The sequence below is a fragment of the Pedobacter sp. ASV28 genome, assembly GCF_016428855.1.
Lineage (GTDB): Bacteria > Bacteroidota > Bacteroidia > Sphingobacteriales > Sphingobacteriaceae > Pedobacter.
Genome location: NZ_JAELTN010000007.1, coordinates 1 through 115,343 on the forward strand (window position 1 = coordinate 1; position 115,343 = coordinate 115,343).

The 115,343-nt window shown below is 38.3% G+C and carries 99 protein-coding genes (1 of these 99 running past the window's edge); 53 read left to right on the forward strand and 46 right to left on the reverse strand.

Annotated features, from left to right (window positions below):
• On the reverse strand, positions 1 to 988 hold a 988-nt coding region (locus tag JHD79_RS03760), incomplete at its 3' end, for a S41 family peptidase (protein ID WP_199117866.1).
• A 139-nt stretch (positions 989 to 1,127) separates the two neighbouring features.
• A complete protein-coding gene (gene nadA / locus JHD79_RS03765; protein ID WP_199117867.1) occupies positions 1,128 to 2,120 on the reverse strand; it encodes a quinolinate synthase NadA in 993 nt (330 codons plus the stop codon).
• Positions 2,121 to 2,566: 446 nt separating this feature from the next.
• Between nadA and nadB the strand changes: the two genes are divergently transcribed.
• Positions 2,567 to 4,153, forward strand: coding sequence for an L-aspartate oxidase (nadB, locus tag JHD79_RS03770; RefSeq protein ID WP_199117868.1), 1,587 nt, complete (start codon positions 2,567 to 2,569; stop codon positions 4,151 to 4,153).
• A gap of 49 nt (positions 4,154 to 4,202) precedes the next feature.
• A complete protein-coding gene (locus JHD79_RS03775) occupies positions 4,203 to 4,712 on the forward strand; it encodes a gamma carbonic anhydrase family protein (protein WP_199117869.1) in 510 nt (169 codons plus the stop codon).
• Between the two features lie 4 nt (positions 4,713 to 4,716).
• Here JHD79_RS03775 and JHD79_RS03780 read toward each other — a convergent pair whose 3' ends face one another.
• From JHD79_RS03780 to JHD79_RS03795, 4 genes are all read right to left on the reverse strand, one after another.
• Positions 4,717 to 6,324 (reverse strand): Ig-like domain-containing domain, encoded by a 1,608-nt coding sequence (locus JHD79_RS03780; protein ID WP_233164550.1) that lies wholly within the window; start codon positions 6,322 to 6,324, stop codon positions 4,717 to 4,719.
• A gap of 205 nt (positions 6,325 to 6,529) precedes the next feature.
• Positions 6,530 to 8,392: a tRNA uridine-5-carboxymethylaminomethyl(34) synthesis enzyme MnmG gene (gene mnmG / locus JHD79_RS03785; protein WP_199117871.1), complete on the reverse strand. Its 1,863-nt coding sequence runs from the start codon at positions 8,390 to 8,392 to the stop codon at positions 6,530 to 6,532.
• An 81-nt stretch (positions 8,393 to 8,473) separates the two neighbouring features.
• Positions 8,474 to 10,336 carry an ABC-F family ATP-binding cassette domain-containing protein gene (locus JHD79_RS03790; protein ID WP_199117872.1) on the reverse strand — a complete coding sequence of 621 codons (1,863 nt, stop codon included), beginning with the start codon at positions 10,334 to 10,336 and terminating at the stop codon, positions 8,474 to 8,476.
• A gap of 460 nt (positions 10,337 to 10,796) precedes the next feature.
• A complete protein-coding gene (locus JHD79_RS03795; protein ID WP_199117873.1) occupies positions 10,797 to 11,483 on the reverse strand; it encodes an MCP four helix bundle domain-containing protein in 687 nt (228 codons plus the stop codon).
• 140 nt (positions 11,484 to 11,623) lie between these two features.
• Between JHD79_RS03795 and JHD79_RS03800 the strand changes: the two genes are divergently transcribed.
• Positions 11,624 to 12,937: a TlpA disulfide reductase family protein gene (locus tag JHD79_RS03800; RefSeq protein WP_199117874.1), complete on the forward strand. Its 1,314-nt coding sequence runs from the start codon at positions 11,624 to 11,626 to the stop codon at positions 12,935 to 12,937.
• Between the two features lie 76 nt (positions 12,938 to 13,013).
• On the opposite strand, the gene JHD79_RS03805 is transcribed toward JHD79_RS03800, so the two are convergent.
• On the reverse strand, positions 13,014 to 13,646 hold the full coding sequence (locus tag JHD79_RS03805; protein WP_199117875.1) for a GIN domain-containing protein: 633 nt from the start codon (positions 13,644 to 13,646) through the stop codon (positions 13,014 to 13,016).
• A 279-nt stretch (positions 13,647 to 13,925) separates the two neighbouring features.
• Between JHD79_RS03805 and JHD79_RS03810 the strand changes: the two genes are divergently transcribed.
• Complete coding sequence (locus tag JHD79_RS03810; protein WP_199117876.1) at positions 13,926 to 15,449, forward strand: DUF2271 domain-containing protein; 1,524 nt, start codon at positions 13,926 to 13,928, stop codon at positions 15,447 to 15,449.
• Positions 15,427 to 16,092: a PepSY-associated TM helix domain-containing protein gene (locus JHD79_RS03815; protein WP_199117877.1), complete on the forward strand. Its 666-nt coding sequence runs from the start codon at positions 15,427 to 15,429 to the stop codon at positions 16,090 to 16,092. The genes JHD79_RS03810 and JHD79_RS03815 overlap by 23 nt, the downstream gene beginning before the upstream one ends.
• Before the next feature lie 225 nt (positions 16,093 to 16,317).
• Here the strand turns inward: JHD79_RS03815 and ybeY are convergent, their stop codons facing one another.
• Positions 16,318 to 16,746 carry an rRNA maturation RNase YbeY gene (gene ybeY / locus JHD79_RS03820; RefSeq protein ID WP_199117878.1) on the reverse strand — a complete coding sequence of 143 codons (429 nt, stop codon included), beginning with the start codon at positions 16,744 to 16,746 and terminating at the stop codon, positions 16,318 to 16,320.
• A gap of 166 nt (positions 16,747 to 16,912) precedes the next feature.
• Positions 16,913 to 20,227: a hypothetical protein gene (locus tag JHD79_RS03825; RefSeq protein WP_199117879.1), complete on the reverse strand. Its 3,315-nt coding sequence runs from the start codon at positions 20,225 to 20,227 to the stop codon at positions 16,913 to 16,915.
• A 302-nt stretch (positions 20,228 to 20,529) separates the two neighbouring features.
• On the opposite strand from JHD79_RS03825, the gene JHD79_RS03830 reads away from it, so the two are divergent.
• Positions 20,530 to 21,312, forward strand: a complete 783-nt coding sequence (locus tag JHD79_RS03830) for a glycerophosphodiester phosphodiesterase family protein (RefSeq protein WP_199117880.1) — start codon at positions 20,530 to 20,532, stop codon at positions 21,310 to 21,312.
• Between the two features lie 71 nt (positions 21,313 to 21,383).
• Here JHD79_RS03830 and JHD79_RS03835 read toward each other — a convergent pair whose 3' ends face one another.
• The 4 genes from JHD79_RS03835 to JHD79_RS03850 form a co-directional block, all read right to left on the reverse strand.
• On the reverse strand, positions 21,384 to 21,575 hold the full coding sequence (locus JHD79_RS03835) for a cold-shock protein (protein ID WP_113647558.1): 192 nt from the start codon (positions 21,573 to 21,575) through the stop codon (positions 21,384 to 21,386).
• 96 nt (positions 21,576 to 21,671) lie between these two features.
• The gene (locus JHD79_RS03840; RefSeq protein ID WP_199117881.1) at positions 21,672 to 22,619 is read right to left on the reverse strand and encodes a hypothetical protein; all 948 of its coding nucleotides are present in this window, start codon (positions 22,617 to 22,619) and stop codon (positions 21,672 to 21,674) included.
• A 40-nt stretch (positions 22,620 to 22,659) separates the two neighbouring features.
• Complete coding sequence (locus JHD79_RS03845) at positions 22,660 to 23,532, reverse strand: phosphodiester glycosidase family protein (RefSeq protein WP_199117882.1); 873 nt, start codon at positions 23,530 to 23,532, stop codon at positions 22,660 to 22,662.
• Positions 23,533 to 23,537: 5 nt separating this feature from the next.
• The gene (locus tag JHD79_RS03850; RefSeq protein ID WP_199117883.1) at positions 23,538 to 24,782 is read right to left on the reverse strand and encodes an aspartyl protease family protein; all 1,245 of its coding nucleotides are present in this window, start codon (positions 24,780 to 24,782) and stop codon (positions 23,538 to 23,540) included.
• 40 nt (positions 24,783 to 24,822) lie between these two features.
• On the opposite strand from JHD79_RS03850, the gene JHD79_RS03855 reads away from it, so the two are divergent.
• From JHD79_RS03855 to JHD79_RS03875, 5 genes are all read left to right on the forward strand, one after another.
• Positions 24,823 to 26,154, forward strand: coding sequence for a D-alanyl-D-alanine carboxypeptidase/D-alanyl-D-alanine-endopeptidase (locus JHD79_RS03855; RefSeq protein WP_199117884.1), 1,332 nt, complete (start codon positions 24,823 to 24,825; stop codon positions 26,152 to 26,154).
• 176 nt (positions 26,155 to 26,330) lie between these two features.
• Entirely contained in the window at positions 26,331 to 27,134 is an 804-nt protein-coding gene (locus JHD79_RS03860; protein WP_233164551.1) for an alpha/beta hydrolase family protein, read from the forward strand.
• 26 nt (positions 27,135 to 27,160) lie between these two features.
• Positions 27,161 to 28,204: a glycosyl hydrolase family 18 protein gene (locus tag JHD79_RS03865; protein WP_199117885.1), complete on the forward strand. Its 1,044-nt coding sequence runs from the start codon at positions 27,161 to 27,163 to the stop codon at positions 28,202 to 28,204.
• Entirely contained in the window at positions 28,204 to 29,259 is a 1,056-nt protein-coding gene (locus tag JHD79_RS03870; protein WP_199117886.1) for an aminotransferase class I/II-fold pyridoxal phosphate-dependent enzyme, read from the forward strand. The genes JHD79_RS03865 and JHD79_RS03870 overlap by 1 nt, the downstream gene beginning before the upstream one ends.
• Positions 29,260 to 29,270: 11 nt before the next feature.
• Entirely contained in the window at positions 29,271 to 29,795 is a 525-nt protein-coding gene (locus tag JHD79_RS03875) for a histidine phosphatase family protein (RefSeq protein WP_199117887.1), read from the forward strand.
• A 4-nt stretch (positions 29,796 to 29,799) separates the two neighbouring features.
• On the opposite strand, the gene JHD79_RS03880 is transcribed toward JHD79_RS03875, so the two are convergent.
• The 4 genes from JHD79_RS03880 to JHD79_RS03895 form a co-directional block, all read right to left on the reverse strand.
• Entirely contained in the window at positions 29,800 to 30,483 is a 684-nt protein-coding gene (locus tag JHD79_RS03880; protein ID WP_199117888.1) for a M15 family metallopeptidase, read from the reverse strand.
• Between the two features lie 5 nt (positions 30,484 to 30,488).
• Positions 30,489 to 31,715, reverse strand: coding sequence for an alanine dehydrogenase (locus JHD79_RS03885; RefSeq protein WP_199117889.1), 1,227 nt, complete (start codon positions 31,713 to 31,715; stop codon positions 30,489 to 30,491).
• Positions 31,716 to 31,885: 170 nt separating this feature from the next.
• Positions 31,886 to 32,308, reverse strand: a complete 423-nt coding sequence (gene tsaE / locus JHD79_RS03890; protein WP_199117890.1) for a tRNA (adenosine(37)-N6)-threonylcarbamoyltransferase complex ATPase subunit type 1 TsaE — start codon at positions 32,306 to 32,308, stop codon at positions 31,886 to 31,888.
• A 3-nt stretch (positions 32,309 to 32,311) separates the two neighbouring features.
• Positions 32,312 to 33,865, reverse strand: coding sequence for a bifunctional response regulator/alkaline phosphatase family protein (locus JHD79_RS03895; RefSeq protein ID WP_199117891.1), 1,554 nt, complete (start codon positions 33,863 to 33,865; stop codon positions 32,312 to 32,314).
• Between the two features lie 102 nt (positions 33,866 to 33,967).
• Here JHD79_RS03895 and JHD79_RS03900 point away from each other — a divergent pair, with 102 nt between their 5' ends.
• The 9 genes from JHD79_RS03900 to JHD79_RS03940 all read left to right on the forward strand — a co-directional run bounded on the left by JHD79_RS03900 (position 33,968) and on the right by JHD79_RS03940 (position 41,496).
• Positions 33,968 to 35,191 (forward strand): HD domain-containing protein, encoded by a 1,224-nt coding sequence (locus JHD79_RS03900; RefSeq protein ID WP_199117892.1) that lies wholly within the window; start codon positions 33,968 to 33,970, stop codon positions 35,189 to 35,191.
• Between the two features lie 103 nt (positions 35,192 to 35,294).
• Complete coding sequence (lpxD, locus tag JHD79_RS03905; RefSeq protein ID WP_199117893.1) at positions 35,295 to 36,365, forward strand: UDP-3-O-(3-hydroxymyristoyl)glucosamine N-acyltransferase; 1,071 nt, start codon at positions 35,295 to 35,297, stop codon at positions 36,363 to 36,365.
• Positions 36,366 to 36,367: 2 nt separating this feature from the next.
• On the forward strand, positions 36,368 to 37,780 hold the full coding sequence (locus JHD79_RS03910) for a bifunctional UDP-3-O-[3-hydroxymyristoyl] N-acetylglucosamine deacetylase/3-hydroxyacyl-ACP dehydratase (RefSeq protein WP_199117894.1): 1,413 nt from the start codon (positions 36,368 to 36,370) through the stop codon (positions 37,778 to 37,780).
• Positions 37,777 to 38,562: an acyl-ACP--UDP-N-acetylglucosamine O-acyltransferase gene (gene lpxA / locus JHD79_RS03915; protein WP_199117895.1), complete on the forward strand. Its 786-nt coding sequence runs from the start codon at positions 37,777 to 37,779 to the stop codon at positions 38,560 to 38,562. The genes JHD79_RS03910 and lpxA overlap by 4 nt, the downstream gene beginning before the upstream one ends.
• A 6-nt stretch (positions 38,563 to 38,568) precedes the next feature.
• Positions 38,569 to 39,183 (forward strand): ATP-binding cassette domain-containing protein, encoded by a 615-nt coding sequence (locus JHD79_RS03920; protein WP_199117896.1) that lies wholly within the window; start codon positions 38,569 to 38,571, stop codon positions 39,181 to 39,183.
• Positions 39,184 to 39,336: 153 nt separating this feature from the next.
• Positions 39,337 to 39,897: an elongation factor P gene (gene efp, locus JHD79_RS03925; RefSeq protein WP_199117897.1), complete on the forward strand. Its 561-nt coding sequence runs from the start codon at positions 39,337 to 39,339 to the stop codon at positions 39,895 to 39,897.
• Between the two features lie 140 nt (positions 39,898 to 40,037).
• Positions 40,038 to 40,598: an elongation factor P gene (gene efp, locus JHD79_RS03930; RefSeq protein ID WP_199117898.1), complete on the forward strand. Its 561-nt coding sequence runs from the start codon at positions 40,038 to 40,040 to the stop codon at positions 40,596 to 40,598.
• Between the two features lie 133 nt (positions 40,599 to 40,731).
• A complete protein-coding gene (locus tag JHD79_RS03935; RefSeq protein ID WP_199117899.1) occupies positions 40,732 to 41,307 on the forward strand; it encodes a 5-formyltetrahydrofolate cyclo-ligase in 576 nt (191 codons plus the stop codon).
• A gap of 27 nt (positions 41,308 to 41,334) precedes the next feature.
• Positions 41,335 to 41,496 carry a hypothetical protein gene (locus JHD79_RS03940; protein WP_199117900.1) on the forward strand — a complete coding sequence of 54 codons (162 nt, stop codon included), beginning with the start codon at positions 41,335 to 41,337 and terminating at the stop codon, positions 41,494 to 41,496.
• On the opposite strand, the gene JHD79_RS03945 is transcribed toward JHD79_RS03940, so the two are convergent.
• From JHD79_RS03945 to JHD79_RS03960, 4 genes are all read right to left on the reverse strand, one after another.
• On the reverse strand, positions 41,459 to 42,484 hold the full coding sequence (locus JHD79_RS03945; RefSeq protein WP_199117901.1) for a formimidoylglutamase: 1,026 nt from the start codon (positions 42,482 to 42,484) through the stop codon (positions 41,459 to 41,461). The two genes, JHD79_RS03940 and JHD79_RS03945, sit on opposite strands and share 38 nt — an antisense overlap.
• Complete coding sequence (hutI, locus tag JHD79_RS03950) at positions 42,471 to 43,712, reverse strand: imidazolonepropionase (RefSeq protein ID WP_199117902.1); 1,242 nt, start codon at positions 43,710 to 43,712, stop codon at positions 42,471 to 42,473. Before hutI ends, JHD79_RS03945 begins: the two co-directional genes overlap by 14 nt.
• 80 nt (positions 43,713 to 43,792) lie before the next feature.
• Positions 43,793 to 44,560, reverse strand: a complete 768-nt coding sequence (locus JHD79_RS03955; protein ID WP_199117903.1) for an exodeoxyribonuclease III — start codon at positions 44,558 to 44,560, stop codon at positions 43,793 to 43,795.
• The gene (locus JHD79_RS03960) at positions 44,557 to 45,258 is read right to left on the reverse strand and encodes a peptidylprolyl isomerase (RefSeq protein ID WP_199117904.1); all 702 of its coding nucleotides are present in this window, start codon (positions 45,256 to 45,258) and stop codon (positions 44,557 to 44,559) included. Before JHD79_RS03960 ends, JHD79_RS03955 begins: the two co-directional genes overlap by 4 nt.
• 115 nt (positions 45,259 to 45,373) lie before the next feature.
• Between JHD79_RS03960 and JHD79_RS03965 the strand changes: the two genes are divergently transcribed.
• The 3 genes from JHD79_RS03965 to ygiD all read left to right on the forward strand — a co-directional run bounded on the left by JHD79_RS03965 (position 45,374) and on the right by ygiD (position 47,534).
• Positions 45,374 to 45,931 (forward strand): AraC family transcriptional regulator, encoded by a 558-nt coding sequence (locus JHD79_RS03965; protein ID WP_199117905.1) that lies wholly within the window; start codon positions 45,374 to 45,376, stop codon positions 45,929 to 45,931.
• 115 nt (positions 45,932 to 46,046) lie between these two features.
• The gene (locus JHD79_RS03970) at positions 46,047 to 46,640 is read left to right on the forward strand and encodes a YceI family protein (protein WP_199117906.1); all 594 of its coding nucleotides are present in this window, start codon (positions 46,047 to 46,049) and stop codon (positions 46,638 to 46,640) included.
• Positions 46,641 to 46,709: 69 nt separating this feature from the next.
• Positions 46,710 to 47,534 carry a 4,5-DOPA dioxygenase extradiol gene (gene ygiD, locus JHD79_RS03975; RefSeq protein WP_199117907.1) on the forward strand — a complete coding sequence of 275 codons (825 nt, stop codon included), beginning with the start codon at positions 46,710 to 46,712 and terminating at the stop codon, positions 47,532 to 47,534.
• A gap of 72 nt (positions 47,535 to 47,606) precedes the next feature.
• On the opposite strand, the gene JHD79_RS03980 is transcribed toward ygiD, so the two are convergent.
• Positions 47,607 to 49,004 carry an aldehyde dehydrogenase family protein gene (locus tag JHD79_RS03980; RefSeq protein ID WP_199117908.1) on the reverse strand — a complete coding sequence of 466 codons (1,398 nt, stop codon included), beginning with the start codon at positions 49,002 to 49,004 and terminating at the stop codon, positions 47,607 to 47,609.
• A 117-nt stretch (positions 49,005 to 49,121) separates the two neighbouring features.
• Here JHD79_RS03980 and JHD79_RS03985 point away from each other — a divergent pair, with 117 nt between their 5' ends.
• The 9 genes from JHD79_RS03985 to JHD79_RS04025 all read left to right on the forward strand — a co-directional run bounded on the left by JHD79_RS03985 (position 49,122) and on the right by JHD79_RS04025 (position 60,749).
• Positions 49,122 to 50,321: an FAD-dependent oxidoreductase gene (locus JHD79_RS03985; protein ID WP_199117909.1), complete on the forward strand. Its 1,200-nt coding sequence runs from the start codon at positions 49,122 to 49,124 to the stop codon at positions 50,319 to 50,321.
• Between the two features lie 234 nt (positions 50,322 to 50,555).
• On the forward strand, positions 50,556 to 52,199 hold the full coding sequence (locus JHD79_RS03990; RefSeq protein ID WP_199117910.1) for a M14 family metallopeptidase: 1,644 nt from the start codon (positions 50,556 to 50,558) through the stop codon (positions 52,197 to 52,199).
• Between the two features lie 12 nt (positions 52,200 to 52,211).
• Complete coding sequence (locus tag JHD79_RS03995; protein ID WP_199117911.1) at positions 52,212 to 53,939, forward strand: M14 family metallopeptidase; 1,728 nt, start codon at positions 52,212 to 52,214, stop codon at positions 53,937 to 53,939.
• A gap of 19 nt (positions 53,940 to 53,958) precedes the next feature.
• Entirely contained in the window at positions 53,959 to 56,349 is a 2,391-nt protein-coding gene (locus tag JHD79_RS04000; protein WP_233164552.1) for a prolyl oligopeptidase family serine peptidase, read from the forward strand.
• A gap of 19 nt (positions 56,350 to 56,368) precedes the next feature.
• Positions 56,369 to 57,283, forward strand: a complete 915-nt coding sequence (locus JHD79_RS04005) for a DUF4886 domain-containing protein (protein WP_199117912.1) — start codon at positions 56,369 to 56,371, stop codon at positions 57,281 to 57,283.
• A 292-nt stretch (positions 57,284 to 57,575) separates the two neighbouring features.
• Positions 57,576 to 59,210, forward strand: a complete 1,635-nt coding sequence (locus tag JHD79_RS04010; protein ID WP_199117913.1) for a T9SS type A sorting domain-containing protein — start codon at positions 57,576 to 57,578, stop codon at positions 59,208 to 59,210.
• Between the two features lie 215 nt (positions 59,211 to 59,425).
• A complete protein-coding gene (locus JHD79_RS04015) occupies positions 59,426 to 60,058 on the forward strand; it encodes a peroxiredoxin (RefSeq protein WP_199117914.1) in 633 nt (210 codons plus the stop codon).
• Between the two features lie 131 nt (positions 60,059 to 60,189).
• The gene (locus JHD79_RS04020) at positions 60,190 to 60,498 is read left to right on the forward strand and encodes a co-chaperone YbbN (protein WP_199117915.1); all 309 of its coding nucleotides are present in this window, start codon (positions 60,190 to 60,192) and stop codon (positions 60,496 to 60,498) included.
• A gap of 2 nt (positions 60,499 to 60,500) precedes the next feature.
• Positions 60,501 to 60,749, forward strand: a complete 249-nt coding sequence (locus JHD79_RS04025) for a hypothetical protein (RefSeq protein WP_199117916.1) — start codon at positions 60,501 to 60,503, stop codon at positions 60,747 to 60,749.
• Positions 60,750 to 60,801: 52 nt separating this feature from the next.
• On the opposite strand, the gene JHD79_RS04030 is transcribed toward JHD79_RS04025, so the two are convergent.
• Positions 60,802 to 61,632, reverse strand: coding sequence for an N-acetylmuramoyl-L-alanine amidase (locus JHD79_RS04030; protein ID WP_199117917.1), 831 nt, complete (start codon positions 61,630 to 61,632; stop codon positions 60,802 to 60,804).
• A 286-nt stretch (positions 61,633 to 61,918) separates the two neighbouring features.
• Here JHD79_RS04030 and JHD79_RS04035 point away from each other — a divergent pair, with 286 nt between their 5' ends.
• Together JHD79_RS04035 and JHD79_RS04040 are read left to right on the forward strand one after the other, a co-directional pair.
• Entirely contained in the window at positions 61,919 to 63,580 is a 1,662-nt protein-coding gene (locus tag JHD79_RS04035) for a Zn-dependent hydrolase (protein WP_233164553.1), read from the forward strand.
• Positions 63,581 to 63,831: 251 nt separating this feature from the next.
• The gene (locus tag JHD79_RS04040; protein ID WP_199117919.1) at positions 63,832 to 66,264 is read left to right on the forward strand and encodes a TonB-dependent receptor; all 2,433 of its coding nucleotides are present in this window, start codon (positions 63,832 to 63,834) and stop codon (positions 66,262 to 66,264) included.
• Between the two features lie 115 nt (positions 66,265 to 66,379).
• On the opposite strand, the gene JHD79_RS04045 is transcribed toward JHD79_RS04040, so the two are convergent.
• The 8 genes from JHD79_RS04045 to gltX form a co-directional block, all read right to left on the reverse strand.
• Positions 66,380 to 66,742 (reverse strand): response regulator, encoded by a 363-nt coding sequence (locus JHD79_RS04045; RefSeq protein WP_199117920.1) that lies wholly within the window; start codon positions 66,740 to 66,742, stop codon positions 66,380 to 66,382.
• A gap of 11 nt (positions 66,743 to 66,753) precedes the next feature.
• Positions 66,754 to 67,314 (reverse strand): chemotaxis protein CheB, encoded by a 561-nt coding sequence (locus JHD79_RS04050; protein ID WP_199117921.1) that lies wholly within the window; start codon positions 67,312 to 67,314, stop codon positions 66,754 to 66,756.
• Positions 67,311 to 68,138, reverse strand: a complete 828-nt coding sequence (locus JHD79_RS04055; RefSeq protein ID WP_370583302.1) for a protein-glutamate O-methyltransferase CheR — start codon at positions 68,136 to 68,138, stop codon at positions 67,311 to 67,313. The genes JHD79_RS04050 and JHD79_RS04055 overlap by 4 nt, the downstream gene beginning before the upstream one ends.
• Positions 68,138 to 68,512 carry a response regulator gene (locus tag JHD79_RS04060; protein WP_199117922.1) on the reverse strand — a complete coding sequence of 125 codons (375 nt, stop codon included), beginning with the start codon at positions 68,510 to 68,512 and terminating at the stop codon, positions 68,138 to 68,140. The genes JHD79_RS04055 and JHD79_RS04060 overlap by 1 nt, the downstream gene beginning before the upstream one ends.
• A 7-nt stretch (positions 68,513 to 68,519) precedes the next feature.
• Positions 68,520 to 72,116: a response regulator gene (locus tag JHD79_RS04065; protein ID WP_199117923.1), complete on the reverse strand. Its 3,597-nt coding sequence runs from the start codon at positions 72,114 to 72,116 to the stop codon at positions 68,520 to 68,522.
• A gap of 27 nt (positions 72,117 to 72,143) precedes the next feature.
• Entirely contained in the window at positions 72,144 to 73,268 is a 1,125-nt protein-coding gene (locus JHD79_RS04070) for a hybrid sensor histidine kinase/response regulator (protein WP_199117924.1), read from the reverse strand.
• 103 nt (positions 73,269 to 73,371) lie between these two features.
• Positions 73,372 to 74,214 (reverse strand): neutral zinc metallopeptidase, encoded by an 843-nt coding sequence (locus JHD79_RS04075; protein WP_199117925.1) that lies wholly within the window; start codon positions 74,212 to 74,214, stop codon positions 73,372 to 73,374.
• Positions 74,215 to 74,240: 26 nt separating this feature from the next.
• Positions 74,241 to 75,752: a glutamate--tRNA ligase gene (gene gltX, locus JHD79_RS04080; RefSeq protein WP_199117965.1), complete on the reverse strand. Its 1,512-nt coding sequence runs from the start codon at positions 75,750 to 75,752 to the stop codon at positions 74,241 to 74,243.
• Positions 75,753 to 75,979: 227 nt separating this feature from the next.
• On the opposite strand from gltX, the gene JHD79_RS04085 reads away from it, so the two are divergent.
• From JHD79_RS04085 to JHD79_RS04095, 3 genes are all read left to right on the forward strand, one after another.
• The gene (locus JHD79_RS04085) at positions 75,980 to 77,212 is read left to right on the forward strand and encodes a HAMP domain-containing sensor histidine kinase (RefSeq protein WP_199117926.1); all 1,233 of its coding nucleotides are present in this window, start codon (positions 75,980 to 75,982) and stop codon (positions 77,210 to 77,212) included.
• Positions 77,172 to 77,675, forward strand: a complete 504-nt coding sequence (locus JHD79_RS04090) for a DinB family protein (protein ID WP_199117927.1) — start codon at positions 77,172 to 77,174, stop codon at positions 77,673 to 77,675. Before JHD79_RS04085 ends, JHD79_RS04090 begins: the two co-directional genes overlap by 41 nt.
• 110 nt (positions 77,676 to 77,785) lie before the next feature.
• Entirely contained in the window at positions 77,786 to 78,217 is a 432-nt protein-coding gene (locus JHD79_RS04095; protein ID WP_199117928.1) for a hotdog fold thioesterase, read from the forward strand.
• 288 nt (positions 78,218 to 78,505) lie between these two features.
• Here the strand turns inward: JHD79_RS04095 and JHD79_RS04100 are convergent, their stop codons facing one another.
• Positions 78,506 to 78,862 carry a DUF6249 domain-containing protein gene (locus tag JHD79_RS04100; RefSeq protein ID WP_199117929.1) on the reverse strand — a complete coding sequence of 119 codons (357 nt, stop codon included), beginning with the start codon at positions 78,860 to 78,862 and terminating at the stop codon, positions 78,506 to 78,508.
• 135 nt (positions 78,863 to 78,997) lie between these two features.
• Here JHD79_RS04100 and JHD79_RS04105 point away from each other — a divergent pair, with 135 nt between their 5' ends.
• The 4 genes from JHD79_RS04105 to JHD79_RS04120 all read left to right on the forward strand — a co-directional run bounded on the left by JHD79_RS04105 (position 78,998) and on the right by JHD79_RS04120 (position 81,226).
• A complete protein-coding gene (locus JHD79_RS04105; RefSeq protein WP_199117930.1) occupies positions 78,998 to 79,564 on the forward strand; it encodes a Crp/Fnr family transcriptional regulator in 567 nt (188 codons plus the stop codon).
• A 114-nt stretch (positions 79,565 to 79,678) separates the two neighbouring features.
• A complete protein-coding gene (locus tag JHD79_RS04110; RefSeq protein ID WP_199117966.1) occupies positions 79,679 to 80,005 on the forward strand; it encodes a multidrug efflux SMR transporter in 327 nt (108 codons plus the stop codon).
• 115 nt (positions 80,006 to 80,120) lie between these two features.
• Positions 80,121 to 80,732, forward strand: a complete 612-nt coding sequence (locus JHD79_RS04115; RefSeq protein WP_233164554.1) for an RNA polymerase sigma factor — start codon at positions 80,121 to 80,123, stop codon at positions 80,730 to 80,732.
• Positions 80,729 to 81,226: an anti-sigma factor gene (locus tag JHD79_RS04120; protein ID WP_199117931.1), complete on the forward strand. Its 498-nt coding sequence runs from the start codon at positions 80,729 to 80,731 to the stop codon at positions 81,224 to 81,226. Before JHD79_RS04115 ends, JHD79_RS04120 begins: the two co-directional genes overlap by 4 nt.
• A gap of 38 nt (positions 81,227 to 81,264) precedes the next feature.
• On the opposite strand, the gene JHD79_RS04125 is transcribed toward JHD79_RS04120, so the two are convergent.
• The 8 genes from JHD79_RS04125 to JHD79_RS04160 all read right to left on the reverse strand — a co-directional run bounded on the left by JHD79_RS04125 (position 81,265) and on the right by JHD79_RS04160 (position 93,167).
• Entirely contained in the window at positions 81,265 to 81,840 is a 576-nt protein-coding gene (locus tag JHD79_RS04125; RefSeq protein WP_199117932.1) for a DUF2911 domain-containing protein, read from the reverse strand.
• Positions 81,841 to 81,953: 113 nt separating this feature from the next.
• Positions 81,954 to 82,136, reverse strand: a complete 183-nt coding sequence (locus tag JHD79_RS04130) for a hypothetical protein (protein WP_199117933.1) — start codon at positions 82,134 to 82,136, stop codon at positions 81,954 to 81,956.
• A gap of 57 nt (positions 82,137 to 82,193) precedes the next feature.
• Positions 82,194 to 84,728, reverse strand: a complete 2,535-nt coding sequence (locus JHD79_RS04135) for a glycoside hydrolase family 9 protein (protein WP_199117934.1) — start codon at positions 84,726 to 84,728, stop codon at positions 82,194 to 82,196.
• A gap of 147 nt (positions 84,729 to 84,875) precedes the next feature.
• Entirely contained in the window at positions 84,876 to 85,442 is a 567-nt protein-coding gene (locus tag JHD79_RS04140) for a DUF1573 domain-containing protein (protein WP_199117935.1), read from the reverse strand.
• Between the two features lie 19 nt (positions 85,443 to 85,461).
• On the reverse strand, positions 85,462 to 87,600 hold the full coding sequence (locus JHD79_RS04145) for a DUF4838 domain-containing protein (RefSeq protein ID WP_199117936.1): 2,139 nt from the start codon (positions 87,598 to 87,600) through the stop codon (positions 85,462 to 85,464).
• Positions 87,601 to 87,608: 8 nt separating this feature from the next.
• Entirely contained in the window at positions 87,609 to 90,491 is a 2,883-nt protein-coding gene (locus JHD79_RS04150; RefSeq protein WP_199117937.1) for a tetratricopeptide repeat protein, read from the reverse strand.
• Positions 90,472 to 91,923 (reverse strand): glycosyltransferase, encoded by a 1,452-nt coding sequence (locus tag JHD79_RS04155; RefSeq protein WP_199117938.1) that lies wholly within the window; start codon positions 91,921 to 91,923, stop codon positions 90,472 to 90,474. The genes JHD79_RS04150 and JHD79_RS04155 overlap by 20 nt, the downstream gene beginning before the upstream one ends.
• Before the next feature lie 23 nt (positions 91,924 to 91,946).
• Complete coding sequence (locus JHD79_RS04160) at positions 91,947 to 93,167, reverse strand: HEAT repeat domain-containing protein (RefSeq protein WP_199117939.1); 1,221 nt, start codon at positions 93,165 to 93,167, stop codon at positions 91,947 to 91,949.
• A gap of 624 nt (positions 93,168 to 93,791) precedes the next feature.
• Between JHD79_RS04160 and JHD79_RS04165 the strand changes: the two genes are divergently transcribed.
• Together JHD79_RS04165 and JHD79_RS04170 are read left to right on the forward strand one after the other, a co-directional pair.
• A complete protein-coding gene (locus JHD79_RS04165; RefSeq protein WP_199117940.1) occupies positions 93,792 to 96,374 on the forward strand; it encodes a phosphoenolpyruvate carboxylase in 2,583 nt (860 codons plus the stop codon).
• A gap of 75 nt (positions 96,375 to 96,449) precedes the next feature.
• The gene (locus JHD79_RS04170) at positions 96,450 to 96,905 is read left to right on the forward strand and encodes a GNAT family N-acetyltransferase (protein ID WP_199117941.1); all 456 of its coding nucleotides are present in this window, start codon (positions 96,450 to 96,452) and stop codon (positions 96,903 to 96,905) included.
• A gap of 162 nt (positions 96,906 to 97,067) precedes the next feature.
• Here JHD79_RS04170 and JHD79_RS04175 read toward each other — a convergent pair whose 3' ends face one another.
• The 4 genes from JHD79_RS04175 to JHD79_RS04190 form a co-directional block, all read right to left on the reverse strand.
• Entirely contained in the window at positions 97,068 to 97,457 is a 390-nt protein-coding gene (locus JHD79_RS04175; RefSeq protein ID WP_199117942.1) for a hypothetical protein, read from the reverse strand.
• Between the two features lie 92 nt (positions 97,458 to 97,549).
• A complete protein-coding gene (gene aspS, locus JHD79_RS04180) occupies positions 97,550 to 99,298 on the reverse strand; it encodes an aspartate--tRNA ligase (protein WP_199117943.1) in 1,749 nt (582 codons plus the stop codon).
• A gap of 310 nt (positions 99,299 to 99,608) precedes the next feature.
• The gene (locus JHD79_RS23110; protein ID WP_199117944.1) at positions 99,609 to 100,085 is read right to left on the reverse strand and encodes a T9SS type A sorting domain-containing protein; all 477 of its coding nucleotides are present in this window, start codon (positions 100,083 to 100,085) and stop codon (positions 99,609 to 99,611) included.
• The gene (locus JHD79_RS04190; RefSeq protein ID WP_199117945.1) at positions 100,054 to 100,278 is read right to left on the reverse strand and encodes a helix-turn-helix domain-containing protein; all 225 of its coding nucleotides are present in this window, start codon (positions 100,276 to 100,278) and stop codon (positions 100,054 to 100,056) included. Before JHD79_RS04190 ends, JHD79_RS23110 begins: the two co-directional genes overlap by 32 nt.
• 429 nt (positions 100,279 to 100,707) lie before the next feature.
• On the opposite strand from JHD79_RS04190, the gene JHD79_RS04195 reads away from it, so the two are divergent.
• The 6 genes from JHD79_RS04195 to JHD79_RS04220 all read left to right on the forward strand — a co-directional run bounded on the left by JHD79_RS04195 (position 100,708) and on the right by JHD79_RS04220 (position 108,759).
• Positions 100,708 to 101,559 (forward strand): hypothetical protein, encoded by an 852-nt coding sequence (locus tag JHD79_RS04195; protein WP_199117946.1) that lies wholly within the window; start codon positions 100,708 to 100,710, stop codon positions 101,557 to 101,559.
• 701 nt (positions 101,560 to 102,260) lie between these two features.
• The gene (locus JHD79_RS04200; RefSeq protein ID WP_199117947.1) at positions 102,261 to 103,619 is read left to right on the forward strand and encodes a glycoside hydrolase family 105 protein; all 1,359 of its coding nucleotides are present in this window, start codon (positions 102,261 to 102,263) and stop codon (positions 103,617 to 103,619) included.
• 7 nt (positions 103,620 to 103,626) lie between these two features.
• A complete protein-coding gene (locus JHD79_RS04205) occupies positions 103,627 to 104,889 on the forward strand; it encodes a DUF2264 domain-containing protein (RefSeq protein ID WP_199117948.1) in 1,263 nt (420 codons plus the stop codon).
• 12 nt (positions 104,890 to 104,901) lie between these two features.
• Positions 104,902 to 106,296 carry a hypothetical protein gene (locus JHD79_RS04210; protein WP_199117949.1) on the forward strand — a complete coding sequence of 465 codons (1,395 nt, stop codon included), beginning with the start codon at positions 104,902 to 104,904 and terminating at the stop codon, positions 106,294 to 106,296.
• Positions 106,297 to 106,508: 212 nt separating this feature from the next.
• Positions 106,509 to 107,543: a helix-turn-helix domain-containing protein gene (locus tag JHD79_RS04215; protein WP_199117950.1), complete on the forward strand. Its 1,035-nt coding sequence runs from the start codon at positions 106,509 to 106,511 to the stop codon at positions 107,541 to 107,543.
• 100 nt (positions 107,544 to 107,643) lie between these two features.
• Positions 107,644 to 108,759: a nuclear transport factor 2 family protein gene (locus JHD79_RS04220; RefSeq protein WP_199117951.1), complete on the forward strand. Its 1,116-nt coding sequence runs from the start codon at positions 107,644 to 107,646 to the stop codon at positions 108,757 to 108,759.
• A gap of 507 nt (positions 108,760 to 109,266) precedes the next feature.
• Here JHD79_RS04220 and JHD79_RS04225 read toward each other — a convergent pair.
• Positions 109,267 to 110,181, reverse strand: coding sequence for a T9SS type A sorting domain-containing protein (locus JHD79_RS04225; protein WP_199117952.1), 915 nt, complete (start codon positions 110,179 to 110,181; stop codon positions 109,267 to 109,269).
• 665 nt (positions 110,182 to 110,846) lie between these two features.
• Here JHD79_RS04225 and JHD79_RS04230 point away from each other — a divergent pair.
• Genes JHD79_RS04230 through JHD79_RS04245 form a run of 4 tightly spaced genes read left to right on the forward strand, consistent with a single transcriptional unit; the run spans position 110,847 to position 115,057 of the window.
• Positions 110,847 to 111,995: an ATP-binding protein gene (locus tag JHD79_RS04230; RefSeq protein ID WP_199117953.1), complete on the forward strand. Its 1,149-nt coding sequence runs from the start codon at positions 110,847 to 110,849 to the stop codon at positions 111,993 to 111,995.
• A gap of 2 nt (positions 111,996 to 111,997) precedes the next feature.
• Positions 111,998 to 113,380 (forward strand): regulatory iron-sulfur-containing complex subunit RicT, encoded by a 1,383-nt coding sequence (locus JHD79_RS04235; protein WP_199117954.1) that lies wholly within the window; start codon positions 111,998 to 112,000, stop codon positions 113,378 to 113,380.
• Between the two features lie 10 nt (positions 113,381 to 113,390).
• Entirely contained in the window at positions 113,391 to 113,834 is a 444-nt protein-coding gene (locus JHD79_RS04240) for a gliding motility lipoprotein GldH (RefSeq protein WP_233164555.1), read from the forward strand.
• 29 nt (positions 113,835 to 113,863) lie between these two features.
• Positions 113,864 to 115,057, forward strand: coding sequence for a thioredoxin family protein (locus JHD79_RS04245; RefSeq protein WP_233164556.1), 1,194 nt, complete (start codon positions 113,864 to 113,866; stop codon positions 115,055 to 115,057).
• Between the two features lie 108 nt (positions 115,058 to 115,165).
• On the opposite strand, the gene murF is transcribed toward JHD79_RS04245, so the two are convergent.
• A protein-coding gene (gene murF, locus JHD79_RS04250) for a UDP-N-acetylmuramoyl-tripeptide--D-alanyl-D-alanine ligase (RefSeq protein ID WP_199117957.1) crosses the window boundary here: on the reverse strand, positions 115,166 to 115,343 show its final stretch. The gene runs 1,124 nt beyond the window's last position; the window shows 178 of its 1,302 coding nt (coding positions 1,125-1,302); its start codon lies off the right edge, out of view; the stop codon is at positions 115,166 to 115,168.

Sequence of the window (115,343 nt, forward strand, 5' to 3'; positions counted from 1 at the left end):
AACGCAGGTCTCGTGGGCTCGGAGATGTGTATAAGAGACAGCTACTATATTTATCTGCACTAAAACTACCATTGTTAACTGGTTTTGCTAAATAAACAAAATCTTTGTCGGTTAAATATGAAAATAAAGCCAAACTAGCACTCAAAGTCCCTCCCGGATTATTTCTAATGTCGATTATTAAATTTTTACTTTTAGCCAATGAAATACTATCAAAACATTGTTTATAAAAAAGTGGAAAATTAGCTGTTGGTATAGAAAAGCTCTTTATTTTTAAATAAGCAATATCTTTTTGTTGATCTAAGAATTTGAAATCAAGCTGATATTCGTCATTAACTTTTTTACCTCTGTGTTTTAGAAAATCTGTAGGCTTTTTTATTGGGGCTTTAACTATCTTTTTTGCCGTATCCAATTTTTTTTTGGCTTCATTCTCCTTTTTCTTGTCGTAAAACGAAATATAGGCATTCACAACTGTACTATCTAATTTGAATTTGATAGCAGCACTATCTTGCTCAGAAAAATAAATTTTATACAGCTGTGGAAAAGAACGCTCTATTCTCTTATTCTTCGATAAAGAATTATAACCATCATAAGTAAAGCCAGCTGAAATAATATTGAAAATATCTTTAGTTGCCAATCCATCAATCTCTAAAATTTCAGTACCGGTCTTGATGCTTTTATTTTTACTTTTATTGTTTATAACTATTAATTTACCATCAAAAACAGCATAGCTAAACTGGTGAAGTGGATAAATTTTATTTTTTATCGCCTCTCTTTTCTTCTTGTCTTTTTGTATAACCGATGGATAGGTTAAAGCCGTATGCCCACACCTAATAGCAGCAACAACAGGTGCCAATTTCTGATATAACTGTGCTGTGGTTAGTGGTTTATTAATGGCTTTCTTTAAACTGTCAAACTTATAATCAAGGTTTTTTTTAGAAATATACCAATACAAACCTGGATGACCATCTTTTAAAATCTGATGTGCCAAGTCAATATCTTGTTGTAAAGCCTGTATGCTATGCTTTTTTTCTGTAATGGTAAAATTATGCTCCTTTATAGAAGAACATGCCCCTAATAGGCCAGTACTTACGAACAATAAATTTATAAAAAAGCGCCTTTTTATCATGCTATAAACCTAACTGTGCTGATATTTCCAACATTCTTTCGATGGGCTTTCTCGCATCTTTTATGATATGTTCGGGAACTGTAACTTCAGGCAATCCATTTTTTATACATAGGTATAATTTTTCTAAGGTATTACGTTTCATGTATGGACAATCATTGCAAGCACAGCTATTGTTAGGTGGAGCTGGTATGAATGTTTTTCCTGGATTAGCTTTTTCCATTTGGTGAATAATACCACTTTCTGTAGCTACAATAAACTCGGTAGCATCACTATTAATGGAATATTTCAACAAGCCAGTGGTAGATCCAATATAATCGGCCATTTGTAATACTGCTTCTTCACATTCTGGATGTGCAATAAATTTGGCATTCGGATGTCGCTCTTTCAATTTGGTGATTTTTTCTCTAGAGAAAATTTCATGTACCATACAGGCACCATTCCACAATACTAAATCCCTTCCGGTCTTTTTGGCTACCCAAGCACCTAAATTTTTATCAGGACCAAAGATGATTTTCTGATCTTTAGGCAAACTTTCCACAATTTGTACGGCATTTGTTGAGGTACAAACAATATCGCTCAAAGCTTTTAGTTCCGCAGTACAATTTACATAGGTAATTACCAAATGGTCTGGATATTTTTCTTTAAACTTTTTAAACAAATGTGGTGGACAACTATCGGCCAAAGAACAACCTGCTTTTAAATCGGGCAATAAAACCTTCTTTTCAGGCGATAAAATCTTTGCTGTTTCCGCCATAAAATGTACTCCGGCAAATACAATTACATCTGCCTCCGTTTTAGCTGCTTCCTGAGACAGTCCCAAACTATCGCCAATATAATCTGCAATATCTTGTATATCAGGATCTTGGTAATAGTGAGCTAGTATAATGGCATTCTTTTCCTTTTTTAGCTTTTCTATTTCCTCAAACAAATCCAAAGTTGGATCTATCTTTTCTTCTACATATCCTTTTCTATTGAGTTCTTCTAAAATTTCCATTACTATGCTTTTAGGCGTCCATTAATTTTTGGTAAAGATACACAGCTTTCAACGTTTCAATAAAATATAATTATTTAATATAAATAGATTCTTATTGTTTATTAAGATGTTGGTAGTGTGCAAAAGTTATCAGCTAAAATCTTGTAAAATGAGTTTTCCTATAGTTACCAACATTTTTAATGATCTTTTATTTTAAACTTCTACTGATTTTCAATGTTATACTTTTTACGTGATTAAATTATCAATAGTAAAATGTGCATTGTTAGTAATGTGGTTAAAAGTTGATAAACTATACAAAAGTGCTTAAAATTATGTAAAAGATTGTTTCAATTTTCCGTTTTTACCTTAGCTTTAAACATTCAAAAATAGTTGTTATGATAATTTATACATTCAATTCACATACTTGTTAACTTTATCAACATACTTGTTTTATATTTATTAATTTAATGAAAAAGGTTGACTTTTTAGTAATAGGATCTGGTATAGCAGGGCTGAGTTTTGCACTAAAGGCTGCTAAGTATGGTAAGGTATTGATAGTTACAAAATCTAATGAAGATGAATCCAATACCAAATATGCACAAGGAGGGGTTGCCGTAGTTGTTGATAAGGCAGATTCCTTTGAAAAACATATTCACGATACCTTAATAGCAGGAGATGGTTTGTGCGATGAAAACATTGTGGAAATTGTAGTAAAAGAAGGGCCTGAACGTATTCAGGAAATAATAGATTATGGTATAAATTTCGATAAAAATAACGCTGGTGTATTTGATTTAGCGAAGGAGGGAGGACATTCAGAACATAGGGTACTTCATTATAAGGACATTACGGGCTATGAAATTGAAAGTGTTTTATTGAAGCAGATCCATCAAAATGAGAATATTGAGATATTAACACACTACTTCTGCCTAGAGCTAATTACTCAACATCATCTTGGTATACATGTGGATAAAAGTAGCAAAGATATCAACTGTTATGGTATATATGCCTTTAACACAGAACTTAACGATGTGGAAAAGATAGTGGCAAATGTTACGGTAATGGCAAGTGGTGGAGCTGGGCATATTTATGCAAATACCACAAACCCAGTGATAGCCACTGGTGATGGAATGGCTATGGTATATAGGGCTAAAGGAAAAATAAGGAATATGGAGTTTATCCAATTTCATCCTACAGCTTTGTACCATCCAGGTGAATACCCGTCTTTTTTAATTTCTGAAGCGGTAAGAGGTTTTGGTGGGGTATTGCGGAGAAGAAATGGTGAAGAGTTTATGTATGAATATGACTCCAGAGGCTCTTTGGCTCCTCGTGATATCGTAGCTCGCGCCATAGATAATGAAATGAAGAAATCTGGAGATGATTTTGTTTATTTGGATATAACTATGCGTAAGAAATCAGACATTCTTACCCATTTTCCTAACATTTATGCCAAATGTCTATCTATTGGCATAGATATGACCAAAGACTTTATTCCAGTTACTCCGGCATGTCATTATATGTGTGGCGGAATATTGGTAGATGAATTTGGCAGATCATCGATCAATAATCTATATGCTTGTGGCGAAGTATCATCTACAGGATTGCATGGTGCTAATCGTTTAGCTTCCAATTCTTTACTAGAAGCAACGGTATTTGCACATCGCATATTTTTATCGGCGATAGAGCGTTACCAAAATAATATAATACCTGATAATATCCCAGATTGGAATGATAAAGGGGTGATCCAATCGAATGAAGATATATTGGTTACGCATAATTTAAGGGAAACCCAAAAGATTATGAGCGATTATGTGGGAATAGTACGTTCTGATTTTAGATTGGATAGGGCACTGCGCAGGTTATATCTCTTGTATGAAGAAACAGAAGAATTTTATAAGAATAATAAGGTATCGGTTAAGCTTTGTGAATTAAGAAATGTTATTCAGGTAGCTTATTTGGTTATAAAATCTGCTATTGCACGTAAAGAGAGTAGGGGATTGCATTATACTACAGATCATCCTGATCATTCTGAAGAATTAGTAGATACCATTATCTAGTTATCAGTTTTCAAGTCTAATATATTTAATACTATATAATTAATAAAAAATGCCAATAATATTACCTGTTAAAGGAGTGGACCCACAATTTGGAAGTGATTGTTTTATAGCGCCAAATGCTACAATTGTTGGCGATGTTAAAGTTGGAAGAAACTGTTCAATTTGGTTCAATGCCGTGATTAGGGGAGATGTAAATAGCATAATCATTGGTAATGAAAGTAATATTCAAGATGGAGCAGTAATTCACGCTACCTATCTAAAAGCAGCTACACATATTGGAAATAGGGTATCTGTTGGACATAATGCTATTGTTCATGGTTGTTTGGTAAAAGATCATGTATTGATAGGCATGGGTGCCATTGTAATGGATCATGCTGTAATTGAAGAGTATTGTATTATAGCAGCAGGTTCGGTAGTATTAGAAAATACGGTATGTGAAAGCGGATATCTATATGCAGGAACTCCGGCAAAAAAAATAAAGCCCATTAGCATTGAGCAACGGGCCTTATTAAATAAATTACCAGATAACTATATCATGTACGCAGGTTGGTTTAATTAATACTTTACCTGGGCTGGATTTTCGGTTTATTTTCTGGTACCGGTTTTGGCTTTTGAACTACTGGTAGGGGCTTTAAAGGTATTTTTATAATTTCTTCTCTAGCCCAATTTGCTCTTATGGATTGTTCTTTTGGCTCATACCATATAGGCTCAGGTTGTATTCCTTGTTTTACATTTCCGGTATCCCATATCCCATTTTTATTTTCATCATAAACAATCCTTGCAAAATATATACCTGCTTTATAATTAGCTAATGTAATTTTGGTATTCCTAAGAATAGGATAGCTAGAAATGACTTCTTTTTCTTTATTGACAATTTGAAGAATGTAATTTTTTGAAGTATCTGGAGTTTCTACACTCAAAGTTAATGTACCGTAATCTAAAGGCTGACCTAAGGTAAACGTTTTTTTAATTTCCTTATTTTTAGCATCGAATATAGCAGTTACGGCATTTTCTTTAAAGGTAAGAATATAGTCTTCTTTCGGTTTCCACTTATATTTGAGATGGTATTTTAAAAAATCTAGGCTATCTTTTGTTAGGGTAAAACCTTTTCTTGGTATGCTGTCTTCCAATAACATAATTTTACTTTCATCAATACTTTTTATCGGTAGATTAAAATGAACGATTAAGTCCCTATTTGGATTAAGTACACCATTTTCTAGGTTATCTGAAATGGCTATTACCCTATTATAGGTATCTTTTTTACCCCTATTAAACTTAATGGTATCTAAGGTTTTACCCTGATTTTTTAAGGCTATTTTAACAGAATCAAAAGAAAAATTGTCCAACCAAAGAGATAAACTATCCCCATTTTTGCTGAATTTGAATAATTTACCTTTATCAATATTAGCAGGTTCTATAATGGAGATTTCTGGTTGATTGAGCTTTTGATTAAAACTTATGAATATGCTCCCATCATTGTTTAGTTTTTTATCTACTACCCTAAAATTATCGGCTATTTCCTTGAATATTTTTAGGTCTATGCTATCTACATTTTTATTTAATACAATGGGATCTTTAATGAAGCCTATTTCATCGCTTGCTTGTTGATAAATCCTGTCGCCATTTTTTTCTTTTAAGGCATATATTTTATAAGTATCTTTTTTAATATTATTTAATTTAAAATTTCCGCTACTATCTGTTAACGTAAAAATAGAAGGTTTTTTTTTGCCAAATAAACTGTCCCTACTAAGAGGAAATATAAATACGGTGGCTTCAATTTCTGGTTCGCCGCTCAAAGCGTTGGTTACATGACCAGTTATAGTCAATGAGTCGAGAGTTGGGCCTGTGGCAAAAACATAGGTAAAATTTTTGAGCTGGTTTCCTTCATTAATATCTACAATGGATTTACCAAAATTTAAAGTATAAGTTGTATTTTGTTCTAAGCTATCGGGAAGATTTATTTCTAGCCGTTTAAGTTTAGCTTTTAGTTCTGGCGCTTTTTCCAATTCCGGTGAAATGGAAAATTCTTTAAACTCATTATTCAACTTTATATATTCATCAAATTCTATGGTTATTTTTTTTGCCTTAAAATTGGTGCTTAAATTTTCTGGCGTCATTTTTAAAACTTTAGGAGGAGTAGTGTCTCTTGGTCCGCCTTCAGGACTTTTCATTGATGCACAGCCATAAATAAATATCGCTACTATTAATAATAGCCGAAAATTTATAAAAAATGTGTGTTTACCGTTTTTAGCCATTTATAAGCTTTTTATTTAATTTTTACCTTTTCTGGATTAATACCATTAAAAAATGAAGATCGTTGCAGAGAACGCTTTATTTTAATTGATTTTATTTTTTATTTAACTTATTTATAATCAGTTATTTAGCAATATGAACCATTAAAACTGAGATATCTGAAGGCGAAACCCCGGAAATTCTTGAAGCTTGACCTAAAGTTCTGGGTTTGATCTTCAATAATTTTTCTCTAGCCTCTTTCGAGAGCGAAACTAATTTATTGTAATCAAAATCTGGATTAATGGAGCGGTCTTCCATTTTCTGCATTTTGTTTACAATCTCATTTTCTTTTTCAAAATAACTTTCATATTTGATTTTTATTTCGGCTTGTTCTATAGTTTCTTTATCAAAGTTATTTAATAACTCGTTAAAATTATTACTTACCGTTCTAATATCATTAATGTTCACTTGGGGGCGGCTCAATACGTTAAATAATTTAACATTTTGCGTCAGGGCTGCTGTACCTAGTTGTTCTAATAATTGATTTGCTTCGGTCATTTCAATTCCCTGCTTTTTGGTAAATGCTACTATGGCATCAGAATTTTCTATTTTCTGATTGACCTTGCTTAACCTTTCATCACTTACCAATCCAAGTTGGTGGGCAATAGGGGTAAGGCGTATATCTGCATTGTCTTGCCTAAGTAATAAACGATGTTCCGCTCTTGAAGTAAACATTCTATAAGGTTCTTCGGTTCCTTTTGTGACCAGATCATCTATTAAAACCCCTATATAGGATTCTGAGCGTTTCATAATCAGTTCATGTTGATCATTTACTTTTTGATGGGCATTTATTCCTGCTATAAACCCTTGACTAGCAGCTTCTTCGTATCCTGTAGTGCCATTAATTTGACCAGCAAAGAATAAATTACTGATTAATTTGGTTTCAAGCGTTAAGGATAGCTGGGTAGGAGGGAAATAATCATATTCTATGGCATAACCTGGTCTGAACATTTTCGCATTTTCAAATCCTGGTATCTGAGTTAGCGCTTTATATTGTACATCTTCGGGTAGCGAAGTAGAAAAGCCGTTTACATAAATTTCACAAGTATGCCAACCTTCTGGTTCTACAAATATTTGGTGTCTTTCCCTTTCTGCAAACCGGTTTATTTTGTCTTCTATTGATGGGCAATATCGAGGACCCAATCCTTTTATTCTGCCGGTGAACATAGGTGATTTTTCAAAACCTTCTTTTAAGGTTTCATGTACTTTTTCATTAGTATAAGTAATCCAGCAACAACGTTGTTCATTTGGAAGGGCTACATCAGTATAGGAAAATCTACCTCTTTCTTCATCGCCCCATTGTTCCTCCATTAAGGTATAATTTAAGGAGCGTCCATCTACTCTTGGAGGAGTACCGGTTTTCATTCGGCCAGCTTCAAAGCCGAGTTCAACCAATTGCTCCGTTAATCCTGTAGCCGATTTTTCACCTGTTCGACCACCACCCATCTTTTTTTCCCCAATATGGATAATACCATTTAAAAAAGTACCATTGGTTAATACCACGGATTTACCTTTTATTTCTATACCCAAATTAGTTTTTACCCCTACTACTGTATTGTTTTTGATTAATAAGGAACTGACCATTTCTTGCCAAAAATCTATATTTGGTGTGCTTTCCAAGGCTAGTCTCCATTCTTCGGCAAAACGTTTTCTGTCATTCTGTGTGCGTGGACTCCACATGGCAGGGCCCTTTGATTTATTTAACATACGGAATTGGATGGTGGTTTTGTCGGCTATTATACCAGAATAACCACCCATGGCATCAATTTCTCTTACTATTTGTCCTTTTGCTACACCGCCCATCGCTGGGTTACAACTCATTTGTGCAATGGTTTCCATATTCATGGTGACCAATAGTACAGATGATCCCAAATTTGCTGCCGCCGCCGCTGCCTCACAGCCCGCATGACCAGCACCAACTACTATAACATCGTATTCTTTAAACATATTTATGGTGTGTTTCACGTGAAACACGTTATTGTTTTTATCCTGTTTTCAGTTGTTCCACGTGAAACAACTGAAAAAAAATTAATTTTGTTTGTCTGAGAGCGCTATCCAACGTTCCATTACAGTTTCGTTTTCCTGATTTAGAATTTCTATTTGCTTGGATAGTTCTTCTATCTTTTTGTAATTACTGCTTTCTATATTGTTTAATTCAACCGTTAGCATTGCAATTTTTTTTTCGCTGTCGGCCAGCTGTTTTTCTAAATTATCAAATTCAGTTTGTTCTTTGAAGGATAATTTTTTAGAAATGGTATTGGGTTTAGGGTCTTCTGTTTTTTGTTTTTTTGTAGAGTTTTCTTTTTCCTGCTCTACGCTGTTTCTGTATTCTGAATAATTTCCATTAAAAATCCTTACTTCTCCATTGCCTTCCATAATGAATAATTGTTCACTCATTTTATCTAATAGATACCTGTCGTGCGATACTAACATTAATACACCAGGGAAATTTTCTAGAAATTCTTCTAGCACATTTAGGGTATCTATATCGAGATCATTAGTAGGTTCATCTAAAATAAGGAAATTAGGGTTTTGCATTAAGACCTTCATCAAATGTAAACGTTTCTTTTCTCCGCCACTTAATTTCTCTACCAAACCGTGCTGTTTTTTGGGAGGGAACAAAAAAAGTGTAAGTAGGGCAGAGGCAGAGATGGTTTGCCCATCTGCCATTTTAATATATTCGGCATCCGATTTTACAATATCTATTACCCTTTCTTTTTCATTGAAACTTAATCCACCTTGTTTATAATAACCATATTTTGTAGTATCTCCTATATCTACTACGCCTTTCAACGGAACTAAATTACCTGTGATGATATTAAGCAAGGTAGATTTTCCAGTGCCATTTTTTCCTGCTAACCCAATTCTATCACCTTTTTTAAAAGTATAACTAAAATTGTTAAGGATGTGTTTTGCGTCAAAAGATTGTTCAATATTATCTAGTTCGAGAATCTTATTTCCTTGGCGCGACATTTTTACATTTAATGTGACCTTTTGATTGTCCGTTCTTTGTTTGGTTTTTTCCTCTAAATTATAAAAGGAATCAATTCTAGATTGAGATTTTGTTGTCCTTGCTGCTGGCATTCTTCTCATCCATTCCAGTTCTTTTTTCAACAGATTTTTATTTTTTTGGAACGTACTTTCGTCTGCAGCTTCTCTTTCTGCTTTTTTCTCTAAAAAGTAAGCATAATTTCCATTGTATGTATAGGTTTTTCCCCTATCTAATTCTACAATAGTGTTACATACATTGTCTAAAAAGTATCTATCATGGGTCACTAACAAGATGGTTTTGTTTCCAGTGGTCAATAATTTTTCTAACCATTCTATGGTATCAATGTCCAAATGGTTAGTAGGCTCATCTAAAACATATATTTCTGGATCTTCAATTAATAGTTTAGCTAAAGCAAGTCTTTTCTTCTGACCACCAGATAAGGTATGTATTTTTTGCTGGAGTTGGTTGATGCCCATCCTGCTTAAAATAGTCTTTATCTCATGTTCATATTCCCAAGCATTATGTTCGCTTAATTCTTCATATAAACGATTGAGCTTCTTTTCATCAGGATTAGATAGTTCAATTAATTCTTCATATTCTTTTATGAGCTGTTGCTGCTTGTTTTCAAGCGAGAAAATAAAATCACTTATAGAATATCCATCGGGGAAAGTAGGTTCTTGATCTAAGAAGCCTATTTTAACCAATTTGTTTTTAACGATCTTTCCTTCTAAAGGGACAAAGCGTTCAGCCAATAATTTTAAAAGTGTACTTTTTCCCGCTCCGTTAATCCCTACCAGCGCAACGCGTTGTCCGGCATTAATACCAAGGGTTAAGTTTTTAAATAGCCATTCTTCGTGGTAGGCGTGGCCAAGGCCTTCTGCTGCAATTAATGTACTCAAGGTGTTTCTAACAATTTATTTAATCAAAAATTACTGCAAAAGTACGGAATATTAACTGTTAATGGCTTGATGATAGCAGATTAGTTAAAGCGACTTTATTTATTCTTGCTAAATGATGACGCTCTGAAGCAGTGGATAATTCGCCCGGATGATAGGCTTTTGAAGTTGTTGCAATTGGCTTATTATCGAATGGTATGAGGTCAGGTTATTTGGATTGATACAGCATAGAATCAGGAACATTCTTTCACGATATTTCTGAATAGCTGTGATTTGAACATTTGCCAAGTTTTATTGGATCTTGTTAGTTGGAATTCTTAAGGCTAGTTTTGCTGATGTTCCAAAAAAACATAGCATAAAAAACTTTTTAAGGGCTCAAATAAGATTTGTCTTTGTTGCCCTCATTCAATGATGGGACTCCATGGTTTCTAAAAAGCTTTCTTTCACTGCTTGGACAGGATGGCTAATTCAAGTTATACTTGTCATTCCTAATATTCATTACATTGGAAGCAAATACAATGGATACGATTAAAATACCTATGATGATAGCCAATACAAGTTGCATATTTGAATAGAGGTTGGTGCCAGATACTATCTTTTGTGATTCGTTTTTTAATTCTTCACCAACTGTGGTTTGAATTTTTGTAAGCTGAGACAATAAGGTCGAAATACCCAAGAACGATTGGTCAAATGTATTTTCATACATTTTTCTTAATGTAGTTTTGGAAAATGAATTTGCGTTAATTAAAATGTTTTTTTCCAGGACTTTATTTTCCAACAATTTAACCTTTAATTCAGTTAGTCGGTTCTTCTCGTTTTTAACCAGGAAGGTTTTTTCATACTTGGTGAGTAAAGTATCTATTTCACGATCACAAGCCCTTAGCTTTTCATTTAGTTGGTTTGTTGTGAGCTTATTATTGTCGCTATAGATAAAGGTTTCGAGTAGTAAACGTTTTGTATATAGTTTTTCCGAAATGTAAAAAATGTCGGTAGCAGGAACCAAGCGATCATTATATAGGGAAGAAAAGGCTTTTTCCATGTTTTTGATGCTTCTATCTTCTAATAGCCTAATTAAAATGGTACAAGCCATAATGCAGAATAACAATAAGGCTATTTTGGTTTTTTGTTTGATAGAATAAGAAAATTTCATAGTTATGGCTTAAGTTGAATAAAACAAAATAGGCTAAATATAAGAAAAAATGAAAGCATTGGTTGCTTTATAACCATGATTTGGCAATTACTAAAAATCTAGTTAATATTGAATAAACTAGACGACTAAAACTTAATGCAATGAAAAGTTTATTTTACAGCATTTGCCTGATTTTATTGACAAGTTTTCAAAGTCAAGCTCAAAAATCAGAAGAGGCAGTGATTAAGATTAAAATTGCCCCAAAAACCTTTGTTAAACTCTACCATGCTGATCAACAGTTTGAAAAGGTTACAGAGACATTTGCCAATTCGGGCATACAAGAGCAATATATAGAAAAAAACATAGTGCTTAATCAACCTACAATTTTCAAGTATCAAGGAGAAAAAGGAAAGGACATTTATAACCATGAATTCTTGGTTAACCCAAAGGACACGCTCTATTTTGTTTTTGATAAAGGCCGACTTTCAGTCGATCAGCGGGTTGCACAAATGAAGTTTATTGATGAGCAGTTTAACTTTAATTTTGGAAGCTCTGGCAATATCACCAACAATGTTGTACATAAGAAGAACCTTCGTCTTATCGATAGCCTAAGGAATAAGGGTGTATTAGACAGGAATCGTAAACATCAGCTCAAATTGTTCGTTAAATTGAAATATTATGTTTGGGCGAGCAGCCAGGCGCTTAAATCCAATGCAGATGCGCAACAATTAGCTTTTTTATTTACCGAATCGGAATCGAAAATAGATAGATTTAAAACCATCAATACCCTAGATCTTTTGGATTTGTATAGAAATGTAATGGTTTTTAAGATGCGTAAAAATTATGGGATCTCTCTTTCCGACCTCATCAGAATAACAATGGCCAATGACCAAACGGCCTTGGGCAAGGCCCTTATAAGTAAGGAACTTAATGATTATAAGCAAAAAAACTCACCTGAATATTTAAATGCCATTAGGTATTTGGGCACTAGCAATTATGCGGGTATTAATACACTTCAAAGGGAACTATTGGCAAAACCATTGCTAAATGGCGATGGTAAAAAAGGAAATCTACAGCTAGAATTAGACCAGGTACCAGAAAATGGTTTATTGGTACTTGACTTTTGGGCCAGTTGGTGCGTTCCCTGTATCCGTGAGTTTCCTAGTTTGAAAGAGCAAAAGGAAAAACTTTCTGGCTTGCCCATTAGGTTTGTACCCATCAGTATAGATGTAGATAAGAACAATCAAGCTTGGTTAGAGAGAGCTAAACAATACGACTATCTTTTCGAAAAGAAAAACTACAGGATCTTAGATGAACATAGAAAGACTTTCGAAACTTTTTTCAAGCTTACAGAGATACCCAGATATATTGTTTTAGATAAAAATGGCAATATTATCGATGGAAATCTGAGCAGACCTTCCCAGTCAGCCTTTGCTAAGTCACTTATAAATTATGTAAAAAAGGTGGCCCTATAACTAAAAAAAGAAAGCGGACATCCATCCGCTTTTCATTAACTAAAACTAAACTAAATTTATATGTGTATTATGAATTTTAAAAGGTTAGCAAAGCATCTGCAGTAGGCAATTCATTCACTACTGTTGCTTTTTTTGCCATCACTTGGTTTTTAGATTGAATACTCGAACTTTCTGCAGTAAACTTGTCCATGTTCAGTGTGGCAACGCTACCAATTACGGCATTGTAATCGCTACTTGATCCTGATATGGTTAGATTGGCCTGACCACTTACATTTGTAGAAAGGTCAATGGTATTAGTATTTAAATTCGCTTTTGCACGATCTTTTAAAGTGATTGCCAAACTAAGGGTGCTAAACTTACCATCAGTTTTTACTATGGCATTATCAGCTACTGTAATTTCGGTTAGGCTATTCGCATAAACCACAACCGTAAGTGTTTCCTTGTCGAAAGAACTAATTCTTAACTCATCATTTTTTTGCTGTACCAAGGCATTTTTCGAATAATAGTTATCATAAACCTTAACGCTTTCTGTTGGACTTTGAATCAAAATCACTTCTACATTCCCAGAAACATTTAATTTGCTGATGTTTTTAATCGCTGTTAATACGGTTACCTTGTTCGCTTCTTTACCATTTGAAATGCTTGTAGCACCTAGGCTAATGATTACTGTTAAAATGATTGCTAATAAATTTTTGATAGCGCTTTTCATGTTATTTTATTTTAAAAATCTTTAATTATTATTATTTCTTTTTCCCTGTTTTTAAACGGGTTACATACATAAGACAACCAAATGGGGAAAAGGTTGCAAGATAAAGTGGAGTATTATACCACTCATAAAAAAAGCTCGACCAACGCCTGTAATTTTTCGACCAACAGGATCATCCTAACCATGGTACTTGCAACGAAGAAAAAAAAGTTGAAAAACTGCTCATTAATATCAGATGAACCAACTAACTTTGATCCTTATTTAGAATTAAACTTATTAGATGTGAAAATATTCGCAACACTAGCTACTGCTTTTATATTGGTTGCAGGGCATCCGGCTAAAGAAAAGGTAGTTCCTTCTAAAGCCCAACTATATGTATCTAATCATGAAAACATTTTGGGTACATCTTTAGAACTTAAGTTCATAAGCACTTCAGAAGCTGAAGCTGATAAGGCTGAAAAAGCAGCTTTAAAAGAAATTGGTAGGCTTTCAGCCATTTTTAGCGGTTACAGTTCGGAAAGTGAATTTAGCCACTGGATAAATCAGGGGCTTCATAAGCCCATAAAAGTTTCTAAGGAGCTTTTTGAAATGCTAAGTCTATTTGAGGATTGGAAGAGCAAAACCAATGGAGCCCTAGACCCATCGGCAGCAGTAGCATCTAAACTTTGGGCCAACGCAGCAAAAAAACAACAGCTCCCTTCAAAATCTGAGATCAACCAAGCTGTTGTGGCCATGCAGGCTCAGCATTACAGCTTAGACAGTAATAATTTAACTGCCACCCGATTAGATGATACTCCTTTGATGATGAATACCTTTACTAAAAGTTATATTATTAATAAGGCTTGCGCAGCCGCCTTAGCAGCAGCAAAAGTGAAGAACGTAGTCGTAAATATTGGGGGTGATTTGGTCATAAAAGGCGAAGATAAAGATTTGGTATATGTAGCCAATCCACTAAATAATGCCGAGAATGATGCACCATTAGCCAAGTTATTGGTGGCAAATAAAGCCATTGCTACAAGTGGTAATTACAGGAGGGGAGAACAGATTGGAAAAAGATGGTATTCCCACATTGTGGATCCAAGGACCGCTTTACCTGTTGAAGGGATAATCAGCGCTACAGTTATAGCATCCAATGCTACCGATGCCGGAGCACTTGCCACCGCATTTAATGTACTTACCCTAGCAGAAAGCAAAGCCTTGGCAAAAACAGTTAAAGATGCGGAATACCTGATCGTAACCAAGAACGGGAAAGTAATAGAAAGTGCGGGATGGAAGAATTACCTGGATTTATCTGTCAAGGAAAAACAGCAAAACGTAGCTGTGCCAATTAATTATACTGCCGAAAAACTGTGGGATCCGAAATATGAATTGGCCATTAATTTTCAATTTAATGTGATAGAGGGAAATTCACATAGACCATTTGCGGCCATTTGGGTAGAAAACGATAAAAGAGAGTCGGTTCGCAACCTGGCTTTGTGGTATAATAAACCAAAATGGATACCTGACCTTAGAAATTGGTATCGTATTAATGGAGAACGTTTTAAAGCTGATAAAGAAAACTATGCTTCGGTTACGGGTGCTACACGTAATCCCGGGAAATATACAGTGAAATGGGATGGAAAGGATGATAATGGAAATTATGTGCCCCAAGGCACCTATACTGTCATTATTGAAACCTCCAAAGAGCATGGTACTGATGAAATTTTGCGCCAGCCTATCGAATTAAAGAAATCTGCACAAAAAATAAACAATGCAGGTAATGTTGAAATATCAAACGTAAGTTTTGAATTCTATAAAAAGAAATAACGAATCGGCCTTGCCAGTTAAAAAAAAGGTGGGCAAGCCTAAATCTTCTGGTGCTAAAAAAGAAGTGGCAAAATTATCGAGATGGCTTCACATTTACCTTTCGATGGTAAGTTTTGCCATCGTGCTGTTTTTTTCTTTTACGGGATTAACTTTAAACCACCCATCTTGGTTTGGCGGAGATCAACAAGTGGAGGTTAAGAATAAAGGAAAAATTAACCTCAATTGGGTAAATAATCCCGATACGAATAAGATTGGGAAGCTTGAAATCGTTGAGTTTCTACGAACCAAATATCAGGTTAAAGGAGCGGTTAGTGAGTTTAGGATTGATGATCATGAGCTGAGTATTTCTTTCAAAGGACCTGCTTATTCCTGTGATGCCTTCATTGAGAGGGAAAGTGGAAATTATGAGCTCACCGAAATAAAAATGGGCTTGGTTGCACTTATGAACGATTTGCATAAGGGCCGCGATTCTGGAAAAGGATGGGGCTGGGTGATCGATGTTTCTGCCATTTTCCTCATTCTGGTTTCTTTAACAGGATTGATTTTATTACTGTTTATCAAAAAGAAACGAGTTTCAGGTATCGTTACCGCTATATTGGGTTTGATCGTCAGTTATTTGATTTATTGGATCTTTGTACCCTAGTTAGAATATAAGAGGATGTCCAAAAAGCCTATTTGGACATCCTCATTAATTTTTTCATTACATTGTTGGTTAACACAATTAAATCGGTATCAAAGTTAGCCTCCTCACTTCGCGAATTTAAAAGGATGGCTGCACTATATTCTGTGCCATAAATCCAAAAAGTTAAGGTGAACTGACAGCCTTGATTTAAAGCCTGTAGATTTACAAATACTTAAAAGAGGTATTTTACAAAATGTCAAGCTTTGCCAGATAAAAGTCTTCTTTTGAAGTCATAAGCTTTTTAGCTGCCTTGCTTTTATCTTTATAGCCCAATAAATGCAGTGTTCCGTGAATCATCACCCTGCATAACTCGGCCAAGGTTGTAGAGCCAAAATTATTTGCATTTTCCTTAATCCTCTCAAGGCTGATAAAAATATCGCCTAAAATCATTTTAGGGACTTCTGCGTTATCAAAAGTAATCACGTCGGTATAATAGTCGTGCTGGAGGAAATCTCGGTTTATACGTAATAAATATTCGTCAGAGCATAAAATAAAATTGAGTTCCTCTAAGCGGTATCCTTCTGTAGCAATGGTTTCGGTTATCCACTTTTTAATAGCTGTCTTTCCTTTTAGGGTATAATGCAGGTCTTCGGTGAAGAAATTGATTTTTGACATGATTTGAAAAATGCTGTCATTGCGAGGCACGAAGTAATCCTAAAGCGTTTTGTAATTCCGACGTTAGGAGGAATCTGTTAGTTCAATGCTCCTTAATCACAGATTCTTCGCTCCGCTCAGAATGACAGAAAGAAAGATTGCTTCGTGCCTCGCAATGACGATGAGGTTATTTTTGTGGCAAATTTAGCAATTTAAAATATTCGGCTACTTTGTTCTTATAATAATAGTTGAGGTTTGGAGGCAGTTTTTGAATCAGCTCACTTTCGCTTTGCAAACTTTTATTAAACTTTTCGAGCATCTGCTGGTATGATGGAGGAAATTGCTTGGCCGCATTGCTCTCACGTTTTGAATCCTGATCTTGTTCTCTTTGTGCCTTTTCGGCATCCAAAAGTTTTGTCATCAGGTTTTTTTGACGATTGATGGTTTCCTGGCTGATACGCTTGTTCACCAAATCCAATTCTGATTGTTTCATTTCCTGGATGGTCTGGTTCAAATTTCCCATAGCCCCTTTGCCATCTTTGTTTTCTTCCTTGTTTATTTTTTCCAGCGCTTCCCTAATCATCTGTTGCTGTTGGGCCATCTTGGCAAACTCTTGGCTCATTTGGCCTTTTGGTGCACTGCCCATATTACCCTCACGTTGCATTTTATCACGCGCCTGCTGCATGTTTTTGTTCAGTTGATCTTGCATTTGTTGCAATTGCTGCATACCTTGTTTTTGCTTTCCTTTTCCTCCCTTGGCATTTTTCATGGCATTTTGCAATTGTTCTAAGGCCTCATTGAGCATTAGGGCCAAGTTATTGAGTGATGTCATGGCAAATTGCTGTGATCGATTGGCTTCACCTGTTCTTCTGTCACCTAAAAAGTCGATAGCCTTGCCCATGTTAAAGTTAATTTTCTCCACCTCACTACTTACCGTACTTTCTATTTGTGGCACGCGTTTGCTCAATGAATACAAGCTATCGGCAATAGTTTTCATATTGTCCTTAATGGTATTCTGTTTTTGGGCCTGTGCTACATAGCCCGGATCCGAAGCGCCCATTTTACGTAATGAAAGCATCACTTTTTCTTGTTCAAATGAAGTACTGAGCAAATTTTCCAGCAGTTTACGTAGCTCCTGTGCGTTTACTTTGTTCTCTTCTTCTGCCCCTGCCTGCTGTTGCTGTTGTAGCTTGTCGGCTAATTGTTGCATTTGTTCGGAAGCCTGTTGTTGCTTGTCGGCAGCTTTTTGCTTATTGTTCTGATTCAGTTGATCTTTACTTTCCTGCTGGGTTTTTTCAATTTGGCTAGTTTCCTTTTCCGGATTTTTAAAATCGTTGGGCCGATCCAGTTGTTGGTTTTTTTCTTCTAATTTTTGTAATTCTTTTTGCAGGTCTTTGAAATCTTTATTTAATTCCTCTTGCTTTTCCTTGAGGTCTTTTGCAGATGAATTTTTGTCCTTGCTTTGTTCGCCCAGTTCCTTTTGCTGTTTGGCCAGTTCGTTTAATCGATCAATCTTATTTTGGAGATTCTGTTCGAATTCCAGTTGTTTGTAAAGTTCCAAGATGCGGTCAAGTTCATTTTTTATGGATTTATTGTCCATTTGCATTTTAGACAGCTCGTTTCGGGTCTGGTCTTTGTTATTTTGGTCCATGAGCTGCTGCAACTTATTTAACAGCTCCTTGGTTTTTTCGTCAAGTACATTCTTAAATAGATCGTCGATCTGTTTCTGTTTTTCCTTGAGCTCTTCGCTCAAGCTGTTGTTCTCTTGTTTGTCGAAATTATTTTTCTCGTTTTGTGCCTTGATATCTTTTACGGCTTCTTCCAGCTGCTTTTGCTTATCCAGAAGCTGTTCTATCTGTTTTTTATCTTCAAAATTAAGCTGCTTTTTGTCCAATATGCTTTCACTCAACTTTTTGCTTTCCTTTTCAATGGTATTGGCCAATTTAATGGTCGATTCCATTTTCTGTTTTAAGGTTTGGCTACCCTCAGCCAGTTTTTCTGCTATTTGTTGTTGTGTAGGAGCCTGATAGGTTTTTATTTCAGAGCGTGATATTTTTGCGCCATTCACGCCATCATTATCTGCCACTTCGAAAAAATATTCGATGAACTGCCCTGGTTTTGCAATTATTTCATTCAGGTTCCAGAGGTAAAAAAAGCTATTTTCGGTTTGATGGTTCTTAATTGGGATTGATTTGGCTCCTTGGGCTATTATTTTATTTTTTTCCTTAACCTGATAACGGAATTTGAGTGATGAAAAACCATAGTCATCATTTACAACGCCTGTAAAATATAGCGCTTTACTACTTAGGCTATCAGGTGTTTCGATTACCGAAATGGTTGGAAATTGATCTGTAATGACCACAATTTGGTGACTAAGCGAATCTTTGTTGCTAACAAAGCTGTTTTTTGGAACGATTCGATAATTGCCATTTTTTCTTATCGTTGTACTAAAATGGGCAAGATTGTCACTTACTGTCAACCGATGGTTTTGATCTTGCAAGATGAAGCTTATTTCGTCGCTATTTTCGGTACGCAGTTTCCAGTTTACCTTCGTTCCTTCTGGAATAAGCAGATCTCCAACATTAGTTAATTCATCATTTTTTCGCTGTAGGTAGGTGGGATATACCAATGTTGCAGCAAGGGTTAAAAGAGAAGGGCGTGGTTTTACGCTAATGGTATAGCTTGAGGAAGTAAAACCACCTCCGCTAAAGCGGATATGCTTATCCTTTTGAACATTTTTAAAGATATAATTGAAATTACTAATGTCTTGTTTTTCCAGCTTATAACTATTTACGCCATCTTCCACATAGATGTCCTGAGGGAATTCGTTGCCAGTGAGTTTAAGCTTAAGGGTAAAGTCATCCCCCTGTGTAAGGTTGAATGTTTTGTTCTGTACCACAAACTGGAAAGGTGCTTTTGGTAAAACTTCCTGATTATAGCCTATAAAACTAGCGGTACCTTCCCTTAAAATGGCAGGTGCCAGAATACCGATCAGTAAAATAATACCCAATGGTAGCGCAATATATTTGATATGCTTTTTGTTATCGCCCAGATTTATCGCATTTGAAAACGGAATGGGCTTTAGTTCGCTAATTTTTTGGTCTATGCCAGCTAAGATCAATGCGCTGTTCTGTGGAGACGAATCGGCCAGCGATTTTAACTGCAGGGTGTTTAATAACCGATCCTTAACATTAAAGAAATGACTTCCGATTAAATTGGCGGCCTGTTCTAGGCTCAACGTTTTGCTAAGTTTAAAATAAGCCAACGCAGGTCTTGCTATCCAGAAATAGATAAGGGACACTGAAATAAGGATAAAAAAGAAAAATAGAAATGTTTTGATCGCAATGCTTGGATAGCTGTAATAGATCCAAACAAAAAGTAATAAATAAAGACTTAGAATAGCGGCAGCGGCATATATGCTTCCACGCAAAAGTTTGTTGAGATAAAACTTTCTTGTAAACTCATTGATCTTCTCTAATAATAGATTGTAGTTGCTACCCATAATATCTAAACGACAATAAAGGTAGAAAATGTGCGTCTAAATAAAAATAGCAAATATGGAGGGAATAAGTTTAAAAATTAATCATTTTGTTTTAAAAAGACAAACAAATGTGTAGATTAGAAACCTAATTTAATTAATTAAAACCAAAGTATAAAGTAACAGCGATTTTTCAGCCAGCTTGCCTCATCACGTAAGTGAAAATCGATGATTTGGACAGTTCTTATTTAGGGTTGGATATAAAAGCTACTATAGCCCTTAATGGGATGAAATCACATTAGATCTAAAAACAAAACCACACACAGATGAAAAAGAAAATTTTTGTATTTATTTTAGTGCTTGCAGTAACAGGAACAGCATTGGCACAAAAAGCATTTAAATCATGGAATAAGAATTTGGTTATCGCCCACCGTGGAGCATGGAAGACCCAGAATCTACCAGAAAACTCTATTGCCTCATTAAAGGAGGCCATTAGGATAGGTTGTTTTGGCAGTGAGTTCGATGTGCAGCTCACCTCAGATGGTATACCTGTAGTTAACCACAATGCTGATTTTTTGGGTAAGGATATTGCCACAAGTACTTATCAGGAATTGATAACGTATAAAAAACTGGGCAATGGCGAATCGATCCCTACTTTGGAAGAATATATTAAAGCCGGACAAGGACAGAAAAAAACAAAACTGATCTTGGAAATTAAACCACAAAAAAACCTAGACAATGAAATTGTACTTACCAAAAAGGTGATAGAAACGGTAAACCGTTTAAAAGCGGCACCTTGGATAGAATATATCAGTTTCAGCTACGATATCTGTAAATATCTGATAGACCATGTACCGGGAGCAAGGGTATCTTACTTAAAAGGAGATGTGGAGCCAGCAAAGCTGAAGGCAGATGGATTTTATGGGTTGGATTATCATTATTCTGTTTTTGAAAAAACAGATTGGCTTACCAAGGCACACGAGCTTGGCCTAATTGTGAACGCATGGACTGTGAATGCTGATAAAGATATGCTCAGGTTGATTGAACAGAAGGCCGATTATATTACGACAAACGAACCTGAACTGCTTTTTGAAAAGATCAAAAAATAAAGAGGTAACCTTAATGATAAAAAAAGGGGCTTGAAATTTTTCAAGCCCCTTTTTGGTAAATATGATAATAATTAGATTACTTTCACATTAACGGCATTTAAGCCTTTTCTACCGTTTTCAACATCGTATTGAACTTTATCGTTTTCACGAATTTCGTCGATTAGGCCTGTTGAATGTACAAAGATTTCAGCATCGCCATTTGAAGGGATGATAAATCCGAAACCTTTAGTAACATTGAAAAATTTTACTGTTCCTTCTTGCATTGTATTATTAATTAAGGCTGCAAGGTACAGAAATTAAAATTAATAAATGCAAAACCCTCATTTTTTGACAAATAATTTGAAAAAACAAGCATTTAATTACATTTTTCCCGTTAAGTTAATGGTTACTTCACTAGAATGTGGGATGCCTAAAGTCATTCCAGGTTTGATACTCAATAGGTTCTTAAGGTATACATCGGCTATGCCCTGTATCAGTTTTTTTCTAGAGGGCATGTCTTCTGGTAAAACCCCTTCTACACGATTTACATATAGATTACCTTTTGCATCTACAACAAGCGAAAATCGATAATGGAAGGCCTTGTAAGATTTATTGATCAGCATACGAAACTCGGGATACATATAGGCATACGATTGTCTACTGTTAATTCGATCTGTATATCCTTCTTTTTCTACAGTCACATTTTTACTGTTTGACTTAAATTCAACAGGCTCGGTTGCTGCAAAAGCGATTTCCGGATTGCCTGGAGATTTGTAGGTGGCTTCCGATAGTTGTTTGATATAGGCGGTATCTGCACTACTGGGCCTTTGTAATTCGCCAACGGTGGTTTTAAGCACTTTTTCTATGTAATCTTTTGTATAGTAAATGCAATTTACATCGGAAACTTCTCCTTTTTTTACCACTCTCGCTTCCACCTGTAAGCGTTGCAAAATCAAACTGTCTTTGGTGATCACTTTGGCCCTAAAGAATTCTCTGGCAAAATTATATACTTTACCATGATCAAATTGTAGGAAAAAAGCTTCCATACCTTGCTTTTCAGGACTATAGGCCAACATGGTGTCTGGAGATTTGAATTGAATGATCCAGGTAGGAACCAGCATAAACCCATCCTTATTAAAGGAAAGCCCGTTACTAAACCTTCGTTTAACCTCATAAAAACGAATGCCATCCACATCCCTAAAAGTTAAATGCTCTGCAGGCTTAGCGTCTATATTTTTTTTCGCATTGTCTTTTGGAGCATTGTTGCAGGCAAACAGAAAAAGCAAAATCGATAATTGAGTGCACAGCGTAAGGCGGTTCAGTGTCATTATAGTCAGGTACTAGCTGTTGAAAATACAGGCAAAGATATTATTGTTTGGCTTTGCTTTTTATAAAAATAACATTAGCCACCTTTCTTTCGCCTTCATGGTCCCATTTTTTATTATCAGACGGGTGATTGACAACGCCATTTTCCCCAATTCCATCTACCCAGAGTGTTGTAGAGCCACCCCCATCAAGGTTAATGGCGCTCGAGCAGCCTAGCCATTTCATGATTTTTGTAAGTTCAAAAAGGCTCACACCGGCTGAATTTTCTTGTCTGCCATCAACGGTTAACAACAATACACTACCATTTGGTTTAATGCCAATGGCAGAGCGAGGATGACGAAGCTTGTTAAAAGGAACAGAATCCATCTTTTCTTTTTCACTATCCAATAGTAAAAGAGGGCCACTGAGCATGATGTTCTGGTCTGTCAAGTTGCTTTCCCACTCTTGGCTGCCATCCCATTTTTTAATGGCCAAATGATAATTGTTGATGACAAGGGCCGCTTTTTGGTGCAGTGCCCTGTTATTGTTTTTTTCTAGTCGGTTTGGATTAATAATGGTATCGTTCACTTTTATAAAATCTACGGAACCTCCATTTTTTATGTCGAAAAATGTTCCATTCAAAGCAGAAATGGCCTTATATTGTTTGCCAAAGACTGATGTTTCGATCAGTTTTTTTTGGTCGTAGCCGATAAAAAACCCAGGTGCTTTTCTGTGATCCTTTACTTCTACAAAGCTGATGTATTGATTAGAGGAGAAGAGACTGCTGTCTTTAACATGAGTGGTAAAGAGTAAAGTTTTTTTGGCTATCTTTTCCTTTTCCCACTTGATATGGGCGAAAGTAACAGAATCGACATCTTGGGCATAAACATTGAGAGCGAGTAGAGAAAAAATCAGCGTGCGGAAAAAGAATTTCATTGCGGTTATATTCGTTTTTTAAGTTTCAGTAATTTGATAAGGTAAGAATTATTTCGCCATATTTCTATAAGTACACTATAGCCGTTTTTGGCCTTAAATATGGCGCCTATTTCATCTAAGTTATAGGTATCTATTTTTTTAAAGTTGATACCGGTGATTTCATCTCCTTCCTGAAGCCCAACTTGTTGTGCAGGAGATTCCTTTTCAATTCTTGCAATCATATATCTAGATGGTGGCCCTTGTTCGGAGTAGATTTCTATACCGGCCATGTCGTGCTCGAACGGGCGATTAAATGCATCATTTTTTTTAAGGTACATATAGCCATTCTGATAGTCGTAAACAATATTAAATCGGCTCAAGATTTCTGCACCAATATTGGCATTCCTGTCTTTGTTTTGAAGTGAGTCTAACACGTATTCGGGATAGCTGGTAATTACATCCTTTAAGCTAACGCTCCCAATAGTTAATTTAGATGCTCGTCCCATCCGTCCTTTTATTTCGCCGGTAAGCCCAACACCTAGATTGGCGTCTATGGTTATGGCGGGCTTTGGAAAAGCTAAACTTTGCCAAGATTCCAAAGATAAGGTATGGGTTGCGCCACAATCTACAAGAGCTTTAATTGTTTGATGTTTAAATCCTTCCTGTTCAAGGCCCAAATGAATGTAAGGTTTGTTTTCTATAAATGTTAATGGAATCTTTTCGCCTTTGATACTTACCTTTTTTTCGGGGAGGCTGTATTTTATGATTTTGTTGCTGTAGTTTATCTTTACCACAAAACTGTTAAAAAAATTATAGCCAATAAGCCCATATATTTTTTTGCCTACAAAACCAGAAAGGTTCAATAAGTCTTCCTTTAGGAAAACGCTGGGCATATTTCCAATTTCTGCGTCTCCAATTTTAACCCCCAAACTTGTCAGATAGGCATCAATTCCTTCAAAGTTACCATAGCCACTAATTTTTATAGGCCTTGGATAATTTATTTTTAAACTTTCCCTTAAAGCAGGGTCGGTAATGATCATAGGGCTGACCCCAGTATCCAGAATAAAATTAAAGGGCCCTTTTTCATTAATATATATTGGGATGATGATTAAGTTTTTGATCAGTTCAAAAGAAATGCTTTGCTGTTTTCGCCCGTTGGTAAATTCAAATTTTTGGGCTTGTGCATTATTGATGAACAACAAAAACACACATAGTAATGCCAAAATAAAATGGAAAAATTTAAAATGAATACCTGCTTGGGTGCTGTTCATAAAACTAAATTAATAAATTAGTGGACACATCACATTCAAAATGAAGAAACTTAGATATCGCCAATGGCTGATCATTTTACAACTTTTTGTGCTTATGGCAACCTTTTATGCTTGTAAGCCTAATCAAATCATAGCTAGGAAGGTTTCAAAAGAATTTAAGCATGCTGCCCTGACCCAAAAATACCAAGTTGGATTTGCGCTTTATGATATGTCCAATCAACAAATGATTTTTGAAAAAGATGCCGATAAGTATTTTACGCCTGCATCAAACACAAAGCTGTTTACTTTTTATGCAGGTTTAAAGATCGTACCAGATTCTATTCCTTCTTTAAGATACGTAGAAAGGGGCGATTCGCTGATTTTTTGGGGAACTGGTGACCCCTCTCTCCTCCACTCTGAACTAAAAGGCATAAAGGCGATTCAATTTTTAAAGAATAGCAATAAAAAACTTTTCTTTGCGCAAGGGAGGTACACCGGAGATTTTTTTGGAAACGGATGGAGTTGGGATGATTATAACGATTATTATCAGCCCGAAATCAACGAGCTGCCCTTGTTTGATAATGTGGTATTGATAACCGCCGAAAAAACAGGGGATATGTTGTTGTCGCCAAAAATTTTTAATGCTTGTTTTATGGTGGATGGTGGGATGAAGAGCCCCAAATTTGAAGTAAAAAGAGACTTTTTAACAAACAAGTTTCATTACCCTACTACAAAAATAACCGATAAATATACCCAACAAGTACCGTATAAAACTTCAACAGCCCTTACACTTTCTTTGTTGGCCGATACGCTTAAAAAGGAAATAGGTTTGGTCGATCAAAAGATCCCAGCAGAAGCAAAAACTATCTATAGCACCAAGAGCGATGACGTTTTCAGACAATTGATGCTACCTTCAGATAATTTTATAGCTGAGCACTTATTGCTTACCTATGCCGATAAATTAGGTATAGAGCTTAATACGGCGAAAGTTATCTCTGCCATTCAGGCCAAATATTTAGGGAGTTTACCAGATAGGCCAAAGTGGGTTGATGGTTCTGGGCTATCGAGGGGTAACTTATTTACCCCTAGGTCTATGGTTAAGCTATTAGAAATGATCTATAAAGAGGTGAACAATCAGGATAGACTTTTTAGTCTTTTACCTGCAGGGGGAAAAACAGGAACTTTGCGAAATGCTTATGCCAAAACAGATACTCCGTTTGTATATGGAAAAACAGGTACCCTTTCGGGTGTTCATAATCAAAGTGGTTATGTGCTCACTAAAAAGGGACGGCTTTTGCTGTACTCCTTTATGAACAACAACTATGTGCTTCCAACGGCCGATATACGAAAAGAGATGGTCAATATGATCACCTATATTCACAATAATTTCTAATTGTAAGGCAATCGGAAAAAAAATCTCTTTGATATACTTTTTATCGAATTTAACGTTTCTGCACAGTAGGGCATTATATAGCATGTTTGGATGTGAATATCAAGGATGTATATGCGTTTTTTTGCCGTTTTTAAAAAATATTATTTAATATTACTGAACCAACATTAAATCATTTCATGATGAAGAAATTTCTACTGCTTTTTGCAATGGCTATCGGTGCGTTTGCTGCTAATGCCCAAGACCAGTTGATTTACCAGAGCAAAAACCTACCAAAGCCCGATACAGTTTGGGTTTTTAAACCTAAAAATTATAATAACGCTGAAAAACTTCCGCTTATTTATTTACTTCACGGCTACAGCGGCAATTATAAACAGTGGCATGGCATTATGGACGCTCAGCAATATGCTGATGATTATGGATTTATTATTGTTTGTCCAGATGGTTTGTTCAACAGTTGGTACCTTAACAGTCCTGCAAAAGCAAATTGGCAATATGAAAGTTTCTTTTTCAATGAGCTTTTCCCAGATATCAAGAAGAAATACAAGGCAGATGAGCAAAAAATATTTATTTCTGGGTTAAGTATGGGTGGACATGGAGCGCTTTATCTCTTTATTCAAAGGCCAAGTCTTTTTGCGAGTGCTGGTAGCACCAGTGGAGGAATAAAGCTTACCGATGCCTTTGGTAAATATGGCTTGGGAGATTTATTGGGCAATCCGCCAAAAGAAGACCCTTTATGGAAACAATTTTCTGTTATTGATAATATCGAAAAGTTAAAAGAGGTAAACAAACCTTTTATTTTCGATTGTGGTTCGGGCGACTTTTTCTATCAATCTAACAATGAGCTAAAGCAGAAATGTGATCAGCTCAAATTAAAAGCAACCTACATTTCGCAACCAGGGGCACATAACCGAAATTATTGGGCCAAATCTATCAAGCAACAATTCGAATTTTTTAAAAACTATTTAGCAGAACTAAAATAAAGCGAACTAAATCAAGCCAACAATTAATGAAAACCAAGCTGATTTATCTACTGGGGGCCGTATTATTTGTCACTGCCTGTAAAAAGAATGATGCCACACTAGAGGTTGATGACACGCCCTATAACCCTCCCATGATTACCCCTTATACACCAGATAACGGTTTTAAAATTGTAGCTTATATGCCCAGTTATAAAGATCCAGCGACCATAGGTGATCATAAGTATAAAATGATTACGCATCTTTTTTATGCTTTTTTAAGTCCTGCTGCTACAGCCGATGGTTCTTTACAGGCATTAGGGCAACCTACAAGGTTTGAAACGCTAAAGCAAAAAGCAAAAACAAATAACGTAAAATTTGGTATTTGTATTGGCCCGGGGGGTGGCGTTACAGAAAATACTTTTTTGAATATTGCCAAATCAGCTACAGCAAGAGCAAATTTTGTGAAAAATATTGTCGCTTTTGCCAGAAATAATGAACTTGCAGGTGTAGATATTGATTGGGAATATCCACGGGAAGATAATGGCGGATCAGAATCTTTTAATTTGCTGATGAAAGAACTTTCCTATGAATTGCACAAAATTGGTAAATTTTTGAGCGCAGCAGTTACCCCAGCAGTTTATCAATCTAGTAATGGTGATGCTATCCTTGTCGAGACTTATCAATACATCGACTTTTTTAATATTATGCAATATGATGGAGCGAATTACGATACTGCTGAGCCTTTGAATCACGCTTCTTATAAAATGAGCGTGGCGAGCCTTGATTATTGGTTTAATAGGAATTTGCCCAAGAACAAAGCTATTGTAGGTATTCCTTTATATGGTAGAAGCAGTACAGGAACTTTAAAAAGCTATAGGGACATAGAGGCATCGGGTGCAGATATTAATCTCAATTTAGCCACGGTTGAGGGCATCAATTACGGTTATAATGGTGTGCTTTTGGTAAAGCAAAAGGCACAGCTGGCCAAAGACAGGGCAAACGGTATTATGTTTTGGGAGTTTTCGCACGATTCCAACAATAACAATTCACTTATAAAATCAGCTAACGATCAGTTAGGCAGAACCTATTAATGGATAAAGAAGATAAATTTAGACACCTTGAGCATGGGCTATCATCCAAAATCGAAGTTGATCATCAACAGTTTTTATACTTTGGGGGAACGGCATACTTAAGTATACCTCAGCACAAAAAATTTATTTCATTATTTATTGAGGGTATCGATAAATATGGACTAAATAATGGAACAAGCAGAGGGAATAATATTCAATTAGGAATTTATGAGGAGGTAGAACAGTATGCAGCCTCAAAATATAACGTAGAAGCAGCGCTTATTACTTCGAGTGGTTATCTGGCTGCTAAACTGACCATAGCTGCATTGGCCAATGAAGGCGAGATTCGCTATGCGCCTGATACCCACCCTGCGCTTTGGGGACCAGAAAAGCCAGTGGTGTTAGAGTCTAGTTTTGATGATTGGGCAGTTAATACTGTTAAAGAGATCAATGAAAGTTCTTCCAATAAATGGGTGCTGATCAGTAATTCTATGAATAACCTATTTCCGAAAAGCTATGACTTTTCATTTATTGACCAGATTGAAAAGAATAAAAAAATCATATTGATTATTGATGATTCGCATGGGATAGGGATTCTTAATAAAGGAAAGAGCGTGTTACCAAGTATTCCTAAACTTCCACAAGTTGAAATTGTAGTGGTGGCTTCTATGGCAAAAGCCCTGGGTGTTGATGCTGGAATAGTTTTCGGATCAAAATGTATCATCGAAAACCTTAAACAACGAAATGAATTTAATGGGGCATCGCCCTCTTCTGCTGCTGGTCTTTATGCCTTTATGCATGCTGAACATATTTATAAAGAAGAATATCATCGGCTGCAGAAGAATATTGATTTTTTTGCCAACAAGATAGATCTTGGAGAAGATTGGTGCTATGAACCGGGTTTCCCCGTATTTCTTTATCGAAACGAAGGCTTGGCCACCAAACTATTGCCACATCACATTTTAATTTCTTCATTTCCTTATCCAGACAAAAATGGGAGAATCATCGATCGTATTGTTTTAAGTAGCTGGCACAGTAAGGCAGATCTATCTCATTTAATAAAAGCGTTGAATTAACAAATCAGATCATGAGTAAAAGAATTTTTTTAGTTTTCTTATTATTTTCATTGGCACAGGTCAATTTACAAGCGCAGAAAAGCCTTAAGGTTTGGATAGTAAGGCATGCTGAAAAGGATACGAGCGATGTAAAGGATAAAGATCCAGATTTGTCCATGCAGGGTAAGCAAAGGGCAGAGGCCCTAATGAAGCTTTTAAAAGGGCAAAAAATCGATTCGATTTTTTCTACTAATTATAAGCGGACGAAGCTTACTGGCTTTCCATTGGCCGATAAAATAGGAATTACGATCAAGACCTATTCGCCAAGCCAGAAAGCTGAATTGGTCAAAAATTTAAAGATGAATGCAGCAGGAAAGCACATCCTCATTGTAGGGCATTCCAATACGATTCTAGAGCTTATTGAGGCTTTTGGTGCCCAAAGGCCCCTAGCTCAAATAAAAGATGATGAATATGGCTATATATTCTTATTGACTATTAAGGGAGATAAGGTAGATGTAAAAGTGGATAAATATGGAGCAAAAGTGGGGGTAGAATAACCAATTATAGCCGTTCAAATGGAATATCCATTAGGTCATAATCCTGCCATCCGTTAAAATCAAAATGCCACCATTCATTGTAAATGACCTTAAAGCCGTGCGCTTGCATGGTATTGATTAAAAAATCCCTGTTTTTGATAATCTCTGGAGGGAGTTTATCATAACGTGAAGCAGCCGCCTCCTCAAAACTGTCATAGGGAGTTGGCATAGGAACATCTTTTCCCGTTTTGAGGTCAATCATCGTTAAATCTATGGCACAGCCCCTGTTATGTTTGGAGCCTTTGTTGGGATTGGCCACAAATTCCTTATTACTAGCTTTCTCATAAAAAGAAAGTGTTACGGCATAGGGCCTGTAACCATCAAATATTTTTAGACCATAACCTTTTTTACTAAGGGCCGCTTGTATCTGTTTTAATTGTTCCACCACAGGCTTACGGGCGAAAGCACGTGCCTGTTTATACATGGCCTGTTTCATGAAATTGTTTTTGGTGGCATAACGTACATCCAGTACAATGGAGGGAATGGCTTTTTTAATATCTACCAGTTCATTATTTGGATTTTTGGCAATAGCACTCTGATAAGCCTTATAATTATTGGTTATTTTTAATCCAAAAGGATTTTGAGCATTCTTTTGTGCGCACGAACTTAGGTAGGAAATTAAAAGTAGAACGACAAATAAATTCTTCATAATGTCTATTGATTGGATAATACTAATAGCTCCAGGTCTTTGTGCGGAAGGTTATACATATTGGCCAGGTCCTTGTTGGTCAAGTGGCCTTGATAACAATATAAGCCTTCTCTGATGCCAGGTTTATTCCAAACCATATTCATCAGTCCACCCATGTCGCCAATGTCAACTAAAATGGGCGCAAAAATATTGGTTAGTGCATAAGAGGCCGTTCTAGGTACACGTGAAGCAATGTTAGGTACGCAATAATGGATCACTTCATGTTTCACAAAGACAGGTTCTTTGTGGCTGGTTACCTGAGAGGTTTCAAAACATCCGCCCTGGTCTATGCTTACATCGACAACAACGGAGTGGGGTTTCATTCTTGATACGGTTTCTTCCATAACCACACAAGGGCTGCGGCCATGATCAGAACGGATGGCGCCAATGACCACATCGCAAGTTGTAATGGCCTTAGCCAGTACAATGGGCTGCATTACCGAAGTAAAAACCCTGCTGCCCAAGTTATTCTGTAATCGTCTTAATTTAAATATGGAGCTGTCAAAAACTTTGACTTCGGCACCCAATGACAGGGCTGTTCTGGCGGCATATTCCCCTACGGTGCCGGCACCAAGAATTACGATTTCGGTTGGTGGTACGCCTGTAAACCCTCCGAGCATTAATCCCTTGCCACCAAAGGCACTGCTTAGGTATTCGGCGGCGATAAAAATGGAAGTGGCTCCCACAATCTCGCCCATAGCCCGTACCACGCTTAACACATTTCCTTCATCACGCAAGTTTTCGAAACAAAGGGCATTGATTTTCTTATTAAGCAATGCCTTTAATGTATCTACCTTTAAAGTTCCAATTTGCAGAGCAGAAATAAGTGTTTGCCCCTTGTGCATCATGGCGATTTCGTTTAGGCTAGGCGGGGCAATCTTCACAATAATATCTGCGGCCCACACATCTTTTTTGTTGAAAGAGATCTGCGCACCTTGCTCACTGTAATCTTTGTCGCTAAAGTTTGCTCCATCGCCAGCCCCAGTTTCCAAAATTACCTTATGGCCATTGTTAACCAATAAGGCAACTGAAAGTGGAGTTAAGGCTATCCTGCGTTCTTGAAAAGAAGATTCTTTGGGTATGCCTATAAATAGATCGTTGCTTTTCTTTCCTGTTGCTAATACTGCTTCTTGGGTTTGAAATAAGCCCCTTTGAGCAATGGCAGCCATTTCGTCGCGTAATCCTGTAGCCATGTATTTATGGTAGTTTAGAGCTTTGAAGATACGAAAAATCTATCTTAATCAACAGGTTTATCGTTCTTTTTTGACCATTGGCAACAACATAAACGAAAGATTCCTTGGGGCAACCATCAAGAAAGATGCATTAAAACAACAAGCTCGGCTAAAAAAACCAAACTTTAAACTTACTCATTGATCTCAATGAACTCGAATATCCGTTGTTCGGATCCTGTAATAGTGATTTTAACTTTTATATAATCCTCGGGTAAAAGCTCTTCTATTTTTTCCGGCCATTCTACCAAACAGAAACAGTTGCTGTAAAAATATTCTTCATAACCAATATCATAGGCCTCCTGTAGGTTTTTAAGTCTATAAAAATCGAAGTGGTAAACAGGTCCTTTCGGGCTTTCATATTCATTTACGATAGAGAATGTAGGGCTGCTTACTACATCAGTAATGCCCAAAGCTTCACAAAAGGCTTTGATAAAGGTTGTTTTTCCTGCTGCCATTTCTCCTTCAAACACAAAAAAACGATGTGTTTTGGCAAAATCCAATAACTTTTTCGCGGCCATTGGAAGTTGGGCTATCCCATTAATTTCTACTTGCATGAATTATTTAGAGCTGTAAGTCACTATAGGAATGATCATTTCTTCCATTGAAATGCCTCCATGTTGAAAAGTTTCGTTATAGTAGTTCACAAATTGGTTATAGTTGTTCTGATAAACAAAATACTGGTCTTCTTTTGCAAAGATATAGTTCGAGCTGATATTTATCTTAGGCAGTTTAGCCTCGTGTGGATTTTTAATCAGAAAAACTTCTTTAGGATTATAGTTTAGGTTTTTGCCCTGCTTATAACGCAAATTCGTGTTTGTGCTTCTATCGCCAATTACCTTGCTTGGGTTTTTTACGCGGATAGTTCCATGATCGGTTGTAATAATAAGTTTGATGCGTTTCTGCGATAACTTCTTAATCAGCTCTAACAATGGAGAGTGTTCAAACCAAGATAGCGTTAATGATCGGTAAGCAGCATCATCGTTTGCCAGTTCTCTGATCATCTGCATATCGGTTCTGGCATGAGAGAGCATATCCACAAAATTGAAAACAATGGCGTTAAAATCATTATGCATGAGGTTGTTCGCTTGGTCAAGCAAGTCTTTGCCTTGATCAAAAGTTAAAATTTTATGGTAGCTGAACTTACAGTCCTTTCTAAGACTTCGTTTGATCTGATCGTCTAAAAAAGTCTCTTCATGCAAGTTTTTTCCCCCCTCATCATCATCATTTTGCCATAACGAAGGAAAACGTTTTTCCATATCCAAAGGCATCAGCCCAGAAAAAATGGCATTTCTTGCGTATTGGGTAGCTGTTGGTAAAATGCTCGAATAAGTATCTTCTTCTTCCAGACGGAAATATTCGGTGATTAAGGGATTGATGACTTTCCACTGGTCATACCTGAGGTTGTCGATAAGGATAAAAAAGACTGGAGTTGTGCTATTGATCAACGGAAAAACCTTCTTTTTTAACAGCTCATTGGAAAATAAGGGAGCTGGACCTCGCCCGTTTACCCAATCTAGATAATGGTCTTCCACAAATTTCGAAAATTGCGTATTCGCTTCAGACTTTTGCATAGTTAAAATTTCATGCATCTGCGGATCATCCAATTTTTCAAGCTCTAACTCCCAAAACACCAATTTTTTATAGACCTCAACCCATTCATCATAAGTTAATTTGTCATTAAGCGTCATGCCTAGGCGTCTGAAATCCTGCTGATAGGCAGAAGATGTTTTCTCACTAACCAAACGCTTATTGTCAATTAATTTTTTGATCGTTAATAAAACTTGTTTTGGGTTAACCGGTTTGATCAGATAATCATCAATTTTAGATCCAATGGCGTCTTCCATCAGATTTTCTTCCTCGCTTTTGGTAATTAGCACCACAGGGACGTCAGAACGAATGTTCTTAATGGCCGATAAGGTCTCCAATCCGCTTAGTCCGGGCATATTCTCATCTAAAAACACCAAGTCAAAATGTTCTTTTCCAAAAGCCTCTAGGGCATCATTTCCATTGGTAAATGTGCTCACCTGATATCCTTTCTCGTTCAACAATAAAATATGTGGTTTTAGGAGGTTGATTTCGTCGTCGGCCCATAAGATTTTGGTTTCCTGCATTTTGTATCTTTTTTGTGTAAATTAAAATATTAAATAAGCCGATGGCTTTTTTACTGTCGATAAATTTAGCAATTTTTGTACCGTATAATTTATATTTAAGATTTGAACAAAAAGAAAATCGTCAACGACCCGGTTTATGGGTTTATTAATATACCTTCAGCATTTGTTTTTGATCTCATTTCGCATCCTTATTTTCAGCGCTTAAGATACATCAAGCAGTTGGGAATGACGCATTTGGTATATCCCGGAGCCCTGCATACCAGGTTTCATCATGCCTTGGGCGCTATGCACCTGATGAGTTTAGCCATAGAAGTGTTAAAAAATAAAGGACATCAGATTAGTGAGGAAGAAGAAGAGGCGGCCACTATAGCAATTTTGCTACATGACATAGGGCATGGTCCTTTTTCCCATGCTCTTGAATATACAATTGCCCGTGGAATAAAACATGAAGATATTTCTTCTTTGATGATGGACAAGCTAAATGAAGAGTTTGGCGGCCGATTGACAAAAGCCATCAACATGTTCAAAGGCCATTATCCCCGCAAGTTTTTTTACCAGTTGATCTCGGGCCAGGTTGACCTAGATAGGATGGATTACCTAAATCGAGACAGCTTCTTTACGGGCGTAAGCGAGGGCGTGATCAGTTTCGATCGCATTATAAAGATGTTTAACGTAGTTGACGATCAACTCGTTGTGGAAGAAAAAGGAATTTACTCTGTAGAGAAGTTTCTAATTGCACGAAGATTGATGTACTGGCAGGTTTATCTACATAAAACCGTTATTGCCGCAGAATTATTGCTGGTGAAAATTTTGGAAAGGGCAAAGGAGCTTTCTACAAGTGGGACTACGCTGTTTGCCACACCTGCACTTCAACATTTTCTAAAACATGATATCACCGAGCTCAATTTTTTTGAAAGCGAATATCATTTGCAGCAATTTTCAAAACTTGATGACCAGGATATCTACGCGTCGGTAAAGGTTTGGGCTGATAGCGACGATCCGATATTGGCAAAACTTTGCAAAATGCTGAACTCAAGAAAATTGTATAAGGTAGAAATTAGCAATGATGCTCCCGATTTGCAGCGATTCGAACGATTGGCTTTTCAAACTGGGGTTGCTTTAGGCGTTGACGATGATGATTTATCATATTTTGTATTTACAGACACGATAAAGAACAGGGCATACAATGCGGCGAGTAGCAACATTAATATTTTAATGAAAAATAATACGCTGTCGGATATCGCTAAAGCATCTGATCTTTCGAACCTCGAGTCGTTAGATAAAACGGTAGAAAAGCATATTCTATGTTATGTTAGAGATATTTAGCACTTTTTAACAAAATAATGATATGTTTTTCTCGTTAATTCGTCTTACCAAATACCTAAGATTGATTATTTGTTCATATCAATTTAACATTTAACTTTGTAAAATGCAATTTACTGCCAAGCAGATAGGCGAATTTTTAAATGGGACCATTGAAGGCGACGAAACCGCTCAGGTTAGTGTGCTTTCTAAAATAGAAGATGGCACTGCTGGCTCTCTTTGCTTTTTGTCAAATCCTAAATACGAAAGCTATCTATATAAAACAGAAGCATCGATCGTTATAGTTTCGAAAGACTTCGAGCCATCTCAACCCGTTAAAAGCACTTTGGTTAGGGTCAAAGATCCTTATAGTGCTTTTTCTATATTGCTGGAAAAATACAATGAGGCAGTTAACTTGGGAAAGCAGGAAACGGGAATACAGCAGCCATCGTTTATACATCCTAGTGCAAAAATTGGGCATAATGTTTTTATTGGGGCATTCTGTTGCATAGAGGAGAATGTTGTTATTGGAGATAACTGCAAGGTTTATCCCCAGACTTATGTAGGGGCTGGCAGTAAACTGGGCAATGATTGTATCATTCATCCAGGCGTAAAAATATATAAGCATTCTATTGTAGGAAATAGGGTGATTATCCACTCAAATACCGTTATTGGAAGTGATGGATTTGGTTTTGCCCCACAATCAGACGGCTCATATAATAAAATTGCACAGATAGGAAATGTAGTGATCGAAGATGATGTGGAGGTTGGGGCAAACACAACTATCGATAGGGCGACCATGGGGTCTACCTATGTGCGTAAGGGAGCAAAATTAGATAACCTGATACAGATTGCCCATAATGTTGACGTGGGCGCCCACTCGGTTGTGGCGGCACAAACGGGCATTTCGGGAAGTACGAAACTGGGCGAAAATTCTGTTATTGGCGGACAAGTAGGCATTGCAGGACATCTTACCTTGGGAAAAGGTACCCAGGTAGGCGCACAGGCAGGGATCAATTTTGATACCGAGGAAAACAAACAGTGGCATGGTAGTCCAGCGCAACCTTTAAAGGAGTGGATGCGGGCGACTGTAATATTTAAAAAGTTGCCAGATATGGATAGAAAGGTTCGGGAACTTGAAGCTAAAATAGCAGAGCTTACCGCTGTGATAGAAAAAATGACAACAACACAAACATGATAATGAACGTTAAGCAAAAAACGATAAAAGGAGAGATATCTGTTAAAGGAGTGGGCCTGCATACTGGAGCGAACGTTACTTTAACTTTTTGTCCAGCACCAGATAACCATGGATTTAAGTTTCAACGAGTGGATTTGCCGGGGCAACCAATTATCGATGCCGATTGTGATAACGTGACCGATACGGCCCGTGGCACAACGATTTCACAGGATGGAGCGAGTGTAAGTACGGTAGAACACGTCATGGCCTCATTGGTAGGCATGGACCTAGACAATGTACTGATTAAGGTAGATGGACCTGAAACGCCAATTATGGATGGAAGCTCTATCAAATTTATCGAAGTGTTAGAACAGGTTGGTACTGTACTACAGAATACGGATAGGGAATATTACACTATTCCGCATAATATCACTTATACAGAGCCAGATAGGAAAGTAGAGATTGTGGCCATGCCACTTGACGATTATAGGTTTACCTGTATGATCGATTATAATTCTCCGGTATTGGGAAGCCAGCATGCGGGAATTACGGCTATAGAAGAATTCAAAAAAGAAATCGCTTCATGTCGTACTTTTTGCTTTTTGCATGAACTAGAATACCAGTTACAACATAACCTGATTAAAGGTGGAGACCTAAACAATGCGATCGTAATTGTTGATAAGGAAGTCACCCAAGAAGAATTGGCCCATTTGGCCAAAATATTTAATAGAGAAGAGATTGATGTGGCGCCACAGGGTATTTTAAATAATATGGAGTTGCGTTACCAAAATGAACCTGCCCGTCACAAATTACTGGATATGATCGGTGATTTGGCCTTGGTTGGTGTTCACCTAAAAGGACATATCATGGCCGCAAGGCCTGGACATGCCGCTAATGTGGCCTTTGCCAAAAAAATTAAGGCGGCCATGAGAAAAGAAAAAGGGAAGAAAAAGGTTAACGTTTACGATGTAAACGCCAAGCCTATATATGATATCACCCAAATTATGGATATCCTCCCACATAGGCAGCCCTTTTTGTTTGTAGATAAAGTATTAGAGCTTACTAAGACGCATGTGGTGGGGGTGAAGAATGTAACCATGAACGAAGAGTTCTTTAAAGGACATTTTCCTGGTGCACCTGTTTTTCCTGGCGTTATCCAGATAGAAGCGATGGCACAAACAGGTGGTATATTGGTTTTAAGTACGGTGCCTGACCCTAAAAATTATTTGACCTACTTTTTAAAAATAGATAATGTTCGCTTTAGGGCCCAAGTGCAGCCTGGCGATACGATCGTTTTCAGATGTGACTTAATGGAGCCTATACGCAGAGGTATTGCTCAGATGAAGGGCGTAGGAATGGTTGGAGAAAAAGTAGTAGTAGAAGCAGAAATGATGGCTCAAATTGTAAAAGTAAAAGAAAGCGATACCCCAAAATGATACAACCCCTAGCATATATTCACCCACAGGCAAAAATAGCTGATAATGTAGTAGTAGAGCCGTTTGCGGTCATACATAAAGATGTAGAAATTGGAGAAGGAACTTGGATAGGATCCAACGTAGTGGTCATGGACGGAGCTCGAATTGGCAAAAACTGTCGTATTTTTCCTGGATCTGTAATTTCTGGCATTCCACAAGATTTAAAATTTGCCGGCGAGGTGACCACTGCCGAAATTGGAGATAATACGACCATTCGTGAGTGTGTTACCATTAATAGGGGGACCAAGGACAAATGGAAAACCGTTGTGGGAAGCAATTGCCTGATCCAAGCCTATTCGCATATTGCACACGATTGTTTGGTAGGTAATAATTGTATTTTTTCCAATAGCACTACCTTAGCTGGACATATTACCATTGGTGATTATGTAGTCTTGGCAGGCCTGGTGGCTATCCACCAATTTGTTAAAGTTGGGTCACATGCATTTGTAACAGGGGGGTCTTTAGTACGCAAGGATGTACCTCCTTATGTAAAGGCCGCCAGAGAACCGCTTTCTTATGTGGGAATTAACTCTGTAGGACTTCGAAGAAGAGGCTTTTCTTCAGAGCAGATCAACGAAATTCAGGAAATTTACCGAGTGCTTTTTGTGAAGAACAACAACGTTACTAAAGCGCTTGATATGATCGAAGCAGAATTTCAGCCAACAGAGATCAGGGATGAAATTGTTGATTTCATTCGTAATTCTAATAGGGGTGTAATGAAGGGCTTTGGCTCAGGTAGTTGATGAGCAATGCAGATTAGCCTTGAAAATGTAGGAAGAAGGTTTAATAAAGAATGGATTTTTAGAAGCCTAAGCTATACATTTGATAGCGGGCAACGATATGCCATTCTTGGGCCAAATGGTTCTGGAAAATCTACTTTTTTAAGTGTAGCGTTGGGAAGCTTGACTCCCTCAGAAGGAAAAATCAGATACGCCCAACAAAAGGAGATTCTGACCGAAGATATTTTCGCCTACATTAGTTTTGCTGCCCCATACCTAGATTTGATAGAAGAGTTTACCCTGCAAGAGACCATTGATTTCCATTTTAGGTTTAAGCCATATAGTCAAGGACTTAATGCTGCTGCAGTTTTAGATATACTTAATCTCAATAAGGCAGAAGACAAGGCATTAAAGTACTTTTCTTCTGGAATGAAACAGCGAACAAAATTGGCCTTGGCTTGTTGTGCCGATACGCCTATCCTGATATTAGATGAACCTACTTCCAATCTGGATACACAGGGCACCGATTGGTATTTGGGCCTAATAGAAAAATTTGCAAATGATAAGTTGGTGATCGTAGGTTCAAACCAAAAACACGAATACGATTTCTGTGATCATGAGTTAAATATTACCAACTATAAGTAAAAATGCTCTTATAAAAACACAGAAATGTGCCTTTAAAGTGAATAAAAGCACATTTAAAAAATATTTGAAAATCACTATTGTTTAATTAAAAAATAGTCTATACCTTTGCGCCACGAAATAAGGGCTCAGATAGTAGGCGCAAATTTCAAAAAAATGGCAAAAGCATCTGATATTAAAAATGGAAATATTCTTCGCTTTAACGGAGAATTGACACAGGTAGAAGAATTTATTCACCGTACTCCAGGTAATTTAAGAGCTTTCTATCAAGCTAAAATGCGTAACGTAAAAACAGGAAAACTTGTTGAGTACCGTTTCCGCGTTGATGAAGAGGTAGAGATTTGTCGTGTAGAAACCAATGATTATCAATATTTATATGAAGATGGTAATTATTTGGTGGTAATGGATAATACCAGTTATGAGCAATTCAACATCCCTAAATTTTTGTTTGGTGATGGGGTAAAGTTCTTAAAAGAAGGCATGAATGTGATCATTGCTTTTGAAAGCGAGGAGCCAATTATGGCGCAAACACCTTCGCACGTGGAATTGGAAATTACCTACACTGAGCCAGCGGTTAAGGGTAACACTTCTACCAATGCATTAAAATATGCAACAGTAGAAACAGGTGTAGAAATAAAAGTCCCAATGTTTATCAATCAGGGCGATAAAGTGAAGATTGATACACGTACAGGAGACTATATAGAAAGAGTAAAATAAATTTTCATAGTTTAGTTTTAGGTTTAGGTTGATTGTGGCTTCGGAGTGGTTCCCGAAGCCATCTTTTTTTATGATAAATTTTGAAATTGTTTTACTTTGCGGTTTCAAAAATAAAAAAAACCTAAAATATAATAATAGTAATGGCAAAAGCATCAGAAATAAAGACAGGTAATATTCTTCGAGTTAATAACGAATTAGTTACTGTTGATGAGTGGAATCACCGCACGCCGGGTAAAGGTGGCGCTTTTTACACAGGAAAATTTCGTAACATTAAAACAGGTAGGATAGTTGAGGCACGTATGAATACCGATGAGGCCGTTGAGATTTGCCGTGTAGAAACAAACGATTACCAATACTTGTACGAAGATGGTGATTATTTAGTGATCATGGATAACGAAAGCTACGAACAGTTTAACGTTTCAAAAGAACTTTTTGGCAATGCAATAAAATTCTTAAAAGAAGGAATGAGCGTGTTGGTTTCTATGGAAAGTGATGAACCTATTATGGCGCAATTGCCAAACTTTGCTGAATTTGAAATTACATATTCGGAACCTGCGGTAAAAGGAGATACTTCTACAAATGCATTAAAAGCAGCAACGCTTGAAAATGGCATAGAGGTCAGGGTTCCTTTGTTTGTAAACCAGGGAGATAGAATCAAAATTGACACGCGTACGGGAGAGTATGTAGAGCGTGTTAAATAGGCTAAATTAATCTAAAATATATACCGATGGCTTTGGATAGATTTCTAGAGCCATTTTTTATAACTTAGTATTTCCAAAATATTATCCTGATCGTAGCAAAGGGGTCTATTGTAAATTATTCAGTAACTAAGGATTGGCAAATAAATCAACCATCAGAAAACAGGTTTTGCATCAGAGGAAATTTTTATCTGACGATGAATTTTTGGCACTAAACCAATTGTTGTTGGCGCAGTTTAAAACGCTTGATTTTTCAGAGATAGCGAGTATCCACGTTTTTCTGCCCATCGTTAAAAAAAGGGAGCCCGATACTTTTCTTTTGATCGATTGGTTAGAGAAAAACCACCCAGAAATTAACATTATAATTCCTAAATCCGATTTCGAAAACCATAGCTTGACCCATCATCTTTATATAGGTAGGGAAAATTTGGAAGTCAATGAATATCATATCCCAGAACCTAAGCAGGAAAAGGTTTATTTGGGCAACATTGATATGGTGCTGGTTCCATTGCTGGCTTTTGATAAAAGAGGCTATCGAGTGGGTTATGGAAAGGGCTTCTATGATCGTTTTTTATCGGGTATTAAAACCAAAAAAGTGGGAATATCATTTTTTGGGCCAATAGATGAGATTATTGATGTACATTTAAATGATATTAGGTTGGATGTTTGCATTACCCCAGATCAAATTTATAGATTTGGGCACTCAACTTGAACCAATACCATCTCAATATGATTAGCAATGGAAAAGGATTTTAAGATTATTACGGCAAAACAGTACGAAGAGACAATGATTGCTATTTTTGAAATGCAGGAACAAGAAGAGCCCTTAACAGCAGAGCAGTTAACAGAAATGGAACTGATGACTAAGGCCGCGCAACGTTACGAGGATGAGGAGCTTTAATAAAGTCGCTGATCAAATAAGCAATTGTTTTGCCAATTAAGAGGTCGGTGCTGCCATTTTCCGATATAGAAGCACCTTCGCAGATGTGCAGATAATCAAAACACCTGGCATTGGATAAAATGATGTTTCGTATATCGTTTAGTGAAAAACCGGATGGGGTAGCTGCACTTGCCAATACATGAACGATACTATCGAGATCAATTTCCAAGCCCAATGGAGATTTTAAGCCGTCTAAAAGCATTTCGAACTGTTTTTGGGTATTAGTGTCACTTCTCAAAAGATCGTCAAAATACAAGGCCTGAATGTTGTCGTTATGGTTAATGTAATCAACTAGGGAGTTGCTGGCGTAATTTTGATGCAGCCCGAAAATCCGATACTGATCCAAAAAACCATTTTCGATGGCATAACTAAAGCCATTACCGCTATGTCGCCCTTCTTTGGTATGTCGTAAATCGGCGTGCGCATCGATGTTGAGCACATTTATTTTTACTTTTTTAGCTAAAGATACGCCCTTAATAATGGGGTAGGCATTATTGTGCCCGCCGCCAATAATAATGGGTATTTTCCCTGTCAAACCGATTTGTTCAATAAGCCAATAGACCGAATTGTCTAGTTGCTCCACAGCATTTCTTAATTCATTTATATTAACGTCTATTGGCTTTGGAATTTCAAATTCGCCCAAGACCAAAATATTATCACCATCTAAAAAAGGATTTTGCTGCAAATTCAAAAACGCTTTTAAGGCTGGCCGCCATGCGGTATCTGCCCCACCAATTCCGTAATTTGCCCTTACGCCAATGTCTTCGGGTATTCCTATAAGGACAAATTTTGCGGTCGATCGTTTGAGCACCTCAATAGCGATCGTTTTTTCCTTTTTTTCTTCAAATGGGCAATATACCTGCACTTTTTCGCCCAATTTGGTCTCCCCATCGCGTTGGCTTATATAGGACAGAATATCATCCTGTGAAAATATCTTAAAGCTGATCATGATAAATTTCTCCGTTTAAAATTACCGTTTCCACTTGGCTCTGGCCAAAGCTATAAGGCAAATAGGCCAAAGATGTCATGGGCCGAGTTATAAAAAGATTTGCTTTTTTCCCTATGGCAATACTGCCTACTTGATCGCTTAGTTCCATGGCGGCCGCTCCGTTAATTGTGGCTGCATTGATGGCTTGCTCTGGTGTCATCTTCAATTTGATACAGCCCAGAGAAACCACAAAATTCATGTTCCCTGATGGCGTAGAACCTGGATTGTAATCACTGGCCAACGCTATAATTGCATTGCTGTTAATAAGACCTTTGGCATTGGCGAAGGGAATATTGATGTAAAAGGAACACGAGGGCAATAAAGTGGCAATGGTGTTGCTCTTACTTAACGCTAGCAGCACGTTTTCATCAGTTTCTTCTAAGTGGTCTACAGAAACCGCATTGTGTTTTATACCCAATTCTACAGCTCCTGAGCTAGATAACTGATTGGCATGTATTTTTGGTTTTAAACCATAATTGGCCGCTGCGGTTAAAATTTGCCCCGTTTCTTCGTTGGAGAAGAAGCCTTTTTCGCAAAAAACGTCTATATAATCGGCTAAGTTTTCTGCCGCTACCTTGGGCAAAAGCTCGTTGATAATTAAATCGATATAGCCTTGGTGATTATTCTTAAATTCTGCCGGATAAGCATGAGCAGCCAATAAGGTAGCTTTAATTGGGATTGGAAACGCGGCTTTCAGTCGTTTGATTACCCTCAGCATTTTCAATTCGCTTTCTACAGATAATCCATAGCCGCTTTTAATTTCTATAGCGCCGGTGCCTTGTCTTATCATATCCGTTAAGCGAATACTGGCACTTTTGAAAAGTTCTTCTTCTGTAGCTTTTTGCAATTTGTTTGCGGAGTTTAATATGCCCCCTCCTGCTGCTGCAATTTCTTCGTAGGTTTTTCCTGCAATTTTTAGGGCAAACTCTTCCTCTCTAGGTGCCGCAAAAACAATATGCGTATGACTATCACACCAAGAAGGAAAAACGAAACGGCCATCTGCACTTAATTCGTGACCAGTCTCAAATTTGGGCAGATTTTGCATCAGACCAAAGTCTTTAATCAAACCATCTTCTAACAACAACCAAGCATTTTCTAAAAAGGGAAGCTGGTTTAATTCGCTACCGCGAAGAAAAAGCTTTTCTTTTGGGTGAACACCGATAAGCGCTTTGATGTGGGTGATTAGCATGGTCGGTTAATTGTTTAAATCGTAAAATTGGTTAAATTGTTTGGTACAGTTAAGCCGTTTAAACAATTCACCAGTTAACCTTATTCTATTTCCAATAAAACTGGACAATGGTCGCTATGTAATGCATCTGGTAAAATGCGCACGTTCTTCAAGCGGCTTTCCAATTCTCGGGTGGTTAAATGATAATCGATACGCCAGCCTAAATTCTTTCCCCTTGCGCCTGCACGATAGCTCCACCAAGTGTAATGGTGTGGATCTTGGTTAAAATGTCGGAAGGAGTCGATGAAACCATTATTGATGAAAATTTCCATCCATTCTCTTTCTTCTGGCAAGAAGCCAGAAGAGTTGGCATTTGATTTTGGGTTATGGATATCTATTGCCTTATGACAGATGTTATAGTCGCCAGAAATGATCAGTTTTGGGTGTTCTTTTTTTAGGTTTTCAATATAACCGTCAAAGAAGCGCATGAACTCATATTTTTTGGTCTGCCTTTCATCGCCGCTAGAGCCAGAGGGCATATACAGGCTCATTAGGGAAAAATCATCAAAATCAGCCCTCAAGATCCTGCCTTCTGCATCAATCCATTGTTCGCCACAGCCATATTCTACATGGTTAGGCTTTATTTTGCTAAGAATGGCCACACCACTATATCCTTTTTTCTCTGCTGGGAACCAATAGTGGTGATAGCCCAAATGCTCAATGAGGGCAATAACTTCGGGGATCTGCTCCTTTAGTGCTTTTACTTCTTGTAAACAAACCATATCGGCATCGGTTGCCTGTAGCCAGTTAAACAAACCTTTTGTAGAGGCGGCACGTATGCCATTAACGTTATAAGATATAATTTTCATTTCTTTATAGCTGCTTTCTTTAATTCTTTTTCCAGTTTTTTTGCTTCTCTTTTCTTTAGGATAGTAACCGTCATCACTACATCTTCTTTTGGCCTGTTGGCATTTCCTGTTTCTACATTGGCAATACTGTCAACCATTTCAATTCCTTTAACTATTTCGCCGTAAGCGGTATAAGACTGATCTAGATGTGGCGTGCCGCCAATGGTTTTATAAACCTCTCGTTGATAGGCCGGAATTTTGTGTTTCAGCCTGTTCTGTTCCACCAAATCTAATTGTTCATCGGTGAATATTTTGCCTTGTACCAAGTAAAACTGGCTTCCACTTGAAGCCTTTTCGGGATTGTTGTCTCTTGCTGCGGCAAGTACGCCTTTTTTATGGAACAGGCTGTCTCGAAACTCGGCAGGAACGGTATAGCCTGGCCCGCCATTACCCAGCATGGATTCGGAAGTGGTGTTTTTTGAATCGGGATCGCCTCCCTGGATCATGAAATCCTTAATTACCCGGTGAAAAATAGTCCCATTATAGAAACCTTCTTTGGCTAGTTTTAAAAAATTATCGCGATGCAAAGGCGTCTCATTATAAAGCCTAATGATACATTCGCCTTTTAAGGTGTTGATTTTTACATACTGATATTTAGGCTTGGCAGCATAAGTAAAACTGCAGCAGAATAAGGCACAGATGAGTAGAAATTTCTTCATAATGAAAGATGAATTTCTGCTAAGTTATCTAAAAATTGCAACTCATTGTCTAAGTAAAGTTGAATTATTACTTATGGTTTTAGCTTCAACAAATAATTATCTACTTTAGTGAAGAATGAAGCTTTACATCAAAAATATGGTTTGCGATCGCTGCAAGATGGCAGTGGAGAGTGTGCTGCAAAAACAAGGGCTGCATTACCAGAAGGTAGCTCTAGGTGAAGTAGAGCTGTTAGAAGAGGAGCTCTCTTCTGTGCAATATCAAGAAGTAAAGCAAGCCTTGGAAAATTTAGGTTTCGAACTTTTGGAGGATAAGAGAAAAATGGCGGTTGCACAGATTAAGGCGGCTATTGTAGAATTGGCTCATTATTCAAAAGAACCACTTAAGGTTAACCTTTCGGATTATTTGAGCCAAAAATTATCTGTTGATTATCCTTATTTGAGCACCGTATTTTCAACCCAAGAGCACAATACCATTGAACACTATTATATTCAGCAAAAAATTGAGAAGGCCAAAGAACTGTTGACCTATGGGGAACTTACTTTAAGTGAGATCGCTTTTGGCCTAAATTATAGTAGCGTTGCACATCTATCGGCACAATTTAAAAAGGAAACAGGTTTAACGCCCTCACAATACAAACAAAATCTACAGCGTAAAACCTTGGATCAGATCTAACCCGGGGCCACACTTTTAACCTTGTTTCTTAACATACATCAACTTTTTGTTTACTTGGGTGTTGTAGCTTTGTGTCATTAATAAAATGATAAAAAACATACATTAATAAAAGGTTATGAAAAAATTATTCTTATTTATTTTGGCAGCGGGCCTAAGCTTGGCCACATTTGCACAAACCAAGTGGACGGTTGATCCCATGCATTCCTTTGTGAGTTTTTCTGTAAAACACTCGGGTATTTCTTTTGTAGATGGTTCATTCAAAAAATTTGATGGTGAAATTTTGGCTTCAAAAGCCGATTTGACAGATGCAAAAATCAATTTTACAGCGGATCTAGCTAGTATTAGTACTGATGTTGATATGCGTGACAACCATTTAAAGTCTGATGATTTTTTTAATGCGGAGAAATTTCCTAAAATCACATTTGTAAGCACTTCCTTTAAGAAACAGGCAGTAAAAAGCTCAAAACAAACCACTAATGTTTATATACTGAGTGGTAAGCTAACCATTCGTGATGTGACTAAGGATGTAAAATTTACCGTGATTTATGGCGGAACAGCAAAAGATCAACAAGGAAATACCAAAGCTGGGTTTATGGCAACCACAACCATTAATCGTTTAGATTATAACATCAAATACGATCCTACAGGTGCCGGCATTGCTAAAAATGTAAACATCACTTTGAACTTGCAATTTGTACAAGCAAAGTAATTTCCATTGTCACATTGAGCTTGTCGAAATGCATGCTTCGACAGGCTTAGCATGACACAGCTTCATAAAATGGATACACTAAATCAATTCAAAACCTTTACTTCTAATTTACCAAAGAGCGATATCATGCCTGTACTTTTTATGGGACATGGCTCGCCAATGAACGGCATTGAAGTGAACGAGTTTAGCAAAGGCTGGTCAGATATGGCGAAGTCTATCTCATTACCTTCTGCGGTTTTGGTGGTTTCGGCCCATTGGTTTACTCATGGAACTAAGGTTACGGCCATGGATATGCCGCCTACCATTCATGATTTTGGCGGATTTCCGGAAGCATTGTTCAATGTACAGTATCCCGCACCTGGTAGTCCGTTATTGGCGGCAGAAACGGCCCGATTGGTAAAAACCACTTCGGTAACTTTAGATCATGATTGGGGCTTGGACCATGGTGCCTGGACTGTTATTCGACATATGTATCCTAAAGCCGATATTCCAGTGCTGCAATTAAGCATCGATTATACAAAAGGAGCACAGCATCATTATGAACTGGCAAAAGAACTTGCCGCTTTACGCAAAAAAGGAGTCCTGATCTTAGGGAGTGGGAATATGGTGCATAACCTTCGCATGTTAAGCTGGGAAATGATAAATGGCGGGGGCTATGATTGGGCAATAGAAGCCAGTGAAAAATTTAAAACGGCTATTCTGAACAAAGATCACCAATCGTTAATTCATTATGAAAATTTGGGCAGCGAAGTTCGTTTGGCCATACCAACTCCAGAGCACTACCTGCCATTAATGTATACGTTGGGCCTACAGGCAGAAAAAGAGCAAGTAGAACTATTCAACGATAAAGCTGTTGGTGGTTCGTTAACGATGACTTCAATTAAGATCGCTTAGTAATATAATAAGCGCATTGAAACCAGGTGTTTTTATCGTTACCATGAACTTGTTTCAAAATGGATGGAAACATTACATGATTTTTTTCAATAGGCTTAAAACCCAGTTTTTTTTCTGGTATGGAGGATAGATCATGGCATTAAAGTCTGGTTTTCTTTGTGTGACTACGGCCCGCTCGTGAGAAAAATTCTTAAAACCAAAAAAACCATGGCTGCTTCCCATTCCGCTGCCATTTACGCCGCCAAAGGGGAGCTTTGGATTGGCCAAATGGATGAGCACATCGTTGATACAGGTACCTCCAGCACTTGTATTTTTTAAAATATGCTTGATGTTTTTGGAATTGTTACTAAAGATATAAAGGGCTAAAGGCTTGCTCTTGGCATTGATTTTATCTATTGCCTCATCTAAGTGGCCATAAGTAATGATGGGAAGTACAGGGCCAAAAATTTCTTCTTCCATAACCCTACAGCCCGATGGTAGTTGCGATAATACTACAGGGTAGATCGTATGGTTTTTTTCTTCTGATTTTCCACCCCAATTAATTCTGGCTCCTTTTTCAACTGCCTCGTTTACCAGTTCGTTTAGTCGGTCAAAATGCTTCTGGTTGATGATTTTTCCATAGGCATTAGGATTGATCTCCTCTTTGGATTTAAAATACATGGTCGTGGCATAAGTTTTATAAAGCCCAATGAACTCGTCCAAGCGCTGTTCATGGATCAATATATAATCTGGCGCAATGCAAGTTTGGCCACTATTGACCAATTTGCCCCATGCAATTTTTCTGGCGGCTTTTTCTAAATCTACCTCTTTATCAATAATGGTTGGAGATTTGCCTCCAAGCTCAAGCGTTACTGAGGTCAGATTCTTTGCAGCCGCCGCCATAACCAATTTACCAATGGCCGTGCTTCCCGTAAAAAAAATATGGTCAAAAGGGAGATCCAATAATTTGCTGGCAACAGTTGCGTTGCCCTCAACGCAAGCAATTTCTTCTTCCTCGAAAGTATGGATGATGATTTTAGCTATTACCTTGCTTGTGTTTGCGCTGATTTCAGAAGGTTTGATCATGACGCAGTTTCCGGCGGCAATGGCAGAAACCAAAGGAGACATTACCAGTTGAAAAGGGTAGTTCCACGGAGCAATGATCAAGCAAACGCCCTTAGGTTCATAATAAATCCTATTCTTGGCAAATGGATTGCTTAAGCTTTTTCCGATGCGTTTTGGGCTCATCCAACCTTTTAGGTTTTTAATAGCAAAATCGATTTCGCCATAGGTAAAAATCAATTCTGTTACGGCGGCCTCGAAATGGTTTTTTCTTAGATCCTTTTGTAGGGCAGTATAGATTAACCCTTCATTTTCTTGAATGGCAGCCTTTAATTTTCTCAGTTTTTCTATTCTTTCTGCAGCGTTGGTTTTCCGCAGTTGATATTGAAAGACCTGTTGATTCTTGAAAACACAGCTAATTCTATTCATCGCTATTAGACAAAATGAAAGGATTTAATTGTTAAATATAGTTAAAGCCCCAATAAAACTTCTTATAATTACACACAAATTGGCATTTTGCACTAGCACTTATTTTTTTGACCTCTAATGAAAAGATATCTGTTTCTATCTTTCTTACTGTTTCTTACCTTTACATTAAAAGCGCAAACACTCAGGCCAGATGTTTTTATTGTGGGTAACGGTAATGCTGCGGTTGCCGCAGCCATACAGGCCGCACAGTCAAATGTTAAGACCACGTTGTTATTACAATCGGGGGGCTTTGATATCGTTCCAGTCCAAAAAGGCCTCCATTCAGGAATCCAGGCTGCTTTCATCAAAAAAATAAAAGATTTTAAGCAGATAAAAGATAGTGTTGCCGATATCAGCTTTGATAAGCAAACCGCAAATGAGGTATTGACCAAGTGGGCCGATAGCATTAAAAACCTTACCATAATTAAAAATGCTTATTGGGTAAAGGCAGACCGATCAGGCAATGGATGGGTATTTAAGCTCAATGACGGTAAAACTGTTAGGCCCAAAGTCTTTATTAATGTAGCTGACCAGAAACTTAATACAGCCCTAAAAATAGTGGCCCCTACAAATGTGCCCTGGAATAAGCTGGATTATCACCATACTATTTATAAGACCAGCATAGCGGCAGGAAAATGGATGGATGCTGGTACTGCAAATACCTTTTCGCTTTACCAGTTATTGATACCTGGCCAAGAAAACCTAGTATATGTTGACGATGCTCAAAATATGTTGTTAGGGCAAGCCGCAGGTGCTGTAGCTGCTTATGCGGGTTTCTTTAACTTGAAAACCTCAGAATCCAACCTGAAAAAAATCCAGGGAGAACTTGTAGGGTTTAAATTGAATGTCATGCCTTTTGCAGATATAAAACTTGACGATCCAAATTGGAAAGCAATCCAAATGGTAGGGTTGACAGGCGTGCTAAAAGCATCAATTGTAAATGGTGAGGCTTATTTTAATGCACAACAGTTAATCGGCACAGAAGAAATTAAACAGCCCATTAAAGATCATTATTACAAAGCTCAGATTTGGTTTGATGATTATAAAAGTGATGGGATTACCATTGCTGCAGCTTTAGATATGATTTGTTATGTAGGCAACAAGGCCCCAGAAAGCACCAAAAAAGAAGTGGAAAAAAAATGGAAAGGCATTTATGCTTTTAAAACGGATCTGGATTTTAATAGGCAAATATCCAGAAGAGAATTGGCTACCTTGTTGCAAGATTATATGCCACCATTTAATGTTACTGTAGACAAAACAGGAAAAATACTGAGATAGGGTTCTTCTTGTCCTAAAGAGGCCTGTCCGAAAGCTTCCCATCGTTCTCGCATGGCGTAATCTCCCTGTAAAAATGCTTTTTATAGGCATTAAGATCTCCGATCTTTTAGCAATGATGAGCAAATGATCTTTTTGATCATCCCCATTTGATCTGTAACATTTGTAACATCTTGTTTTACCTGAGTTTGAGGAAATGCTTTTTTCTATAACTTGCAGGTATAACCTTAAACTATAATGAAGAAATTTTATCTATTTAACCTGTTTTTTCTGTTTCTCACGGGTATTACTTTCGCCCAAAAACAACAGGACTATACTAATCATGCAGGCCTTGCACAACGAATTAAGACGTTGACCAGTAAGTATCCACAGTTGATAAAAGCAAGAACACTTACGCAAACGAACGGAGGCAAGGATATTTGGATGTTAACCATTGGATCGTCCAATGCTGATCAAAAACCCGCTATTGCAGTAGTAGGAGGAGTGGACGGAAAGCACTTGCTCGGTGTGGAAATGGCCCTAGGCTTTGCCGAAAGACTATTGGCAAATTCAAGCACAGACAGCGTCAAAGCTCTTTTGGGCAAACAGACATTTTATGTTTTCCCCAATATGAGCCCGGATGCTACCGAACAATATTTTTCCAAGTTAAAATATGAACGCAGCGGTAATGCCACTAAAACCGATGATGATCGTGATGGAAGGTTGGATGAGGATGGGTTTGATGATTTGGATGGCAATGGGAAGATTACCTGGATGCGCATTCAGGATCCTACAGGTAAGTATAAGCTAAATCCAGACGACTCACGATCTTTAATTTTGGCAGATGCCACAAAAGGCGAGAATGGAACTTATATCCTGTTGGAAGAAGGAATTGATAATGATAAAGATGGTGAATTTAATGAAGATGGTGAAGGCGGAGTAAGCTTTAACAAGAATGCCAGCTTCAACTATAAGAATTTTGTTCCTGGAGCAGGCGAATATGCGGTATCGGAAAAGGAGAACAGGGCACTTTTCGATTTTCTTTTTGATGCCTTTAACGTTTACGCCGTGGTCACCTTCGGCCCTACTAACAACCTATCTTCGCCAGTTATGTTTAATCCCGCTGGGCTGAGCAAGCGAATTATTACGAGCTGGTTTGAGGCCGATGTAAAATCAAATGCACTGGTATCTGAAAAATACAACAAGATTACCAAAACCAAAGATGCACCGAAGACGCAAGTAGAAACAGGAGATTTTTCCCAATGGGCCTATTTCCATTATGGGCGTTTAAGCTTTAGCACACCTGGTTGGTGGGTGCCGAAAATTGCCCCGGATACTGCAAAAAAAGAAAAGAAGTTTACCAATGATGATCCGGTTGCATCCTATCTGCGTTGGGCGTCAAGTCAAGGCATTACCCATACTTATACGCCTTGGAAAGCGGTTAGCCACCCCGATTTTATAGGCAAAACAGTTGAAGTGGGTGGCATAGATCCTTTTGTGTTGAACAACCCACCTTATACATTGGTAGATAATATTGTGGCCAAGCATACCGATTTTCTCATTGCTTTGGCAGGAATGGCCCCACAACTTGATTTTGTAAATGTAAAGACAGAAAAATTGACAGATGGATTGACCAGGGTAACGGTACAGCTCATTAACAAGGGTGATTTATCTACCTACACTAAAATAGGAGATCGTAGTTATTTTCTTAAAAAGATAGCGGTAAAGGTAAATACAAAAGCGAATCAGGAAGTGGTAAGCGGTCGTAAGAATCAGACCATTGAAAGTTTGCAGGGAAAAGAATTTAAAGAGCTTACTTGGCTCATTAAGGGTGCAGGCAAGCTTACTATTGATGCTGGTAGCCCAACCACGGGAAATAAATCAATTGAGGTATCACTTTAATCTAACAAGACGATGAAGAAATATGTGCTAATGGCTGCAATGATTTTGTGTGCCATTATAACCAAATCACAAAAACCAGAAAATATATTAGCGGCAGTAGGAACCCCTCCCAGTCCTAAGGTTTCAATAAGCTGGAATAGATATAATGATTATGCTGCAATAACCGAAATTTGTAAAAAACTTGCTGCGGCCCATCCCAGCTTGGTCAAGTTAGAGGTGATCGGTAAGTCATACAAAGGGAAAGATCTTTGGGTAATGACCATTAGTGATTCCAAAAAAGGTAATCCCGATCAAAAACCAGCGATGTATATTGATGGGAATATCCATTCTAATGAAATACAGGGAAGTGAATTTGCCCTATATACGGCATGGTATTTAGCAGAGATGCATGCAGCAGGCAATAAATCCATACAGTCTTTATTGGCCGATAAAACATTTTATATTGTACCCACCATTAACCCCGATGCTAGGGATCATTTTATTCACCAAGCCAACACGGCCCACTCGCCGCGTACAGGGCTAATCCCTATTGATAATGACAGGGATGGGCTTGATAATGAGGATGGTTTTGATGATTTGGATGGCGACGGACACATTACCATGATGCGACGTAAAAATCCTAATGGGAGGTATAAAGTTGATCCTTCCGATTACCGTAGAATGATTATGGTAGGCTATGATGAAAAAGGAGAGTATGAACTCTTAGGTTCGGAAGGGATTGATAATGATGGAGATGGTTTGGTGAATGAGGATGGAGAAGGGGCTTATGATCCCAACCGTGATTGGGGCTGGAACTGGCAGCCAAATTATATTCAAGGCGGAGCGTATAAATATCCTTTTTCCATACCGGAAAACAGGGCTGTTGTAGATTTTGTGATGAAACATCCTAATATTGCCGCCGCACAATCTTATCATAATAATGGGGGGATGATCCTTAGGGGACCGGGTGCCGCCGAAGACGTAGATACTTATAATCCACAGGATATTAGGGTATATGATGCACTGGGTAAAAAAGGGGAGGAACTTTTACCGGGCTATAGATACCTGGTCGTCTACAAAGATTTATATTCTGTTTTTGGAGGAGAGCTCGATTGGTTTTATGGTGGTCGTGGCATCTATACCTTTTCTAATGAACTATGGACCGCATATGCCATGTACAATAAGTCTGGAGCGGAAAGTACGCAAGACCAACTCTATTCTTTTGATAAGGATCTTTTAATGAAAGATGCTTTTGTAGATTGGAAACCTTTTAAGCATCCGCAATATGGAGATATTGAAATAGGTGGCTTCAAGAAAAACTATACCCGTCTGCACCCTGGGTTTTTGCTGGAAAGCGATGCCCATCGTAACATGGCATTTAGCGTTTTTCATGCCTATCATACGCCAAAATTAAGTGTCGACGAGATAGAGGTGAAAGATATTGGAGGAGGATTGAAGCAGGTAACCGCAGTAGTAAGCAATGAACGCATGATTCCTACCCACTCCAGTCAGGATATAAAAAATAATATCGAAATTCCCGATATTGTTTCCCTAACAGGAGGCACGGTGGTAGCAGGTATGGTCGTTAATAATCGTGATTTAGGGATTTCTACAGAACAAAAGCTAGATCCGGCAAATATCAGGGTGGCCAATATCGCAGGGAATTCTTATGTAACGGTGCGATGGTTGGTGAAGGGAGGAAGTAAATTTACCGTTAATGTGAATAGTAAAAAAGGTGGATTAACCAGTAGATCAAATTAGCATAAAATTAATATAGACAATGAAAAGATTGGTATTGTTTTTTTTAATACTTACATCAGTAGCACAGGCACAGCAGCTTGCGCCATTAACGGTACAGAAAATAATGCGAGATCCAAAATGGATGGGTACTTCACCCGACGGTTACCGTTGGTCTGGCGATAGCAAAACCGTTTTCTTTAACTGGAATCCCGAAAATAAAGATAAAAGCCAGCCCTATAAGGTAAATGTTACCACACAAAAAATAGAAAAAGCAGAGGCTGATGAGGCAGAAAAAAATGCGCCTGTCAACTATGTTTATAATAAAGACCAGTCATTAGGCTTGATGGAAAAAGGCGGTGATATCTATCTTTCTAGCTTTAAAACAAAGAAAGAAACCAGGTTGACCAATACCTTGGAAAGAGAAAGCAATGCCAAGTTCCTGTATAATAATGAGGTGATCTTTCAGCGCGCTGAGAATGTTTATCAATTGAATTTAGCTACGGGAGCGCTTACACAGCTTACTAACTTCATTAAAGGAAAGCCAGAGGGTTTTTCAACGACAGGAAGAGGTTCGGCAAGGACAGCAACCTCTCAACAGGATGCCTGGCTAAAGAACGATCAGACAGCACTGTTTGATATCATAAAAAAGAGAAATGCCGAAAATGGAAATAGAGGCACAGGGGGCTCTAGAAGATTTGGGATGCAGGCAAATGCTACACCTGCTAGGACCATAAAAGCCATTTATTTGGATGATAGCTACCTCTCCGGATTAAGCGTAAGTCCCGATGGCAAATATGTAAGCTATAGGTTGACGACCTCTGCTGCCAATCATAACACCATTGTGCCCAATTACGTAACCGCTTCTGGCTATACTGAAGATATCAATGGCCGCGCAAAAGTTGGGGAAACTTTATCAACAAGTACAACTTATTTGTACGATGTGTCAAGAGATACCGTTTATACCGTTAATATTTCACAGATCCCTGGTATTAAAGATTTACCAGATTACGTAAAAGACTATCCGAAACAGTTAGAAGAGCGGACAAAGAGAAATGAAGATAGAAAAGTAAATCTTAATGTGGCAAACTGGAATGAGAATGGCTCTTTTGCTGTAGTTACAGGGAGGGCGCAGGACAATAAAGATTTTTGGATTTTAAAATTGGATCCGAGTACCGGAAACCTCACCGTGATAGACCGTCAGCGAGATGAAGCTTGGATCGGTGGTCCTGGAATAGGTCGAGATGTGCAATGGATCGATAATAATCGCTTTTATTTCCAGAGTGAAGCTACGGGCTATTCACACTTGTATGTTTACAATGTGGTCAGTGGGAAAAAAATACAGCTTACTTCTGGTCAATGGGAAGTTCAACGGGTTCAGCTTTCTAAAGATAAAAGCTCATTTTACATTACCGCCAATAAGGAACACCCAGGTATTACCCATTTGTATAAATTGAATGTAAATGGAGGAGAACTGGTGCAGCTTACTGCTATGAAAGGAGGGAATGAAATTACCTTATCGCCAGACGAGAAGTGGCTAGCCATCAACTATTCTTATATGGATAAGCCTTGGGAATTATTTATTCAACAAAATAAATCTGGGGCAAGTGCGGTAAAGGTTACCAAATCAACTTCTGCTGAGTTTGACAGCTATCAATGGCGCCAACCAGATTTGGTGTCTTTTAAAAATCGTTATGGAGATGAGGTGTATGCCAGAGTTTACGCCGCTAAGAATCCCCATCCAAATAAACCGGCCGTAGTTTTTGTACATGGTGCAGGCTATTTACAGAATGTACATTATTGGTGGAGCCAGTATTTTAGGGAGTATATGTTCAATAATTTATTGGCCGACAATGGCTATACCGTTATTGATATAGATTATACCGCAAGCTCGGGGTATGGGCGCAACCATCGCACAGGTATTTATCGGCATATGGGCGGAAAAGACCTGACCGACCAAGTAGACGGGGTAAAGCTTTTGGTCGAAAAATATGGCGTTAATCCAAAGCATGTAGGTTTGTATGGAGGTTCATACGGAGGTTTTATTACCTTAATGGGACTATTTAAAGAGCCACAAGTATTTTCGGCTGGCGCTGCCCTACGTTCGGTAACCGATTGGGCCCACTATAACCACGGTTATACTTCTAATATCCTTAACGAGCCAATTAATGACCCCGAGGCCTATAAAAAAAGCTCCCCCATTTATTTTGCCGATCAACTAAAAGGTGATTTGGTTATGTTACATGGCATGGTTGATGTAAATGTCCATTTTCAGGATATTGTGCGTTTAACGCAGCGTTTTATCGAATTGGGCAAGGATAATTGGGAATTGGCCGTTTATCCTGTAGAGGATCACGGATTTGTAGAGCCCAGTAGCTGGACAGACGAATATAAACGTATCTTTAAATTATTTGAAAATACATTGAAAAAATAGATTTTTTTAAAATTATAGTATGAAATTCTTTAAACTAAAAATTAGTGTACTTTTTGTAGTATTGGCCTCTTTCTTTTTTAGTAAGGCCGATGCTTTTTATCTGTCTGGTCAGGGTGTTAATATTACGTTCGATAAACCCAATAAAGATAGTGTCATTAGGATATTGGCCATAGGAAATAGTTTTTCGGAAGATGCTATAGAATATTATCTATTTGGTTTGGCAAAAGCGGGTGGCTATAAAGTGATTATCGGTAATCTTTATATTGGAGGGGCTCCATTGGACCTACATTTGCAAAATGCAAAAGAAGATAAACCCGCTTATGAATATAGAAAAGTTGGGCTGGATGGTAAAAAAGAACGTTTCCCTCAAACCTCAATAGCGAAAGCTTTGGCCGACGAAAACTGGAATTTCATTAGTTTCCAGCAATCTAGTCCAAAGTCTGGGCTGTTTGAAACCTATGTAGAGCCATTGCCTTTGCTGTTTAATTATGTAAAAGCAAAAGCAACCAATCCAAAAGTTAAATATGTGTGGCACCAAACATGGGCCTATGCACAGAATTCAACGCATAACGGTTTTGTGAGTTATAATAAAGATCAGGCTCGAATGTATGCGGGCATTGTAGATGCTTCCAAAAAGGTGATGAAATTGATCCCTTTTGATGTCTTGGTGCCTAGTGGCACGGCTATCCAGAATGCGCGTACGTCATTTCTTGGTGATCACCTGTGTAGGGATGGCTACCACTTAGACTTAAATATTGGCCGTTATATAGCTTCTTGTACTTGGTATGAAGCCATATTTAGGAAAAATGTTATTGGAAACACCTTTAGGCCCGAGAAAGTGACGGAAAAAGAAGCTGAGGTCGGTCAAATTGCCGCCCATAAAGCGGTTAAAAAGCCTTATAAGGTAAGCCAACTTAAAGAATTTTCGAATTAATCAGTGAAGATTCATTTTTTTTCAATCCAGAGAATTTATTGATTGGAAGTTTCTGCTAGGTCTCCTTGTGGCAATAGCTGCAATTTGTTGCGGTTTGTTGAAAATAAATGTGCGGTTTTTTGCGTTTTTACAAATTCTTTTTTGTAATATTACTTAACAAACAAACTGCTTTATAGCGATTTAAACTTTTATGGACTTGAAATGCGGATTATTGCAATTCTTAAATTGTAGCTAAGTCAGCATAAGTAGTTTTTTGTAAAACAACCTATTCAACAATCAAAAATTAAATCGTATGAAAAAACTTTTACTTTGTTTAATGCTTGCTTCCACAAGTTTTATTTCATTTTCGCAGACTGTGCCTTTGACCACAAATTGGTCAATTTTAAGTGGAAATCCTAGTTTTACTAGCTTGGGCTTATCTAATGCGGCTAGTATTGCTTATGATGGTACAGGTCATAAATTATATGTGGCAGATAGGAATGCTCCTCAAATTAAAATATTACAGCTAAACCCTCTTAATTTAGGTAATTACACTATATCGGGAAATTTAACAATAAAGGCTGATTGGTTGGGCACTTTTAAGTTTAATAAAATAAGGGTTGCAACAGATGGCGCAATCTATGCAACCAGCTTATATAATGCAGCTAGTGCCACTACGGCGGGTAAACTTTATATTTACAGATGGGAAAATGATGCAGATACAGAACCTAGCTCTTTTGAGCTTAATGTAACTGGACGCTTTGGAGATGCACTGGCTGTTTACGGAACTGGCGCTAATACAAAAATTTATGTGGGCGGATCGGGGACCGGTATTGCCCCAAATAATGTGCAGGACAAGATGTTGGTTTTAGGTTTTGATGTAAACAATAAAATCGTAGTCCAAAATATTGTATCGGTAGGTGGAAACAACTTTTCGAGAGGGAGTATATCTCCAATTTCGGATACAGAGATTATCATTAATGGACCTCAAAGTGTAGGGATAAGAAAAATCAAATTAAATCCAGACTATACGATTGCGGATACAAAAGTATTGTCTTCAACGGTTTTGGATGCTCTTTATTCGAATGCACAGTATTTTGAAAGCGGAATCAAAAAATATATTGTTCTATCTGGTTCTGTGATAGGAAGCGCTCCCGCTAGTAATATTGGGGTAAGAATGAGGGTGGTAGATGTGACTTCTGCCCTTTCAGGGCTTGCTTCCTCTGCGACTTTAAGTTCTAGTGCAGAACTGTACAGCGAGACTCCTGCGGCGGTGAGTGGCGGTTCAAATCCTAATGGTTATGCCGATGTTGTAATTCGAAAAAATGCTGATGGAACTCATACCTTCTTTCATTTGGTGTATGGACATGGTCTTGCTTCTTATACAACTGATGGCACACTTCCGGTTTCCCTAAGCTCATTCAATGCCGCTTTGGTAAAAGGTGAAAGCACGTTAACTTGGTCAACCGCTTCAGAAACAAACAACAAAGGTTTTGAGGTGTTAAGATCTACAGATGGTAAAAGCTTTTCAGTGGTAGATTTTGTCGCTTCTAAGGCTGCTAACGGAAATTCTTCCACTTCCTTAAATTATAGCTATGTTGATCGTAAGGCGCAGTCAGGCATCAGCTATTACCGCTTAAAGCAGATAGATCTTAACGGCACTTCAGAGTTGTTCGACCAAATAAAAAGTGTGAACTTGATATTAAACGCAACAGCTGTTCAGGTTTATCCAAATCCGGCGACTTCTTATGTCAAAGTGAAAACGAGCACAACAGATTTTAAAAATCTTAAATATGACCTTTTTGACCTGAACGGAAAACTGGTACTGAGCGAAAAAGGAAAAGATACAGAACAAGAACTTTCCCTAAAAGGATTGGCCCCTTCTGTATACTATCTGAAAGTTAGTACCAACACAGAGCAAAAAATGGTAAAAATCATTAAAAATTAATTGTAAGTCTGATTTTTTTTAAGGGCCGCCTAAATTAGGCGGCTTTTTTTGTGGCGGAACAAATAGATAGACAAAAACTAATCTGCTAAATTAAACTATAGTTTTTGTCTATATGTGTATCAAGATTAAGTATGGCCAAATGATGAAAATCAATTGTTCCTGCCCAAGTTTTGGCTTATCTTTGCGGCAAGAAAAAAATAAAATTTATAAATATTATGAGTTACGTAGGTAAAAAATTTCCAAGTATTAGTGTAGATGCGATCTCAGAAATGGGAGATAATTTAAAGATCAATGTATTTGAAGAAGCGGTAAAAAACAACTCTAAAGTATTGTTGTTCTGGTATCCAAAAGATTTCACTTTTGTTTGTCCGACAGAACTTCATGCTTTTCAAGCAGCTGTAGAAGATTTCAAACAAAGAAATACGGTAATAATTGGCGCATCATGCGACACCAATGAAGTTCATTTCGCGTGGTTAAATACAGCTAAAGATAACGGTGGTATTGAAGGCGTAACTTATCCATTAATTGCAGATACACACAGACAATTGGCAGGTACTCTAGGTATCCTAGATCAGGAAGTTGAATATACAGAAGAAGGCGAAGAAGTTTTCTCTGGCTCAAATGTATCTTACCGTGCTACCTACCTCATTGACGAAACCGGAAAAGTATTCCACGAAAGTGTAAACGATATGCCTTTGGGTAGAAATGTAAGAGAATACTTGCGTTTAATCGATGCATATGCGCACGTACAAAAACACGGTGAAGTTTGCCCTGCTAACTGGGAAGAAGGAAAATCGGCAATGAATGCAACCAGAACTGGCGTTGCAGAGTACTTAAGTGCCAACTAAGCAAAAGCTTGCAAATAATAGCAGATGCTGGAGGCCTTTCAGCATCTGTTTTCAAAACATTAACTATGCGATTTTTTAAACTGGCACAAGACTAAAAAGTTTGTGATTGCATAGCTATTAAATTTTATATTATGTTTTTAGAATTAACAGAAGATAGTTTAAGCCAATACCTTTCCAGCAATCCGAAAGTAATGGTGCAATATGCCGCTTCATGGTGCGGAAACTGCCGTATCATGAAACCAAAGTTTAAAAAATTAGCTTCAGAAAATGAAGAGGTCACTTTTTTGATCGTTGATGCAGAGAAATTTCCAGAGTCGAGAAAATTTGCAAAAGTTGATAACCTGCCAACCTTTGCTGCGTTTGAAAACGGATCGCTGGTAGATCAGGTACAAACTAATAAAGCAGAAGTTTTAACAGATTTATTTGCCAAAATAAAGTAATTATGAAAGTTCCAGTAATAAGACAGTTTTTTGAAAACTCAAGCCCGGAGCAATTAAATGCAACACTAGAAGTATTGGAGGCTTTTTGCGAGTTTAGAGGGGTAAGCGAAGCAGAAGTTGACGTTGCAGGTGAAATGATTACCAATATCTGTGGTGCTTTAGAAGTACACGAAAGTGTGAAAAGCGGATTGGAGCCTCGTGAAGCTTTAAATGCTTTTTCTCAGAAAGTAATGGGCTCTATTGATAGATAATATTCAAAGCCTAGAAATAAAAAAGGTCCTGATTTTTCAGGACCTTTTTTGTTTATAAAGATTTCTTATACAAATTATAAAGGATCTGTTTGTCAAAATCTGTCAACGTTTGCGTAATATCTGTTTGCACAAAGTGGATTTTAAATGCCTCGATAGCATAATTTAAGCGTTGTACATTGTAGCCAATGATCCTGAGCGCTGCGGTGGTATCAAAGTTTTCGGGAGGAGTCTCCATTACGTCGTCATACCATAACCCAAATCCTTTTTGGGCCAAGGTTTTCCAGGGAAAGTTTTTTGGATCGTTTTTTCTGCCAGGAGCAAAGTCGGCATGCCCTATGAAATTAGCGGTGGGAATACTATACTTCTTTTTAAGCGTAGCCAGAACAGCACATAAACTGTTAATTTGAGCCTCTGTCCAAGGGTCTGTGGTCCCGTTGTTATCCATTTCTATACCAATAGAGCACGAGTTCATATCAGTAACACTGCCCCATTTGCCTGCTCCCGCATGCTGGGCCCTTAGGTAATCGTTGACCATCTGCACTACTTTTCCATCTCTTCCAATGACATAATGGGCACTGGTACCTGTACGGGTAAGCGTAAATGTCTTTAATGTTTGGTCGGTAGAGTTTTGTGCGGTATGGTGGATGATCACAAAATTAGGCTTACGGATGCCCATATTGGTAGTGCCTACAAAAGATTGTTCATTAAATAGCGAATCTATTCTTTGGTTCTCTGGCGGCATTGCCTTAATGAGCTTAGAAAAATCTTTGGCATTTTTTTTATATACTTTATCGCTTTCCTTGTATTTGTACGTACTGCAGCTGGCTAACAATACACAGGAAAAAAGGAGCAAGGCCTTGTAGGAAATCTGGTGAATATGCATTTGGTTGATTAGTTTGCCCTGACTTTCGCCAAGAAATTAGATTAAATTATTGATGGATATATTTTTTACTAATTTAGTGCATTCATATAAGATCCGAAAGAAGAATATTTATGCAAAAGCAATCAGGACTTTATCACCCAGTAGATCAATGAACAACGTTAGGATACTGGCCTGTGGCAGACCATGCTTGATGGTCAATTTAAAAATAAATTGAGCTTATGGATTCATTAAAATGCCTAAAAACAGATAGATTACCCTTAATAAATTTGAACAAATGAGAATAAAGATGAATTTAGTTAAAGGCCTTTTTGCAGCATCGGCTTTGGTTACTTCAGTCACAGCATGCACCAGCAATAGCAATAACCAGGAAAATTCAGAGAAAAAAGACCTAGATTCATTACAGGAATATGTAGCACAAAGATTGCCTATTTACGAGAAAGTAAGGTTAAGTACAAATCTAAATCTTTTAACGATCAGTGAGCGTAAAGTTCTTCCCTTGCTCATTGAGGCTGCTCAAATTATGGATGAATTATTCTGGAAACAAGCTTATCCACAACGAGATAGCCTGCTGGCCAGTATTAAGGATGAAAAAACGAGAGAATTTGTTAAGATCAACTACGGCCCATGGGACCGGCTGAATGGCGATAAGCCTTTTGTGAATGGCGTTGGTGAAAAACCGATAGGGGTAACCTTTTATCCATTGAACATGACTAAGGAGGAACTGGAAAAATCAGATGTAAAAGACAAACATGGCCTATATTCGGTCATCAGGTACGAAGATGGCAAATTGGTTTCCATTCCCTACCATATTTATTTTGCTACAGAGCTACAAAAGGCAAGTAGCTTATTAAAGCAGGCCGCATTGCTAACCGATGATCCCGGATTTAAAAAATACTTGAACCTTAGGGCTGATGCTTTGGTGACAGATAACTATACGGCAAGTGATTATGCTTGGTTGGACATGAAGAACAACGGTTTGGATATCATTATTGGTCCGATAGAGAATTACGAGGACAAATTATTCAACGCTAGGGCTTCCTTTGAGAGTTATGTGCTGGTAAAAGATAAGGAATGGAGTAAACGTCTGGCTAAATATGTTTCGATGCTTCCTGAGCTTCAAAAAGGACTTCCTGTAGAAGCTAAATATAAAAAAGAAGTGCCCGGTACAGATTCGGAACTTAATGCATACGATGTAGTGTATTATGCCGGAGATTGTAATGCGGGATCGAAAACCATCGCCGTAAACTTACCGAACGATGAGAAAATCCAACAGGAGAAAGGAACAAGACGTTCTCAGTTGAAAAACGCAATGAAGGCCAAATTTGATAAGATTTTGGTGCCTATAGCAAATGTATTGATTGATAGAGACCAGCAAAAATACATCAAGTTTGATGCTTTCTTTTCTAATGTAATGTTTCATGAAGTGGCCCATGGCCTGGGCATAAAAAATACTGTGAATGGAAAAACAACTGTTCGAGAAGCTTTACAAGAACAATACTCTTGGTTAGAAGAAGGTAAGGCAGACGTTCTGGGCTTATATATGGTTACCGGCCTACTTAAAAAAGGAGAGCTTACCGGAGATATTAAAGATTATTATACTACCTATATGGCCGGTATTTTGCGTTCTGTTCGTTTTGGAGCATCAAGTGCCCATGGGAAAGCCAATATGCAATGTTTCAATTTCTTTCAGGAAAAGGGTGCATTTGAACGTACAGCTGCAGGTACTTATCGCGTTAACTATGATAAGTTTGCCATAGCCATGAATGAACTGAGCAACCTTATCATCACGCTACAGGGAAATGGGAATAAAACAGCCGTAGAGCAGGCACAAAAAGAAAGAGGAGTGATTAAAGCTGAACTGCAAGCAGATTTGGATAAACTGAGTAAAAAAGGCATCCCTGTAGATGTTATTTTTGAACAAGGGGTAGATGTTCTGGGTATGAAGTAGAAATTTTATTTTTTAAAAAAAGCGGTTTGAACATGTTTTAGGCCGCTTTTTTTGTGCGTTTTGAAATCGCATAGAGAAAAAAGTGAAAATTTATTGTAACCTTTTGTAAATCTCTATCGTCTACATGCTACAAACTATTAAGAAGGCTTTTTGCCTTTTAGAAAACTAAGCTAAAAATTTTTAGAAGTAAAAATACGCTAATAACGTAATGGGATTTTTATGCCCAAAATTAAACGATAATACATACACAAATGAAGAAGATATACTTTTTGTTAATTACTTTTTTAACGTCAATGGCACTAAGTGCCGAGGCAAATTATGGGAGACAAACCGATGTGAACGGTACTGTTTTAGACGAACAGCGCAAGCCTATCGATTATGCTACAGTAGGACTGTTTAAGGCAACAGATTCGTCATTGGTAAAAACAGCGATGACTACGCCCGACGGTAAGTTTAATTTTCCAAATGTGGCTGCAGGTAGCTATTACATCAAAATTAATATGATGGGCTATCAAATTTATAAAGGAAAATCTTTTACGATAGCTGTAAGCAGCCTAACCTTGCCGGAAATATTGTTAATAGCCAATAGCAAAACCTTAAATACGGTAAGCATTACGGCAGTAAAGCCACTTTTAGAGCGGAAAGCAGATAAGATGGTCATGAACGTAGAAAACAGCTCGGTAGCGGTTGGCTCTTCGGCATTGGAAGTTTTACAGCGAGCACCAGGCGTTACGGTAGACCAAAATGACCGTATATCAATGCAGGGAAAACAAGGGGTATTGATTATGCTAGATGGCAAGCAAACCTACATGAGCCAAGCTGACATTGCCAATTTGCTGAGGAACATGCAAAGCGCTGAAATTGAAACGATCGAGTTGATCACCAACCCGTCGTCCAAATATGATGCTTCTGGAAACTCAGGCATCATTAATATTAAAACCAAGAAAGCAAAAAGCGGTGGCGCTAACGGTAGTTTTAATGCTGGCATGGCTTATGGTAAAAACTTGAGGGGAAACACAGGATTAAACCTGAATTACAGAAGCAAGAGCGTAAACGTTTTTGGCAGTTATAACTTTAACAAAGGTGCAAGAAGCAACAGAATAGATATAGACCGTATTTCGAAAGGTACTGATATTACTTATTTTTCGCAAAAGGGCGAAGACGATCGGGATTTCGAGAATAATAATTTTAAGGTTGGGGCAGATTTTTTCTTAAACAAGAAGAATACGATTGGCATATTAGCTACCGGATATTTGAACAGTGGGCTAGAGAAAGCTTATAATAAGACACTTATTGGCAAAACATTCTCTCAAATAGATTCGGTTTTAAACTCTAACAATACGCAAAAATCGAGCTACCGGAATTTTGCTTACAATTTAAATTATAAATCGGTGTTAGACACTACGGGGCAGGAGCTTTCTGCCGATGCAGATTATTCTAGGTATCAAGGAAAAGACCATGCAGAGTTGGTGAACGAGCTATTATATCCAAACGGTTTGTCGGTAAAACCAATTGGACGTTTAAGAAATAATAGTCCAAGTACGATTGATATTAAGGCAGTTAAAGTAGATTATACTTTGCCCATTAATAAAACCACAAAATTTGAAGCGGGCATAAAAAGCAGCTGGGTAGAAACAGACAATGATTTACGTGCCGAAGAATGGAAAAGTGATACCTGGCAAAATGATGTGCGTAGGAGTAATCGCTTTGTGTATGATGAAAATGTAAATGCAGCCTACGCCAATTTCAACAAACAGTTTAAAAGGACAAGTGTGCAATTGGGGCTCAGGGTAGAACAAACAAATTCAACTGGTAACCTCATTACCACTAATAATATCGTAAAGCGCAGTTATTGGGATTTCTTTCCCACCGTTTTTGTTCAACAGACCCTGTCCAAAAATAATCAAATCGGTTTCTCTTATGGCAGGCGTATAGATAGACCTAGTTACGACGATTTAAACCCTTTTATCTACTATTTGGATCAATATACCTATAACAAAGGAAATCCTTTCTTAAATCCTCAGTATACGCACAATTTTGAGGTTTCTTATACCTTTATGCAGAAGTACTTCCTTAATGTGCACTATAGTAAGGTAAATGATGCCATAACACAGGTGATCTTACCAGATGCCGAACAAAAAGCATTATATCAAACCAATGCAAATATTGCCGAAAACATAACCTATGGCGTAAATTTGACTATACCTGTCAAAATAGCTAAATGGTGGAATATCAACAATAACCTAAACGTTTTCCATTTGAGCTTCGAAACCCCGAATTTGGCAGGACAAACCTTGAAGACAGGGCAAACCTCCTATCAGGTACGTATACAGAATAGTTTCATTATTGTAGATGGGTTAACTGCTGAATTTAACGGAAATTATGAATCACCTTTGGTATATGGTACCTTGAACATGCAATCAAGAGCATATGCAGACCTTGGGCTCAGCAAGTCGTTGTTAAATAAGAAAGCAAGCTTAAAATTTGCGGTATCGGATGTTTTTGATACGAACAGAACTAGGTTAAAAAGTGCCTATACAGGATTGGATTATAGCCTATACCAAAAGAACGAAACACAATTGTTCAGATTAAGCTTTAGTTATAGGTTTGGAAAGAATGAAGTTAAACCGGCCCGTCGCAGGTCTACTGGAACAGAGGCTGAACAAGGTAGGATGAAAAACTAAGAGTAACCGCTCGTAAGTTTTAAAAACCTACGAGGGGTTTTGTTTTTTGGTAAATGATTAAACGAATCCTATTCATAAATGCTATATTGGTGGGCAATGGGGTTTAGATCTTTTCTTATTCTCCAATTGTCGATGTTATAATGGTCTCCAAAGCTTCGATATCGAAAGGTTTAGCTAAATAGGTGTCTGCCCCAGCAGTTTCTGCCAATGCTTTGATATCATTGTTGGCCGAAAAATAAATAACGGGAATGTTTTTGTAGACTGGATGTTTTTTGATCATTTGAGTGGCTTCCACTCCGCCTAGATCTGGTAGCCAGTTATCCATTAGGATAATATCAGGCTCAAATTCGGCTACTTGCTCAATGATATGATTAGAGCTTTGTGAAGTTTTGATTTCATAGCCGGCATCCTCTAGAATTAAGGAACATAGTTCTAAGATATCCTGGTTATCGTCAAAAATAAAAATTTTTTTACCCATGTTGTTAATGATTAGGAGATGGAGTTAATATAAGCAGGCATTTCTTCAATCTTTAGAATGTTGACATTGGTTCTTAAAATGGCCTGTTCTGGCATGTAAGATACCTGAGCAGAACTGGGTTCTTGTGCTAAGGATATGCCGCCGAATAAGTTGTTGGTAATTAAGCCATTTACCCCATCGGCATTAGAGCCCGAAAGTAGAAGACAGACCAAGCCATCATGGTAGGCTTCTGCGGCAGATTGAAAAGTGACATCGATAGAAGGACGTGAATAGTTGACCTTTTCAGAATAGTCAAGGGAAAAGGTAAAGTCCCTTTCTATCAATAAATGATAATCTGAAGGAGCAATATAGATATTGCCATTTAAAATGGGCTCTTTTTCTTCTGCCTCCTTAACTTTTAGCACTGTTCTATATGATAAAAGATCTGTTAGGAGGGAGTCCATGCCTTGCTTACGGTGCACTACCACAATGATGGGGAATTGCACATTTGGGTTCAGCTCTGGAAGTACTTTTAAAAGCACATCTAAGCTACCCGCAGAACCTCCTATAATTAATGCCCGGCGTTTCGTCATGTGCTGGTTTTCCTCCATATTTTTTCTGTACCCACCCTTTTATACCTGCTGGATATAGGGGAGAATTCTATGGTCTCTTTGGAGCCCAAGGCGAGATAGCATAAGTTTTCTAAACTCTGGTCAAACAGTTGCAGTACGTTAAATTGTAAGCTTCTATCAAAATAGATGAGCACATTTCTACATAAGATTAGCTGAAATTCATTAAAAGAATGGTCGGAAACAAGATTATGCGTAGAAAAGATCATTTTGTTCTTTAAATCGGGATCGAATTTCGCCAAAGAATAGTTGGCAGAATAATAGGAAGAGAAATCCCTTTTGCCTCCTGCAGCAATATAGTTCTCCGAATAGCTTTTCATCTGGCTAAGGGGGAACATACCCTGTCCTGCTTTTTCTAAAACAGAGGGGTTAATATCTGTTGCGTAGATCAGCGATTTGTTGAGCAGGTTGAGCTCTTCTAAAAGAATGGCCATGGAGTAGACCTCTTCTCCTGTAGAACAGCCCGCTAACCATATTCTGATAAAAGGGTAGGTATTTAAGCTGGGCAGAATATGTTCCCTCAATACCTTATAAAAGGATGGGTCCCTAAACATTTCGGTAACGTTTACCGTAATACCTTCTACAAAATGTTTAAAATATACCGCATCGTTCAGGGTTTTATACCTGAACTCGGCAAAGCTAAGGTGCTTGTCCAGGTTGTACAATCTGGAAATCCTCCTTTTTAACGAAGCCCTGGAGTAGCCTGTAAAATCATAGCCATGATGTTCTAATACATCATTGATTAAAATTTCTGTTTGTTCATCGCTTATGGCTCCAGAATAAGGCACTATAAATAATGGTTTAGTAGATTAACGAGTTCATCAATATTCACTGGCTTTGAAACATAGCCTACTGCTCCTGCATTTAAACAGCGTTCTCTATCGCCAAGCATGGCTTGTGCGGTTACCGCAATTACTGGAATTGATTTTAGGGCGCTATCGTTTTTCATTTTTGCCAAAGCTTCATATCCATCCATTTCGGGCATCATCATATCTAATAACACTACACCAATATCTTTGTTTTGTAGAATAATATCAAATCCTTCAGCAGCGCTATTCGCAGCTATACAACTATATTTTTTTGCCGTTAAAACAGCCTTCAGTGCAAAGATGTTTCGACTATCATCATCAATAATTAAAATTTTATTCCGCTTATCACTCATACTGTAATTAAACTTTGTCGTATAACCATACCCTTAATAAGGAAATCAATTGATCTATATCTACGGGTTTCGAGATATAATCAGAAGCTCCTGCCGCAATGCATTTTTCTCTATCGCCCATCATAGCTTTGGCGGTTACGGCCAATATGGGAAGGTTTTTGTGTTCTGGAAGGCTCCTGATTTGTTTTGTGGTCTCATATCCATCTAGCTCAGGCATCATCATATCCATTAATACTGCATTTACCTTAGGGTTCTCCTTGAGAATGGTCAAGGCCTCTTTGCCATCGGTTGCGGCCAGAACCTTCACTTTATGATGTTCAAGTGCCTTGGTAATGGAAAAGATATTTCTAACATCATCATCGGCAACAAGAATTACCTTATCCTTTAGGATATCGTTGAGATTTTGTAAGGTCGAAGTTTTTTCTTTAATGGCTTCGTTACCTTTCTCTTCTACCAAATGAAGGAATAGAGCGGCCTCATCCAAAATGCGCTGGTAGGAATGGGCGGTTTTAACTACGATCGAATCCGCATATTTTTTAATCCTGGTTTCTTCTCCCTTTGATAAGTTTTTGCCTGTAAATATAATGATAGGTAGGTTTTCCAATCCTTCACTCTTTTTAATGGTTTCCAGCGTTTCGTAAGCATTTTTATCTGGAATGCCCATGTCTAAAATTACGCAATCTACCTGCTTTTGCTTTAGGGCTTCAATGCTTTGGGCAATATTGGAGGCTACAATAGTCTGTAGGTTCGAATTGCTTAAAAAATAGCTTAGGGCCTTTGCATGCTGCTCGTTTTCTTCAACGATTAATACTTTTTTAGGATCTTTGCTCAAGGCTTTTTCCAATTTTTCGAAAATCTGCTTCATGTGCTCCAGTGCAAAAGGCTTGTTGATAAAGTCAACGGCACCTTTAAGCAGACTTTCTTTTTTAACGGAGAGGGAAGACATGATATGAACCGGAATGGATCTGGTTAAAGAATCCGATTTCAGTTCATCCATTACCTGCCATCCATCTTTTACGGGAAGTTGAATGTCCAATAGGATGGCTAAAGGATGGTAGGTTTTTGCCATTTCTATCCCTACGTCTCCACGAACAGCAACTATACCCTTATACCCCCTTTTTCGAGTAAAATCTAATAATGTTTTTGCGAAAAAGGTATCATCCTCTATGATCAGGATCGCTTTATCGTCTTTTGTTAGCATTTCTCGATCATCCTCAATGTCGGCAGGGATTTTGTCTACAACAAAACTTTCAGATGGAATAGCTGCGGGGTTTTCTTCTTCTTTTACTGCTTTAATTTCCCTTAGGGCCTGATCATTGATGGCCTCTACCGCTTTATGATTGTTAATATCTGCAGGAATGGTCAAGGTGAAGTTGCTCCCAAAATTCTCTTGACTTTGCAGTTTAATGTCTCCTCCAAGAAGTTTAGACAATTCTTTACTAATGGAAAGGCCTAGGCCAGTTCCTCCAAATTTACGACGTGTAGATCCATCGGCCTGTTGGAAAGCTTCGAATACCAAGTTTTGTTTTTCCTTGGCAATCCCAATGCCGGTATCGCTTACCGAAAACGATAGCGATTTATGGAGGTCATTGTAGGAAATAGATAGACCTATTTCCCCTTTTTTGGTGAATTTAAAGGCATTGGACAGGAGATTCTTTAAAATTTGTTCCAATCTCATTTTGTCGGAAATAAAATGATGGGGAACATTTTCGTTTACGGCAATTTTGAGGTCTAATTTTTTGTCTTTTGCTATCGGACTGAATAAGGATTGCATGTCGGTCACCAATTCTTCTATGGTCAAGGTGTCGATTTCCAGCTCCATTTTTCCAGCCTCGATTTTAGATAGGTCTAAAATTTCGTCTATGAGACTTAAAAGACCCTGTCCAGAGCTTTGGATTACAGCAGCATATTCTGTAAATTCTTTATCCAAATTTTCGCTGTCTGCCATCAATTTAGATAATAGTAAAATAGAGTTAAGCGGTGTTCTTAGCTCATGTGACATGTTGGCCAAAAATTCAGATTTATATTTGGTGCTCTGCTCTAATTGCTCGGCCTTTTGCTTAATCTCATTATTTCTGTCCAGAATAAGCTGGTTTCTTTCTTCAAGTAGGCTGCTCCTTTCCTCTAGTTCCTGATTGCTCTGTAAAAGCTCTTCTTGTTGTACGCGCAATTCTTCTTCCGAGGCCTGTATTTTTTGTGTCTGTGCCTCAAGTTCGGCATTTAAGGCCTCTAGTTCTGTATGCTGAGCCTGTAGCTCCTCAGCCTGTGCCTGGGTCTCTTCCAGAAAATCTTGTAGTTTTTTCCTGCTTTGGGCAGCGTGTAAAGCAATCCCAATATTGGTCGAAATGTTGTTTAGAAACTCTAGCTTTCTTGGAGTATAAACATTTAGTGAGGCAATTTCTATTACGCCCATAGGGATGCCATGCCTCATAATAGGGAATGCGATGACATTTACTGGCTTGGTTTCGCCTGTAGCGTAGCTGATCGTGGATTCGTTATCGGGAATCTGATCTAAAAGAATCAGCTTTTCAGATTGCATTGACTGTCCAATCAAACCTTCTCCTAGGGCAATTCTGTTCTTTTTTTGCTGTATTTCTAAGGCATATCCATTTACCAAATGGAGCAATTTGTCGTCTTCCAAGATATAGAATGCGCCAACAAAACTTTTGGTGTGCTCAATAACTGCCGTTAGGATATCTTGGGATAGGGCATGGATATCTTTTTCTCCAACCATTTGGTCATTAAGTTTGGCAATACCGGTTTGTAGCCAGTCTTTATCTTCCAGCAGGCTAAAAGAATATTGTAGCGACTCTGCCATATTATTTAACGAGCCAGATAAACTTCCTAAGCCATCATTTGAATTTTCTTCCAGTCTTGCCTTATAATTTCCGGTTGATATTTGAGCAGCGATGTCTTTAATGGTATCGATCCTTTTCGAGGTATCTTCATTAAGGCTTTGCAATTGCTGAAATAGCTCTACACGCTCATTGAATTCGGAAGTTACTTTTCGGTAAAAGAAGACCGTGCTTAAAATAGACAGCATGGCTGCAAGAACAATAAGTAACGGCGCATAATTTGAAAGTGCGTTCATTTCTGATGTTCTAGCACTCAAAGACCTCTTTTCTTCTTCTTTTATGTCCTTGATAATGGTTCTGGCATTGTCCATATAGCGCTTGCCATCCAGTAATACTTGCTCTGATATAGATTGATTGGTTTTTTTAAGATCTATAACATCGTTCAGGATATCCAATCTTTTCTCAATGATGTTTTTTAGTTCATTCAATTTTCTTTGTTGATAGGCATTTTCTTTTGTGCTGGTAAACACCTTATCAAAAAGCGCCTGTGTCTTTTCCCGACTGCCAATATAAGGATCGAGAAAAACCCTGTTTTTGGTCAACAAAAATCCTCTTTGCCCAGTTTCAGCATCTTTTAACGTAGAAATAATGTTGTCTATGTCGTTGATGATTTCGTTACTTTCTACCACCAGATCTACACTTTTTACCAAGTTTTTAATACTGATGTAGGAGGCTAGGGAGCTCACGAATAATAAGAGGAGCGATAATCCGAGGCCAATGCGTAGGTTATTTTTTAAAGATAGTTTCATTAAATTAAAATGGCTTTTATTTAAAGATTAAACATCTAATTCAGATTGTTGGATGGGTATGGTGAAATAAAATTCAGAACCCTCACCATACACACTGGTCACATTAATTTGTCCGTTATGTCTTTTGATGATTTCTGATGAAATATAGAGGCCTATACCCAAGCCCTGAAATCTGTGGGAAGTTTCTTCCACTCTATAAAACTTTTCAAAAACAAATTGTAGCTGATCTGGCAACATGCCTATACCATAATCTTTTACGGCCAGATATAACAATCCTTCCTTTACTTCTAAAGTTAATAAAACTTCACTGGTGCCGGGAGCATACTTAATGGCATTGGTCAAAAAGTTTACGATTACCTGCTCTATTCGCATTTCATCGGCATATATTTTACAATCGGCCCTTCCCTTTCTGATAATGGTAAACTCTGGATTGGATTGGTGGATGACCTCAATGATGTTATCTATCAGTTGGTCTATATCGAAATATTGTTTGGTAAATTTAAGTTTGCCGCTTTCTATTTTCGACATGTCCAGCAGGTCGGCAATGAGACCGTTCAGTTTTTCCAGCTGGATGTGTGCCTTGGACAGGTGTTTTTTTACCGTTTCAATATCGCCTTTGTTGATACTTCTTTCCAACAGTTGAATATAACCTTTTACACTGGTAAGCGGTGTTTTTAATTCATGGCTAGCAATGCTGATGAATTCATCCTTTTTGCGTTCGGCTTCTTTTCTGTATTCTATTTCTTCTAATAAGGTTTTCTGAATTTCGCTCAGTTTCCTACTTTGTTCGTAAATGCGGTAGAAAGTTTTGATTTTAAGTAATAGAATGTTGATGTCGACGGGTTTGGTAATATAGTCGAGACCTCCCGAAGAGTAGCCCTTGGCAATAAAGCGGAATTCGGTATTGGCGGCAGAAAGGAAGATAATTGCCGTTTCTTTTGCCTTGCTATAACCTGAAATTACTTCAGCTACTTCAAAGCCGTCCATCTCTGGCATTTGTACATCAAGGATGATGAGGACGTATGATTTTTTAAGGACTTTTTTAAGGGCTTCTTCTCCTGAACTAGCGGTATCTACCTCAAAACCATGTTTTTCTAGAACGTTTTGTAAAGAAATCAGATTTTCTGGCGTATCATCTACAATTAAGATCATTCCCAAATGTAATCAAAAATGATTTTAAAAAAATCTATTTAAGGCTTAAATTTATTAAAAATGGGATATCGATGTGCCAGAAAACTTCCATTAAAGGGACTGTTTAAAGCGAAGCTGAATTAAAGGTATCGCCCTGCTTGATATCTCCTGTTTCGAAACCTTTTTTAAACCAAAATACTCGTTGGGCAGAGGTGCCGTGGGTAAAGGAGTCTGGTACCACCTCTCCAGTAGCCTGTTTTTGAAGCCGATCATCGCCAATGGCATTTGCTGCGGTCAGCGCTTCTTCGAGATCTCCTGCATCCAGCCTAAAGTCTTTTAGGTTTTGTGCATGGTGAGCCCATAGGCCAGCATAAAAGTCTGCCTGTAGCTCAAGCATTACCGACAATCTATTATACGCTACCTTGCTCATTGTCCTTCGGGCCCTTTCCATTTTTTCTGAGGTGCCTAATAAATTTTGGACATGGTGGCCAACTTCGTGTGCTATGACATAAGCTTGGGCAAAATCTCCTGCAGCTCCAAATCTGTTTTTAAGCTCATCATAAAAGGAGAGATCAATGTAAACTTTATGGTCGCCAGGACAGTAAAAAGGACCAATAGCTGAGCTGGCATTGCCACAGGCAGACTGCACTTGGTACTCGAATAATCTTAATGTAGGTTGTTCATATTGCAGACCAAGTTCGTTAAACTGTTGCTCCCAGACCTGCTCGGTAGATTCAAGTACACCTGATACGAATTTTTTTTGCGGGTCATCTTCGGGAAAGCTCCCTTTTTTAACGTTGGTTTGCTCTGAGGTAAGGGGTAGCTGTCCCACTAATCCTGTGAGGTCTTTCCCCATAAACAGGCCGATAATCACAATAATGATACCCAGACCGCCGCCAAGGGCAATCTTGCCCCCGCCGCCTCTGCCATCTTCTACGTTGTTGCTGCCTTTACCAAACCACTGCATAGTATATAAATTAAACTTAAACCAATTTAGGAATTAAATTCTGCAATACCTCGTTCAATTCTATTTGAAGTTTCCTTTTTGCCTAAAAGTTTAACGATGTCGAATACGCCCGGGCCAAATTTGCCACCTACCAGCATTATGCGTAAAGGCAACATTAGCTCTCCCGCTTTTAGGCCTTTAGTTTCTGCAAGGGCTTTGAATTGAGCTTCTAGTTCGGAAGCTGCTAATTCGGGATCAAGAGAAGCGCCAAATGAGTGGAAGAAATCTGCTTTCTCATTGTTCCATTTTGGTTTTACGGCAGCGGAGTCATAAGTTGTTGGCGGCGCAAAGAAATAGGCACTTTGGGCTATAAAATCGGGAATGAGAGCACAACGATCTTTTATTAAATCAATAACAGTCAGCAAAAAGGTTTCGTCTGTAATTTTGATATCCGATTTCTGCAGTTCATTTTTAACGATTGGAGCTAAATGCTCGGCACTTTCGGCCTTAATCCACTCGTGGTTAAACCACTTTGCTTTTTCAAAATCGAATTTTGCGCCTGCTTTACTAATTCTATCGATGGAAAAGGCCTGTTTTAGCTCTTCCAAGGTAAACAACTCTTTGTCGGTGCCATCATTCCAGCCCAATAAGGCCAAAAGATTTACAAAAGCCTCTGATAAAAAGCCCAGCTCCTTAAACCCCTTGGTAAGGTCTCCTGTTTTTGGATCGATCCAGTTCATGGCATAAACAGGAAAACCCAATCGGTCTCCATCTCTTTTGCTGAGCTTGCCATTGCCATCGGGTTTTAAGATTAGGGGCAGATGGGCCCACTCTGGCATTTCATGCCCCCAGCCCAGGTATTTCCAAAGTAGAATGTGTATGGGAGCAGAGGGAAGCCATTCTTCGCCCCTAAAAACATGGGAAATCTGCATGGCCTTATCGTCTGCCACAACCGCCAAATGATAGGTTGGCATACCATCGGCCTTTAAGAGTACTTTGTCGTCTACCAAATTGGTGTCAAAACTTACCACTCCCCTGATCATGTCGGTAAAAGTAACCTGCTCATCAGTTGGCATCTTAATGCGAACTACATGGGGTACGTTTTGGGCAAGTAGCTCACTCACCTCATTTTGTGTAAGGGTAAGTGAATTGCGCATTTGCATGCGGGTTTTTTGGCCATATAAAAAATTGGGCTGTTCGTTGCGTTTTTCGCTTAGTTCTTCTGGGGTGTCAAAAGCATAATAAGCATAGCCGCTTGCAATTAATTGTTCGGCATATTGCTTATAAGATGGTTTCCTTTCACTCTGGCGGTAGGGACCAAAAGCACCAGGTTGCTGGGGGCTTTCATCTGGAGTAATGCCACACCAATTTAAACAGTCTACAATATATTCCTCGGCACCTGCTACAAAGCGGGTCTGATCAGTGTCTTCAATTCTAAGGATAAAAGTTCCATTATGTTTTTTTGCAAAAAGATAATTGAACAGGGCAGTTCTTACGCCCCCCAAATGCAACCCGCCAGTTGGGCTTGGTGCAAATCTAACTCTAACTTCTTTATTCATGGTGGTGTTTTGTTGAGCGAAAAGCGGAGGGCGAAAAGCATGGATAGGCTTATCACTCTGCGCAAAAAACGCAAGACACGACAAAGATATGTTTTTCATCTGTTTTTATATTGTTTTCATCGGTGATGAAGCTCCTATGCCTTTTAAAAATGATTGATTGGGATTTTGAAAAAGCATAATGGTTTTGTGGTTTTTCCGTTTTGATATTGTATTTTGGCAATTGAAAAATGAATCCCTATCAAAAAAAGCGGCGTTGGAAATTCTTTTTGCTGGTCTTTGCCATAGTAATAGGCGCAGCTTCCGTTTTCTATTCAGATTTTTTTGTTAAAAAAATGGAAAGGGAAGAGGCTACCCAGTTCTTGTTATGGGTAAAGGTTGCAGAGCAACGGATGAAGATGTACGACAACGAGCAGCTCACCGAGGTTTTTGAAACCATAAAAAAGAACAATAAGATGGATGTGATCGTTACCAAGAGAGATGGGAGCATTTTTACTTGGGACGGTTTGGACACGACCAAAACATTCTATAATGTGGCAGATCAAGGAAAACAATACGATTCGCTATATTTTGTAAGGCAATTGGCAAAGATGAAGGGACAGCACTTGCCGGCTAGGATGCAGGGGATTGATGGGGAAGAGCTGATCGCCTACTATAAAGATTCGACCATACTTACACAATTAAGGTTTTTTCCATATATCCAATTGGGGGTAATCGGGCTGTTCCTGATCATCGCCTATGTTGGTTTTAGTGCGGCAAGAAGAGCCGAACAAGACCAGGTATGGGTGGGTATGGCAAAAGAAACGGCCCATCAGTTGGGCACGCCAATTTCTTCTTTAATGGCCTGGGTAGAGCTGATCAAGTCGAGGTTCGAGGCCGAAAATGATCCCCTAGTGGCCGAAATGGAAAATGATATCCAACGTCTGGAAATCATCACCGATCGGTTTTCAAAGATTGGTTCTAAGCCCATTTTGGAAGATCATGTAGTGTTTGTGGTGATCAGCAATTTTGTAGATTATTTTAAGATCAGAACATCAGATAAGATCACTTTTGTAATTACCGGCGATAAACAGGTAAGGGCAATGCTCTGTGTGCCACTTTTTGACTGGGTAACAGAAAACTTATTGAAAAATGCCGTTAACGCTATTGATAACGATGGAACCATCACCATTAATATTATAGAAAATCTGGCAAAGGAAGAGGTTTTTATTGATGTTTCTGATACGGGAAGGGGAATTCCGAGGTCTAAGTTCGATACTGTGTTCCAGCCGGGGTATACCACCAGGAAGAGAGGTTGGGGCCTGGGGCTATCATTGACCAAAAGAATGGTAGAGAATTACCATGGTGGCCAAATTTTTGTCAAAGACTCTGAAATGGGCAAAGGCACTACCTTTCGAATTATTTTAAAAAGTAGCATAACTTATGAACCAACCACAAATACAGGAATACCCACAGTGGTATAAAAGATATATTGATCTTGTTGAAGGCAACGTTCTGGAGGTATTGGAGAGACAAGGGCCGGATTTTGCTGGTTTTCTTGGCTGTATTGCTGAAAAAGCAGATTATGCCTATGCGCCAGGTAAATGGACCATAAAAGAAATGGTTGGCCATGTTATAGATACCGAACGCATTATGGTTTTTAGGCTCACCAGCTTTGCCAGAGGCGAAAAAGCACCTCTTCCCGGATTTGAAGAAGACGATTATGTCATAAATGCCCACTTTAAAGACCGTACCTTAATAAGCCTTTCTGAGGAATTTGAATGTCTAAGAAAAGCCAATCTTTTTTTATTCAGATCTTTAAACGAAGAAGAACTTAATAGATCTGGGAATGCAAATGGCAATGAAATATCAGTAAGGGCATTGGTTTTTATTTTGGCCGGGCATGTGATGCACCATACTAACATTATTAAAGAGCGATATTTATAATCGTCCGAAGTCGGAGGTCCGAAGATGGATGACATTATAAAAAACACTCAATTTAGCTTTATTATATACTTTAACATTGGATATCGGACATCCGACTATACACGCTGAAAATGATTTGGTTTAAAGAATTTACGCCTGAGATGTTGAATAGCAGGTCCAAAAATCACATTGGTGCATTATTGGGGATTGAGTTTACGGAAATAGGAGAAGATGATGTATGTGCCATCATGCCAGTTGATGAACGAACCCATCAGCCGGCGGGTATTCTGCATGGAGGGGCATCGGTAGTGCTGGCCGAAACCTTGGGTAGTATTGCTTCTTATATGTGCATTGATCCAGATAGGTACCTGGCAGTGGGTTTAGAGGTCAATGCCAATCACATTAGGCCAGTAGCCTCCGGATTTGTAAAAGGCGTTTGCAAGCCCCTGCATATTGGCGGAAAAACCCATTTGTGGGAAATTAAGATTTATAACGATAAAGGAAAAATGAACTGTGTAAGTCGTTTAACTGTAGCCATTCTGCCTAAACCTAAAGATCAATAAAATTAACCCTGTTTGCAGCGTTTATGATGAAAGAAACTTTCGAAGAAGTAGGTTTATTTTGTCGTCTGTTTCTGTATTGAATGATCTAATTAAGGTGAGTTCGGGATAAGAAACGGTCTTCATTTTATGGGTACTAGTCGCTAAACCCACGTCCAGCTGTAAGACTGGCCATTGAAGCGAAAATAGCTTGAAACGCAAAGCTTTACTTTTTTGACCTTGCTTAATCCGAACTCACGTTAATCGATGTTGATTGATGATACGCTTTTTGGGACAAAAGCTACTTTTCTGTTATTGTTTGTCTAGCCATTTTTTCTCGATAATGTAGGAAATAACCAATCCTAGTCCCCCGAAAATAAGGACACTGCCAAAATAAACAGCTACAGCTTGGGCCTGTTGGCTCTCATTCAGGGTTTCGCCAAATATTCCCCTTACCGTAAACAAGGCTACGATCAATCCCAGCCCTAGGCCTATCAATAGGAGACCAAATTTAAGGCTGAGGAAAGGAGTTGGCGTTGATTTTTTCGTGCCTGGATCTATTCCTCTTTCGATCATGGCCATTTTTTCTTTGTTGGATAAATATCTGATGCCGAATATCATGGCAAAGGTGCCGATGAAAAAGGTAATGGGTACTAATTCTCCACTCATGATTTTATTATTTTTTGTTAAACATTCTATTTGCTATGAACCGTGTTCTGATGGTTATGACAACAAGAAAAAAAAATAGGTTACACACCACTGCGAAAAAATATAACACTTACCTTTATCCAAAAACAAAACGTTTTGGATAATATCCTAAAAAAGATCGATGCGATATTTTGCTTGCCTTTAAGAGAAAAAGAAATTCTTCTTTCACGGCTAGAGAAGGTAGAGTTGCCCAAGTGCCACCTATTGATGAGTACGGATAAAGTAGAACGTTATGTTTATTTCATAGAGAAAGGAGTAGCAAGGGCTTATTGCAATACCGAAAAAAAAGAAGTGACCATATGTTTTGGTGAAGAAGGAGATGTAATGCTTTCGTTTCTAAGCTTCTTTAATGGGCAGCCAGGTTATGAGTTTATTGAACTTCTGGAAGATAGCACCCTGTACAGAATATCCAGCCAAATATTACAGAAGCTCTATGCAGAACATATTGTTTTGGCCAACTGGGGCAGAAAATTTGCGGAACAAGAACTGTTAAAAACAGAAGAACGCTTTATGTCGCTGCAGTTTAAAAATGCAACACAACGTTACCGGGAGCTTTTAGAAAAACAGCCTTCTTTAATACAAAGGGTACCATTAGGACAAATCGCCTCGTATTTAGGCGTAACTCAGGTTACCTTAAGCCGAATTAGGGCAGGAATTAAATAACATAAGTTCGGTAAAGCCTCAGTTTTAATCCTTTTTCCATGAAAATGGTGTTTTTTTAACATTTGTTAAAGGAAAACATAAAATTAGCCGCGATTTTTGCAGAAAAATAAAATGATGAATTGGATAATATTAATTATTGCAGGACTTTTTGAAGTGGCTTTCGCTTCTTGTTTGGGCAAAGTAAAAGAAACAAGTGGTGCCGAAGCGGCGTGGTGGTTTGTAGGCTTTTTGGTTTCCTTGACCATTAGTATGCTGTTGTTAATCAAGGCCACCCAAACTTTACCCATTGGTACTGCATACGCCATTTGGACTGGTATTGGAGCAGTAGGAACCGTGTTGATGGGTATTCTATTTTTTAAAGATCCTGCCAGCTTTTGGCGTATATTCTTTATCACCACCTTAATTGGTTCTATTATTGGGCTGAAAGCGGTTTCGCATTAATTTGGGTTGATGGCTTAAATTGGTTAATTCTAAATAGTTGAGCTATGGGTCGGTTAACCGATCTCAACGATTAAATAGTTAACCCACTACAATTTTTGTAAATTGCTGTAACCCGATGGTAAAAGAAAGCGTCATAAGGTTACTTATGCAGCAGGTAAATACAGATCTAGATTTAATCAATGCAGTGTTGTTGGGCAATACCGCCCATTATGCATTATTGGTTAAGCGTCATCAACGGTTTGTTTTTACCTTGGCATTGCGCTTTGCTAAAAATAGGGAAGATGCAGAAGAAATAGCACAAGATTGCTTTGTAAAGGCCTATAAGGCCTTAGGTACTTTCAGGCAGACCTCGAAGTTTACAACCTGGCTCTACACCATTACCTATACCACGGCAATGACCTTTTTAAGGAAAAGAAAATTGGATACCAGTTCCATCAACGATGAGGAACATGTACTGCAGCTTGCAAATGAGCATACTTCTTTTAATGCAGACCAGGTAGAACGAAAGTCGACCTATAAATACCTGAACGAAGCCATTGATATGCTCTTACCTGATGATGCGGCCATCATTACTTTGTTTTATAAAGGGGAGCAGAGTCTGGAAGAAATTGGCATAGCTTTGGCCATGGAAACAAACACAGTGAAGGTAAAATTACATAGGGCAAGGCAGAGGCTAAAGGAAAAGCTGCAGGTTTTATTGAAACACGAGGTAAATGAATTGATATGAATATACGGGAAGAACAACTTTGGAATTATATCGATGGCTTTTGTACGGATGCCGAGAAAGTTGAGGTTGAAGACGCATTAAACAACGATAAAGAGCTTTTAAAACATTATGAGCAGTTGTTGGCCATCAGTAAGCAGCTTGGCCAGTTGGAAGCAGAAGAACCTTCCATGTCATTTACGCGGAATGTAATGGAATTGGTGGGGCAAGAGATGGCGCCTATATCCTTAAAAACAAAGGTTGACCGTAGAATTGTTTATGGCATAGCGGCATTTTTTGTGCTGTGCCTGTTGGTTATTTTATGCTATGCATTATATACTGCAAGGCCAGGTTTTTCTTTTGGAATGCCCAAAGTGCATTTGGCACTAAATTTAGAAGGTTGGTTTAGCCGTACAGCATTATATGCCTTTCTTTTTGTAGACTTGGTATTGCTGCTTATTTATTTCGATGCCTACCTTAGGAAAGGCAGGGATATGGCACAAAAAAAGGAAGAATGAGGTTTCTTCCTTTTTATTAGATTAGCTAAATCATCAGCTTATTTCTTAAAGTTAATGGGCAATTCAATTTGTGTACTGTCCCAGGCAGCAATAAGGTTAGCACCTTCAGCAGAATCTGAAAAGGTGATGGAAAATACATCCAATACTTTATCTAATTTGATGATCGGAACTTCCACCCTAACTACATCTTTTTTTTCATCGTAAGAAAAAGCACCCCATTTATCTGTTTGTTGATTAATGATCATTGTCCATTTATCTTGGCTTGGGATAGCGAACAATGAATACCTGCCAGCTTTTATTTTTTTGCCTCCAATATGTACTGTTTTAAAGAATGTAATCTCCGTACTCTCATTTGCGCCTAATCGCCAAACTTTATCAAATTGTTCCAGTACGCCAAAAATTTCTCTTCCTTTTTTTTGGGGACGAGAGTATAATATCCTCATAATGGGATCGATATGCTCTTTAGATTTTGTGGTATTTAAAGGATAATAGACCACATCTAATGGACTGGCATCCGTTTTTGGAAAGGTTACAGCATTTCCGTTAGGTGCATTTTGCGCATTAGCCACAAACGAGCCAAGGGCAAATAACACCAGTAAGCTTAATTTTTTCATCAAAACGTGAATATTTTTAATGATGATGAAGCTAGCTTGGCTGGTTTCATCAAAATGTGGATTGGTTGTGTGATCCTGATTTTGTGTTTTTCTAAGCCAGATGTTTGCAGAAATTAATATTCTCTGCCCTTTACAATCTTGTTCAAAAATACACCACCAAATATTAAACCAATGATCGCGCCTATTAAAAGGTAGCCAATATTTAAGGTTACGGCCGAGAAGGCTAAAACAAAAGCCAACATTCCAATTACATACCAAACCCAATCAAAATTGTTTTTATTTTCTGTAGTGCTCATTTCATTAAATTTTTGCAAATCTAATTATTTAATTTAAAAAAGAGGAACTAATCCGTATTAGTGGGCCAATAAATCGCTAATGGTTACCGCTTTGTAACCATTTTTTTTCAGGTAGCCGAGCAGTTTGGGAAGTTGATCATAGAACTTGTCTTTTCTTCTGGGGTCGGTGCCTATATGCAACAATAGAATGAAGCCGTTCAATGAATTTTTCTTTTCATAATCTACAATGGAGTTATAGATTTCTACACTACTTCTATACGATTTTCCCATTTCTGGAAAGGTGTAGTCGGCATTTGAACGAGTTCCAGGGCTGAAGTTGATCAATTTCAGATCGAGTTCTTCTGTCCAGTTGGCAATGGTTTGGTTATACCACTCGTAGGGAGGAAGAAAATAATCGGCGTCTTTTTTATGGATGCCGAGCTTTTCCATTGCTCGGTAGTTATCCAGCACATCTTTCTTAAACTGTGTTTTGTCTACCAATAAGGAATCTCTTTTCTTCCAGTCGTTGTAAAGCAGATGCTGGTCAGAATGGGCACCAAGATAATTCCCATTGGCCTTTAGTTTTTTGATTAGGCTTGTAAAACTCGGATTTCTATAGAAGTTTCCCGTAAAAAAGAAGGAAGCCTTTGTGCCTTCATTTTTTAAGGCTTCATTGATCTTGTAGCCACCATCGGCAAATTCATCTCCGGTAAAAACCAGGGCGATTTTTTTATCCTGTATATTTCCCCTAATTATGGCTCCCTGTTCTTTTTGGATAGGCAGTGGGTGCTTGTCGCTATTGTTTTCATAGGCCGCCAATAAATAAATAAGGGAAGCTGTGCCGTCCATGGTGGGCTCGTTCGTGCTATAGTCCCCATAGTCATCATGGTAAACGGCTAGGTCACTTTGAAATTCGGCATAAGCATCTGGTTTTGTCAACTGTATGCCGATCAGGTTTTTATAAATTCTGGTATATACCGGGCCATCCACCAATCCACCATCTATGGGGTAATTTTTCAAATGTGTAAAGGCAGAGTGAGGATCTGTTGGAGTGTCGCCCCAACTCGGCAGGCCATATACCATGCTCGTGCCCCATGGGTTACAGCCAAAAAGCCAGTCGAAATTGGCTTGCTCCAGTTCTGCAAATGAGAAATCGTTACTAAGCTGCTTGTACCACATACACTGCATGGTAAAGGCAACCGTTAGGTTGTTGCTGCACCAGATGAAGGGAACGCCACGGTAAAAGGCATTCTGCTTTGCCCTATTCCATACATTTTCAATACCTGATCGATAATAACGGATCAACGTTTGTCTTCTTTCTCCCTTTAGCTGCTTGGCCAATTCATAGTGGCCAATATTTATAAAAGGATACCATTGATAATGCTTGGCGGTGTCACTAATCAACCAAGGGGTTATGGGTTCTTGATCAGCATAATAAAAAGCAGAATCTAATGCCGAAACAGAAGCTGTGGACCTTAGGTCTTTAACTGTTGGTTGCTGTTCTAAATTGGCTAAAGCCAGCTCCATGTCGTCTACCCAATTGTCTTCTGCGTATATATAGGGCGATTTTACAGATACGGTTTGCGTAACGCCTTTTTTCTGAAGGGCATATTGGTAGGCCGATCTTGATTTTGAAAGAAGTTCTTCGTGAAGCTGTTTGTCGGTATAGGGATATAGGCTATTGGCTAAGGAGAAAACGCTGGAAAATTTGGCTGCCGTAGAACTCGTACCCTTTGTGTCGTTGAGAAATTTACCTCTTTGCTGGGGTTCGCCGTCTATAAAATACAGTGGCCGTTGAAAACCTTTTCCGTATTGGCTGTCCTCTTTTGGAATGCGCATGGTGATATGGTCTCTGTCATCTGCCAATTGGTTAAACATGATGTTTTCCTTTGGATGCATTTTCAAGAGCCAGTCCACGCCCCATTTGGCCTCATCTAATACATCGGCTATGCCATTCTTGCCATCTAAACCATTTGCTTTTTTTGTATCTGAAAACACCCTTGGGAAATCCCTGTAGGCCATTAATAAATGATAGGTTGCATTGGCCGTTGTGGTAGAATACTGTAGGTAGTCACTGGCATCGTGCCAGCCTCCGGTGGCATCGAAATAAGAGCTGTCCTTAATCCCTGCCTTTTTTCCGTAAAGAGCAAAGCCATCGTGCGTATGGCAACTATCTCTTAGGAACGGGTTAAAGCCGCATCTTTGTTGGCGCATATATCGCAATGCAAAGTCTGCAGTATGTTTATAGGCATCTTTATGGATAATGATCTCTGGAGACAGGATGCCGTTGGCCCTTAAGAAATAACGCCCACTTTTTTTAAAGTCGGAAAAATTTAAACGTCCAGTGGCCGTAAAGGGTCCATAACTTCCAAAAGGCTTGATCTGTGTAGATGTATATACCACTTTTCCCGTTGCTTTGTCAATGAGTTCAAAGCTTTGGGGGGTTATTGTATGCTTGCTTGCCCAAATGGCCACTTTTATGGAATTGGGCTGATAACCTAACAGGTTGATCCTGATCCAACTTTTTTGTTCTTCTTTGTCCGCTTGTGAAAATGAATACAACAAAAGTGTAACGAGCAGCAAAAGCGGTTTATAAAATAGATGTTTCTTCATTTGGGTGTTTTATGCAGAGCAGGATAGTTGGTTTACATTTAAATAAAATTAGATTTTTAATTCAACAAAGTGAAATGATAAGATAAGCAAAAGGCCAGATCGATAAATCCGGCCTTTTGCTTAGGCATTTTTGGAAAAATCTACCTATTAAAATTTCCTCATTTTCGAAGTGTCTACGGTGTAGCCCTGTTGATTGGTTTTTCCGTCGACCATTTCCTTTATAAGGCTGTTGTTGTTGTCTTTATCGGCATTGTACAGTTCTTCATAATCTTTGGTATAGAGTGGATCTGGCACTACATTAATTTCGAAGAAAAATGATTGGGTACCTTCTTTGGTATTGGTTTTAATGGTGGTATAAACCCCCGCGTAACCGATGTTTTTATTACTGTTGTATTCCATTTCAATAATGCCAAAGCCACCTACGGGGATAATTTTTTCGGGATGTTTGGCAATGGTACAGCCACAGGAAGGATATACGTCATATATTCTTAAAGGGTTGTCTCCTGTGTTGAATATCTTCACAAGGATGTTTTGCTTTTGCCCTTGGACAATGGGGAAGTATTTCCTAACGGGGTCTTCAATTTTTATAGTGGTAAGCTTGTTTTCGCTACTGGTGCATCCTGCCCAAAAAGCCGGTACCGTAAATGTCATGCATAAATAAAATGCCCATTTAAACAAACCTTGATCGATGATGTATTTTTTCTTGTAGGTCATTTTTAACAAGTTCAAACTCTTATTTAAATATTATTTCATCGCAAGCTATTGCTCTTTTTTGAAATTCTTGCGACTTTTTTACTTCTATCTTTATTTTTTGTGCCAATTTGGGTAGAGTAATTGGCATGTTCACTTCTACTATACGTCTACTATTCAAGCTTTCTTGATCTTTGGGAACCATTACTTCAAACTTCTCATTGCCAATGCTAACGACTACTTTTTCCGGCAGGTAGATTTTGTGCTTTTCATCAGACAGGAAATGTAGTTGTAGTGTTTTGGCCGCTTTTACTTCCTCGGCATTTAATTCTATACTTAAATTGTCCACTGTACAGATCCGCCAGTTGTTATAGTAATCATCAAAGCCCAAGGCCCCATCATTTAATAGGCTACCGTCTGAATAATCTTCATCTAACCTGCTCAATACTTGGAAAGGTTTTTGGTAGAAGAAATTCTTATAAGGTTTTGATATAAGGTTGGTCTCCCATAGGCTAATGTAGTGGGATAAGGTAAATCCAGATTCGTTATAGACCTCTATCTTTAGTGCTGCGCCCAATTTTTTAAGTGCTTTAATCAAAGCAGTGACTTCTGGATTTAAAACCGAGCCCGAATTTTCCGGATTAAAACTGGCATAGCCTTCGCGCCCTATGCCGTTAGTCCTTAATAGCTCGAGTTTTTGAAAAATACACGATAACAGGATTGGGTTAATGGCGACTTGTTCCTCGGGGCCTAAATCTTTATAAATAGCATTTATTTTGTTAATTATTTTATTTAGATCATCAATCTTAAGGTATTTATTTTTAGATTGTTTAATGCCTCCATATATATCAAGACTTTTATTGTTTTCTAAGGCTTTTTCTTCTATTTTAAAATAGTATTCGGCTAAATCTTTACCTAATTTGGGGTATTTGTTTTCGAGAAAGAGCCTAATCTGGGCTTTAAGGTCCAGGTTGGGCTTATTTAAAAGCTGGGCATAAAGGTAGCATTTAAGGTCGCCAAATGCGGCGAAAGAACCTTCATCACTGCCATGCATAAATACGCCCGTTATGCCATTTGCTTTATAAAAATTAAGATTTTTTTGGGCAATGGAAACGGTAGGGTAGAATTCGAAGTAATTGTCGAAATTAATGGCATAGTCCCATAGGTAGATATTTTTGGTAATGCTTTTCCAATTGGAGATGGTGTTTTTGATTTTTTCCGCTTGCTTGGTGTTTTCAATAACGATTCCTTTGGGAAAAGGCATGCTGCTCAGCATAATGCCTACATTTGTACCTAGTGCTTCTTTTGGGGGTGTTTCGGTACTTACATATGCGGTACTAAAGAACTCGAGCTCGGGAAATTTAGAAGCCAATTGGTTGATAAGGTGAAATACGGCAGGACTTGCATTGGTCTTTGTGTTTCCCAAGGCAAGACACTGATCGCATTGGCATACCAAGTCATTATCGTAAGGCATAATCATAAACTTCTTGACCATCGGATCACTTTCTGATTTCTCTTTTATGGCTTTTTCTAATGCCTTTTGAAGTGCTGAGCTGGAAAAATTCAACTGCTCATCATTTCGCTTCCCATTAATAATGGCCATCATTTGCGGGGTGACCGTAATAAATTTGCCCATATGATGTCCCCATAGGCCCCATACCTCTTCTAAAGTTTGTGTATTGTTCCAAAGCCTAAACGCTGGGTCAAAATTCTGGGCAAAATAAGGCTCTCTATAGGTAAAACCTTCTTCGGCTTTGCTGATGTTGTCGGGCAAGATAATCTCGCGTTGTGGGCTTAATGAGGGATCGTTTATGGAAAACTGATTAACGTTGGTATAATGGCTAAAGAGGTATCTGATGCCGCGTAAAAGTTCATTTTCCGATCTGCCGAATATGATTAGTTTTTCATTTTCTATTTTAAGCCCAAAATCTTCTGCTTCTTGGATGGTCAATTCTACAATAGGTGTCAAGGAATTAGACTTTTGGGAAATAATCTCCAGCTTTTCTCCCGTGGCCTTCTGAAAGAGTTGCTGAAAATCTTTAGCGGCACTCCATGTGTTTTTAAAGGCAAATATTTTGGGAACAACTTCTCCCTTTCTGTACAGCGTAAAATCTTTTGAACTGGCACAGCAGACCAGGAATAAGTGGACAACAACAATAAAAAAGATCGCCTTTTTATACATGGTGCTTACTAAAACTTAGTTCTAACGGTTAAAAAAACATTATACTGATTAATATAATTGGTTTTGGTCATTTTGAAATTATACCAGTTTCCCTGTGCGCCTATAGAGGTTCTGGAATTGATATAATGAAAATAGCCGGCTCCCACCATGGTATTTACATAAGAAGTAAAGGTATTGATTTGAAAATCTAACCTTTGGTCTTCAGGAGCGGTACCTAGGGAAGCCATGGCCACGATGTAGTTTCTATCATTCCTCATATAGAATTTGGATTGGGCAAGTAGGTTATGGTAATAATCTGTACCATCACTCATTAAAAAGACCTTGGCATTCAACCAAACCTTGTCGAAAGTTTTCTCCAGGCCAACAATACCGGTGAAAAAGTTCCTGTCATCTCTTAAACGAGCATATCTTCCTCCAATTTCTGCCTGCCAGGTCTTAGCAAGGGGTTGGAAATAAGATACGGATGCCTTAAATTCTGGAAAATACTGGTTTGCCACACCAGCACTAGCGATAAAGCTAGATTTACTTTTAAAAGTATGGTACCAATCTAATTCACCCTGTACCCCAACTCCTGTTTTTCTTGCGGCATAATTTACCCTTGCTATAACAGCATTGTTTTTATTGATTTGCCTTAGGTACTCCGCTGTGGCAATAGAGGTATTCAGTAGGGTAGAATCTGTGTTTACGTTCAGGTAGCTCAGGTTGACCTGATTTTTCAATTGCTTTCCGTCCAAGTAATCTAATCGTTCCTGGTTTTGTTGTGATTTGGTCATTGGATTCATATATCTGCTATGGTATTCCCTGGCCAGCCTAAAGTTGCCCATTTTCTCATAAATCAGTCCTTTTTGATACAACAGATCTGGATAATCCTTATGATAGATCAGGGCAGAATCGATGATCTCCATCGATCTGACCAAGGCATTTTCCTCTATTAAAATATTCGTCAGTTTAATAGGAGCTAAGGTATCTTGAGGGCTTATCGTTCGCACTTGGTTGTATATGGACTTGCTCTTCTCAAATTCGCCTTTTTCATCGGTTGTTTTGGCATATAAGAGCATTTCTTCTACCAAATTGTTTCTCAAACTATCATTGTAGGGATATTCCTGATGTAACGCTTTGAGCACACCGGTAGCCTCTTCATGGTTGCCCGCCGCGGCGTATACGCCAGCTAGTTTTAACTGTATTTCTTTTGATTTTGGATAGAACTGTAATGATTTTTGGATGTATGCCAAGGCCTCATCATATTGCTTCATGGCCACCCTTGCGCCAATGCCATATTGATAGGCTTCCATATTTAATGGATCTGCGGCAATAAGCTCATCCGTAACCATTTTTACCTTTTCAAAGTCTTCTACCTTGTTTAGGTACCTAATATAGCTTAGAGAGGCGGTATTGGCCATATGTACATACTCTAAACTTTGGGGATTTTTGGTTTTGAAATCCTTTGCCATTTCATAGGCCGCCGCATAATCCTCCATGGTCATGAAGAGGTCGATCTTGTTGAGTGTATACTGGCTTTCGTTTGGATAGCGACTAATCATGCTATTGATTAGTTTTAGGGCATCGTTGTATGATTTTTGGGCCACATGGATCGAAAAAATATACTGGTTGGCGTATCTTTTATATTCTGGTGTTTCAGATACTTTAAGGAAGCCCCATAAAGACTCCTTATAGTTTTGCTCGTTGAAATCCAATTTTGCCTTTTGGAAAACCCAAGTATTATATTTTTCCTTTATATCCGAATCATTAGGATATAAGGTATATAACTTTTCTACGGTATTGCCTATTTTCTCCCAATTTTTTTGAGCCTCATAAACATATAGCTGCTTGGAGAGCAGGTCTTTAGAGTTGGGATTTGATTTTAATGCTTTTTTAAGTAATGCTTCTGCTTCTTCGTAGTATCCTCTTGTAATTGAGGTGTTTAAAATAAAATTAAAAGCCTCAGCATTTGAGGGACTTTGATCGTATATTCTTTTGTAAAGTACATAAGGGTCGGCATTTTTATAATGTCTTGCCGCTTTTTCTACCAGGTAATTCAGTAAGGTTCTATAATGTGCCGATTCGCCTCTTTTTAACTTTTCTTCTGTAAGGGTAATGGCCCTTTGATATTCATTGGTTTCATCAAGAAGCCCTATTTTTTTGTCAAAGATGGGATTGCTGTTGGGCAAGGTCTGTAGACCCCTATCAGCTACAGATAGTGCTGCAGAATAATTGCCCAATTTGATATACGCATTGATCAGATTAAGATAGGCTTCTGTATCTGTAGCGGAAAAATCCAATATTTTTTCATATTGATCAACAGCCGATTCGAGGTTTTTTCCCTTGGCAAGCCTCACGGCATCATCTTTTAGGATGTTATTGTACATATCCTTTACTTCTATATCGTCGGGGAAAATCTGATATAACCTTTTTGCCGATCTGTTGGCCTCTACCCTGTTGTCCATGAGATGGTAAAGGCTGATCTTCTTTAACCAGAGTGCTTTGCTATATGGGGTAATTTCTAGCAGTTCATTGGCATAGCAAACTGCACTATAGTATCTTTTACTCTGGGTTTCTATATTGATGAGGTAATGTCTTGCGTCTACTCTTCTGGGACTTTGTTTTAATACGTCTAATAAAGTGGTCCTGGCTTTTTCAAGTTGACCTAGTTCCATATAACATTTGCCCAGATACTCTTTAATATCCATGTCCAATGGAGATTTTTTCAGGCCTTTTTCGCAGTAGCTTGCTGCTTTTGCAAAATTGCCCTTCGAGCCTTCTGCACGAGCAAGCGTAAAATACTCGTCCGATGAATCTTGCGAAGAGTCTTGTGCAGATAGGTTGCCAATTACCAATAGGCTGAAAATGGATATGGCTATCCACTTAAAACCATTATATACTTGCTTGCTCATTTATTTTTTCTTTTTTTTCAATCTTGGTGAATCCTTGTCTTGTCATAGTGCCCCATTTTACCTCTTTGGAAGTGAAATATTTGAAATATCCGCTAATAGAGAAAAATACAATAAGAGGGTGATAGATAAAGCTTTCAAAAAAGACGCACAGCCATAATTTAAAGTTTTCGTAAAAAAAGGTTTTGTATTGTCTTTGTATAAAATTATCATATAGTATAACCAGCGAGCCAATGGTGATGGCAAAGGAATACGAATATAAAAAAATATACATTGCCATATTCCAATTTACATCACCTTTTAACACAAGAAATATAAACCATATTAGACCTAAGACTTCTATAATAGGTGCTAAAAACTCATATATGAACATTGAAGGGAATACCACAAGGCCTAGTTTTTTATACCTTGGATTGAACAAGAACTTTCTATGTACTACAAAAATCTGGGCCAACCCTGTAGCCCACCTGGTACGTTGGCGGGAAAGGATTCTGATGTTTGGAGGACCTTCTGTCCAACAACAGGATATCGGAATATAATCGATATGGTATTTTCTTTTGTTGTCGATCATGAATGCTGCCATTTTAGTGGTCAAGTCCATGTCTTCAGCATGTGAAGCGCCGTTATAGCCACCCGCATTAATGGCCACTTCGGTATTAAATAGGCCGAGTCCGCCAGATACGTTTGGCACGCAGTTGATCAATGCCCAGCCCATTTTACCAAATAGATAGGCCCGTAAGTATTCCATTTCCTGAAAAAGAGGGATGATTCTCCTGGGGGGTCTAACCCGGGTGATTACCCCTTCCTCCACATCACAGCTATTCGACATCCTTAATATGGCGCCAACCGCAATGGTCTCTGCCTTTGAGTTTAGAATGGGCTTGATCATTCTTAACATGGTATTTTTATGTAAGATACAGTCTACATCTGTACACAGGAAATAGGGATATTGAGAGGCATTTATGCCTGCATTCGAAGCATCGGCCTTTGTACCTCCATTTTCCTTGTCTACTATGGTGAGTATACTGTATTTTGGGTTGGTAGATTTGAAGATCCGCTTAAAAGGTTTAGTTTTTATTCGTTCTATATAGGCAAAGGGTGTTTCTACCAGTTCAAATTCTTCGATCAATAATTCAAGGGTTTTGTCTCTGCTTCCATCATTAACAATAATTACCTCAAACAGAGGATAGTTCATTGTAAGTAGCGATTTTACGTTTAAAATAATGGTTTTTTCTTCATTGTAGGCCGGAGCTATAATGGAAATTCCGGGCGTTAACGAAGATTCCAGTAAGAAACTGTCATCGAGTTTTGAACTATAAGTTTTATATCTAAGTATATTAATGAAAGAGAGCGTGCCTAGAATACAATAAAGCAAAAATAGCGAAGAAGCGTAGAAAAATATAAAATATTCAAATAGGTTATAAGTAGCGTCCATAGTTGATTTATTGGTGAATTGCTTTATGTAGTAGTTAGATTAAGCCCCAAAGAATCGTAATTATATTCCGGATCTTTATGCTGCTTTTTTCTGCCTACCCTTAAACGGGATGGAATTAAAGGGTTTTTAATATGATCCAAAATAAGTTTGTTAAAACCTTTTTCTATATCATAGAGCTCTTGTATATAGGCTTTTCCTTCATCATTGTATTTGTATAATGCCTCGGCTATCAGCTTTTTTGAATCAAGGTTTCCCGCCTCTCTATAGGCAGATTTTAAGAAGTCCAAGGCCTTTCCCGAATGTATGGATAGTAAGGCCTCTATAATGGCATTCTGACAATTTTGGGGTTGATCACGGTACATCTCGATCATAGGTTCTTCGGCCTCGGCAATGCTCATTTCTCCCAGCGCAATAATGGCCTCCTTTCTTACATCATGATCTTCTGTGTGCAGCAGTTCCATTAGGGCAGAGCCAGCACTTGTCTGATTAAAGTGTGCTACGGCTTTAATAACGAATAATAGTTGGGATTTATTTCTGGAATACTTTATCCACTTACTAAAGTTTGGCAAATTGTTCTTGTGGTGCATCTGCATTTGCTGCATTAAAGAGATGTTGTCCCAGTAATTCAGTGAATTGTCTGCCTGGTCAAAAAACTTGAAATGATCGTTGTTGCTAATGGCAATATAAGAGTTCCTGGATTCTTTCCTTATAAAGGCATTTCTGCTGTGCGTGTAGGGTAATATAGATGAGTCTGGTGCGGTTAGACCTAATATAGATAGCGTTTGAAAAGTTCTCAGCCTGATCCTGGTGTTGGAAAAATCGAGTTTTTTTAATAAATGACCTTCTATTTTAAGTCCTTTAACAAGGCTTGGATAATTTTTGTCTGAAAGAATATGCGTATTCTTTTTGACCATGTCCTCAAGCGTTGAAATTAGCGGGGGATACGTTTTTTTATTCAGTTTGCCAGCCTTGCCAAGGCTTTCTACATAACGGTTGTATACTTCTTCTTCGGTATAAATTTCATTCGAATCAAGTATTTCGTTAAAAAATGCGATATTTTTTGGGTAGAGATCCTGCTCTAGGTTATCGGCTAGCCTTTTATTTCTTCTTATGATACAGGCAGACACCACAAAAATGACGATAGCCAGCGCATTCATAAAAATAAAGTACAGTGCAACTTGTATAACGAACGGAAAAGAAGGGATGAGCTCCAAGTATTGTTCAAGGTGATTTATAAATGACATCTTAGTCTTCTTTTAGTTATGGATTTATTTTGTGAGCCTGATCATCAGGAGTGGTTAAACACCAAATTAGGGCTTAGTTAGTCTTATTGTGTCACGAACACTAAGGCAAAAAGAACGCCAAAGGGGATTAGGTTCCCCAAAAAAGAATATTTTAACAAAAATACAGGCTTTAATTGTCTTTTTGCCAGTTTTTTAGCTTTTTTCAAGAAAAAAAGATGTTTTATCTGAAATAAGAATATAAAAGTTTAGGAGAAGTTTAGTGCTCAATATGTAGAAAACTATTCTCGTCTGACCTATTTGGGGTGGGGAAATACGAGCGATTTTACCTTTAATTTACTTTTTTAAGCATTTGAAGATGTTGAGTTCGCTTTTTTGGATTTTATTTTTATGTAATGGCAAAACATAAAACAGCCCCGATGATAAGTCGGGGCTGTTTCTCCCAAAAAATTAACAATTTTTTACAATGCTTATGACTAAGGATTGTAATGCTTTTAAAAGATTTAATGTTTAACCTTTAATAGGTACAAGGTATAGCTTTTTTGCTGCAATTCAAAATTTTATATGAACAATCTCATTTCGACATTTTTATTTTTGTAACAAACTAAATATACTTATCTTTTCAGCATGCAAGTAAATCAACCAAGTCAACGTGAATTTTTTTTCAATAACGAGGTAATTTCCCGTTTCGAATTGTACAACAGCCTATTTCTTACCCTGCCTTTTTATAAAATTAAAGATACAGGGACTCTGTTGCCCTTATTTTTTAAAAGTTGTGAAGAGGGCGTTAAGGATCATAAAAAACCAAATGAGCTTATACAAGGCTTTTTTAATAAATATGCCCAGAGCAACGAGGAACGGAACGTTATTGATCTTTTGTTTCGCTTTATACAGTATATAGAACGTCAAGTCGTTTTGTTTGATGCAGTAGAAGATGCATCTTTTACAAAGTTAAACGTAAGTGATGAGCAAAGTTCTTTAAGGGCATTGTTCTTAAAAGCAAACGATAATGCCGAACTGCATCAAAAGATAGATGATTTAATTGAAGAGTTTTCTTTGAGGCTGGTGCTTACCGCTCATCCCACTCAGTTTTATCCAGGCCCTGTGCTAGGGATTATCAACGATCTGACGGCAGCGATTAAGGTCAATGATATTACCGCCATCAATCAATTGTTGCAACAATTGGGCAAAACGCCGTTTTTTAATAAGAAATCGCCAACACCAGTAGATGAGGCTTTTAGTCTGGCCTGGTACTTGGAAAACGTATTCTATTTCGCGGCGGCTAATATCCAGACCAACCTCAACCAATTATTGAGCGAATACCATATTGAACCAAAAAAGGTGATCGAGCTTGGGTTCTGGCCCGGTGGAGACAGAGATGGAAATCCCAATGTGCACAGTGAAACAACATTAGAGGTAACAAGAATGCTGCGCCAGATTCTATTTAGGTGCTACTATCGTGATTTTAGGAATATTAAAAGACGCATTACTTTTAGGGGCGTGGAGAATAGTATAAATGACCTTCAGAAAATACTTTATGAAAATGCTTTTAATATCTCTGTAAAAGAAGAAGATATATCAGATTATATCATTAAAAACTTGAATGATATTTTAAACGTTTTAAATAATGATCACGGAGGATTATTTGCTAATCTGGTAGAGGATCTTTTGAGGAAGGTAGAGTTGTACCGCTGTTATTTTGCTTCCCTTGATATTAGGCAGGACAGTAGAATATTAAGAAAGGTGCACCAATATTGCCGTTCACAAAAACCTATAAATTCACTTTATAGTGAGCATTATGATGAACTTAGCGAAACGGAAAAGCTAGCAGCCCTATCTTTTAGAAATGCGAAGATCATATTTGAGGGAGAGCAGGATAATTTGATTAAGGACACCTTAAGCACCATTGCAGAACTAAAGGATATTCAAAATAGAAATGGAGAAAAAGCGTGTAATCGTTTTATTATAAGTAACTGTCAGCAAGCTAGTGATATTCTTCAATTAATGGAATTGTTTTTATGGAGCGGCTGGGAGGCAGAACAGTTGACTATTGATTTTGTACCCTTGTTCGAAACGGTGAATGACTTGGCGGGCGCAGGAGAGATCATGCAGAAACTTTATACACATCCTTTCTATAAAAAACATTTGGCGCTTAGAAATGGAAAGCAGCATATCATGCTGGGATTTTCTGATAGTACCAAAGATGGGGGATACCTGATGGCAAACTGGTCTATTTTTACGGCAAAAGTAGCATTGACAAAAGTATCGGAAGAACATAATATACAACTTGCCTTTTTTGACGGTCGAGGTGGACCTCCATCAAGGGGCGGAGGTAAAACGCATCGCTTTTATGCCTCCATGGGAAAAGAAATTGCAAACAAGAATATTCAATTGACCATTCAGGGGCAAACGATTAGTTCGCAATATGGTTCGGTTGACAGTGCCGCATTTAATATAGAACAATTGATTAATGCGGGAATTTCTTCGGGCGTAAAAAGTAAGCATAATGTGCTGTTGGATGAAGACAATTACAATGTGCTCAATGCCATGGCAAAAGATAGTTATGAGGCCTATATTGCCTTGAGGAACGATCCATTGTTTCTGCCTTATTTGGAGGCATTGTCGCCATTGAGTTTGCTGTCGAAAATTACCATCAGCAGTAGGCCGGTAAAAAGAAATTCTGGAGAAGCGTTAAAGCTAGATGACCTTAGGGCCATAAGTTTTGTAACGGCATGGAGCCAGCTAAAACAAAATGTACCAGGGTTTTATGGTATTGGAACTGCGTTAAATATTCAGGAAAAATCCGGAAATTGGGATCAGGTGGTGAAAACCTATCAACAGTCGGGATATTTTAAAACTATTATAGATAATGGAATCATGTCAATGAGCAAGTCTGACTTTGAAATAACGGCTTATTTGGCAAAGGATGAAACGTTTGGCAAGTTTTGGAAAAAACTTCACCATGAATTTGAGTTGTCTAAAAAAATGTTGCTTAAACTAACCGGGCATGCCAGCTTAATGGAGAATTATCCCGTAGAAAAGCGTTCTATTGCCATTAGGGAGAAGATCATCCTGCCTTTGGTATTGATACAGCATTATGCCTTGGAAAAACTGCAGCATGAGCTGTCAGAAGAAAAACAGCAAGCGTATGAAAAATTGGCCATCAGAACCGTTTATGGCATTGTGAATGCTGGAAGGAATTTGGCCTAATGTTTTCTAAGCCTACGAAGTTTAAAAACTTCGTAGGCCTGTGCCGATCCGTATGGGGGGGCAAATTTTTATGATATGAACAAACCAATATTAAACTGGACTTATAAATGCTTCGATGAACTCTTAAAAAAGGAACTTTATACTATTTTAAGGCTGAGGAGCGAAGTTTTCATCGTGGAACAACAATGTAACTATCAAGATGTAGATGGCAAAGACTTAAAATGCCATCATTTAATGGCCTGGGACGACGAAAACCTGGTGGCCTATACCAGAATAGTTCCGCCGGGAGTTTCTTTTGCAGAAGCGAGCATTGGCCGTGTGCTGACTAATGCTAAATATAGGGGGATTGGTGCGGGCATTACCTTGATGGAAAAAAGTATAGAGAAGGTTTACGAGACATATGGCAAAAGACCAATTAGAATTGGAGCACAACTTTATTTGAAGAAGTTTTATGAAAGCTTTGGTTTTGTGAAGTGTAGCGATGAGTATCTGGAAGACGATATCCCTCATATCGAGATGTTGTTAGCCTAAGAGCGGTAGAGCTTTTATTGTTGAGTAGAGATTATCGCGTTAAGATTGTTTCGTGCCTGGCAATGACGATTATGATTTCGTTGATTTAAGTGTGTTCTCTTAAGTAATTTCCATCTCGTCATGCTGAATTTATTTCAGCATCAGTTTGATCAATATCTGTATTTAAAGGTTGCTGAAGAAGCAGAATAAAAAGATGGAGACCATTATTACAAGTATGATGGCCCTAAATATCTTTTGTTGCTTAGCTTTTCGTAAATATCCGTCTTTCTTTAATTCCCAGGATATTAGAATTTCTAATAGGGTCCATACGGGACTAAAAATAAAATCAGCTATGGAATAAGCTTCTTTAGCCCTACGAAGTTGTTGCAGGGTTTCTTTACGATTGTAAAAGTGTTTTGCTTTCACCGCTAAGCCTTGAAAATCAACGCCCCTCATTGAGAGTTCTTTTTTGGCCTGAAGAACAGCTTCGTTATCCCAGTTTTCTGGAACAGCAACAATTTGTATCAATTCCGCTGAAGTACGAGCTGCTATTGAAGGGGTAAAAATTTTCATTACCATAAATATAAATGAATAAGACTTAAGGTAAAAAACAAAGCCCCGATGTAAAATCGGGGCTTTGTTATGTCTACTGGTTTGAAAACAGATTAAGCTTCTGTTTTGATCTTCAGTTCTTTTAACTGCTTATCATCAATGGTGCTTGGGCTATCAATCATTACATCGCGGCCCGAGTTGTTTTTGGGAAAAGCAATTACATCCCTAATACTATCTAGGCCTGCAAATAAAGAGCATAAGCGATCGAAGCCGAAGGCCAAACCGCCATGTGGTGGAGCACCATATTCAAAAGCGTCCATTAAGAAGCCAAATTGTTTTTGTGCCTCTTCTTTGCTAAAGCCCAGGTGTTTAAACATTAAAGCCTGTAAAGCCCTATCGTGAATACGGATAGAACCTCCGCCAATTTCCGTACCATTTAGTACCATGTCATAGGCATTGGCCCTTACCTCGCCAGGATTGGTGTCCAGTAGGGCAATATCCTCTGGTTTTGGAGAGGTAAATGGATGGTGCATGGCGTGGTAACGTTCGGTTTCCTCATCCCATTCTAATAGCGGGAAGTCCAACACCCATAGCGCCGCAAACTTATCTTTATCACGTAAGCCTAGGCGGGAACCCATTTCTAAACGAAGTTCGTTCATTTGTTTACGAACCTTGTCCTGGTGAGGTCCGGCCAAAACCAAAACCAAGTCGCCTGGTTTTGTATCTAATGCCGCCGACCATTTTTTAAGCTCATCTTCATTGTAGAACTTATCTACAGACGATTTTAACGAGCCGTCTTCGTTATGGCGCATATAAATTAATCCCGTGGCCCCAATCTGAGGCCGTTTCATAAAATCGGTCAGCTCATCCAACTGTTTACGCGTATAATGCGCACAGCCTTTTGCATTAATGGCCACAACCAGTTCTGCATTGTCAAAAACAGCAAAATCTTTTCCTTTTACTATACTGTTTAGTTCTACAAAAGTCATCTCGAAACGAGTATCTGGCTTGTCGGAGCCATAAAGACGCATGGCATCAGCATACTGCATGCGAGGAACTTCAGGTAGATCTATTCCTTTTATTTCCTTGAACAAGCGTCTAATCAGGCCCTCGAAAGTGTTTAAGATATCCTCTTGCTCGATAAATGACATTTCACAGTCTATCTGTGTGAATTCAGGTTGCCTGTCGGCACGTAGGTCTTCATCCCTAAAGCATTTTACAATTTGAAAATACCTATCGAAACCAGAAACCATTAACAGTTGCTTAAAGGTTTGTGGCGATTGGGGCAAGGCATAAAACTCGCCCGGGTTCATACGGCTGGGCACCACAAAATCGCGGGCACCTTCTGGCGTAGATTTAATCAAAACCGGTGTTTCTACCTCAATAAAGTTAAGTTCATCTAAATATCTGCGAACCGATTGTGCCATTTTGTGGCGTAAAATCATATTGTTGCGTACCGGGTTACGACGTAGATCCAGGTAACGGTATTTCATGCGTAAGTCATCGCCACCGTCCGTCTTGTCGTCAATTAAAAAAGGAGGTAATTTCGCCGCATTTAGAATTTCTAATGCCGAAACCTTAATTTCTATGTCGCCAGTAGCAATTTCTTTATTTTTGTTAGAACGCTCAACCACTTCGCCACTTACCTTGATCACGTATTCTCTACCAAGTTCACGGGCTTGTTGGCACAAATTGGCATTGTCGTTCATGTTAAATACCAATTGGGTAATGCCATAACGATCGCGGATGTCTATAAAAGTCATTCCGCCCAAATCCCTAGAGTTTTGCATCCAGCCGCACAAAGTAACGTTTTCGCCCAAATTTTCGAGGCTCAACGCACCGCAAGTAGTTGTTCTTAACATATTTATTCAAATGTTTAAGCCGCAAAAGTACGAATTGATTTACGATTTTAGATTTACGATTTTAGATTTTGCCTTGTAAAGCGCCTATTGTTTGATTTTTTTGAAGAGCAATACCTGTTTTTCAATGAACGTTGGTGCGGCTGGCTACTCCCGGTTTAATATGGGGCCATGCATAACTCCCCGGTTTTTCTACGTTCTCGCTATGCTTGCCTGTGGCTTTTTCGCCGCCATCCGGTCTATTTACCTATGGGGAACAAAAATAGCCGAAAATGGTCTCTTCGGTTATTCTCTAGTGCCCCATTGAGGTTTTCTATTTTAAGATCCTGATGTTTTTATTGCCGGAAAGCCCCATAAACTCAACGATGTAAACCCCTTTGGCGTAATTGCTAAGATCTAATTTGGTATTATTCTGGGTGTTTGTTATCATTTTTGTCAGCAGGGTTTTCCCATTGGCATCCACTAGCTTTAAACGATAGTATTTACCCGCACTAAAGCTTAAGCCCAACAGCTTGTCGGTAGGGTTGGCCCATGCCTTAACCTCATCAGCGGCCATCGATGAGCTAACCACGCCGTTGGCAAGCTCGGCAAGCCCACCATCATTGTCTTTTTGTGCTAGGCGGTAATAATTTACCCCGTTTGCAGGGCTGTTATCAAAAGTGGTATAGCTGTTTTGGCTAGGTAATACATAATTGCAGATAAGGCGTAAAACAGGAGCGCATATTTCATTTAATCTGTTTTGTTCAACTGGTTTAAGGCTAAAAATCCAGTAATTCTTTTGGGTGAACACTCAAGCCCTTTGCTATTTCTAAAAGAGTTGTAAATGTAAAATCCTTATTTCCATTCTCTATATTACTAAGGTTGCCTTTGGTAACATCGCATTTTGCAACTACTTGATCTTGACTTAAATTTAAGTTCTCCCTAATATTTCTCAGGTTTTCACCAAATGCTTGTAATCGTTTTCTGTCTCTTGCTTCATTCATCCAATAAATACAATAAAATTTAACTTATTTTTTGTTATAAGTTCTTGTAACAGATGAAATGAATTTGTATATTTGATTTATTGTAATTAGGTATTAATAAAAGTCTTGCAACTACAAAATCTGAGGCCGTTGAAGCAAGACAGCAGATTAATGCCCATATCTATACGTAGATGCATTATCTTTGTGCATCGAAATAGATGTGGGACTGCTGTAAATCCATTTCAACGTAAGGCCTCAGAAACTTTAATGTAGTTATGGTATGTAGTCCCACATGTATTGCTTTAGGGCAGCTTACCAACAGGACTCGTAAAACTATACGAGCATGGAAAGTAAAAACAGTTTACCATTTGTAGGACCATTGCAAAAGGCAGTGCAAAGAGGTGGCGTTTCCAGCGCTTATAAATTGTATTCACCCAAAACTCAAAAGCTATGGAAACAGCCGTTTTAAACCCTGGCGCAGCTACAGCGGCCAACCAGATAATTAACTTATTAATTGCGCAGTTTAAACCCCTGCACATTTACCAGTTTGCACAACTGTGCTGGCAGGACCAATGCGATAGTATTTTTACCGCGGCACGAAAGGGAAATCGATTTGTATACTACCTGTTGGTGATAACCGAGGGCAGTGCTAGTGTCGAAAACGAGATACAGTCCTTTATGGACAGGCAGAATACAGAGGATAAGTTTGTGGTGCACGCCCATGGCGAAGAAATCTTAAGACGTAACCTTAAGGCCTGCAATGCCTATTTTACCAGTGTGCTCAACCGGGGCGTACTGCTGTACATTGCCAACGGCCTAGTTGCCCAAGGGAAGGTACAGGCCCCCAACCCCAAGCGGGAGCTGCTGCGGCTGAGGGCGCATTGGCACCACCGAAGTGGGATGGCCAGGGGATTTATGGAGGCAGCGGAGCAGGCCCTAGATAACAACAGGGACAAGATGTGTGTGTTTTTGCTGCACCACGCCTGTGAGCAGCTCTGCGTAGGACTGATATGGGTGAATATGGGCTATAAATCTGACATCCGTAACCTTCAGCGCCTGCTGTATGTGTGCGGCTGTTTCTCTGCAGAGCCCCTGATGCATTTTATGGGTACCCAGGCAACTGAGGTCCTGCTGCATATCATGATGAAGAGCTTTCACCAGGCCCGCTATAACGATAATTACAATTTGAACGGACATTCGCCCTATAGGTTTTTGGAACTTGCCGAGGGCTTTGCCACTTTGTGCGAAGGGCTGTGCAAGGAGAGGTTTGCCGTAATGGAGAAGGGGATAGCTGCGAGTTAAAGGCGGGAGGGCAGAAAGCATGAAGCTTGATAAAGGGGTAAAAGGCAAGGATGGAAATTACGAAGTAGGGAAGCATAGGGTTAAAAGTTGCGGGTTATAGGTTGTTTGCTGCAGTGCATTGGGTTAACTAAACGGGATAGTAGCGGCAGCTCCCGACGCTAGATCGGGACTACAGCGGATAGCCCGGCCGGTGTTGATAGGTTGACGGACTTTGCTTTCTAAAGTGTTTTATGTTGTAAGTTACGGGTTATGAGTTGAAGGTTAAAAGGCAGAAAGCGTAAGGCTTAAAGCGGCTCGTTTTGTGTTTGACCACCAAATGGAGGGGGGTATAAAATTATGTATAAGCAAATTCTTGTGCTATAATGGGTTATGAATTCTATTCGTTTGCTCTACGTCGCCACTCTTCCTTGTGCTTAGATCGTTGGCAGCTTGTGCGGGAGATCTTAAAGCATTAGTATATATACCCAACCAACAAACTAACCAACTGCCTATTTTTCTTGATTTTCATTTAAAAGCAAACGTTTGTGCAGTCTTTTTAAGTAATTGAACTCTCATTTGCTTTAACTTAGGGCTTGGTCTGCTATCATTCCAGTATTGGACTGCCAATCGTTAAGCCTTATTTAATTATGGTGTAGGAGGATATTCAGATGTTAAATAGCAAAACCGAACCTTACTTGTGAAGAATTTTAGCCAACATATAAATGCGTAAATCAATCATCTTAGTACTGCTTGCCTTTTTTTCTTTTGAAAAGGTTGATGCTCAAAAGCAGCAAATATCAGCCAATGATATTTTTAGTCAAATGAAAAGAGTTGCCGACTGGCAATGGACAAACTTAGAAACCAAAGGGTGGAAAAACCCTAAAAAGGATTGGACCAGTGGTGCAATGTATACCGGAATGATGGCATGGGCAAAACTGGCAAATGACGAAACCTATTACAATAAATTGATCCAAGTAGGTGTAGATAATAAATGGGAAACAGGTAGGTACCGTTTATTTGCAGATGACTATTGTGTTGGCCAACTGTATTCGCAATTATATACCATTTATAAAAGGCCAGAATATATACAGAAATTTAGGGCATTAGCTGATACGATTGTTTCTTTGCCACATACGGAAGGTTTGGAGTGGAAAAATGGAATTTATACACGCGAATGGGCCTGGTGCGATGCCTTGTTTATGGGACCCCCGGCGTTGGGCTATTTAACGCAGGCAACCGGAGATCAGCGCTATCTCGATCAGTCAATAGCACTATGGTGGAAATCTACTGCGTATTTATATGATAAAGACGAACATCTTTTTTACAGGGACAGTCGTTACTTTGACAAAAAAGAGAAAAACGGCACCAAGGTGTTTTGGAGCAGGGGCAATGGCTGGGTAATTGCGGGCCTGGCCCGTCTTTTATCCGCAACGCCCGAAAAGCATCCAGAACGAGAGAAATTGGTAAAGCTATTTATCGGCATGTCTAAAAAATTGGCTTCGTTGCAACAGGCAGACGGAAGCTGGCACGCAAGCTTATTAGATCCAGAAAGCTTTCCCGTAAAAGAAACCAGTGGTACCGGCTTTATTGCTTATGCTTTAACTTGGGGCATAAATAATGGGCTTATTTCTTATAAAAAATATGAACCTATTGTTTCCAAAGCCTGGACAGCACTCACCACTTCTGTACATCCAGATGGTAAATTAGGATTTGTACAGGCTCAAGGTGCGGCCCCAGACAAAGTTGGTTATGACGATACAGATGTTTATGGCGTAGGTGCGTTTTTATTGGCCGGTAGCGAACTGCTTCCAATGTATGCGAACCATAAAGAGCATGTTTTTATAAAAGAAATTTATAATGAAACGCCCGCAGAAATAGAGCAAACCATTACCATCAAATGGGCTGACTTATCAGCTAAAATCAGCAATCTTAAACCCGCTAAATTAATTTTAAGAGATGTATCATCAGGTCTGGTGATCCCTTCGAAGGTAGAATATCATAAAAAAGTACCGCAGGCAATTTCATTTACCATAAAGGTTTTGCCCGGCACGAAAAGAATTTTTGAAGTGAGTAAAACCTAAAAAACAAATGAAGAATTTAAAGTACATTTTATTAATTGCAGTAATTTTTCTTAACGGAACTACAATCGTTTTTGGACAGCAAAAGAAAACAAAAATAAAAGCGCCTGTCATCGCTACCGGAGCTCAGGATCGTGCGTATTGGGCAAATCTATTGTATAAGATCTCTTCCCCTGTAATACTTAATCTGGCAAATGGAACATTAAGGCAAAATATGCCTGTAGAGGTTCCGCCGGGGCAAAAGGTAGATTTTTTTAAAAAAGTAACCTACCTGGAAGCGGTGGGGCGTACCATGGCAGGCGTTGCGCCATGGCTTGCTTTGCCCGATGACGAAACTAAAGAGGGAAAAATGAGAAAGGAACTACGTACCGCACTTTTGAAAGGCATTGCCAACGCCGTAGATCCCACTCATCCAGATTACCTGAATTTCAGAACAGAAAGCCAGCCAATAGTTGATGCCGCTTATATGGCACAGGCTTTTTTAAGGGCGCCCAAAGCATTATGGGAACCGCTAGATTCGCTTACAAAAAGTAGAATTGCCGAAGAGTTTAAGGCCCTACGTAACAGAACGGGTGCCTACAATAACTGGTTGCTTTTTGCGGGTATTAACGAGGCATTTTTATTAAGTATTGGTCAGCAGGCCGATCCGGTAAGGATAGAATTTGCAAAACGTAAAATTTTAGAATGGTATGAAGGTGATGGCTGGTACAGCGATGGCCCTAGTTTTAGTATGGATTATTACAATTCCTATGTCATCCATCCCATGCTGGTCGACTTTTTTAAAGTACTGGCAGATAAAAAGAGATTGGATGTTGAAATCTATCATACTGCCGTTAAACGCATGGTGCGTTATTCAGAGTTTTCAGAACGGATCATCGGAACGGATGGCACCTATCCACCTATGGGCAGGTCTGTCACCTATCGTACTGCTGCATTTCAGGCTTTAGGTCAGGTTGCTTTAATGGACAAATTGCCATCGGGTATCAGTCCCGCTCAGGTTCGTTGCGCATTAAGTGCCGTAATGCACCGCATGTATGATCACTACAACAATTTTGATAAAGACAGTTGGTTGGTTTTAGGTTTTTGCGGGTCACAACCTAACATTGCAGATGGATATACCTCTACAGGAAGTTTGTATATGGCAACGCTGGGATTTTTGCCTTTAGGACTGCCGGCCGATCATAAATTTTGGACTGACCCAGCAGCAGATTGGACCTCAAAAAAAGCATGGAGCGGACAAGCGTTTAAGAAAGATTATCACGTGGAGTATTAAATTGCACAAAAAATGCTCAATAAATTAAGGATAGCCACTACTATTTTATTACTCCTTTTAGCCGTAAAATCAGTGAAAAGTCAGGATAGGGTAGTGCAGTTGTCAGATTCTTCGGTAAGGGTAACGCAGATTGACTGGAATGGTTTCAAAAAGAAATCGCCACGCCATAGGCTGGCTAAAATGGTAAAAGCAAGCCTATTGAATGCCAATAAATTTGCACTTACCGCATGGTATCGCGATTTGAAAAAATACCAGGCAGACTCGAGTGGTTATCTCGATCTGAAGAGCACATCAAAAGTAAATGAATACCGTTATCGTTTTCCTGCAGCAATGGCATTTGGTATTGCCATTGCCATAAGAACAGGAATATACGAGCCCGCCATTACAGGTGTTTCTTTGCAGGAAGCGAAAGATAAGACGATCCAAATGGTGCGTGCCGTAGCTTACGACCATAAGGTGAATAATACCCGAAAAGTATGGGGAGGCGATTGGCAAGCGGCGCATTGGGCTTATTATTCAGGCTATGCGGCATGGCTGCTATGGAATGATCTTTCAGCAACAGACCAGTCTAACGTTATAAAAATGATTGTGTCTGAAGCAGATCGTTTTGTGCCAACCGCCCCCTTATATTATAAAGACAGGACAGGGAAATTACTTTTTCCTGGAGACTCTAAGATTGAAGAAGACGCTTGGAATGCCGAATTATTATACCTGGCGGCCGTAATGTTGCCCCATCACCCCCATGCTAACAAATGGTTGTCTAAAGCTGTCGAATATTTGATCGCAGCAACTTCCTTACCATCCGATTTGCATAACCCTAAAATTATACATGGACAGCCCGTGAGCAGCCGGGTAAAAGGTTATAATATGGAAGAGCCCGGTTTTGTGATCAACCACGGCATCATACATCCACAATACAATGCCTTGGCTTCCATGATCAACGCTCCCATTGTATTCTCCTTGGCGGGGAAAGCAACGCCCGAAGCAGCACGCTTTAACCTCGATAAAATTTACTATTCGGTAACCACACATTCATTTTCTGCCCCGCCATATAAAGCTCCAGGTGGTACCATGTACCAAGTAGGAACGGCAGATGTTTATTATCCTGAGGGTTCTGATTGGGGATTTGGTGTTTATGACAACTTTGCCAATCTAGACATTGCGGCCTCGTCTTATGGCTGGGATCATCTTTCAAAAAAGCATAAAGGAAAATATTGGGCCAAGCTGCATATGGATAAAGTGTTGGGCCAACAAAGACGATATACCGATGGGCATACCTATGCCGGTAATACAGAAAATAGTTACCTGGGCAGAGAAGAAGCCATTGCCAGTAGAATGGGTTCTGCCTGGATGACCATGTGGCTACAACATCAAGTACCTGTTGTTTATAACAATGGGCCCATTTAAATCGATCTTAATGTTAAAAAATTAATAACACTCGCGACCGTAATATAAATAAATTTGACCACCCGCCATTTTTACAATGGTATGCCTGTTGTTCATTTTCCTCATCACCACCAACCCAAACAACTAGAAAGCCAAACAACCAACCGCTTGCAAATCTTAAAACCTTCGTCTATATTACAACAATTCCAAAAAGAAAGCATATTTTCCAATTAATGAGCAATCAAATATTATTTTTTTTAAGTGCTATAGGTGTTTTTAATAGTATTGTTTTGGGGTTTTATTTTGTATTCTTCAAGAGAAACAGAACGATATCCGATTTATTTCTAGGGCTTCTATTATTATCTTTAAGTATAAGAATAGGAAAATCAGTATTTTATAATTTTAATCCGCAGTTGTCAAAAACGTATTTACAAATAGGTTTGTCAGCTTGTTTTTTAGTTGGCCCATTGTTATGTTTTTTTGTTAAGTCAGCACTCGGAAATCTTAACTATTCTTTCGCAAAGTATAGCCTCACTTTGATCATTATAACTATAAGTGTTTTTGGTTTTCTTTTCCCATACAAAGACAATCCCGCTATATGGAGAGGAATAATTTACTACCTTATCAATATTCAATGGTTTATTTTTATTATACTATCCATTTATGAGGCTAAACAAATTTTCAAGAAGTTAGTCACTAATCGCAACCAAATTAGCTATCACGAAACCTGGATATTATCAATTATTTGTGGCGTTTTTGCCATTTGGCTTTCCTACTCGTTAGCTAAGTATACTTCATATATTTCGGGTGCTTTGACTTTTTCCTTTAGCTTTTACATTTCCTTACTTCTTATCTATTATGCAAAAAACAAAACATTAATCTCGGTGATTAATAAAGAAAAATACATCAACAAAATAGATGAAGAGCTAGTAAAAGAAATTCAGGGAAAAATTAACATACTTTTTGAAACGAAAAAAATCTATACCAATCCCGACCTCACTTTATCAATTTTGGCAAAAGAATTAAATACCCGTCCTCAATTGCTATCGCAGATTATTAATGACAATTTGAATAAAAGTTTTACTCAATTCATCAATGAATATAGAATTGATGAAGCAAAACGACTATTAAAGGAAAATCCTCAGTTCAAAATAGATGCAGTGGGTTTTGAAGCTGGATTTAATTCGAGCAGTACATTTTATAGTTCATTTAAAAAAGTTACAGGTACTACACCTTCAAATTATCAAAAGAATAATTTTTACTCCTAAAATATACATTCGTACTCCATTATTATAAACTTGGAATGTTTTAAAGCTTGAGCGATATAATTTGCGAAATATTTTTTAAAACATTAAAAATCCAAAGTTTATGAAAAAAATCTTTTTCACAGTCTTATTTGCACTATTATCAAATCTGTCTTTTGCACAATCAGAACAGTCTCTGATTGAAAATTGTATTCAAAACTATATTGATGGCACATCTTATAATAAGCCCGACAATATTATTAAGGCTTTTTATGCTGAAGCCAATCTTTTTCTAAGCCACAAAGAAAAACCGTTATGGGTAGTTCCAATTTCCGAATATGTCAGCTGGTTTCAAAAGGGCAATAAAGGAGTATTTAACGGTCGTTTAGGAAAAATTATCTCTATAGAATATTATAATGATATCGCTATTGCAAAGGCCGAAATTATTATACCTGAAAAGAAGCAAGAATTTATGGATATGTTCTTACTAAAAAAAATTGAGGGTGAATGGAAAATAATTAGCAAATCAGCAAGTAGCAAATCCAGCAATAAATCCGGAAGAAAAATATTATTCATCGTTTCCAATGCACATTATTACGGAAACTCTACCATTTCAACAGGAAATAGCTTTGCCGAAATCGTAAACGCTTACAATACTTTTGTAAATTCAGGTTATGCCGTTGATTTTGTAAGTCCAAAGGGTGGTGCTATTCCTTTAGCCTATATCAATACCTCTGATAGTTTGCAGAAGCAATATTTATACAGTCAAGACTTTATGTACGCCGTAAAACATACTTTGAGCCCTAAAGAAATTGATTATAAAATTTACAAGGCAGTTCATTATATTGGGGGTGGAAGTGCCATGTATGATGTTCCTGAAGATTCGGACATTCAACGCATTGCTATGCAGGTATATGAAGATAATAATGGTATTATTTCTTCGGTATGCCATGGAACAGCGGGTATCGTGAACCTTAAAACTAAAAATGGTGAATTTTTAGTTGAAGGAAAAAAAGTAAGTGGTTATCCTGACTCTTTTGAAAAGCAAGATGGTGAATATTTTAAACACTTCCCATTTTTAATTCAGAAGACAATAGAAGAAAGAGGGGGAACTTTTAAATTTGTAAAGGGAAATGGATCTTACGTTGAAGAAGACGGTAGAGTTATTACTGGACAAAATTTCCTGTCATCAAATGCAGTAGCCTTAAAAATTATCGAATGGATTGAGAAAAATAATTAAGGATAAAGTTTTCAGCAGTTAATATAGGTCATTGGCTATTGCGGTTTCTGTGCTAAATTTGAAGTTTGTTTTGCACCTTTAAGATCGGTGCTTAACTCGAAAGTTTCGACTTGCTTAATCCGCAACAGCTGTAATGCCCCAAACCGTCAAGCTATCTGAAACTCCATCACTAAAACTTGATATTAGTACCACGGTGCTTGTGATTTTAGAACTAAGCTGCAAAAAGAAGATTTATCTTGTTTCTAGAGTGCTTTAAAGTTAAAGCGGTTTGTTTTTATGTTTGATAACCAAATAGGAGAGGTGTTATTAAATTAGGCCCAAGCAATGCTTGCGTCAGAGGGGTACTGTTTGTACAGTGCCTGCGGCCTTTTTAGCCATGACAAGTTGCAGCCCCCTAACCTAAACGGGAATGCAACCGCTATGGGCGCTATGGCATAAAACCAATGGACTGTTGATGTCCCTGAATTAAGTTGAATGAGGGCATTGCTTCCTTGATTTAGACCAAGGCTATTTTAATACTTTTACCAAATAACTATTATTGGGGTCTTTTAGTATAATTAGATAAACACCTTTGGCATAAGTACTCATATCTAATTTTATTTCATTTTGGGTGTTGGTTAAAACATGCTCTTGGAGCTTTCTGCCGCCGATATCTACCAATTCCAAGTTTTGATAGGTTGCTGTTGGGAAACTTAATCTTAGTATATTATCAATAGGGTTTGGCCAAGCTTTCACTTCTTTGGTACCAAGTGAGAAATTAACCGCGTCATCTGCAAGTGTGGCAACCGTTCCATCAATATCTCTTTGTTTTAAGCGATAGTAGTTTGCGCCACTTACAGGGTAGTTATCAAAACTGGTATAACCGTTTGTGGCGCTGCCCTTGCTTGCTTGTCGAGCAATTTCGATATAGTTTACACCATCCGTACTGCGATAAACTATAAAAGCTTCGCTGTTGGTTTCGCTAAAGGTATTCCAAGCTAATTTTACCTGGTTTTTCTGCACCGTTGCAGTAAATTTGCCAAAGCTTACAGGTAGTGTGGTGGAATTGCGCACGATAGTGGTTGTAATACAGGTGGTTCCGATACCGCATGATGGATTGCTGTTAATAAGCATATACAAAGTTCCTGAGATAGGGCTTGTAATGGTAACGGTAGAAGCGCCATAGCCTACCACGGTGCCATTGCTAGATCCCTGCCTTATGGTAATAAAGGCATTTCCGCTTGCTGTAAAAGTGTATGAAGTTCCAGCCAAGCAATCATTAATGGTATTATAGTCTCCTCCCCAATTACAACTGTTTATGGTTGATGGGGTAGAAGAGGTTGGCGCAGTAACTGATGAAAACGAGCTTCCTCCAGCGCATTGCGCTTTAATCTGGTCACAGATAAAAAATAACAGAATTGCAAATAGTAATTGTTTTTTCATAAAATTTAATGGTTTATATTGATCTTAACCCTTGTTTTTTCACTGCTGCCAGAAATTGAATTTGTGAAACGCTTACAAAATTATCCCAGGTATATCTTATAAATAAAAATGTTCTGAAGACTCTTGTTTTCGTTCTGAAATAGATTGGAAATTTTTGAAGATCTTTAAAACCTAATCATTTCAAATATAGCTTATTATTTACATTGTTCACAGTTTAAAAAAAGGATCGACAGTAATGAGTTTGGTTGATTCATCTGAGATATTTTTTTATGCTGAATTCACCCTTGGTTGACAAGCACGATTTCAACATTTTTACCAAATAAGTAGTCGCTGCTGTAGCCTTTTAGTTTCATAAGGTAAATGCCTTTTAGCATATGTACCCTATTTCGCTCGTGCCCAGTGATGGTTATTATTGCCCATGTCTCTATTGAGTGAGCCATATTGGTGACGGTAGGTTTTGCCTATACAGAAGTTAATCTGGGCATGGTAAGATAGCTCAAAAAATGTATTTTAAAAGTTAGAAATGAATTTGAGTGGATATGCTCATTACCATTTTTATGGCAAAAGCGCGTGTTGGCGTCTTTAAGTCAAAATCAGTTTTTTAAACAAGGTTATTATTGGGTTTTAGTGTCTAAAAAATCAAATCTATTTGCTATTTTGCACCAATGCAGTTTAAAGAGATTATTGGACAGGAAGCGACTAAGCAACATTTAATACAGACTGTTGCAGAGAACAGGGTAAGTCATGCACAATTATTCCTTTCTTCGGAGGGGAGTGGTGCCTTGCCCTTGGCCATTGCCTATGCCCAATATATCAACTGTCAGCAAAAAACGGCTGATGATAGTTGTGGAGAGTGCTCTTCATGCCGTAAATACGAGCGGCTCATCCATCCAGATCTTCATTTCTCTTATCCCTTTTTTGCTTCCAAAGAGGTGAAGATAGCCACTGATGTTCTGGAAGAATGGAGAAATATGGTGATAGAGAATCCATATTTCAACTTGGACATTTGGCGCTCTAAACTCAGCGCAGATAATAAGCAGGCAAACATTAATATTGCAGAAGCACATGACATTATCAAAAAACTCAGTTACAAGGCTTTTGAGGCCGAAACCAAAGTGTTGATTATGTGGCTGCCCGAGTTCTTGGACAGGGAAGGAAATGCCCTGCTCAAGATTATCGAAGAACCACCTGCAAATACCTTGTTCATTCTAGTTGCACAAAATCAGGAGCAGATTTTATCCACTATTTTATCGAGAACCCAAATTGTTAAGATACCGAAGCTTCAAGATGATGTGATAGGGAATTATTTGATGGCTAAGGCAAACTTGTCGGAAAGCCAGGCTGCCGAATATAGCTTTTTGGCCGATGGCAATCTAATTGAAGCAAATGCGCTGCTAGATGACATTTCAAATAACAATGCCAGCTATTTTTCGGAATGGTTGCGTATGGGCTTTGGAAACAAGGTGCCGTCAATGATCGATTTTACGGAAACTGCGGCAAGCTGGGGCCGCGAAAACCAAAAAAACTTTCTGAAATATGGCATTAATTTTCTGAGGGAGTGCAGTTTATTGCTGAGCGGAGCAGATGATTTGGTGAAATTACCACCACAAATTTTTGAAGTGGCTAAAAATTTATCGGCCAAAGTGTTAAACCTGGCTATGGTAGAGGCACTAATTATCGAATTAGAGAAGGCACATTACCACATTGAAAGGAATGCGAATCCGAAAATTCTGTTTTTAGATGTATCTTTACAACTGGTAAAAATTATAAAGTTTAAAACGCTCCCGAAAGGGACTCAATATATATACAATTAATTATGGGATGTGGAAGTTGCTCGTCGGGAGGTGGTTGTGCCCCCGCAGGCTGCAAAAGTAATGGCTCTTGCCTTACTGGAGGCTGCCAAAAAATGGAAGTGTACGATTGGCTATCCAATTTGGATATGCCCTCTAACTATATACCTTTTCAGATTGTAGAAGTAAAATTCAAAGGGTCTAGAAAAGAGTTTTTTGTAAATACTGATAACATTTATCTGGAAATAGGTGAGTTGGTAGCTGTTGAAGGACCTACCGGAGGCTATGATATAGGACATATATCGCTCACCGGAGAGCTTGTGCGCACACAGTTAAAGCGCAGAAAAACACCTATTGATCAGGTTACCAGAAAAATCTACAGAAAAGCTACAGAAGCAGATGTTGAAAAATGGAAGATTGCCAAAGGTTTGGAATGGGAAACCATGCACAAGGCCCGTACATTGGCGCTGGACCTAAAGCTTTCCATGAAAATAAGCGATGTAGATTATCAGGGAGATCGAACCAAGGCCACCTTCTTTTACACTGCCGAAGGCCGTGTAGATTTTAGGGAGCTGATCAAGAAAATGGCAGAGACTTTCCGTATTCGCATTGAAATGCGCCAGATCGGGATGCGCCAGGAAGCTGGCCGTTTAGGGGGCATTGGTTCTTGTGGTCGCGAGCTATGTTGCTCCACTTGGCTAACCAACTTTAAAACCGTATCTACTGCCGCTGCACGCTATCAAAACCTTTCTCTAAATACCTTAAAGCTTGCAGGACAATGCGGTAAGCTGAAATGTTGTCTCAACTACGAACTGGATACTTATTTGGATGCCTTAAAGGATATACCCGATAGAATTGAGGCACTACAAACAGAGGTAGGGGTAGCTAGACACCAGAAAACAGACATCTTTAAAAAGCTAATGTGGTTTAGCTATGCCAATCAGGAAGATTGGATTCCGCTTAAAGTGGACCGTGTGAAGGAAATCATGGCCATGAATAAAAAGGGCGAAAAACCCAACAACTTAAAAGATGAGGCCGTAGAACTAAAAACCACTACTATTGTAGAGAAGGTTCATGATTATGAGAATGTGGTTGGACAGGATAGCCTGACCCGCTTGGATGATAAATCTAGAAACCGGAATGCTAACCATAAAAATCGTAATAACAAAAACCGTAATCAAGGTTCTGGTGCTCAGCAGGGTACTGGAAACCAAAAAAACCTGCAGAGTAAACAACAGCAGAAACCTGTGGAAACAAAGCAGCCATTGGTAAAAGGTGGACCAAAAAACGAGGCTGAAGAAGGCGCTTCCAATAAAGCTCAAAATCGCAATAATAGAAACCGTAACAAGAATCGTAACCGCAATCATAAGGGGAAAGATCAGTCACCAGACAAACCAAACAATGGCTAAAAGGTATTTTTTGTTTATATACGCGCTGGTTTTTACATTTCTCGGCTGTAATGTAAACACTATTGTAGATACTAATCAAAGCATTAGAGACCATAATTGGTTGTATGCAAATACTGCAAAAGCAGAATTTGAGATATCCGATACCTTAAAAACCTATAAGGTTAGCTTCAAGTTGCGCATTAATACTTCATACCGATATTCCAACATGTTTGTGCTGGTATCTGTTAAAGGGGCAAATAAGTATAAAAGGACCCGCTACCAATTTAAATTAGCTAAAGCAGATGGTCAATGGCTAGGAAAGGGCTCAGGAGATCTGTATACTTATTCATTCCCATTGCTAAAAAAACATCTTTTTCATGAAGCCGGTAAATATACCATTGAAGTTGAGCAAAATATGAGGGATAACCCACTGGTTGGGGTGAGCGATGTTGGTATTGAGGTAGTAAAAGATTAACTTTAAGGAAATATAGCCTGATTTTGAATATGGTAAAGAATAGTTTTTTGGCTTGTTGCCTTCTTTTCATCGCAGTTTCAGTACGTGCTGCCGAGATTAAATTTTTGGAAAACCCTACCTGGAGTACAGTTTTGGAGCAGGCAAAGAAAGAGAACAAAATGATTTTCCTAGATGCTTATGCCACCTGGTGCGGGCCCTGTAAACAAATGGATGCGGAAACTTACACCAACCAAGCAGTGGCAGATTTCTATAATGCCAACTTTATCAATGTAAAATACGACATGGAGAAAGGTGAGGGGGCTATGTTGGCAGATCGATATTATGTATCGGCCTATCCAAACCTTATTTTTATCAATCCTGATGGGGTAATGTTGCATAAGGGCGTGGGTTTTCTCGATGCTGATGATTTTTTAGCGCTGGCAAAAACAGCAAAGGACCCAGAAACACAGTTCTTTACATTAAAGAAGAAGGCCTTGAAATTGACCAGTGCCCAATTTTTAAAATTTGCGGCACAGGCTACAGAATTACAAGATGAGGATTTTGGACAGATCAGCAGGGATTTTTTGTCTGCACAACCTGATATTTTAGGCGATGCAGATTTGATCGATTTGGTGATGAACTATGCTTTTTCCCTTCCAAAGGAAAAAGACTTGGCCTACTTTGCGGCAAATAAGAGTAAGGTAATGCGGGCAGGAAAATATACCGATGAAGATTTTGAAGACCGCTTGGTGAGCTTAACCATTCAGTTCGCCTTGTCTGAAGAGGTGCAGGTTACCGAAGAAATCGATTTTGAAGCAGTTAAAAATATCTTGGATAAGTTTGTTCCAGAACGCTCTTTTTTTGTGTACAACTATTTCAGAACGCAGTATTTTCTAGAGAATAAAGAAATTGAACCGGCATTGTCCGCTTTTAATACCATACTGGATAATCCTTCGAAAGTAGGTTACTCACAGTTGTGTAATGCGATGATGAACATTGGCCCTACCTTATATGAACAGGGCAAGTTGGAGCCTGTTTTAACTAAGTTTAATGCTATTGTTGTTCCAGCTAAAGAAGCAGGCCTGGCTTACCTGAAAGATTTTGTAAAGGCTATTATCTACATTAAAACGAAGCAAACCGCTAAATTTAAGGAAGTGGCCAATTCAATGATTGCCAATCCAAAAACACCTGAAGATGTAAAGAAAGATTTAAGCCAGGCTTTACAGAATATGGGGACTAATTAGGTTAAAAGTAGAAAGTATAAATATAGCATTGAAGACGTTATGCGCTACTTTTGAATTTTAGTTCAATTGGCTATAGCGTTAATAATTCCCTTCCATATCATTCAACCATTATAAAAGCGGCAATAACTGCTCTAATGCCATCCCTCTGCTCCCTTTTAATAAGATTAGGGTTCCTTTCCAATGTTGTGCCTTAATAAAAGCTGCGGCTTCAGATGGTGTAGAAAAAAAATGGGCATTATAACCGTCTTTTGTATTAAAAAAGTGGTGCCCTACAAAAATGAGCTCA

Excerpts from the sequence above, each read along its gene's own strand:
- nadA (WP_199117867.1), bottom strand. The coding sequence starts at position 2,120 with ATGGAAATTTTAGAAGAACTCAATAGAAAAGGATATGTAGAAGAAAAG.
- nadB (WP_199117868.1), top strand. The coding sequence starts at position 2,567 with ATGAAAAAGGTTGACTTTTTAGTAATAGGATCTGGTATAGCAGGGCTG.
- JHD79_RS03775 (WP_199117869.1), top strand. The coding sequence starts at position 4,203 with ATGCCAATAATATTACCTGTTAAAGGAGTGGACCCACAATTTGGAAGT.
- JHD79_RS03780 (WP_233164550.1), bottom strand. The coding sequence starts at position 6,324 with ATGAAAAGTCCTGAAGGCGGACCAAGAGACACTACTCCTCCTAAAGTT.
- mnmG (WP_199117871.1), bottom strand. The coding sequence starts at position 8,392 with ATGTTTAAAGAATACGATGTTATAGTAGTTGGTGCTGGTCATGCGGGC.
- JHD79_RS03795 (WP_199117873.1), bottom strand. The coding sequence starts at position 11,483 with ATGAAATTTTCTTATTCTATCAAACAAAAAACCAAAATAGCCTTATTG.
- JHD79_RS03800 (WP_199117874.1), top strand. The coding sequence starts at position 11,624 with ATGAAAAGTTTATTTTACAGCATTTGCCTGATTTTATTGACAAGTTTT.
- JHD79_RS03805 (WP_199117875.1), bottom strand. The coding sequence starts at position 13,646 with ATGAAAAGCGCTATCAAAAATTTATTAGCAATCATTTTAACAGTAATC.
- ybeY (WP_199117878.1), bottom strand. The coding sequence starts at position 16,746 with ATGTCAAAAATCAATTTCTTCACCGAAGACCTGCATTATACCCTAAAA.
- JHD79_RS03825 (WP_199117879.1), bottom strand. The coding sequence starts at position 20,227 with ATGGGTAGCAACTACAATCTATTATTAGAGAAGATCAATGAGTTTACA.
- JHD79_RS03830 (WP_199117880.1), top strand. The coding sequence starts at position 20,530 with ATGAAAAAGAAAATTTTTGTATTTATTTTAGTGCTTGCAGTAACAGGA.
- JHD79_RS03835 (WP_113647558.1), bottom strand. The coding sequence starts at position 21,575 with ATGCAAGAAGGAACAGTAAAATTTTTCAATGTTACTAAAGGTTTCGGA.
- JHD79_RS03840 (WP_199117881.1), bottom strand. The coding sequence starts at position 22,619 with ATGACACTGAACCGCCTTACGCTGTGCACTCAATTATCGATTTTGCTT.
- JHD79_RS03845 (WP_199117882.1), bottom strand. The coding sequence starts at position 23,532 with ATGAAATTCTTTTTCCGCACGCTGATTTTTTCTCTACTCGCTCTCAAT.
- JHD79_RS03850 (WP_199117883.1), bottom strand. The coding sequence starts at position 24,782 with ATGAACAGCACCCAAGCAGGTATTCATTTTAAATTTTTCCATTTTATT.
- JHD79_RS03855 (WP_199117884.1), top strand. The coding sequence starts at position 24,823 with ATGAAGAAACTTAGATATCGCCAATGGCTGATCATTTTACAACTTTTT.
- JHD79_RS03860 (WP_233164551.1), top strand. The coding sequence starts at position 26,331 with ATGATGAAGAAATTTCTACTGCTTTTTGCAATGGCTATCGGTGCGTTT.
- JHD79_RS03865 (WP_199117885.1), top strand. The coding sequence starts at position 27,161 with ATGAAAACCAAGCTGATTTATCTACTGGGGGCCGTATTATTTGTCACT.
- JHD79_RS03870 (WP_199117886.1), top strand. The coding sequence starts at position 28,204 with ATGGATAAAGAAGATAAATTTAGACACCTTGAGCATGGGCTATCATCC.
- JHD79_RS03875 (WP_199117887.1), top strand. The coding sequence starts at position 29,271 with ATGAGTAAAAGAATTTTTTTAGTTTTCTTATTATTTTCATTGGCACAG.
- JHD79_RS03880 (WP_199117888.1), bottom strand. The coding sequence starts at position 30,483 with ATGAAGAATTTATTTGTCGTTCTACTTTTAATTTCCTACCTAAGTTCG.
- JHD79_RS03885 (WP_199117889.1), bottom strand. The coding sequence starts at position 31,715 with ATGGCTACAGGATTACGCGACGAAATGGCTGCCATTGCTCAAAGGGGC.
- tsaE (WP_199117890.1), bottom strand. The coding sequence starts at position 32,308 with ATGCAAGTAGAAATTAATGGGATAGCCCAACTTCCAATGGCCGCGAAA.
- JHD79_RS03895 (WP_199117891.1), bottom strand. The coding sequence starts at position 33,865 with ATGCAGGAAACCAAAATCTTATGGGCCGACGACGAAATCAACCTCCTA.
- lpxD (WP_199117893.1), top strand. The coding sequence starts at position 35,295 with ATGCAATTTACTGCCAAGCAGATAGGCGAATTTTTAAATGGGACCATT.
- JHD79_RS03910 (WP_199117894.1), top strand. The coding sequence starts at position 36,368 with ATGAACGTTAAGCAAAAAACGATAAAAGGAGAGATATCTGTTAAAGGA.
- lpxA (WP_199117895.1), top strand. The coding sequence starts at position 37,777 with ATGATACAACCCCTAGCATATATTCACCCACAGGCAAAAATAGCTGAT.
- JHD79_RS03920 (WP_199117896.1), top strand. The coding sequence starts at position 38,569 with ATGCAGATTAGCCTTGAAAATGTAGGAAGAAGGTTTAATAAAGAATGG.
- efp (WP_199117897.1), top strand. The coding sequence starts at position 39,337 with ATGGCAAAAGCATCTGATATTAAAAATGGAAATATTCTTCGCTTTAAC.
- efp (WP_199117898.1), top strand. The coding sequence starts at position 40,038 with ATGGCAAAAGCATCAGAAATAAAGACAGGTAATATTCTTCGAGTTAAT.
- JHD79_RS03940 (WP_199117900.1), top strand. The coding sequence starts at position 41,335 with ATGGAAAAGGATTTTAAGATTATTACGGCAAAACAGTACGAAGAGACA.
- JHD79_RS03945 (WP_199117901.1), bottom strand. The coding sequence starts at position 42,484 with ATGATCAGCTTTAAGATATTTTCACAGGATGATATTCTGTCCTATATA.
- hutI (WP_199117902.1), bottom strand. The coding sequence starts at position 43,712 with ATGCTAATCACCCACATCAAAGCGCTTATCGGTGTTCACCCAAAAGAA.
- JHD79_RS03955 (WP_199117903.1), bottom strand. The coding sequence starts at position 44,560 with ATGAAAATTATATCTTATAACGTTAATGGCATACGTGCCGCCTCTACA.
- JHD79_RS03960 (WP_199117904.1), bottom strand. The coding sequence starts at position 45,258 with ATGAAGAAATTTCTACTCATCTGTGCCTTATTCTGCTGCAGTTTTACT.
- JHD79_RS03965 (WP_199117905.1), top strand. The coding sequence starts at position 45,374 with ATGAAGCTTTACATCAAAAATATGGTTTGCGATCGCTGCAAGATGGCA.
- JHD79_RS03970 (WP_199117906.1), top strand. The coding sequence starts at position 46,047 with ATGAAAAAATTATTCTTATTTATTTTGGCAGCGGGCCTAAGCTTGGCC.
- ygiD (WP_199117907.1), top strand. The coding sequence starts at position 46,710 with ATGGATACACTAAATCAATTCAAAACCTTTACTTCTAATTTACCAAAG.
- JHD79_RS03980 (WP_199117908.1), bottom strand. The coding sequence starts at position 49,004 with ATGAATAGAATTAGCTGTGTTTTCAAGAATCAACAGGTCTTTCAATAT.
- JHD79_RS03985 (WP_199117909.1), top strand. The coding sequence starts at position 49,122 with ATGAAAAGATATCTGTTTCTATCTTTCTTACTGTTTCTTACCTTTACA.
- JHD79_RS03990 (WP_199117910.1), top strand. The coding sequence starts at position 50,556 with ATGAAGAAATTTTATCTATTTAACCTGTTTTTTCTGTTTCTCACGGGT.
- JHD79_RS03995 (WP_199117911.1), top strand. The coding sequence starts at position 52,212 with ATGAAGAAATATGTGCTAATGGCTGCAATGATTTTGTGTGCCATTATA.
- JHD79_RS04000 (WP_233164552.1), top strand. The coding sequence starts at position 53,959 with ATGAAAAGATTGGTATTGTTTTTTTTAATACTTACATCAGTAGCACAG.
- JHD79_RS04005 (WP_199117912.1), top strand. The coding sequence starts at position 56,369 with ATGAAATTCTTTAAACTAAAAATTAGTGTACTTTTTGTAGTATTGGCC.
- JHD79_RS04010 (WP_199117913.1), top strand. The coding sequence starts at position 57,576 with ATGAAAAAACTTTTACTTTGTTTAATGCTTGCTTCCACAAGTTTTATT.
- JHD79_RS04015 (WP_199117914.1), top strand. The coding sequence starts at position 59,426 with ATGAGTTACGTAGGTAAAAAATTTCCAAGTATTAGTGTAGATGCGATC.
- JHD79_RS04020 (WP_199117915.1), top strand. The coding sequence starts at position 60,190 with ATGTTTTTAGAATTAACAGAAGATAGTTTAAGCCAATACCTTTCCAGC.
- JHD79_RS04025 (WP_199117916.1), top strand. The coding sequence starts at position 60,501 with ATGAAAGTTCCAGTAATAAGACAGTTTTTTGAAAACTCAAGCCCGGAG.
- JHD79_RS04030 (WP_199117917.1), bottom strand. The coding sequence starts at position 61,632 with ATGCATATTCACCAGATTTCCTACAAGGCCTTGCTCCTTTTTTCCTGT.
- JHD79_RS04035 (WP_233164553.1), top strand. The coding sequence starts at position 61,919 with ATGAATTTAGTTAAAGGCCTTTTTGCAGCATCGGCTTTGGTTACTTCA.
- JHD79_RS04040 (WP_199117919.1), top strand. The coding sequence starts at position 63,832 with ATGAAGAAGATATACTTTTTGTTAATTACTTTTTTAACGTCAATGGCA.
- JHD79_RS04045 (WP_199117920.1), bottom strand. The coding sequence starts at position 66,742 with ATGGGTAAAAAAATTTTTATTTTTGACGATAACCAGGATATCTTAGAA.
- JHD79_RS04050 (WP_199117921.1), bottom strand. The coding sequence starts at position 67,314 with ATGACGAAACGCCGGGCATTAATTATAGGAGGTTCTGCGGGTAGCTTA.
- JHD79_RS04060 (WP_199117922.1), bottom strand. The coding sequence starts at position 68,512 with ATGAGTGATAAGCGGAATAAAATTTTAATTATTGATGATGATAGTCGA.
- JHD79_RS04065 (WP_199117923.1), bottom strand. The coding sequence starts at position 72,116 with ATGAAACTATCTTTAAAAAATAACCTACGCATTGGCCTCGGATTATCG.
- JHD79_RS04070 (WP_199117924.1), bottom strand. The coding sequence starts at position 73,268 with ATGATCTTAATTGTAGATGATACGCCAGAAAATCTGATTTCTTTACAA.
- JHD79_RS04075 (WP_199117925.1), bottom strand. The coding sequence starts at position 74,214 with ATGCAGTGGTTTGGTAAAGGCAGCAACAACGTAGAAGATGGCAGAGGC.
- gltX (WP_199117965.1), bottom strand. The coding sequence starts at position 75,752 with ATGAATAAAGAAGTTAGAGTTAGATTTGCACCAAGCCCAACTGGCGGG.
- JHD79_RS04085 (WP_199117926.1), top strand. The coding sequence starts at position 75,980 with ATGAATCCCTATCAAAAAAAGCGGCGTTGGAAATTCTTTTTGCTGGTC.
- JHD79_RS04090 (WP_199117927.1), top strand. The coding sequence starts at position 77,172 with ATGAACCAACCACAAATACAGGAATACCCACAGTGGTATAAAAGATAT.
- JHD79_RS04095 (WP_199117928.1), top strand. The coding sequence starts at position 77,786 with ATGATTTGGTTTAAAGAATTTACGCCTGAGATGTTGAATAGCAGGTCC.
- JHD79_RS04100 (WP_199117929.1), bottom strand. The coding sequence starts at position 78,862 with ATGAGTGGAGAATTAGTACCCATTACCTTTTTCATCGGCACCTTTGCC.
- JHD79_RS04110 (WP_199117966.1), top strand. The coding sequence starts at position 79,679 with ATGAATTGGATAATATTAATTATTGCAGGACTTTTTGAAGTGGCTTTC.
- JHD79_RS04115 (WP_233164554.1), top strand. The coding sequence starts at position 80,121 with ATGGTAAAAGAAAGCGTCATAAGGTTACTTATGCAGCAGGTAAATACA.
- JHD79_RS04120 (WP_199117931.1), top strand. The coding sequence starts at position 80,729 with ATGAATATACGGGAAGAACAACTTTGGAATTATATCGATGGCTTTTGT.
- JHD79_RS04125 (WP_199117932.1), bottom strand. The coding sequence starts at position 81,840 with ATGAAAAAATTAAGCTTACTGGTGTTATTTGCCCTTGGCTCGTTTGTG.
- JHD79_RS04130 (WP_199117933.1), bottom strand. The coding sequence starts at position 82,136 with ATGAGCACTACAGAAAATAAAAACAATTTTGATTGGGTTTGGTATGTA.
- JHD79_RS04135 (WP_199117934.1), bottom strand. The coding sequence starts at position 84,728 with ATGAAGAAACATCTATTTTATAAACCGCTTTTGCTGCTCGTTACACTT.
- JHD79_RS04140 (WP_199117935.1), bottom strand. The coding sequence starts at position 85,442 with ATGACCTACAAGAAAAAATACATCATCGATCAAGGTTTGTTTAAATGG.
- JHD79_RS04145 (WP_199117936.1), bottom strand. The coding sequence starts at position 87,600 with ATGTATAAAAAGGCGATCTTTTTTATTGTTGTTGTCCACTTATTCCTG.
- JHD79_RS04150 (WP_199117937.1), bottom strand. The coding sequence starts at position 90,491 with ATGAGCAAGCAAGTATATAATGGTTTTAAGTGGATAGCCATATCCATT.
- JHD79_RS04155 (WP_199117938.1), bottom strand. The coding sequence starts at position 91,923 with ATGGACGCTACTTATAACCTATTTGAATATTTTATATTTTTCTACGCT.
- JHD79_RS04160 (WP_199117939.1), bottom strand. The coding sequence starts at position 93,167 with ATGTCATTTATAAATCACCTTGAACAATACTTGGAGCTCATCCCTTCT.
- JHD79_RS04165 (WP_199117940.1), top strand. The coding sequence starts at position 93,792 with ATGCAAGTAAATCAACCAAGTCAACGTGAATTTTTTTTCAATAACGAG.
- JHD79_RS04170 (WP_199117941.1), top strand. The coding sequence starts at position 96,450 with ATGAACAAACCAATATTAAACTGGACTTATAAATGCTTCGATGAACTC.
- JHD79_RS04175 (WP_199117942.1), bottom strand. The coding sequence starts at position 97,457 with ATGAAAATTTTTACCCCTTCAATAGCAGCTCGTACTTCAGCGGAATTG.
- aspS (WP_199117943.1), bottom strand. The coding sequence starts at position 99,298 with ATGTTAAGAACAACTACTTGCGGTGCGTTGAGCCTCGAAAATTTGGGC.
- JHD79_RS04190 (WP_199117945.1), bottom strand. The coding sequence starts at position 100,278 with ATGAATGAAGCAAGAGACAGAAAACGATTACAAGCATTTGGTGAAAAC.
- JHD79_RS04195 (WP_199117946.1), top strand. The coding sequence starts at position 100,708 with ATGGAAACAGCCGTTTTAAACCCTGGCGCAGCTACAGCGGCCAACCAG.
- JHD79_RS04200 (WP_199117947.1), top strand. The coding sequence starts at position 102,261 with ATGCGTAAATCAATCATCTTAGTACTGCTTGCCTTTTTTTCTTTTGAA.
- JHD79_RS04205 (WP_199117948.1), top strand. The coding sequence starts at position 103,627 with ATGAAGAATTTAAAGTACATTTTATTAATTGCAGTAATTTTTCTTAAC.
- JHD79_RS04210 (WP_199117949.1), top strand. The coding sequence starts at position 104,902 with ATGCTCAATAAATTAAGGATAGCCACTACTATTTTATTACTCCTTTTA.
- JHD79_RS04215 (WP_199117950.1), top strand. The coding sequence starts at position 106,509 with ATGAGCAATCAAATATTATTTTTTTTAAGTGCTATAGGTGTTTTTAAT.
- JHD79_RS04220 (WP_199117951.1), top strand. The coding sequence starts at position 107,644 with ATGAAAAAAATCTTTTTCACAGTCTTATTTGCACTATTATCAAATCTG.
- JHD79_RS04225 (WP_199117952.1), bottom strand. The coding sequence starts at position 110,181 with ATGAAAAAACAATTACTATTTGCAATTCTGTTATTTTTTATCTGTGAC.
- JHD79_RS04230 (WP_199117953.1), top strand. The coding sequence starts at position 110,847 with ATGCAGTTTAAAGAGATTATTGGACAGGAAGCGACTAAGCAACATTTA.
- JHD79_RS04235 (WP_199117954.1), top strand. The coding sequence starts at position 111,998 with ATGGGATGTGGAAGTTGCTCGTCGGGAGGTGGTTGTGCCCCCGCAGGC.
- JHD79_RS04245 (WP_233164556.1), top strand. The coding sequence starts at position 113,864 with ATGGTAAAGAATAGTTTTTTGGCTTGTTGCCTTCTTTTCATCGCAGTT.